The sequence below is a fragment of the Enterococcus sp. AZ080 genome, assembly GCF_051714945.1.
GTDB lineage: Bacteria > Bacillota > Bacilli > Lactobacillales > Enterococcaceae > Enterococcus_B > Enterococcus_B pernyi.
On record NZ_JBIOSV010000001.1, the window covers coordinates 485,001 to 600,343 of the forward strand.

Consider the following 115,343-nt stretch of genomic DNA (forward strand, 5'->3'; position numbering starts at 1 on the left):
AAATGTTCTAAAGAATGCAAACCTGCCATATCCATGTGTTCTTTGTTTGGCTGTTTGAAACGGACATCATATTTGATGATCAAATCGCCATGCTCGCCTTTTTTACGATCAGCTACACGAACATAAGGGGCTTTTACTTTACGGTGGTCTAAATTAAAACTTTCGACATTCATTTTCATATTGAATCACTCCTAACTATCTGATGATTCTTTTTAGGGAAATGAAAATCCTCTAAAAAGATTGGGTCGATTTATCTAAATTCTAACACTTATTGCAGGTCAGGTGTAGAAAACTGATTGATTTTTTTTCAATTCTTTAAAGATAAAGTGGATCAGTGATTTTTCAATTGGGTAAAGGCTTGGTTCAAATCATCTAAAAGATCTTGGGCGTACTCGATTCCTACGGATAAACGAATCAATCCGTCTTTGATTCCAGCTTTTTCGCGTTTTTCTTTAGGTACAGAGGCATGAGTCATCACAGAAGGAATTTCCACTAAACTTTCGACACCACCTAAGCTTTCAGCGAGGATAAATAGTTGCAAAGCTTCTACAAAAGGAATTGCATCTGCGTCGTTTTTCAAGGTAAAGGAAACCATTCCGCTATAGCCGGACATCTGTTGTTTCGCAATTTCATGATTATTATGGGTTGTTAGACCAGGGTAATAGACTGCTTCAACTTCAGGATGGTTCGCTAATAATTCTGCTACAGCATAGGCATTTTTTTGATGTTCTTCCATACGCACACTAAGAGTTTTGATCCCGCGTTGCATCAACCAACTATCTTGTGGACCTAATACGCTACCGATGGCATTTTGATAGTAACCAATTTGTTCCGCCAACTCTTGGTTGTTTGTCGTAACTAATCCAGCAACGACATCACTATGCCCGCCTAGATATTTTGTGCCACTGTGTAAAACAATATCAGCGCCTAATTCTAAAGGTTTTTGAAAGTATGGTGTAGCAAATGTGTTATCCACGATTGTTAACAGGTCACGATTTTTTGCAATGGCAGCCCCTGCTTTCAAATCGGTGATTTTAAGTAGAGGATTACTTGGTGTTTCTAGGTACAAAGCTTTTGTATTGTCTTGAATTGCTTCTTCAATCTGTGCAAGATTACTTGTATCGACGATCGTATACTCTAACCCATTTTTTGTAAGAACATTATCAAATAAACGGAAAGTTCCACCATAGACATCATCGCCTAAGAGAATGTGATCTCCAGATTGGAATAAGGAAAAGACTGCATGGATTCCTGCTAGACCTGAGGCAAAGGCAAAGCCACGAACGCCACCTTCTAAGTCTGCGATCAATTCTTCTAAAGCAAAACGTGTTGGATTACCTGAACGTGAATATTCGTATTCTTTCGGTTGTCCAACTGCATTTTGGCGGTAAGTCGATGTTTGATAGATCGGTACGCTAACTGCACCGGTTGTCGGATCTTCACTAATACCACCATGGATCAATTTTGTTTGAATATGCATAATTATTTCCTCCAATTTCTTCATTGAGTTTATTGTGTCGTTTGTTGCTTACAGATAAATATTTTTTGATAAGTAACGATCGGACGTGTCTGGAAATATGGTCAGGATAGACTGTCCGTTCGGTAGACGTTGTGCTTCTTTTAAGGCTGCGGCAAAAGCGGCTCCGCTCGAGCTGCCTACTAATAATCCGTGTTCTTTTGCTAGTTGACGTGTGTAAGCAAATCCTTCAGCATCAGAAATCGTTTCAAATCGATCAATTGTCAACTCACTAAGAAAAGGGGGGACAAATTCAACGCCGATGCCTTCAATTTCGTGCCCATGTGAAGGACCACCATTCAAAATTGATCCTTCTGGCTCAACACCAATCAGGCGAAGTTCAGGTAAACGATCTTTTAGAAATTTTGCGGTTCCAGCAAACGTACCACCACTTCCAATACCGGCAACAAAACTATTGATTGACCCTTCCAATTCTTGAAACAATTCAGGCCCCAATGTTTGGTAATAAGTGGCTGGATTGTCTGGGTTTTCAAACTGCAAGGGAACATAACTATTTGGGATCTCAGAAGCTAATTGTTTACTTTTTTCGATCGCACCAACGATTCCTTCTTCTGTAGGAGTGTGTACGATTTTTGCGCCTAGTGCCTGCATGATTTTTTGTTTTTCTATACTAAATTTTTCTGGTACGACAAAAATTGTTTTTAAATTGAATTTCAAAGCTGCCAGACCTAAACCAATCCCTGTGTTACCAGCAGTTGGCTCAATGATCGTTGTTTCTTGATCGATTTTTCCGCTCTCAAGACCGGAAGTCAATAAATACAAACCTAAACGGTCTTTGATACTACCTCCTGGATTCAAGTATTCCAGTTTTGCATAGATCACGGAATCTTTTGGCATAGGAAAATCTTGCGCAGTAAATTTATAGACGGGTGTATGCCCGATTGCTTCAGTAATTGATGAAATGATCACGAATCCAAACCTCCAAAAAAGTAAAATAAAAAGGAGCTGACTATTTAATCAGCTCCTCGTAAGATCATAAATTGAAAAGACCAAGAAAGAAAACACTTTCACTACAGAAAGAGATCTTTCATTCAACTATGAAGGGCAATTAATAGACATGGCAAACAGTATGCTGTTTTTATACACCATACAACAACACTTCAATTGTTTTAAGTAATTGATTGCCATGTTTATCCCTCCAATAATGATTTAATTAAAAATAGCATGAAAAAATAAGAAAGTCAAAGACTATCATTTGAAAAGCAATAATTTCCTAGTTTTATAGACGTTTGTCTGATACAATAAGGGTGATTATGATTAAGAAAAAAAGGAGCAAAAAATAATGATCTCAGCAAGCGATTTAAAAGCCGGAATGACATTTGTCCAAGACGGAAAATTGATCAAAGTAATTGATGCAAGCCATCACAAACCTGGTAAAGGAAATACTGTGATGCGTATGAAGCTAAAAGATGTTCGTACTGGTGCTACTTATGATACGACACTAAGACCAGACGAAAAATTTGAAAAAGCACACATTGATACAAAACCAGTTCAATACTTATACACAATGGATGATACAGCATTCTTTATGGATCTAGAAACATACGAACAATATGAGATCCCTGTAGAAACTGTAGCTGAAGAAATGAAATTTATCTTAGAAAACATGGAAGTTAAAATCCAATTCTTCGGTAGCGAAGTGATTGGTGTCCAATTACCAACAACAGTTGTCTTACGTGTCGTTGAAACACAACCATCGATCAAAGGTGCGACAGTGACTGGTTCTGGTAAACCTGCAACGATGGAAACAGGCTTAGTAGTCAATGTTCCTGATTTCATTGAAGCGGATGAATTACTAGAAATCAATACAGCAGAAGGTTCATACGTAAAACGTGCAAAATAACCGAGTGTAGTAAAAAAGCTTTTAAGCAGGATGCTTAAAAGCTTTTTTTTATATTAATCAGTTAATCAGCAAACAATGTTTGTAGTTTTAAATGATGGACTTCTAACAGTCGTTGATACAGATTTGTCTCAAAGTCTCTATAATGACAAAAATCAAGGACTGTATACTTAGAAGAATCAAGACCATTAGGAATCAGCAGGGGGGAACCAAAGATGAAAAAGTCATATTCTTCAGTGATGGGAAGCGTGAGTCGCTCGATATCTACAAAGGGGATCTTCTTGCCTAAATTCAAGATTTCTGCGGAGATCAGATGCTCAGAGACGTTGACAAACCCAACTTTCAATTTATAGTTTTCATCGATTTCTGAATAATATGGATAAAGTAAACTGGCTTGTAGAAAGGCTAATTCACTTACGCAAGATTTCAACCAGGTATAGTTTTTTCGTTGTGCGATTTTTTTCCAAAACCCTTCGATTTTGATTGTCAAGATACGTAAAAGTGGGTATTTATCTTGAATATAAGAAGAGATAAATAATGTGGTCAAAGGAATTTTTTGCTTGAACATGCTAAAGTTACCGATGGATAGATAGAGATTCAAAAGCAAAGCGGGCTCTTTTTCAAAATGGAATGTACCAATAAATGTCTGACAGTGCTCTTGAAATTCCTCTAAAATAGCTTTGATCTCATTACTCGGTTGTTGATAGGAATGTTGCACGATCGGCACACGAATATCTTGATTAGAGGTAAGAAACGGCCAATAATAGAACAAATAAAACAAAGAGTTTACCTCTAAGATATCTAAACGAAGATTCGCAATTTTGAAGAAGTCGTAAAAAAAGTCAATGTTTGTTTCACTTGGAATAAAGGAATCTCTCGATAATCGATAGATATCCGTAAAATGATTATTTTCGATCCTCAGCAAACAAATCAGACAATGGAGACTAGCTTGTTTTTTTCCTAAATCAAACTTATTCTTGTGTTGCGATCCTTCGTGCTTATAAATCAATGCGCGAACTTCTTGGCTGTAAGGAATACTATCCAGACTTTCTCCTAATGAAACAAACCAAAAGAAGTTGAAAAAAATGATACGAATCAGCATTTCAGAACCAGATAAGGTAAGATTCGATAAATTCAAATTGATATTGTACTCCTTCAAATATTCAGCCAATTTTTTTGTTTGTCGAAAACATGTTGAGCGGCTGATAAAATGGCGATTGCAAAAAGCTGCAAGATCTTCATCTTGTTCAGTCAGAAGACTGATCAATAATTTATAAGGAACACTTTCTGTTGATAGGAAATGTTGGTATTGGGTATATTGAACAAGTTGTTCAGGAATGGATAACTTGTTTTTAGTATGTAACAGTTTAATATCAGTAAATTGTTCTAAATCATCTTCTATAGCACATAGGATTTTTTTGAAACGGGTCGGACTGAAATAGAAATCTAAGTTTTCTCGTACATGATCTAAACTATATTCCCCCGACCATAAGGTCATTATCTTTCCATACACATTTAATTTCATTCTTGCATGGTCATCTAATAAAATTTTTTCAATCAATTCTTCACCTTCTTTTTATATTTTTATTATTAATACCGTATTTATTTTTCCTTGTAAATACTTGTCTCAATTTTCTAAAAAAACTCTACCGGATTTAGAAATATTTTTTTTAAATTTGTCTCAAAATTATTGCTCAATGAGTATATTTTGTGAGAGAAAAGAATAATAAATCGGTTTTAAATAACTAATCATTCAATGTATTCGTTTTACTATATCAAATTTAAAGCTACTTAAAATAACTGTAATTTAATAGTTAGAGACAAAAGAGAAGAGAACTAGAAAGATTAGTGAATTTTTTCTTTTTTTTATATTATCTAATTGAATTTTAAAGTTTTTCTAAGGAGGTATCCATAAATGAAGAAGCGAAATTATTTCATCGTTTTCTGTCTATTTTCTCTATTTTTCGTCACCTATTTCTATTTCCAAAAAGGAAAGACTGTGGCAGCTAATGAAGAGGCAACCATTGAAGTCTTAAATAATGAATATGGCAAAGTAAGTATTAGGAAAATAGATCGTCAGCTAACGGTCGTGTATCGATTAAATGAGCAAACACAAGAAAACAGATTTTTATTCCAGTTACATCCAAAAGATGCACCTGAAACGAATCTGCTTTCCTCTTATGTTTCTCAGGAATATCAAGAATACACAGATGAGCAACAACGAAAATGGCTAGCAGGTGATTTTTCTCAAGCCATTGAAGAAAAAGAATTGACCATTGAATTGCCGAGTACGAGCAAAGAATTTCAACTCAATATTCAGATAGAAGAAAAAACGGGTCAGTTACTTTTATCTGAACCAGCTTCCTTTTCATTTTCTATAGATAACGAGAATCAGGAAACTGCACAAACGAGTGAACCAACGTCTGAAACCACGACTTCTTCTGAAAACAGTGAGGTGTCGGATGATTCATCGATAGCTAAAAACGAATATCGTCCGTTTGAACAACCACAATTATTCAATGAACAGTTGAAACCTAAAGGGTTAGCGACGATTGAACCGGAATATACCACAGATGAGCAAGGAACCTATCCGCAAGCGATGTGGCAACCGGAAAATGACGAGAATGTACGAAATCATCAAGGGAATCGTCATGGTCAATCACAATGGGATGGATTGACGAATTGGGATGGTGACCCAACCAATCAAAACAATTCTTATATTGAATATGGTGGGGAAAAAGAAGAAGCCGATTACGCAATCCGTAAATTTGCCAAAGAGACAGCGACTCCTGGATTGTTTGACTTGTATCTGAATGTTCGAGGAAATACCCAAAAAAATATCCCTCCTTTAGATGTCGTTCTGGTTGTTGACTGGTCTGGCAGTATGAATGAGGACAATCGTATTATTGAAGTGAAGAATGGGATTGATCGATTTGTCGATACCTTATCAGAAAGTGGTGTAACGGAAAAAATCAATTTAGGTTATGTTGGTTTTTCTAGTGAAGGCTACGACAATCGAACGATACCGATTGCAGGATTTGATTCTGTAAAGGAAGAAATCCAAGCAGCCACACCTGATTCAACAAGTGGTGGTACGTTTACTCAAAATGGTTTACGTCAGGCAGGCGAGATGTTGTCTGAACAAAATGGTCACAAAAAGGTGATCGTTCTTTTGACTGATGGTGTTCCGACATGCTCCTATCACGTATCAAGTGTGGTGACTGAAGAGGACGTTAGTTATTATGGCGCGACTTTTAGCAATCAAGTCGATCATCCCGAATATACTTCAAAAATTTCCCCGCCTTATCTTGTACCTGTTAGAGACCAATATTCACAATGGCGTTGGATCAATTCAACGTTTACAGCAACGATTGGTGAAGCAATGGCATTGAAACAACGAGGAATCGAGATCCATGGCTTGGGTATACAGTTGCAAGGAGATGAAACTGAAGGCATCACGAAAGAGGAAGTAGAACGTCGAATGCGTAAGATGGTTTCCACTGGTGAAGACGGCACGGCATATTATGAATCTGCCAATGAGTCTACAGATATTGCTGATTATCTAGCCAAAAAAGCTGTGCAGCTTTCTGGAACAGTCGTTGATGGAAAAATCACTGATCCAATCATTGATCCATTTGTTTATCAACCAGACAGCGCTTCTGTTACAAGTGTAGGGACAACCCCTCTATCGATTGAGCCACTTCTCTCTATTGATGGGCAAACGATCAACGTCGATAAAATCTATTTAGAAAAAGGGCAAGAAATCCAACTACATTATCAAGTGAGACTCCAAACAGAAAGCAAAATGTTCGAGACTGATACTTGGTATCAAATGAATGGGCAAACAATCTTCCAACCAACGAGCAACCCAGATGTTCTTGCTAAATTCGGTGTGCCGTCAGCCAAAGCACCAGGTGTATCTCTTGATTTTTTCAAAGAATGGGAAGAATTTGATCAAGATACGACGACTCGACCAGAGAAAGTGATTTACGAAATCAAGCGAACAGGAATCACCGAAACATCTAGTTGGGAAAGTGGCTATGTACAATTAAGTAAACCGGAAGAGGAGAACACCAATGTTTGGGAGCGAACCAATATCACCAAACTTCTAGCGTCCAGTGAAGCGTCTCGTGAAACCCTCAGCTTGCCAAAACACAACAATCAAGGGCAAGAATTTCACTATGAAGCGGTGAATGAGTTAGATGTACCAGGATATCAATCAGAAAAAGTCAACGCAACGACTTGGAAAAATAAAAAACAATTTGTTCCTTTAGATTTAAAAATAACCAAGAAAACTTCGTCAGCTGACCATCTCCTAAAAGGAGCAGTGTTTCAACTAACGATTGAAGGTCAGGAGATTCAGCTGATCGACCATGAGGATGGTACCTATTCATTGCCAGAAGGCACACGCCTTGAAAAAGGAAAATCTTATACATTGACAGAAATCAGTGCACCTGCTGGACATGAAAAATCGGAAAAGCAGGCGTGGGAAATTGCTATTTCTGACAATGGGGAAGTAACAGTGGACAAACAACAAGCTACAGTCACTGATCAAGTGATCCAATTGACGATTGAGAATCCATTTGCAGACCTTCCGATAGCCATAAGAAAATATACCGAAAAGGACAAACAAAAAATCAATCTGGCAGGAGCAACTTTTGCTTTACAAATAAAAGGAGAAACAGGAACCTATCATACACTGAAAGAGGAAGTTACCGCGTCATCAGGATTGGCAGAATTCGTGATACAAAAAGCGGGTGAATATCGCTTAGTAGAAACAGCAGGACCGCTTGGTTACGATACGATTCCAGGAAACTATGAATTTAAAGTTGACCCTTACGGTACGATTCTCTATGACGGAGAAAATGTAGAGGAAGATACCGTTTGGACATTGACGCATATGAATCAAATCAAACCTTTTGATTTAACAGTCCTAAAGCAAACGGATACAGGACAGGTGTTAAAAGGGGCAGTCTTCCGACTATCCGGTTCAGATGGACAGGTTGAATTACCAAACGACGATAAAGCAACTGATACATTTGTTTTTGAGAACCTAAAACCGGGTGAGTACACGTTGGAGGAAATCAAAACACCAGAAGGTTATCTGGGGTTAGAGCAACCCGTACAGATCGTTATCCAAACGGATGGAAAAGTAACTGTAGATGGTGAACCATCAGAAATCCAGTTACAAACTGATCATACGAACAACCAAATCCATTTGGTCATCACCAATCAGGCATTGATCCCACTGCCTGAAACCGGAGGATCTGGCCGACTTGGCTTCCTATTATTAGGTATCCTTGCGATTGTTTCATTTGTCGTTTATTTAAGGGGGATGAGACGAGGAGGCATTTCAAGTTGACCAAGTATTATTGGTTCTTGCTGTTGTTGCCTTTTCTGTTAGTTGGTGGTGCCAAAACGTGTATCGCCCAAACACAAGAGATGGTCCAGTTGATTGTCCATACTACGCAACCCTCATCAGATAAACAAACGGAATCTCATAAAGCGAGTTTTGCGGTTTACGATGTGACAAAATCATTTTATCAATTACGTAAAAAAGGATTTACTGTCGAAGAAACACAACAAATCATTGCGCGACAAGGTACTTCAGCAGGTTCTTTTCTAATGGAAAAACTGGTGAAGTCGAACAATGATGGAGAAGATGTAGCAATCTTTGATCTACGTGAGTCAACGAATCAAATAGGTAACGTTTATTTAGTGAACGAAACCACTCACATAGCAGATGCGTTTGTAGGATCACAAAATGTAGTCGTGGTTTTGCCTCTTTATGATTCATATGATCATCCACAAAAGGCAATCCATCTCTATCCTAAAATGAACCAAGAGCCATCTGCGATCGTCTTTGAAAAAAAGCTTGTAGAGGAAAAAAATACTTATTCGATTGGTGAAAAGATCTACTATCAATTGGATATCCAGTTTCCAAATGGAATAGCAACTGAAGAAACATGTGTAGTCACTGACAGTGCGACGAAAGGGTTGGAGTTGCTAACTGAATCGCTCAAAGTCCACAGTGAAGAAAAACGCTTGGAAAATCTGACGTTTCATAGCCATAGTCAAGGATTCAGTATTGCGTTTAACGGTCAAGACTTGCAAGATCTGGCAGGTAAAACAGTGAGGATCAACTATCAGATGCGTTTACGACAAGATGCAATCGCTGATCAATCGATCATCAATCAAGCGACATTAGATATCGGAACAGCATCATTGTCACGAAGTACACGTATTCGAACAGGAGGGAAGTGGTTTCAAAAAGTTACAAAAGATAAGGAACAACAGGTGCTAGAAGATGCAATGTTTATGATCAAAAACCAACAGGAAGAATACCTGCATTTGAAAGATGGAAAATATTGCTGGAAAAAACGAGCAAGAGATGCAATAACGCTGACTTCTGATCGAAATGGCTTATTTTCCATCAATGGCTTAGCAGACGGAGAATATTTACTTGAAGAAATCAAAGCACCAAAAGGGTATAAAAGAAATCCTTATGCTGTCTCGTTTGTCGTAAAAAGTATGTCATATGCCATCAATGGACAACCTAGTGAACCTTTGAAAATCACTAATCAGAAACAAGAAACGAGTTTTCTTTTTCCAAAAACAACTGACGAAAAAATAAGTGTTGGTATGATTGGTGGCATATCGATCATAGGTAGTTTCATTATTTATCAAAAGAACAGGAGTAAAGAAGAATGAAGAATAGAAAAAATTTCAAAAAAGTATTACTATGTCTTATTTCATCACTACTTACACTGGTGGCATTACTTCCTAATCCACAAGTGTTTGCTGAAGGAATGGATGCACAATTGGTGATCCACAAAAAGAAAATGTTAGATTTCCCACAACAAGAGATCCAAAATACAGGGAAAGAAATGACTGAATTCAACAACTATCAAGGGTTGGCAGATGTGACGTTCCATGTGTATGATGTCACCGAATCATTTGCTGAAGCAAGAAAAAATGGCGCGACGATTGAAGAAGCAAAAGCGATCGTCCAATCACAGACTTCTGGCACAGCTCTTCTTTCTGGTACCACAGACGCTCAGGGGGATCTTTCTTTAGCATTGCCAAAAAAACAAGCTGGAAAAGATGCAGTTTATGTGATTGAAGAAGAAGCAAAATCAGGAGTAACAGCTGCTGCAAATATGGTTGTGGCATTTCCAGTATATGAACTGATCAAACAATCCGACGGTTCATATCAATATGGGACAGAAGAATTAGACGTAGTTCATTTATATCCTAAAAATGTCGTGGAAAATGAAGGAACGCTGAAGGTCAAAAAAGTAGGTTCAGCAGAAGGCGAAGCACTAAACGGTGCGGAATTTGTCATTGTGAAAGAAGATGCAGGTGTTGCCAAATATTTGCATAGTGTGGCACAAGGAATGTATACATGGACAACTGACAAATCTAAAGCAAAACACTTTGTGACTGGCAAAAGCTATGAAATCGGTGAAGAGGACGTTGCTGAAAATGAAGCAGAGAAAGGTCAAATACTCATTACTGGATTAGAAGTTGGCGAATATGTGTTAGAAGAAGTAAAAGCACCTGAAAATGCAGCGATGATCACTGAGCAAACGAAGACACCATTCACAATTGTTGCTGGTAGCCAAACGCCAGTTGAACTTACAGTGAAAAATGATACGACGAAAGTAGAAAAAGAAACGCCGCAATTAGATGGGCAAGACGTAGCAATCGGAGAACCGATCAATTATGAGATCAGCGTCAATATTCCTCTTGGGATCGCGGATAAAGAAGGATCAAACAATAAATATACCACCTTCAAATTGATTGATACACATGATCCAGCTTTAACATTCATGAACCAATCAACGGGAGAAACAGGTTATGCACTTTACGATGGTGAAACGATCATTGATTCAACAAATTACCACGTAACTGAACAAACAAACGGCTTCACAGTAACGATTGAACCAACTTATATTCCTTCATTGACTCCAGGTGGTACGTTGAGTTTTGTTTATTACATGCATTTGAATCAGTTAGCAGAACCAACCCAAGGCTATAACAACGAAGCAAATGTTGATACTGGACATACGACAGATCAAACACCACCAACTGTGGAAGTACTGACAGGTGGGAAACGATTCATTAAAGTAGATGGAGCAGTAGCTGATATCAAACCATTAGCAGACGCTTCGTTTGTGGTACGTGATCAAGATGAAGCAACAGCGAAATATTTGATCATTGATCCAGTAACAAAAGCAGTAGCGTGGACGACTTCACAGGAAGAAGCAACGATTTTCACGACAACAAGTGATGGATTAGTGGATATCACAGGCTTGTCTTATGGTACGTATTATTTAGAAGAAACAAAAGCACCAAACAATTATGTGAAACTAACTGAACGAATTGCGTTTAAGGTCGATCAGCAATCTTATGCTGTTGCAGGTGAATTGGTTGCACCAGAGAAAGTACCAAACAAACACAAAGGGACATTACCAGCAACTGGTGGCAAAGGCATTTCATTGTACATTTTCTTAGGTGTGGTTTTACTGACAATCGTGGGTGCATACTGGCTAAAACGACCAAAAGTTAAATAGTATCAAATGAAGAACAAGTGACTCGCTGAGGAGAATAAAATGAAACAAAAAAAATGGCGTCTGTTAGATCTAATCATGTTCTCGGTATTTTTTATCGGTGTCCTCAGCTTGGCGTATCCTTTTGTCAGTGATACGTTGAATAATTATCTCGACCAGCAGATCATCAAAAATTATCAAAAAAAGGCAAAGTCTGAACATGCGACAGAACTTGCTGAATTACAAAAGCGGATGATCAAAAAAAATGAACAACTGGCATCAAACGTAGCGATGCCAGAAGCAGACCCATTTTCCAAGAAAAAAAAGAATGATCAAAAATCTCAGAAATCGTATATCGAATCACATACCGTTGGTGTTTTGACGATCCCCAAAATCAATGTCAGCTTACCGATTTTTGACCAAACAACGACGAAACTATTGGAAAAAGGCGCTTGTCTGCTCGAGGGCACCTCATACCCGATCGGAGGCAAATCGACACATGCGGTACTTTCCAGCCACCGAGGCTTGCCGCAAGCAAAATTGTTTACAGATTTACCTCAATTAAAAATAGAAGATCACTTTTATATTGAAATCAATGGACAGTATCTTGCGTATCAAGTCGATCAGATTAAAACCGTAGCACCGACAGAAACAGAAGCGCTACAAATCCAAGAAAATCAAGATTTAGTCACACTGGTTACTTGTACTCCATATATGGTCAACAGTCACCGTTTATTAGTACGCGGACACAGGGTCGCTGTTGAACCAGAAGAAATAAAAGAATCGTTAGAAAAAGTGAAACGGGCGAAGCGTACTGCATTTTTACTCGTAAATGGCTTGATCAGTGTGTTTTTGTTGCTATTTCTTATCATGATGATAAAATATTTTACAAAAGTTATTAAAAAATAATATAGTTTCGGAAACTAGATGATAAAGTTTTTGTAAACATAACATCTTTCATGTATAATGAAATTGAACAAACGAAATGGAGTGGATCAAGATGGAGATAGAATTTAGCCGAAAGTACCAAATCGTCAATGAAGTATTAAATGCGGTGACCCATGGGATTGCAGCTTTGTTAAGTCTGCTTTGCTTCAATTTGCTGATGGATCGCGCCCATACGACCTTAGATTATGTCGCTTTTGCGATTTATGGTAGTTCTCTTTTTCTGCTATTCTTTTCTTCTACGTTATTTCATAGTTTGATTTTTACGAAAGCAAAAAAAGTATTTCAGGTATTTGATCATTGTTCGATCTACCTTTTGATTGCTGGAACCTACACGCCATTTTGTCTGCTAGTCGTGCAAGGAACGACAGGACTAGTTTTGCTAAGTGTTATTTGGGCGACAGCAGTGATTGGCATCATCTATAAATGTTTGACTTTAACAAAGACAAACAAGGTATCAAAAGTTTCAACGATCATTTACAATGTGATGGGGTGGGCAATCATCGTTGTGCTACCTAAGCTCTATCAGAATATCGATTTGACTGGCTTGCTACTGCTAGTTGGCGGAGGAATCGCCTATTCTGTGGGATCACTATTTTATAGCATGAAAAGCAGACGATTCACCCATGTGATTTGGCATCTATTTGTCATGTTAGGTGCAGCGTTGATGTTTTTAGCAATCTATGTAAGTAATTGATTTAAGGAAAATATGATTCAAAAAACTGACCAATTTATTGGTCAGTTTTTTTGTCTATTTCTAAGAGAATTATGTGAAAATAAATAGTGGTTTTTATTTTTTGTTTTCTGTATGCAATAAAATTGAAAAATTAAACATTTTTGCTGAAAATAGCGATTTAAACTAGACAATTCAAACAATTTTGTTTAATATTATTCAAATAAAATTCAAATTATAATCTAAGGATATTTCAATTTGATGAGAAAATAATTTTTTGAAAAGAGGGAAAAGAGAATGACAGAATTAACGATCGGCGAAATTCCAGTGAGTCAATTAGCAAATGAATATCAAACACCCCTATATGTGTATGATGAAAAAAAGATGGAAGAAACGATAAAGTCGTTTAAGCTGAACTTTGATTCTGATTCTTTTCAAACAAAGATCTTGTATGCGTCTAAAGCCTTTCAAACGGTAGAATTACTCCATCTAATTGCTGAACAAGGGTTAGGTCTAGATGTCGTAAGTGGTGGGGAGATTTATACCGCGTTACAAGCTGGATTTCCTTTAGAAGATATTTATTTCCATGGCAACAACAAAACGATTGATGAATTAAGATATGCCATTGAAAATGATATACGCCATTTTGTTGCAGATAATGGGATGGAAGTCGAAGTCTTGGAAGAGTTAAGCCGAGAATATCAGAAAAAGCTACAGATCATGTTGCGATTGAACGTAGGGATCGAAGCACATACCCATGAATACATCGTCACCGCACATATCGATTCAAAATTCGGCATGCTTTACGATAGCGATGTTTGCCAACAAGCGATTGCACGTATCCAACAAAGTGAATTTCTTAGATTGGAAGGCTTTCATGCCCACATCGGCTCACAAATCTTTGATATGACTGCTTGGCTGGCTGAGATCGACCAGCTGGTTACCTACCTTGAAGATTTTCAACAACCGCTTTCTTTAAATCTGGGAGGGGGCTTTGGTATCCGTTATACCGAAGCGGACACACCTTTACCAATTGCAGAATCAGTCAAACATCTGGTTACACACACAGAGCAGACGCTAGCTGACAGAAACTTAACGATCGATCGCTTATTGATTGAACCTGGGAGAAGTATCGTTGGTGAAGCCGGAACAACACTTTATACAGTCGGCTATATCAAAGAAACACCTCACAAGAAATATTATTTTGTGGATGGTGGGATGACAGATAATATTCGACCGGCACTTTATCAAGCAGAATATACCTGTGATTTGGCAAATAAACTAGACATTGAAAAAACAGAAAAAGTGACGGTTGCCGGAAAAATGTGTGAATCAGGAGACGTGGTGATCCAAGAAACACAGTTGCCTCCTGCAGAGCCAGGTGATCTTCTGGCAGTGTATGCCACAGGAGCCTACGGATATTCGATGAGTAGCAATTACAATCGTGCACTGCGACCAGCAGTTGTTTTTGTCAAAGATGGCGTGTCGAGAGAAGTCGTGCGTCGGCAAACTTATGCGGATCTATTGAGAGGAGAAGTCTATGCAGATTTATAAATATAATGGTTGTGGCAATGACTTTATTCTCTTAGATTACGATGAAACGATCGACTATAGTCATTTGGCTCAAAGCTTATGTGCACCTACGGCTTACGATACGGATGGATTGATTGCTGTTAAAACCGAACCTTTAGAAATGATCTACTACAATAAAGACGGTAGCCGTGCGCCGATGTGTGGCAATGGTATCCGTTGTTTTGCCAATTATGTCAGCGATCAACAATTACTTGAAGCGCCACAATTTGCGGTCAAAACGCTTGCTGGGATGATCCATGTGACAATCCATTCACGAAAGCCTTTTTATTGCACAGTCGACATGGGTTCGCCGGACTACCGACCAGAGAAAGTAGGCGTAGCGCAATCAACACCTATCATCAAACAAACGCTGACGATTGATGAGCGAAAGGTAGAGCTGACTAGTTTATTCATGGGGACGATCCATACAGTTGTTTTTGTTGAAGATGCGTTGGCTGAATTAACCAAAGAGACTGGAGAAAAACTCTGCCATCATCCTTTATTCAAAGAAAAAACAAACGTCAATTTTGTCCAATCTGTCAATGAAGAAGAATTGATCGTCCGCACGTATGAACGTGGGGTCGGTTGGACACTAGCTTGTGGTACAGGTTGTTGTGCAGCGTATGTCGTCGCAAGAGATCAAGGATACCTTTCCGGCTTACAAGCGACGATTCATTTAGAGCAAGGCGATTTACTGATTTCTGGCGATAAAACGATCACGATGGCGGGACCAGCCACATATGAATGGCATAAAAATTTGGAGGTAGAGGCATGATCAAAGGTTCGATTGTCGCGTTAGTGACACCAATGACGGAAACAGGTGCAGTGGATTATCTAGGCTTGGAGCAGCTGATTGCGTTTCATCTGAAAGAACAAACAGACGGCTTACTGGTCCTTGGAACAACTGGGGAATCACCCACACTATCTGAGGAGGAAGAGGAAGAGATCGTACGATTCACCGTTGAAAAAGTCAATGGACGTATCCCAGTGATTGCTGGTGCAGGATCAAATGCAACGGCGAAAACGGTCAAGAAAGTCCAACGCTTTGCTGAACTTGGGGCAGACCAATTATTAGTGATCACCCCTTACTATAATAAAACGAGTGATGTAGGGTTACTGGCTCATTTTAAAGCGATCGCAGACGCTTCCTCGCTACCAATCATCTTATATAACGTACCGTCACGAACAGGGATGACGATTTCGTTACCTGTATTAACAGAACTAGCGAAGCATCCACGAATCATCGGCATCAAGGAAGCCTCTGGTGATATGTCCTATACAATGGAAGTGGCGCAACTGATTGATGAATCATTTGCACTATACAGTGGCAATGATGATTTGATTTTACCTATTCTAAGTATTGGTGGTATCGGTGTGATCAGTGTTTGGGCAAATATCCAGCCAAAAGTAGTCCATGAAGTAGTTCATGATTACTTAAACGGAAACAGTCCTTCAGCAAAAGAAAAACAATTGACTCATTTAGCGTTGATCAATGCCTTATTCAGTGAAACCAATCCAATTCCAGTGAAAGCAGCAATGAATCATTTAGGCTTACCTGCTGGACCATTAAGACTACCACTGATTGAATTAGGCGAGGAGAAAAAGCAACAACTTATCGCACTGTTAACAGAAAACGGAGGGGCAAGCACATGAATATAGGGATCATCGGAAGTGGAAAAATGGGTAAGCGAATTGCAGAAGTTACCGAAGAATATCAACATCAGCCATTGAGTTTGACCGAATCCTTACAAGCAACGGAGGAATTATCGTTTGCTCAGACACCAGCAGTCATGATCGATTTTTCTCATCCAGCTGGTTTGGATAAAATCTTGCGATACAGCAAAGCTCACCAAGTCCCACTGGTGATTGGCACAACAGGCTATACCGAAGAGCAATTTGCTGAAATCGCCCAAGCAGCTCAAACGATCCCTGTACTCTACAGTGCTAATTTTTCATTAGGGATCATGGTGATGAATCGCTTGATCAAACAAGCAGCTAAAGACTTAGCCAGCTGGCAGATCGAATTAATCGAAAAACACCACAGCCAAAAAAAAGACGCACCTTCTGGCACAGCCAAGCGCTTAGTAGAAACACTACAATCTGTTCGAGAGCTGACGCCTGTCTATCAATGGGCGGACAAATCACGAGAAGACCAACAAATCGGTGTCCATAGCCTACGTGCAGGCTCTTTTCCAGGAGAACATGAAGTCCTTTTTGCAACCAAAGATGAAGTTCTTTCAGTGAAGCACGAAGCCTTTTCAAATCGAATTTTTGCAGAAGGGGCAGTTCAAGCAAGTATCTGGTTGGCCGAGCAGTCAGCCGGTTCATATCAATTAGAAGATTTATTTGAACCTAGAGGAGGAGCCTAAGTTGAACGCACAAGAAATCATTCGTTTTATTCAAACAGCAGAAAAAAAGACCCCAGTCAAAGTTTATTTAAATGTATCAGAACCTGTCGAGTTTCCGAATGCGAAAGTATTTGGTGAAGTGCATAGTCCAATCGTTTTTGGAGATTACAAAGACATCGCGCCGGTACTAGAAAAAGAAGCGGAAAAAATCTTAGCGATCGAACTAGAACAAACTGCTAGAAACAGTGCAGTTCCTTTACTGGATGTCAAAGACATCAACGCTCGCATCGAACCAGGCGCTGTCATTCGTGATCAAGTGACCATCGGCGATCAAGCAGTGATCATGATGGGCGCTGTGATCAACATCGGTGCTGAGATCGGGGATCATAGCATGATCGATATGGGAGCAATCCTAGGCGGACGTGCGACTGTCGGTAAGAATTGTCATATCGGTGCTGGAGCTGTGTTAGCTGGAGTCATCGAGCCAGCTTCCGCTCAACCAGTAGTGATCGAAGATGGTGTATTAGTTGGTGCGAATGCAGTGATCGTCGAAGGCGTTCGTGTTGGAAAGAATGCAGTCGTCGCAGCAGGTGCAGTCGTTTTAGAAGACGTTGCCCCTGAGACGGTCGTTGGTGGTACACCGGCACGTGTATTAAAAATAAAAGATGATCAAACCAAAGAAAATACCGCATTGATTGCAGCACTAAGAGAATTGTAGACAAAGAAAGGATGAAAAACATGCGCGAAATAGATACCTGTATTGTCGGAGCGACGGGATTAGTCGGTCAAACTATGTTAAGAGTATTAGAGGAGTACGATTTTCCAGTAGGAAAACTCAAGCTTTTAGCATCCAAACGCTCTGCGGGGAGTCTGTCTGTGTTTAAGGGAAAAGAGTATGTTGTCGAAGAACTGACTGAGACTTCTTTTTCTGGGTATGATTTGGCGCTTTTTTCAGCTGGAGCATCCGTGTCTCAAACATTTGGCCCAATTGCACGTCAAGCCGGCTTAGTAGTCATCGATAATTCTTCAGCGTGGCGAGAAGATCCTACGATCCCGTTGATCGTCCCTGAAGTAAATCTAGAGGATCATACGTTAGATCCATTGATTGCCAACCCAAATTGTTCGACGATCCAGTCCGTGTTACCACTGAAAGCACTACAGAATACCTTTGGTGTGACACGTGTCAATTACACGACGTATCAAGCTGTTTCAGGTTCAGGGCAACAAGGGATCGCTGATCTACAGGCGACAAAAAATGGTGAACCAGCAACTTTTTATCCCCATGACATCAGTCAAACGGTCATTCCAGAAATCGATCGCCCAATGGAAAATGGGTATACCAAAGAAGAACAAAAAATGATCAATGAAACGAAAAAAATCTTGCATCAACCAGATTTGCCTGTATCTGCGACTTGTGTCCGTGTACCGATTGAAAATGGCCATGGTGTCTCGATTGCTGTTGAGTTAGAAAAGGAATTTTCATTGGAACAAATCCGTGCTTGCTTCAGTCAGTTTCCAGGGATTTTGGTTGTCGATAACTTAGCAGAACACCAATATCCCACAAGTACATTAGCAAGAGGCACAGACCAAGTATACGTTGGGCGTATTCGTCGCGACCTCTCTGTTGAAAATGGCTTACTCTTTTACACCGTGGCTGACAATATTCGCAAAGGCGCTGCGGCTAACGCGGTGCAAATTGCTTTGGCGCTTCTACAAGAGGAGGTCCTTTCATGAAAGTCGCAAAATTTGGTGGAAGCTCGATGTCTCATGAAGAACAGTTCCGTAAAGTCCGTGAGATCGTGTTAGCTGATCCTAATCGAGAAGTCGTTGTCGTTTCCGCTTTAGGAAAAAGAACCGATGAAGACGATAAAGTGACCGATTTACTCTATTTGATCCATGCGTATCTTCAACATAAGGTTGATTGGACGCCACTATGGGAACGGATCACACAACGTTTTATTCAAGTTAGGGATCTTCTGTCACTCGACTTTCCGATTGAAAAAGAATTAACCACGATCGAAACACATCTAAAACAGGAAAAAGTGACGATCGATTATTTAGTCAGTCGTGGGGAGTATCTGACTGCGCAATTGATGGCGGAATATTTAGGGTATACCTTTGCAGACGCAAGTGAGCTGATCTACTTTGATTATGAAGGAGGCATCGACTTTCCGCGTACAGAGCAAGCAGTACGCGAGATGTACCAGAAACACCAAAAGTTGATCGTCCCAGGATTTTATGGTGCCAACCCAGCAGGAAAAGAAAAATTACTTGGTCGTGGGGGCAGTGATATTACCGGCTCCGTTTTAGCAAGTGCCTTACAGGCAGATCTTTATGAAAATTGGACGGATGTTTCAGGCATCATGATGGCAGACCCAAGAATCATTGACTCACCGAAAGTCATTGAAGAGATCTCTTTCCGTGAATTACGAGAAATGGCTTATATGGGTGCCAATGTCTTGCATGAATCCGCGATTTTTCCTGTACAAGAAGCTGATATCCCGATCCAAATCAAAAATACGAATCGACCGAATGATCATGGAACAAAAATCTCAAATCATGAAGTCGAAAAAGAAAATGGATTGACGGGAATTGCAGGAAGAAAAGACTTTCTTTCAATCACCTTGTTCAAACGACATATGTCAGACGAGATCGGTTTTATTTGGAAAGCCATGAGTATTTTTGCAAAACATGGCATCTCGATCGAGCATATCCCCTCTGGCATCGATAATATCGGTGTCGTCGTTTCGGCGGAATTGATCATGGATAAATTGTTTTTGATCACGAAAGAATTACGTGAGGAATTAGGCGTAGAGGAAATCGAAATCATCGAAGACTTGGCTTTGATTTCTGTTGTAGGTGGCCCACATAAGGAACCAATTGGACTTTCTGGAAAAGTATTATCGATTTTGAATGAGTTAGAAATCAGGACCTCGATTTTATCGCAAGGTGCGCAAGAGTTGAATTTGATCATCGGCGTACCCAATACACAATATGAAACCGTGGTAAAAGGAATCTATGAAGGGATGGTGAGGCGACATGTTGGCAACACACCGAATGGCGTTACATCAAATTCCTGAACTTGGCTTTCATGAATTTAAAACGAAAGAATACCTTTACGAACAAATCAAAAACTGTGGTGGCGTGATCCATGAAATCGATGAGACAGGCTTGTTGGTTTATTTTGATCAGCAACAAGACACAACGATTGCTTTTCGGACAGATATCGACGCGTTGCCCATCACTGAAGCCACAGGGTTACCTTTTGCGTCTACACACCCAGGATTCATGCACGCCTGCGGACATGATGGTCATATGGCAATGCTCTTAGGATTGACCGATTATATTGCCACGCACCGTCAAGAGATGCGGCACAATATCGTCTTGATTTTTCAACCCTCAGAAGAAATTGCTGGCGGGGCAGATAGTGTGATCCGTTCTGGGTGGTTGGAACATTACAAGGTACAGGCAATCTTTGGTTTTCATTTATGGCCAGGCTTGCCAGAAGGAAAAGTATTTTCACGACCAGGTGCGTTGATGGCGCAAAGTAGTGAAACAGATATCATCGTCCAAGGCAGATCTGCGCATATCGCCTCAAGCAGTCAAGGCATCGACAGTCTAGAAGCAGCTGTGCGTTTTATGAAACAAGTCTATGACTTTGATGAATCTCTGCCAGAAAACCTTGAACATCTCTTGAAATTTGGTCAGATTACAGGTGGGACGATCCGCAATGTCTTAGCCAATGAAGTCGTGATCTCAGGCAGCATTCGTTCATACAGTCGTAAGACCCAAACGGACTTAAAGATGCAACTAGCACGACTAGCAAAAGAATTCCAACAAACTTCCCCAGCGAAAATCTCATTTCGTTATAACGATGGGTATCCTGCTGTACGTAACGATGAACAGTTGTATGCAGCACTTGCCCACTCAGAGTTATTACATGAGTTGGCTGAGCCTGTCTTACAAGCAGAAGATTTTGGTGTTTATACGGAACACTATCCTTGTGTCTTTTTCTTCTTAGGTGTAGGTGATACACCAGCCCTGCATGATGCCACCTTTGATTTCGACATGGCTGTTTTAGAAAAAGGATTGGAATGGTACCAAACAATCCTTTACACCGAGGAACTTTTCTGAAAAAATAAGGATAGTAACCAAAAGGGGAGAAGTCTATGAATCTACACCATCGTTTTAATCCAAGGCTGGCTAAAATCGAAGTCTCGCAGATCCGTATGTTCGATCAGCAAATCTCAAGCATTCCGGGCATCATCAAATTGACATTAGGTGAGCCAGATTTTTCAACACCTGAAGCAGTCAAAGAAACAGGGATCACAGCCATCAAAGAAAACTATTCTCATTATACCGGGATGAGAGGTTTACCAGAATTATGTGAAGCAGCTTGTTTCTTCCAAAAAGAACGTTACGGTCTTTCTTATGATCCGCAAACGGAAGTACTAACAACGATCGGTGCCACAGAAGCGATCGCGACAGCTTTATTAGCGGTCTTAGAAGAAGGGGATAAAGTATTGATCCCAGCACCTGCATATCCCGGCTATCAACCAATTGTTGATCTAGCAGGCGCCGAATTGATCACGATCGATACATCAGACACTGGCTTTATTTGTCAGCCAGAACAACTAGAAGAGGCGTTTGCCAAATACGGAGACGAAATCAAAGCTGTGATTTTGAATTACCCAAGTAATCCAACGGGAACATTGTTATCTGCGGAGCAAATGAGCAAACTTGCAGAAGTTTTAAGCCAGCACCCAGTCTTTGTCATCAGTGACGAAGTTTACTCGGAGTTGAACTACGTGGGAGATCATGTCTCGATGGCTACGTACTTGCCTGAACAAACGATCGTCGTGAATGGACTCTCTAAATCTCATGCCATGACTGGTTGGCGCATTGGGTTTCTCTTTGCTCAAAAACCAGTGATCGATGAATTGATCAAGGTCCACCAATATTTAGTTACTTCTGCCACAACGATTTCTCAAAAAGCTGCGGTCGAAGCCTTGACAACGAGTATGGACGAAGGGGAAAAAATGAAGGCCCGCTATGTCGAACGCCGAGATTATCTATTGCCGCAACTTACGGAATTAGGTTTTCAAATCTCTCAACCTGATGGTGCGTTTTATTTGTTCTGTCGCTTACCAGAAACAATCCAGATGAATTCGTGGGATTTTTGTTTAGCACTCGCAGAACAAGGTAAGGTTGCCTGTATCCCTGGCTCAGCTTTTGGACCGGAAGGTGAAGGATTTATCCGAATCTCTTATGCAAGTGGGATGGATGACCTACAAGAAGCGTGTAAACGTATCGGCACATTTTTAGCACAATTAAAAAAATAATATTAAAATAACTAATAAAATTTTTAGGCAAGCCTTTTCATTTGCATTATTATTCTTAGAATGATATCGTAAAATTGTTTAGAATGATTCTAAACAATTGTTATGAGGAGGGTTTTGTCAATGGAAAAAACGAAAGTAATTATTGTCGGTGCATCACATGGAGGGCATCAATCCATTTTAGAATTACTATCTAGATACGGAGAAAATGTGGATATCACCTTGTTTGAAGCAGGCGACTATGTTTCATTTATGTCATGCGGCATGGAATTATATTTAGAGGATCAAGTCACTAGTGTGAATGATGTCCGTAATTTCAGACCGGAAAACTTTCCACAACCAAATGTGGCGATATTAAATAACCACGAAGTAAACACAATCAATGCAGATAAAAAAACAGTTACAGTTACACGTAAAGAAGATGGACATACAGAAGAGTATGCTTACGATAAATTGATTTTGAGTTCAGGTGTTAAACCAAACTCATTACCTGTTCCAGGAACAGACTTAGAAAATGTATATTTGATGCGTGGCTATAATTGGGCAACGAAAATCAAAGAACGCATGACAGACCCAGCAGTGAAAAAAGTAGCTGTGATCGGTTCAGGTTACATCGGGATCGAAGCAGCAGAAGTTTTCTTGAATGCAGGGAAAGAAGTAACGTTATTAGATATGATCGATCGTCCTTTAGGTACTTACTTAGATAAGGAAATGACAGATATCTTAGAAGCGCACTTAAAAGAAAAAGGCATGAACATCAAAACTGGCGTGAATATCAAAGCCTTCACAGGTGACGGTAAAGTCGCAGCCATCGAAACAGACAGTGGCACGATCGAAACAGATTTGATCATCCAAGCTGCCGGTGTCAAACCGAATACCGAATGGTTGAAAGGCATCGTTGATTTAGATGAACGTGGCTGGATCATCACAGATGAATACCTACAAACAAACTTACCTGATGTTTATGCAGTAGGAGATGCAACACTTGCTTATTCGATCCCAGCAGGCAAAAAAGTGCCGATCGCATTAGCAACAGTTGCACGTCGAGAAGCACGCTATGTCGTTCAACACTTATTTGAACAAACACCAAGCAAACCATTTGGTGGCTTAGTCGGCTCATCTGCGTTACGTGTGTTTGACTATCATTTTGCTGCAAGTGGCTTGAACAGCTTCACAGCTGATCGCGCTGGCGTAGCCATCAAAACAGCCTTCTATGAAGATACGATCCGTCCAAAATTCGTACCAGAAGAATTTGGGAACGGAAAAGCAGCTGTACAATTAGCCTATGATCCATTTACGCACCAATTGCTAGGTGGCGCTGTTTTATCAACGAAGGACATCACTGCACAAGGCAATGTCTTAGCACTAGCAATCCAACAAAAATTAACGATCGAAGACTTGGCAGAAGCAGATTTCTTCTTCCAACCAGGACACGACCGTCAATGGAGCTTACTAAACTTAGCGGCACAACAAGCACTAGGTGAAGAGCCATTTGTGGAGTAAAAACTAAATTTAAGTAATAGTAAATACGGAATAACAGGTGGATGGAAACATTCAGCCTGTTGTTCCGTTTTTTTATTTATTCGTAAGAGTTGTTTGGGTTGAAGGGAAATGTTGACGATTATGCTGTTAAAACAGCTTTTTAGGAATGTAATAATTTTTTTTTGATATTTTTTGATATGATTAAGATGGAAGTTATTTTAATTTGTTAAAGTAATATTTTAGTGCTTTACGTATATATATTTGTAGAGAGGGATCGGTTACTATTTATACATAGAATGGAGAGATGAAAGATGACCTACATTCGAATATTCAAAATAATCCAACTGGTTTTATTGGCGCTAAGCATCTATTTTGCTGCAATGAAAAATACGATCTATACCATACTGATTATGCTATCACTATTTATTGAATATACCCAATCCGAGCAACCTAAAACTCCTTACAAATCGGGAAAAAATTCAATCTATCTACCGAATCAAACATCTAGAACGGAAGTGGTGTTTGCGCTGATTCCCACGATTTTAGTTCTTATGATTTGCTCCATTTTGGAATTAGAATTGTATCATTTTTAGTAACAGGAATAATTTGAACCACATCTATTTAGTTAGTAATAAAAATGAATACATAAAAGTATCGATCGTATGAGAATTTTAGAGAAGGTGAACCGAGTAAGCCAAATAATTGTTCTCACCTCCTATCTAGTGATTGGGAACAAAAATAAAATTCATTTTTGTTTCTAACCTTAAACTTAATAAACGGTGTTCCAGAAGTAACTCCTTCAGAAATAAGCCGAGAAATCCAAAAATTTGAAGAACAATTTTCGTTTTTCTCGGCTTATTTCTCGGAGCTAGACACTTCTGTCACAACCTCATGGAGGTATAAAAATAATAGAAAATAGTTAGAAAACAGGACAGAAAATCTACAAATAAAAGAAGAATAGAATGGAGAGATAACAATGACCTACGCTAGAATACTCAAAGGGACTAGTTTAATTTTATTAGCTTCAAGTATTTATTTTGCGGCCCAGCAAAATACTATTTACTTCACACTGATTTTATTATCAATACTTATTGAATCTGCTCAACCCAACCGCCCTAAAATTCCTTATCAATCGGAACGAAAAGCCATCTATCTACCGAATCAAACATATGGAACGGAAGTGAAGGTTGAATTTGTTTTGACAGTTGTAGTTTCGATTATTTGTTTTGTTTTGGCATTATGACAAGACATGAATGTAGATGAACGTCATGAATCAAACGTAAATAAAATTGAATGAACTCTTTCGTAAAGAAGCACCAATCACCGAAAAAACTTCACATTTTCGGTGATTGATGCTTCTTATACTTGTTCCTCAATCCCCCTTCTTCACCCGTATCGCATACGAATCCAGCAAGATCCGCGCAATCACAGAAAGTGGCAGGCGAGAGCGGACTTCATATTCAGGGAAAAAAGAGATTTCGGATTTGAAGCCGATCAAAGATAATTCTGCTAATCGGTTCAAGCGACTTTCCCGTGAGGCGGTGATCAGGATCGAACTGATTTCCTCGCGGTAGCAATTCTCCGCTGCTGCTACGAGTTCTTCTGTTTCACCGTTTAAGGAAATAAAAAGAACGACATCTTTTTTGTGCAATTTGCGACTAACGGTTTTGATGATATTTGGATCGGTATGAAGGACACAATACTTATCGAGTAGTTGGAATTTTGTTTGTATTTCTTCTCCAATCATTTCTGAAAATCCTCTGGCAAAGATAATGATTCTTTGTGAACTCCAGATTTTTTGAATCGCATCTTCGATTACCCCTGTATCCAATAGATTGATGGTACGCACGACTTCCTGTTCGTTTTTTAGAATAGAGGTTTTTATTTCTTCATCTACTTTATCGACCGTAGCAAAATTGATGGTGGTATTCTTCTTTTCCTTTAAATGATGCTTAAAAGAAGTATAGCCTTCGTACCCTTTTTTCTTCATGGTACGAACGATGGTCGTGGTGGATACGTTGGCTCGTTCGCTTAGTTTGATAATTGATAGATTTGGGATTTCTTGGATGTGATTCATCATATACTCCCATAAAAAATGTTCTGCCTCGCTTAATTTAGTTTCCATTTAGTCCTCCCCCTTTTCTTTTTATTCTACCATTGATGTAAACCCTTACTTAGATGAGTTTTATTTTGTAAACATTTACCTAAAATTTTGCTTATTTAGAAAACATGTACATCCAAAAACAGGCCATACTGTAGATAAAGTGAGGAGGGATACAGGTGGCTAACGTATATACATGTACGATGAATCTGGCGATTGATCTGTTTATTGAAGTGGCACAACTCAAACCGAATGTCGTGAACCGCTCAATCGATGATGATATCCAAGCAAATGGGAAAGGTGTCAATGTTTCATTGATTTTAAAAAAACTCGGGATACCAAATACTGCGTTGGGCTTTAGCGGAGGATTTACTGGGGCTTATATTGAGGAATGCTTGACGAAGGAAGGAATCGACGCTCATTTTGTTTCTATACCCGGAATGACTCGCATCAACGTATTTACACAAGTGAATGAGGAATCAAGTGAATATAAATTGGTCAATCGTGGACCAGAAATCGACCAGTTAGCGATGGAAGAATTGCTTGAGACAATCAGTCATTTGTCAGCTGGAGATTATCTTTGTGTTTCTGGGAGTCTGCCAAGAGGTGTACCAGAAGAAATCTTAGTAATGATCAGTAAAATCTGTCATGAGAATCAAGTGCGCTTGATCTTAGATACGAGTGCTAAAATCGTTAAACGATGTCTAAAGTATCAACCATTTTTACTGAAACCGAATGAGCAGGAATTGGCAGAATGGTTTGATGAAGAAATAGCAGAAACGGAATATGTAAACTATTGCAAGAAACTATTAGCCGCAGGTGCACAAAATGTATTGCTGTCATTAGGTGGAGCGGGTGGGATCTATGTGAACGAAAATTATTGTTTGACAGGAAACGCCCCGCAAGGAAAAGTCGTTAATACCGCTTGCGCCGGGGATACACTCCTAGCCACTTTTCTGGCAGGATTGATCAAAGAAGAAAATAGTGCGGATTGTTTCAAGGACAGTTTAGCTGCGGGTAGCTCGACTGCGTTTCAAAAAGGATTGACTGATTTTACCGATGTCGCAGAGTTGAAAAAACAAATCACCATTCATAAGGAGGAATTCAGATAATGGCTAAGTATCGATTAATTGCTGCAACTGGTTGTCCCACAGGTATCGCCCACACGTATATGGCACAAGAAGCACTGGAACAGGCAGCAAAGAAAAAAGGCATTACGATCAAGGTGGAGACCCATGGGCAAGTAGGGGTAGAAAATCGTTTGACAGATCAAGAAATCATTGAAGCGGAAGCAGTGATTATTGCGGCGGATAAAGATGTTCAGCCTGAAAGATTTGCCGGGAAACGGATCATTGATGTTTCTGTTTCGAAAGGGATCAAAGAAGCCGATCAATTGATTGCTGCGGCTTTAAACGGTGAAGGAGTGATTTCTGAAAAAATCGAAATGGCAGAAGGAGATAAGGAAAAACAACATGCACAACAGAGTGTTGGTCACAGCATCTATAAGAACTTGATGAATGGTGTTTCCCACATGTTGCCTTTTGTTGTCAGTGGGGGAGTCTTGATCGCCATTTCTTTTTTATGGGGGATTTATTCTGCCGATCCTGCCAATGCGCAATACAATGAATTTGCTGCGAGTTTGAATCGAATCGGTGGTTTTGCAATGAGTATGATGGTGCCGGTCCTTTCCGCGTTTATTGCTGAAGGAATTGCAAAACGTCCTGGATTGGTTGTGGGGTTTGTCGGCGGATTGATTGCCTCAGATGGTGGTACAGGTTTTTTAGGTGGAATTATCTCAGGTTTCTTGGCAGGATATGTGGTGTTGGGATTAATAAAAGCGTTACAACCTTTGCCTAAAACACTAGATGGTTTAAAGGCAATTTTCTTATATCCCGTACTAGGGGTGTTGATTACTGGATTGATCATGACAGTCATTTCAGGACCGATGGCTAGTATCAATGAAGGAATGATGGATTTTCTAGCAGGGTTTGAAAACTCAAGCCCTTTAGTATTAGGGGTGATCGTCGGTTGTATGTGCGCATTCGATATGGGGGGGCCGATCAATAAAGCAGCCTACGTTACTGGAACTGCCCTGTTAGCACAAGGAAATACTAGCTTTATGGCGGGAGTTTCTGCAGCCTGTATTGCTCCGCCGTTGATTACTGGCTTTGCGGTCTTGCTTTTTGGGAAATACTTCGAGCCAAACGAAAAGAATGCTGGTCTAGTGAATTTCATTCTAGGCTCAACACATATTACGGAAGGTGCGATTCCTTTTGCGGCAAAAGATCCGCTTCGTGTCTTGCCAATCATGATGCTTGGTTCGTCGATCGCCGCTGTATTGACCTATTTCTTTCGCGTGCAAGTACCAGCACCCCATGGCGGATTTCTCGTTTTACCAGTAGTGACGCATGGCTTACTTTGGATTCTTGCGATTCTTGCTGGTTCTATTGTAGGGGGAGTATTACTAGGCTTGGTTCAAAAAAGAAAGTCACTGAGTGTGTGAAAGGGAGAGGATTCATTTGATGGAAAATTTATTTGTTTATACCAATGTGGCGGCGAATACTCGTGAAGCGGTGTTTGCGTTTCTTTCAACAAAAATCGTTGAGGTAGGTAAAGCGACCAATGAACAGGCGGTCGAAATCGGCTTGAAACAACGCGAAGCAGAAGGTACGACTGGTATGATGGATGGCTTTGCGATCCCTCATGCGAAAAGTGAAAGTATAGAAGAACCAACGATCATTATTTTGAAATTAACGAATGCAGTCGCCTGGGATAGTTTAGACGGTCAACCGATCAAGTATGTGATTGCGTTGTTTATTCCAGCTGCAGAAGCAGGAACCAGTCATTTGGCGCTTCTTTCACAAATGGCACGAATGTTGATGGATGAAGGCTTTAAACAAGCATTTATCACTGCTTCCACTCAAGAAGAAATTGTTGGCTTGATTGATTCTAAGTTAGAAGGGATGTTGAAAAAATGAGGAAAGTATCAGAGGGGAAATACCAAGCATTGGTAAACATGAGTAATCCAGACGGGATCATCGGGGCTTTAGCGATTGACCAAAGAGGCGCATTGAAAAAAATGATGGCGAGACATCAAGAGGAGGTCAAAGTGGATGATTTGATCCATTTCAAAGAACTCGTGTCCGAAGAATTGACACCTTTTGCTTCTTCGATTCTTTTAGATCCAGAATATGGGTTGCCCGCTGCTGAAAAACGCGCTAAGACAGCTGGACTATTGTTGGCTTATGAGAAAACAGGATATGATACAACGATACCTGGACGTTTGCCAGATACCTTAGCTTTTTGGTCAGCCAAAAGACTAAAGGAAGCTGGAGCAGATGGCTGCAAATTCTTGCTTTACTATGATGTAGACGAAAGCGAAGAAGTCAATGAACGGAAACAGGCATATGTAGAAAGAATCGGTTCAGAATGTCTGGCGGAAGATCTTCCTTTCTTTTTAGAATTGCTATCTTATGATGCAACGATCCCAGATACGACCTCCAAAGAATATGCCAAGATCAAACCGAAAAAAGTCATTGAAATGATGAAGATTTTCTCAGAGCCTAGGTTCAACGTAGATGTCTTGAAGGTAGAAGTACCTGTCAATATGACTTATGTTGAAGGTTTTGGAAAAGAAATCATTTATTCCAAGCAAGAAGCATCCGCTTTGTTTATCGAGCAAAGCCAAGCCACTGACTTACCGTTTATTTTTCTGAGTGCAGGTGTCAGTGCCGAAGGATTCCAAGAAACGTTGCATTTTGCCAAAAACGCTGGCTCTTCGTTCAATGGCGTTTTATGTGGGCGAGCTACATGGGCAGATGGTGTGGCACCTTTTGTGGATCAAGGGAGACAGGCAGCAATAAAATGGCTAGCTGAACAAGGGAGAAACAACATTGAGGAATTAAATGGAGTATTGAGGAAGACAGCTTCTTCTTGGCAAAATAAGATTAGTCGCTAGTTGATTAGTCATCTTGAAATAGCAAAAGAGAAACACTTTGAGCGCCTAGACGTGGGAAATGAAGTGTTTCTTTTTTTTTGTTATTTTTCATTGGAATTTAGCGGAATGCAAGAAAAAGAACCGTTGGATTTGTTCATTATTTTATAAATTTTCTAGGATAAACAAGCTTTTTAAGGCTAAGCCTTATGCTTCTTTTTATGAAGTTTATGCTGTTTTTTTATTTTAAGTGGTATTTTCGAGGTATTTAAAATGTTTTAATATATAGTTGGTGAAAACGTTGTTATATAGCGGTTTTTAAGCGATTTTTATGTTGACAGGTAGTTATTATTACTTTACGATTGTCTTGTGGTTATAACCAGTTGGAAGGGGTAAAGAAATGGAAAATTCTCGTAAAGGGAAACCGTTATATTATCAACTAGTTGATGTACTAAAGAAACGAATTGAAGCAGAAATGATCCCGCATGATAAATTGCTGTCTGAGAGGGAGTTATGTCTGTACTATGGTGTGAGTCGGACGACGGTTCGATTAGCATTGCAGGAATTAGAAACACTTGGCTATATTTATAAAAAACATGGAAAAGGAACGTTTGTCAGTGACTTATCGCATCAAGCAGCGAGTTTAGCAGGTGCTTACAGCTTCACAGAAGAAATGTTGGCATTGGGGCGTACACCGAAAACGATTATTTTAGCTTTTGAAAAACAAGCAGCGACAAAGCAGTTGGCTGAACGATTGAATCTCAATCTAGGAGAAGCAATCTTCAAAATCAAGCGGCTACGTTTAGCGGATGATGTCCCTTTGATGGTTGAACGGTCTTATTTACCAGCAAAACTGTTTCTTGGCCTTGATTTGCCGATTTTGGAAAGCAAGCCTTTGTATGATGTTTTTCTGGAAGATTTTGATCAACATGTCCAAGTGGCAGAAGAAGAATTCTATGCCAGTATTGTTTACGCAAATGATGCCGAATTACTGCATATATGCGATGGGGCACCAATTTTACATTTGAAACGGACGACCTTCAATAGCAAAAACGAGATCATCGAATACACAGATAGTGTCGCCAGAGCAGACCAATTCCATTATAAGATCCGTCATGTTCGGAGTAATCTAGGAGGAAAATAACATGTTTGAACTGTCGAAGGATGAATTAGAAAAAATAGGTGCAAGGATCACTACAGAAGAAATCAAACAACAACCAGATCTGTGGGAAGAGGTTGTGGAAATCTTAGAAGAGAAGAAAAATGAATTAGCCCTTTTCTTTGATGCACTTGAAAAACAGGCAAACAAGCAACAAATCCAAGTCATCTTTACCGGTGCAGGCTCTTCTCAATATGTAGGTGATACGCTTGTTCCTTACTTGAATGAGCATGGAGACACCAAACGGTTTGCTTTTCATAGTTTTGGTACGACCGATATTGTTGCTTCTCCAAGAGAGTATTTGTTTCCTGATCAACCCACGTTATTGATTTCGTTTGCTAGAAGTGGCAATAGTCCGGAAAGTCTGGCAGCAGTCAAAATTGCCGATCAAGTTGTGGATACGTTGTTCCATTTAGTGATTACGTGTGCAGAAGAAGGAAAATTAGCACAAGTCGCACGTAAACAATCGCAACATTTCTTGTTGTTGATGCCAAAAAAAGCAAATGACGCTGGCTTTGCCATGACAGGTAGCTTTACATGTATGTTATTGAGTGCCCTTTGGCTGTTTGATCAAACGAACCAAGAAACAAAACAAAAGTATGTCACATCCTTGAGCCATATCGGCAAAGATGTTCTGAAAAGAGAGCAAGAACTGATCCAAGTGTTAGCAGTACCATTCAATCGGGTTGCATATCTTGGCTCAGGTAGCTTGGCTGGTGCCACAAGGGAAGCACAGCTGAAAATCTTAGAGTTGACGGCTGGGAAAATCGCGACGATCTTTGATTCTTCGATGGGTTTCCGTCATGGACCAAAATCCTTTGTCAATGAGCAAACTTTAGTGATCGGGTTTGTGACGAACCAAGCGTACACACGCAACTATGATTTAGATATTTTGGAAGAAATCAATGGCAATGCTATTGCTGCAAAGGTGTTAGCCATTGCTCAATCGACGCAAAGAGACTTTTCTGGAGCAAACTTTTTCCTAGAACCAGCCGCGCTAGAATTACCCGATGCCTATCTATCCGTAGTGATGATTTTGACCGCACAAATCATTGCTCTTCAGATGTCGATCAAAGTTGGTAATACGCCTGACACACCTTCACCGACAGGAACGGTGAATCGAGTAGTCAAAGGTGTGACGATCCATGAGTACCAAAATGAATAACAAGGAGGTCAATAAAAACGATGACACCAAATAAGAAAAAAGCGATGGAACAATTAGCAACAAAAGACGGCATCATCAGTGCATTAGCAATCGATCAGCGGGGAGCATTGAAGAAAATGCTGTCGGCTTTAGGAGAAACACCCACAGATGAACAATTGATTGAGTACAAAGCGTTGGTTTCTAGTGAGTTGACGCCCTATGCTTCAGCTATTTTATTAGATCCTGAATATGGTTTGCCCGCTGCCAAAGTACGTGATCAATCCGCTGGTTTGCTCTTGGCGTATGAAAAAACGGGATATGATGTATCGACTCCTGGACGGTTACCGGATCTATTAGGAGACTGGTCTTCCTTGAGATTAAAAGAAGAACAAGCAGATGCAGTGAAATTTTTACTTTATTATGACGTTGATGAAGATCCAAAAATCAATCATTTGAAACACGTTTTTATTGAACGTCTAGGAAGTGAATGCGCAGGAGAGGATCGACCGTTTTATTTAGAACTGCTATCTTATGATGCGAAAATAAATGATAGCGCTTCACGTGAGTATGCAAAGGTCAAACCGCATAAAGTGATTGAAATGATGAGAGAATTTTCCAATCCTCGTTACCAAGTAGATGTTTTGAAAGTCGAAGTACCAGTCAATATGAACTTTGTCGAAGGTTTTGGTGACAAGGAAATCGTCTATAGTCAAAAAGAAGCAGCTGACTTTTTCAAGGCGCAAAGCGAGGCGACTCACTTGCCATTCATTTTCTTGAGTGCGGGTGTATCTTCTGAATTATTCCAACAAACGCTAGTCTTTGCTCATGAGTCAGGTTCCACCTTCAATGGTGTCTTGTGCGGAAGAGCGACTTGGAAAGATGGCGTCAAAGCTTATGTAGATGCTGGGAAAGAAGGAGCCGTCAAATGGTTACGGACACAAGGTAGACAGAATATTGAGAACTTGAATCAAGTAATCAATCAGACAGCGACACCTTGGTATCAAAAAACAGGCGAATAATGTAAGCGTTACCTTTAGTTTGAGAATGAACAATTTATTTGTAAAGGAGAATGAACAATGGCAATTATTGGTGTAAGAATCGATGGACGTTTGATCCATGGGCAAGTCGCGAATCTTTGGGTAACGAAGTTGTCGATTACTCGGATATTAGTTGTAGATGATGAGGTCGCAATGAATACAGTAGAAAAAAGTGGCTTGAAATTAGCCACACCAGCAGGAGTAAAGTTAAGTGTCTTACCGATTGAAAAAGCCGCAGAGAATATTCTCGCTGGGAAATATGACTCCCAACGCTTACTGATCGTCGCAAAAAAACCTGATCGATTATTGAAACTTGTTGAACGAGGCGTGCCGATCAAGGAAGTCAATGTAGGGAATATGTCTCAGACAAATGAAACCAGATCAATCACCAAATCGATTAATGTGGTGGAAAAGGATATTGAGGATTTCAAACAGTTAAATGCGCGTGGGGTCCATTTGACCGCACAAATGGTACCAAGTGATAAGTCAGAAGATTTTATGAGTCTTTTGAATAAATAAGGGGGTTAAGTAGATGTCCATTCAATGGTGGCAAATCTTATTATTATCTTTATATGCAGGTTATCAGATTTTAGATGAACTACAAATTTATTCCTCAATGAGTGCCCCCGTTTTTGCCGGTTTGTTCACCGGATTAGTCATGGGGGATTTACAAGCTGGATTGATCATCGGTGGTAGTATGCAATTGACCGTTCTAGGTGTTGGGACATTTGGCGGTGCTTCAAGGATCGATGCAAACTCCGGAACGATACTAGCGACTGCTTTTTCCATCTCATTAGGGATGAATCCAGAACAGGCAATTGCAGCTATTGCAGTTCCTGTCGCTAGTTTAATGATCCAATTGGATATTTTAGCTCGATTTGCGAATACGTACTTCGCTCATCGTATCGACCAACATGTCGAAACAATGAATTATAAAGCAATTGAACGCAATTATTTATTAGGTGCTCTTCCTTGGTCCTTGTCACGTTTGATCCCCGTCTTTTTAGCCTTAGCATTTGGTGGCGGACTAGTCGAAAACGTCGTCGCTGTGCTAAATGGCGATTTGAAATGGTTAGGAGATGGCTTATCTGTCGCAGGAGCCGTTTTACCAGCAGTCGGTTTTGCTATTTTACTACGTTATTTACCAGTCAAGAAACATTTTCCTTATCTGATTTTAGGTTTTACGATCACTGCTTTATTAGCAACGTTGTTCTCAAATGTCCAGTTGCTTGGCACGAGTGTCGCAAGTGTCGTCAAAGATTTGCCAGCAACCTTCAATTCATTACCGATGTTGGCAGTAGCAATGATCGGTTTCTCTTTAGCAGCGATCAGCTATAAAAACAATCAACGAACAGAAAACCAGCAAGTAGCAAGTCCCCATACAACCTCTGAGGAAGGAGAAATCGAAGATGACGAAATCTAATTACAAGTTAACGAAAGAAGACTTTACACAAATCAACCGCCGAAGCTTGTTGACTTTCCAATTAGGCTGGAATTATGAGCGGATGCAAGGTTCAGGCTATCTCTATACGATCCTGCCACAATTGCGAAAAATCTACGGAGATGATACGCCGGAATTAAAAGAAATAATGAAGACTCATACACAATTTTTTAATACCTCTAACTTTTTCAACACGATCATTACCGGGATCGATTTAGCAATTGAAGAAAAAGAGGGCATTGCTGCAAAAGAAACTGTCTCTGGGATGAAAGCTGGATTGATGGGACCTTTCGCCGCAATTGGCGATTCCATTTTCGCCGCATTGATCCCGACCATTTTTGGGGCATTAGCCGCAAATATGGCGATCAATGGGAACCCCGCGGGTATTTTTATCTGGATAGTAGCACAAATCGCAGTCATGGTCTTTCGTTGGAAACAATTGCAATTTGCTTACAAAGAAGGGATTTCTTTAGTGACCACGATGCAATCACGATTAACAGCGCTCACAGATGCCGCAACCTTGTTAGGGGTGTTTATGGTAGGTGCATTAGTTGCTACAATGGTGAATGTGAAAGTTTCCTGGGCGCCGAGCATTGGTGATGTGACGATGAACATGCAAAATAATATTGATATGATCCTTCCTAAACTATTACCAGCAGCGATCGTTGGCGGTGTCTATTGGTTATTAGGCAAAAAGAATATGACATCAACAAGAGCAATTTTTATCGTCTTGATTATCTGTGTCGTTTTATCCGCTTTAGGTGTGATCTCAAAATAGGAGGGTGTTGAAAATGAGCAAACAGTTAGTTCTTGTCAGTCACGGACAACTTTGTGAAGGACTAAAGGCAAGTACCGAAATGATCATGGGGCCACAAGCTCATATTCATACAGTGCCTTTATTGCCGGAAGAAGGAACAGAGGATTTCAAAGAAAAATTTCTTGCGGTGGTTTCTTCGTTGGAAGACTATGTTGTCTTTTGTGATTTGATGGGCGGGACGCCAGCCAATAGTATTGTCCAATTGATCATGGAAGGCGAAGCGATCGAATTATATGCGGGCATGAATATGCCAATGGTCATCGAGTTTATCAATAGTCAAATGGTTGGATCGGCGCCGGAATATGTTCGCTCTGGTGCAGAGAATATTTTGAATGTGAACCAAGTGATTGTTGCATTGGCTGAAGATGACGAATAAATCAATGTTTGACAACGTTTACAAAAAATAGTATCTTTTTAGATAGGATAGTGATTATTCAGTTAAGCTAGACCTGATCAACGGCCTTTTTAGGTGGTTGATTAGGTCTTTTTTTATACTCAATAATAAAATAACAGTAAGGCTATCATATCAAACTGAAAAGGGGCAATGACTGATGAGTTTTCCGAAGAATTTTTTATGGGGTGGCGCAACAGCGGCAAATCAATGTGAAGGAGCATGGGCTGTCAATGGTAAAGGAGATTCGATCAGCGATCACAATCGTGCAGGCAATCGTGAGATGGGGAAACGACGTACCTTTGATTTGGTGATCGATGAAACCAAGTATTACTATCCGAGCCATACAGCGATTGATTTTTATCATCGCTACAAAGAAGATATCGCATTATTTGCGGAAATGGGCTTTAAAGCCTATCGTTTATCGATTGCGTGGACACGGATTTTTCCTAATGGTGACGAAGAGCAGCCAAATGAAGAAGGGTTGAAATTTTATGATGCAGTGTTTGATGAGCTACATAAATATGGGATCGAACCGATCGTGACGATCTCACATTTTGAGTTACCGTTTCATTTGGGAAAAACGTATGACGGATTTTTAGACAAACGAACGATCGAGTATTACGAACGTTACGCAACGACACTTTTTGAACGCTACAAAAGCAAAGTGAAATACTGGTTGACCTTCAATGAAATCAATTTTGGTGTCTTAGAACATGGCAAACAAATCAATGGATTATTTAATCGAACTTATACGGAAACAGAAAAATATCAAGCCTTACACAATGTCTTCCTTGCTTCTGCTCGAGCGGTGATTGCTGGACATAAAATCAATCCTGATTTTCAGATCGGCTGTATGTTGGCGTATATCACGATGTATCCTAAAACCTGTCATCCATTAGATGTATTGAAGACGCAACAAATGAATGACCGGTTAAATTATTTCTGTGGCGATGTCCAAGTCAAAGGAGCCTATCCTTATTACATGAAACGCTACTTTGAAAAAGAAAAAATCGAAGTGGATATCACAGAAGAGGATTTGGCATTCTTGAAGGAAGGCGTTGTCGATTATTATACGTTCAGTTATTACATGAGTACGTGTATTGCAGATGATTTAAATACTCGGTCAGATAAAAGTGGCGGCAATTTATTTGGCGGGGTGGCTAATGAGTATCTTGAAACAAGCGAATGGGGCTGGCAAGTTGATGCGGTCGGGTTGCGATATACCTTGAATCAAATCTATTCTCGCTATGAAATCCCAGTGATGGTCGTAGAAAATGGACTCGGGGCTGTCGATAAAATTGAACCAGATGGCTCGATCCACGATGACTACCGGATCGATTATCTCGCCCAACATATCCAAGAAATGGGGAAAGCAATCGATGATGGCGTGGACTTGATTGGTTATACTTCTTGGGGCTGTATTGATTTGATCAGTGCAGGAACTGGTGAAATGAGTAAACGATACGGCTTTATCTATGTCGATCGAGATGACGAGGGCAAAGGAACGCTGGCCCGCTCGCCTAAAAAATCATTTTACTGGTATCAAAAAGTGATTGCGACTAATGGTGAAAGCGTAGAAATGAAATAATTCGGTAGAAAATAGCTCACCTCCAATCGACTGGATGTGGGCTATTTAGTGAGAGATTTTGTAGGTTATGAGTCCAAAACCAACGATTATGATCGGTTTGATCTAGACGAAGTCAACTCATGTTATAGTAAAAAAAGTTGCTTCTGGCAGATAGTGGAGGTTGGGGAGCAGAGGTAACAGAATAGAACGCTCTTTTAACCAAATAATTAAAAAATATCCTAAGAAAAAGAGAAAGGGTGTTATTGTTAGCCGATAACCGCTAGGATAGAAGGAGAGAAATAGTGAGAAAAATCAAAAATATCCAAATCATTCGATTGATCAAAATCATCCAGTTCGGTCTTTATTTTATGTCATTGTTTTTGTTTGCAAAATCCAGATATAAAGTGGCACTCTTGCCTTTATCAGGTGGGATGATATTAGAAGTACAACTCCCTAGAGAGTTTGGTTGGGGATTTGTAAAAAATAAGAAAAATGTCTTTCTTTCTTCGAAAAAAACATGGGTCGAACCAATGATTGCTTTGATTGTTTTAATATTTTTGGTTGGTTTCGCATGTTATTTCCTGTAAAGATTCGAACAAATCGAGGAGGAGCAGAAACGATGGATCATATTTTTGTGAAAAGCGAGTTTGCACCGCTAAAACGGGTCGTTTTAGCACAGTCTGAATTTGGCTTTCCTACGAAAAAATTAACCGGTGTCGATTTCTTGACAGAAGAAAACCATGAATTATTTAGTGGGCCTGAAGTGATAGGCAAAGACTTTAGTGAAGCTTTCCCAGAACAACAAAAAGCTTGGGAAGTCGAACGGAAGAATTTACAAAAAGTACTAGAAAAACATGAGGTAGAAGTCCTTTTACCAAGAAAGTTGACCTCTTTTGAAAAAAAACTAGGGCTAGAGTATGGCTACAGTAACTTTTTCACCCGAGATCCCTTTTTTACGATCGGGGATCTATTGATTGAAGGCTCATTGAAGCTCCCACACCGCAGAAATGAGATTCTACCGATTCGTGAGCTACTCATGAATGAATCGAATGAGAATGACTGCTTGTATTTTTCTATTCCTAAGCCGGATATTTCGCAAGGTATCGATTCAGACCAAGGGCCTTTCTTAGAAGGTGGAGATGTTTTAGTATTAGGAAAAACGATTTTTGCAGGTAACTCAGGGTTAGCATCCAATACTCGTGGTATTGAATGGTTAAGAAATCTAGTCAAACGATTCGGCTACAAAGTGATCGAAGTGCCACTTCATCCGACGATCCTGCATTTAGACTGCGCATTAAGCCTTGTCAAAGATGGATTGATGATCGTGTGTGAAGAAGCGTTCCTAAATGGTATCCCAGAACAGTTAAGCCATTGGGATCGGGTAGAGGTGTCTTTAGCACAAGCCTCTCGATTGGCGACGAACGGACTGCCGATCAACGAGACAACGTATATCACAGATCCAGAATTTACTTTTATTGGTGAAGAATTAGAGAAACGAGGAATCACAGTCGAGTATATTGACTATAAATTGACAAGGATCTTTGGTGGTTCTTTCAGATGCAGTACGCAACCGCTTCTGAGGAACTAAGTGGAAACGATCCTAAAATATAGGAAAAGGAAGGTCATTGCAGAAATGGTAAAAATCACAAATTTTCGCGATATCGGTGGCATCAAAAATAGAAATGGCAAAGAAGTTTTAACAAATGTTTTCTTGCGTTCAGGTGAACTATCTAGTTTGACAGAAGAAGATGCTAGACATTTAGAAACCACCTATCGTTTAAGTAAAATCGTTGATTTACGCGGCGAAGATGAAATTCAGGCTCGACCAGATAAAACGGTTCCACAGACGAAATATATCCATATCGACATCATGAAAGATGTGGCAGACGAAGGCGCTGGGCTGGAAGATTTTGTGAAAATCGGCTCACCTGAAAAAGCTACGAACTATATGACAAAAATATATGAAGATATCGCATTGAATCCGACTTCGCAGAAAGGGTATGCTCGTTTCTTCCAAGAAGTACTTACTTTGGATCAAGAGGAAAGTCTTTTATTCCATTGTTTTGCTGGGAAAGATCGAACGGGGATCGCAGCCTTACTAATATTAGAGTCATTAGACGTTCCTCGCAAGGCAATCTATGTCGATTATTTACGTACGAATGAACTACGTAAAAAAGAAAATGCGTTGATTTTGGCGCAAGCAAAAAAAGTCCACTTGACTGAGGGGAATCTAGCTGCTTTAGATGTTGCGTTGAATGTGGACAGTAGTTACTTGGACCGTTTTTATCAAGTGGTAGAAAAGGAATACGGGTCGATCCAAACTTATTTGAAACAAGCACTGGCTATCGATCAATTAAGTTTACAGGCAATGAATAATCAATTTCTTAAAGGTTGAGTTGCTATTTTTCATTACTTCAAAAATTTAAACATTGATTTTTCAAAAAAATTGTAAGAAACCAACCATTTATAATCAACTGTATCGATAGACTTGCTGATCTAAGAAATTAGGTCAGTTTTTTTTGTCTTCCAATAATCCAAGGAACAGTTGAAAAGGGATTCGGTTTATTTTGAGGAATAAATATCTTTTTTTAGGGGAATTGGAGTGGATCTCAGGTTGTGCATCACATTGTCTTAATGGTTATAAAGATGTGTTTTTTTAGTATAATGTAATTTTTGCTTTTAGTTCATTCTAAGTAAGGGTTTGAGCTGTTTTTATCTTTTCTTTCAAACGTTATTTTATTTTTACTTAATCATTCTTTTATATCAGGGAAATAGGCGTGAGTACAGTAATTTTTCTGAATTAGAAAAAAATAATAAATGGATTAAGATTAAATGAGGTGATATATTATTGAAAAAGAGAGAGCTTTTTTATTAATAGCTGAGAGATTAGATACATGATTAAGATATATTGTTTATTTGAGTAGGCTATAAGCTATTAATGACAAATTCTTTCACTTATATAGAGTTAGGGTGGGTGGCTACATGAAAAAGAAAGGTTTGTGGAAAAAACAACTTTTGATTTTCAATGTTGTGATGATGATGATGCTTTTGCCAGTTGGGCAAGTAATTGCGATTCACGTAGAATCGGAGGAATCACCAGAAGCACATAGCAATGACGAATTGGTTTTAAAAGACGATGTGTTCCATTTTAATAATATTCCGCAAGAAAACGGGATAGAAGAGTTTTCTCAATTTGAAGAAATTGAAAATGATAGGCTCTATGAGGGAGCGGAGATAAGTACTGAACTTATAGAAGCGCCTGAGTGGACTATTGAGCAAAGCGATGTAGAAGCGTTTGTTAATGAGACTGAAGGGTTTGATCCTGCAGTCGTTGAATCTGGTCAATTAGGAACGATTCCATGGACAGTCGATGCTTCTGGGACACTGACTCTAAGTTCTGGCATCTTCGATGAGGAAAATAATGTTGGTGGTCGATATGGAGCGACGGATTATTTTAATCATACGTCCGCGAATCAAGAAATGATCAACGGCATCGTTATCACGGGGAGGATCGAATTACGGGGAAGTTTGATTGGAACAAGAAATAGTGTCTTATCGAATGCTGAGCAGGGGGAACATAACCAAGGATTTTTTGAAAAATTTACGAAATGTCCAAACAATTGAAGGAATGGAGTATTTAGATACGAGTCAAGTAACAAATATGGAACGTATGTTTACCCAGATGCGCAATTTAAGAGAAATAGATGTGAGTCATTTTGATACAAGAAATGTAACGAATATGAACAGTCTGTTTTATCGAATCTCATCGGTTTGCTCTTTCATGTTATCTGGTCAAAAAGAATAGCTGAAAAATATCATCTTCTTATTGATCAGATAATCCGTTTAGGAGGTAACTAACAAGTTTTTCTGTGTTGCATCAAAAAAAGATCCGTTCGACTAAGAAACAGAAAGTCGAACGGATTTTCTTTTTATTGATTGACTAGCAACCATCATCTGCGTCTTGGTTTTAGAATGTTTAGACCATGTCTAAACATTGCATCAAGAAGCGGTGACCAAGCGTTGGTTGTAAATTTAGCTTCTTTACCAGTCGCTAAGCGATTCATTTGTTGTTCATAATAAGAAAGACTAATAATGCTCCCAGCTTTTTTGTCGAGATTTTTCAGATGTGTCGTTAGACGTGGTAACTGAATGGATTGAGCATGTCCTTCTGCTAGTTGATTTGGCAACTCTGGATTCATTGCTAGTGCTCGTGCTAGTCCAACCATCGCAATTTTTTCTTTAGTGATTACTTCTTCCATTGTTTCTGGTTGTGTCAGTCCACCAGTTAGAATGATTGGGGTTGTCACTTGCTGTTGGATATCTTTAGCAAAATCAAGGAAAAATGCCCCTTCCCCAACCTCCATGAATTTTGTTTTTTCGTAATTACCACCAGAAATCTCAACAAAATCGATCCCTAGTTCCGCCATTCTTAAAATAACTTGACGCGAGTCTTCTTCACTAAACCCTTGAGCAGTAAAATCTGTGGAATTAAGTTTTAAACCAACAATAAATTCAGGTGTAGTGGCTTCTCTTAGCCCTTGGTAGATCTCAAGAAGGAAACGCATCCGATTTTCCAAAGAACCACCGTATTGGTCGGTTCGCTGATTATCTGCTGGAGAAAGAAATTGGTTGATGAGATAGCCGTGTGCACCATGGATCTGTACCCCAGAAAAACCAGATTCTTCCGCTATTTTACCAACTGTGACAAATTGTTCCACCAGTGTTTTGATCTCTTTAGTAGTTAGTTCTCTTGGAGGATTAAAAAATCCTTGAAGTTCTTCACCTATCGGTTGAGCAGTAGGGGCAACCGGTTGTGAGTTCATTGTTTTGGGTGACTGTTTGCCGGGATGATTGATTTGTAAAATAAATTTTGTATGGTTTTCTGTTCCAGCTTTGGCCCAGGCTTTTAAAATTGATTTATCTGTATTTTCATCTATAACAACATTTCCAGGTTCACCTAAATGATCACGATCGACCATGACATTTCCTGAAATTAAAAGTCCACTACCGCCTTGAGCCCAACGGTGATAAAGATGAATATGTTTTTCAGTTGGGTTATTTTCTTTGTCGGCAAGTGTTTCACTCATTGCAGATTTGACGATTCGATTTTTTAAGATTGTTTGATTTGGTAAAGTGATTTTTGATAATAGCATTGAATTCTCCTTTTATTTCAGTATTTTTTTTAAAAGTTTCAACGATCGATTTGAATAAGGTGGGAATAATCCAGGAACATTGAAGGTTAAACGATTTTCATAGACTCCTTTTTGATGAGAAAAGGTAAGAAAACTATATTTTCCGTGATAGCCACCGATACCAGATTCTCCTACACCACCGAAAGGTAAATGAGGATTGGCAATATGTTTCAGAACATCATTGACCGTCACATTTCCTGATGAAATAGCGGTCATGAGCTGTTCTTTTTTCCGATTCGATGTTGTAAATAGATATAGTGCTAAAGGTTTTTCATACTGTTTAACTTGAGAAATCGCATCATCGATGGTATCAAAAGTCAAGGTTGGTAAGATCGGCCCAAAGATTTCTTCTTGCATGGTTGCGGCATCATGACTAGGTAAATCCAAAATTGTGGGTTCAATATATAAATCTTCCCGATCTGTTTCACCGCCAAATACGACAAAGGAGTGGTCAGCTTCTAACATCTGTTGCAATCGGATAAAATGGCGATCATTGATGATCCTGCCATAGTCTGTGTTATTTCGGATATCAGAACCATAAAATTCTTTCGTGGCAATAATCATTTCTTTGATCAATGCGTTTTTTCGTTTACGGGACACTAAAACATAATCTGGCGCAATACAAGTTTGTCCGTTGTTCTGCAATTTTCCCCAAACGATGCGCTTTGCTGCCACTTTTAAATTAGCAGTATCATCGACGATCGCGGGACTCTTGCCACCTAATTCTAAAGTGACGGGTGTCAAATTCTTTGCGGCAGCTTGCATTACGATTTTTCCTACTGGGACACTGCCAGTAAAGAAGATATAATCGAATCTTTGTGCGAGTAATTCAGTCGTTACGTCCACACCGCCTTCGACCGAGGCAATGTATGTTTTGTCAAAAGTTGAATGAATCAATTTTGTCAGAACTTTAGCCACATTTGGTGCTAATTCGCTTGGCTTTAAAATCACCGTATTCCCTGCCGCAATTGCCCCAATCAGTGGTTCAATAGCTAAATGAAATGGGTAATTGAAAGGAGCAATGATCAACACTTGTCCATAAGGTTCATACTCAAGATAACTTTTCCCCCACATATAAATCGGTGTATGAACATTTTTTCGCTTAGCGTATTTCTTTAATTTTTTGATCATCTCAGAAATACTTTGATAGACAACACCAATTTCAGTGACATATGCTTCGTGTGCTGGTTTTCGCAAATCTTTGAATAATGCTTGTGTCAATTCAATCTCTATTTCTTGCATCGCCTGTTTCAGTTTGATTAATTGGGCTAATCGAAAGTCGATTGATTTTGTTTTTCCTGTTTCAAAAAAATGTTGTTGATTCTGTAAAAGTTGGTTGATCATGCGTTTTCTCCTTTTAATATATTTATATGTTCGAACTTATGAACCTATTTATTTAAAAAGAAAGGCCGAAGCCTTTTTATATTTTTTCTAATAGTTGCATAAATCCTTTCAAATTACGTTTGATACAAGCAACATCTAAATAATAGATCCGCTCTTTGCCACGTTTTTCGACATACACAATCCCTGCTTGTAAAAGCAATTTTAAATGATGAGAAATAGCGGGGCGAGAAATAGACATTTCTTCTGTGATTTCTGTCACACTTAAACCACCTTTTTCTACTAGCAAACTGACGATTTCTTGACGATTTTCTTCTTGTAATGTCGTAAATAGGGGCGTGGAATCGCGTAATAACGCTAAAAATGTTTCTCGCATAGTGACCTCCTTCAATTTGTTAAAGTGAGTATAGCACGATATGTTTAAACTTGTCAACGCGTTATGGAAAGCCATCATAAGTATGTTATTTTTTAGTTTATTCACTTATTTATTATTAGTATTTTCACATATTTTTTGATATACATGTTTACAATCTATTTTTTTTAGAATAGATATAAAAAGCAAAAGAGGTGTGAAAAATGCGAGAGTTACAGTTAAAATTTATTACAAATACGATTACAGAAAGGTGGATGCGGATTTTAAATGTGATCGAACAACAGAATATGTTTACGATTGTCGGATTGTCACAACAACTTGGTGTTTCTAAGCGTACGATCCTAAAAGATGTCAGTGAACTGAAAAATTACTTTGAAGAGAGTGCGATTTTTGAGTCAAATACCACTGGCTATTTTTTTAAAGAAAAAAATCGACGACTGTATCATGAAGACAAAGAAGCATTGTTACAATCGGAGATTTGGTTTGAAATTATCAGTGACATTTTTTATGGAGAGCTAGTATCTGTCGGAGAATTAGCTGATCGCTATAATTATTCAGAAAGTACGATGCTACGATCAGTCGCTCAAATCAAAGAGGTTTTAAAAGAATATCAGCTTTCACTTAGCTTAAAACCAGTGGACCTTGTGGGAAAAGAAGGAAATATCCGCAAGTTTTTTTTTGATTTTTTTTATGAAGGAGAACCAACACCGTATACGGTCTATCCCCCGGAAAGAATCCACCAAATGTTTTTGGATAAGTTAGGTGAGCGTCTTGGTAAGTATGAGATAGGTACAGGGATCATGGTCACAGGATTTTATTACTGTTTGTATATCACGATGATCAGAAACAAGAATGGGCATATCATCTCTTTACCTCGTAGGATAAAAGAGATCGATTTTAGCAATGAGACAGATTTTTTATTGATGTCCGAATTGATTCCACTGATCAAAAAGGAGTATGGTATTTCGATCCATCAAGATGAAATCATTTGGCTTTTTTTGATCATAATTAGCAAACGAACAATTGATCATATCGAGCAAGAGACTGTCTTTTTGGAGAAGTATAATCAGTGGCCTGAAATAGATCCAGTGATTGAATCTTACTTCCAATTATTCAACATCGACCGTAAGACTAATCCTATATTATCCACCTTTCTTTCTGCCTTTTTTCTGGGGAGGAAAATCAATAATGAAATGGCACCAATACTGAATAAATTATTAAATGAAGAAATTATTATCATCAAAGGTCTCTATGGTTTAGCCTATGAGAAAAATCGACAATTTATTCAAAAAAATCAACCATTGCTGTCTTTCTCAGAGAAATATTTAGAAGATATCATAGCAAGTTTAACGATGTATACAGAAATCTTGTTCTCTTATTATTCACCTAAGAAAACAGTGTTGTTTCTTTTGGAAGGTAATCATTTACTCGTTCAGTTGATCAAAGTCCAAGCCAATCAACTGTTGTCGAAGCAGCATCATGTGCTGTTTGTTCCGTTACATGAATTGACAGAAGAACGTTTGAACGTTGAGCATGTTGATTTGATCGTAACGAATTATCGTCCTTATTTATTGGATTACCAGTTGAACAAGGACTATTTGTTGATCAATCGAGTCCCTAATAGAAATGATTGGGTCAACATTTTTACTCAGTTGAATCCTTTACTCAATAGTATGCTGTAAGAAGCAAAAAACGACGTTAATCGATGAAGTAACTAAAGAGATTAACTGATCTCCGCGGTTCTTCATCGATTTTTTGTTGTGCAACTAAAGGAGCGAATCTATCAAAGTCACATAGTGAAAGTGGGAACAAGCCACTTCACTAGTTAGTGAAAAATATGAATTTCTTTTCTTTTTGAGCTACGTTAATCTTATTTATGCAGAAAGTAATGATAATTACTATTATGTAAGAAAGGTTATAGGAGGAGGGAAATGAATCGTAAAAAAAAATACATACTAAGCCTGAGTATGTTACTTATTCAATGTTATGCACCCTTGGTTGTATACGGGACAGAGGTTCGATCGGTTGAAACAGAGGGGACAGTCGGTTTTACAGGCATGTATGAAATGCCTGGAGATCCAGTACCAGCTCCAGAAGTTGAAATCAAACCAGATTTCCCGAAAGAAATCGCTCAACAACCGTCAGAGGAGAGAGATGCCAGTCACAGAAGATTGCCAAAAACGAATGCACAACAAATGAGTAGTTGGATAATTTTAGGGGTTTTTCTTGTGATAGTGACACTTAGTTTTTGGTTTTGGAAATACAAAAAGAAAAAACAATCATAGAAAGTAGGACGTGTATAAATGAAATTAGTTAGATTAGCAACAATTGCAGCCTTATCATCAACAGTTTTTGCCGGAGGTATGACTGTATTTGCAGAAGATGGTTCCACAAACACATCAAAAGAAGTACGTAATGTAACAACTAATGGAACGATTGAATTTACACCAAATGAAGATGAAGAGCTAGTCGTTGTTCCGCCAGTAAAAGAACCAGATGTCGAGATTGAGCCTGAAGTGCCAGGAACAACTGGACCTTTATCGATCATGAAAGCTGTCACAATGGATTTCGGTTCACAAGTCATTTCAAATCAAGATCGAACATACAATATGGTTGCAGAAAAACAACAAAAAAAGGGGACAACTGGTGAAGAAAACAAAGTTCCGTATGTCAGTTTTGCGCAAGTACAAGATGTCCGTGGAACGAATGCTGGTTGGAATCTGCAAGTACGCATGACCGACTTTAAAGCAACGAATACAACAAATGATACATTGCTCGGTGCAGAAATTTCATTGTTGGATCCAAGAATCCAGTATGAAGGAAGCACGCCTGGTAATGCGCCAGTAGCTCATCCAGCTGGAATGAAATTAATACCAAATGCTTCTGCGGTATCCGTGATGACAGCAGAAAAAGATAAAGGTGCAGGGGTATCTTCAGTTGTTTGGGGAAACCAAGCAGACCTAGATGCACAAGAGGTGAACGATGAAGTTGAAGTAGTAACAAATAATGCGATCCAATTGTTTGTTCCTGGTTCTACAGCAAAAGACGCGACACAATATAAATCAACATTGACTTGGGAATTATCCAATACACCTGATGTTAGTGGTGTAAATTAACAAGAAAAAAAATATGAGTAACATAACGAATCATAATCATTAAAAAGCAACCGATTTTTGTTTATAGAAGTGAATGTGGTAGCGTTACAATTTTGTAGCGCTACCTCCTTTAAAGAAAGGGGTAAGTTTATGAAAAAGACAAGTACATATCGAAAAAATAAAATCCAACAAGTGGGGATCGTATTACTCGTCATGATTGTCAGCCTGATGGCTCCCATGTTGGTTGGAGCGGAAGAAGGAACGTTGAATTTTTATGTAACGCCTGAGTTCTCAGAAAATCAAAAATCAGGAAATGATCGTTATTTTCAATTGAATCTTGCACCAGACACGACAGAAAAGCTAACGTTGAAACTACAAAACGCAAACGCAGAAGCCAAAAAAATCAAAATCACCCCACATACTGCTTATACCAACGTGATGGGGGTCGTAGAATACGGACAAGATGCGGAAGAAGCAGATCCAACGCTCAAACATTCGTTGGCTGAGTTGATTGAACAACCAGAAATCATTGAGCTTGCTGGAAATGAAACAAAGACCGTTACGCTTGATTTGAACATGCCTAAAGAAGAATTTGAAGGATTGTTAGCTGGTGGATTACGAGTGTCAGAAGTCAAAGAAGAAGCAACAGAAGAAACGAGTAATGAAGAAGGTGTCGCCATCCAAAATGATTTTGCGTATATCATCGGTGTGGTTGTGAGCAACAAACAAGATGCTGTACAACCGGACTTAGAGTTGTTAGATGTTTTTGCTGACCAACTCAACTATCGCAATGTGATCAGTGCGAATCTACAAAACTTCACCCCGACATTCGTGAATCGCTTAGAAGTCGAAGCTACGGTTCAAAAAGTGGGCGAAGAAGAGATTTTATACCAAGCCAGTCAAGAACAGATGCAAATGGCACCCAATTCCAATTTTAATTTCCCGATTTCTTTAGAAGGTGATCGTTTTCGCAGTGGTGACTACGTATTGAAAATGACGGCACGTTCTGGGGAAGACGAATGGCAATGGGAAAGAACCTTTACGATCGAAGCAGATGAAGCACGAGCATTGAATCGTGCGGATGTTATGGTCGATACGAGTATTAATTGGTGGATGATTGGTTCAATCATGTTACTTGTTTTATTGCTTGGAATAATTCTTTACCTAATCCATAAAAGAAAAAAAGAGCAACCGAATAAGAGTAATGAGAAGGAGTGAATACAATGCCCTCAAGATTAAGAAGAACGATGATTTTTTTAGGGACGACAATTTTAGTGATACAAACAGTAACTATACCGATAGGCATGGTCTACGCAGAAACCACGATGGACAATGTGGAACATGAGCCAATGGAACGTCCTGCTATCCAAAACTCCTTAAAAGAACTATCCAGTAATCCTAACTTTTTCTTTTCTCAATCTCAATTGCAAGGAACGATAAAAGTTCCGCTACAAGTGACGTTCTTTTCTGATCAAGAAGTGTCAGAGGCACGAGTGATCTTACCAGAAGAAGCAACGCTTATCCAAGACCAATTGTCGGCAGGGATTTCAATCGAACAAGGAGAGCAGCCTCATGAATGGATCGTTCACTCAAAACATGCGCAAAATACGTTTGTTCTTCCTTTGGTATTTGACAAGATAGGAAACTATGAACTGTCTGTGGAAGAAACGACGACTCAGCTAAAAATCAGTGAGCCAGAAGCAATCAGTGATGAACTTCCAGCTGAAGAAAGTGACTCCCCTGATGATGAGCTAGGCGGACAAAAGGAATCAAAAGAGGGAGAATATATAATAGAAGAAAATCAAGAGGATGATCAGACATCCGAAGAAGTAGATGAGCCTAAGGAAGAAGCTCCGCAGGATCAACAAACAAAGGAGAAAGAGCCTTTCGTAAGTGTTTCTACATGGGAAGAATTTCAAAAAGCCATAAGTAACGATGATGTACAAAAAATTATTTTGGAAAACGACATAGTCAGAAACGCTGGATCGGCAGGAACGATCAACAGAAATATCGAAATTGACGGACAAGGATGGTCGATAGATTTTGCTAATAATACTGCTGGATTCACACTTGGATCAGTGAGCGTAGAGACGACAATTACTTTAAAAAATATAACAATAACAAAACCAGGAACTACAGCAATTTTTACAGGTACAGCAGCCAACAGTCAAAGATGGACATTAAATTTTGAAAATGTTCATACGGGAAGTGGGAATGTATCTGGTTTAGTTAATGCACCGAATGCAAAGGCAGGATATATAGGTGGCGAAAATACTTATAGGTCGACTATGAATGGGCGTGATGATGCTGTCTTCCGAGTCAATAAATTTTTTGCTCGAAATGGAAGTAAAGTAAGTATGGACCTGCAAGCAAAGTTAGCACAAATTTCAGGCGTATTACCGGTAGTTCAAATTACGGATGAAGACACTACAGTTTCTATTAATACAACTTCAACAAGCTCGGGTAGAAACGGAGGGGTTATTAGATTTGATTCAAATGAATCGCTTATTGAGGTTAACAATGGAGCATCTTTGAAAATAGAAGCCCCTCAAACTAGTGCGCTTCTTTATGATACTGCTACGAATTCAAGAATTTTGGTAGACAATGGCTCTAAAATGGAACTTTACTCTTCTCGTCTTGATGGAAATGATGCAACAGTTAGATTTTATGGGGCTGCAAGCCGAGGTTCTCGATTTGATATAGATAATAATAGTACTGTTATTATTGAGGCTGAAGAAGGAGCTGCTCCGGCAGTAAGATTTCGTGCGGATGGTCAATTCTTTGTAAAAGGAAATAGTAAATTACAAATGTACAATGGTGGAAACGGATCACCTAATAATTCGGCGAATCAAGGTATAGAATTTGCTAATGATGGTGGAGTTTTTGATTTGAGTGGCGTGGGAACAGAAGTAAATATTGTCTCTGATTTTGGACCTGCTATTGGTGGAAACAGTTCGATGGAAATCAATGTTAGGGAAGGGACTAGTTTTACAGCAATTGGAAGATCGAGCACTGCATCAGGTGCAATATTTAATGGTTCAATTAGTAATATAACTATTGATAATCCACTTTTTTTTGATTTTAAAAATACACGTCCAAACGGAGGCAATATATATAGTGTATCGGCATCCTCTATATTTGATTTGAAAAATTCTAATTTTGCAGCATGGACTAATGGTTCTAATTTTGATCTTGAAGCAGAAAAGTATTGGAATATGATTGATTTTGAATTAACGGGAAGCAATTTTAATACTATTAGACAGACTAGCGATCCGGAATCATTTAATACAAGTACTTTTGGACCAGCTGGAATGACTGCATATAGTAGAATTAGTGCAAATAACGCACGTGCTGTTGTAGATGAATTAAGAGTTCCTACCAATGCAGATAAGTCTATTTTTGGTCATGTAAGTATTCCGGAAGGGAGTGACTATAGATCAGCGTTTGAAGGCGAGGTAGAACTAGAGATAGAAATTGAACGACTTACTGGAGAAAAAGAAACACATAGAGCAGTTACTAAAGTAGATAGTATCTATGGTGAAGCAGATAGAGAGGGAATATTTGAAGTAAAATTACCGGAACTTTTAAATGAGGGAGATCGGATTAGCGTTCTATCTGCTTTTCGCGGTGTTGGTGAAGTTGGAGTTCCCAGTTTGCCGGACGATATCAAAATAGATAGTGTTGTCGTCTTTCCAATTATCCCACCAAAACCAGCGGAGTTCCCTGTGAATATCATCGGAAAAACAGCAACACATGTTCAGGGATATGTTGAAAACAAAGAGGTTGAAATAACCGCAACTCATAATGGACAAATCTTTGACACTTCTGATGTAACGGTAGACGACGAGGGTAACTTTATCCTGAATTTATCTGACTTAACTTTAAAAGAAGACGATGAGATTCAGGTCTTTCTAAGAGATGCGGAAGGCTCGGCAGAAGCCGCAGGTGTGATCAATCCGCCAGAAACAAATAACGCACGTGGAAATATTAACCCAGCCGCTGACTTAACATTTCACGATGTAACTTTTGAACCGGCTACGACATTAATCGTTGAGGATGTAGGACCTTTCTCACCGGTAGATCCTTTGGATCCAGAATTAGAAGTGGAACCTGAAAATAAACCAGAATTGCCAGAAGATCAAGGGCAACTAAGCATTGACTTTATTTCGTCCTTCAATTTTGGCTCACAAGCTATTTCTGTTCATGAACAAACCTATTATGCCCAACCTCAACGATTGTTGAATGAAGATGGGACAGTGAAAGAGAACGAAGAGCGACCAAATTATGTTCAAATCAGTGATCGTCGACCGGACAATGAGCGAAGTGGTTGGCAATTATCGGTTACCCAGAATGGACAATTCAGTAATCAAAATGGTCATGAATTGATTGGTTCTGAGATCCAGTTACTCAATCAAGAACTAGTGACAGCTCAAGGCGGAACAGCGCCTGCGCTAAAAGAAGAAACTGGCCAAAAAATCATACCAAATACTAAAAGAATCTTATTACAAGCAGATGAAAAATCTGGAACAGGAACCTGGATCTATCGTTTTGGTAATGCAGAGACAGCTGATAAAAGTGTTGGTTTGTATGTACCGAAAGGAACGAATCCAGAAGCCAAAGAATATTCAACGACACTTACTTGGGAATTGAGTAGTGTTCCAGAAAATCAATAAAAAAAAGAGTTGTGATAGCCAGATACAGCTCCAAAAAATAAGTCAGAAACCGCTAAGATTTTCGGGATTTCTGGCTTATTTTTGCTAACATCCTTTTTTTAATTACATTTACTCAGTTTTAGGGAGTATGAGATGATGAATATTATCTCACTTCTTTCATTTTCTTAAAACTGAGGGAAAAAAGTATTTTTCTATTAGTTGAAAACTTTCTGTAAAAAAGTGCGAAGAAAACGAGAGATTTCTTTACACTAGAGTAACTATAACGTATATAATCTATATAAGGTGTGTTGTCACCATTAACGTTGATTGGCACAGAAAAAAGAAGCAACAAAAAAACGAAGCGAGCGAATATGGAGATAGATATGATAAAGAATAAATTGCAACAATACAAAATATTATTGATATTATTGATTCTTGTAGCTGTTTCGCTGATTATTTTTTTGAATCAAATCATTTATGCGTGGCTGATCGTGGAAATTTTTGCCTTTCTTCTTTGTGGCTATTTAGTGATTTTTGATCAAAGAGAAGCAACCTCTAAAATTGCTTGGATCTTAGCGTTATTATTTTTACCGGTCGTCGGGATCATGCTGTACTATCTGATTGGTCGTGAGCCACGATTACGCAAGTTATCGAAACAGCAACTAGACAATGAACGAAACATACAAGAGACGGTGTCCAAGATCCTTCAGGAACATTCAGAAATCATTCATGCCAAGCACGATCTTTCCAAAGAAATTTTCCATCTTTCCGCAAAGTATCCCACAAAAGACAATCAATTGACATTGTTAAAAGAAGGGACGGATGCTTTTGCTTCATTGTTGCAAGATATCAAACAGGCAACACATCATGTCCATGTTTTCTTCTATATTATAAAAGGGGATGAAACTGGCGAAGAACTAGTTGCTGCTTTGATCGAAAAAGCTCGACAGGGAATCAAAGTACGTTTTATGTATGACAGTGTCGGATCAATTGCTTTCCCGAATCAATTATTAGATACGATGCGAGAAAATGGTGTAGAGGTAAGAACCTATGATCTATTGAATTCACCGTGGCTGAGTAACAAAGCCAATTGGCGCAATCATCGGAAAATCGTTGTGATCGATGGGGAAATTGCACACACTGGTGGTATGAATATCGGGAATGAGTATAGTGGACGCGGGAAAAAGTTTTCTTATTGGCGGGATACGAATGTTCGAATCGAAGGGCCTTCTGTACTCGAGTTGCAGGAATGTTTCGTTTATGATTGGTTATTTCTCGATGAAGGGACGGAAACGATCACTTATTTCATCAATCAGCAAGAGCTGTATTTTCCATTACAAACGGAACAACCAAAAGGTTCGGAAATCGTACAGGTCGTTTACGGAGGGCCGTATGATCAGGAGAGGATCATCAAAGACTCTTTCAATGACTTGATTGGTAAAGCAGTTGATTCGATCAAGATTGCTATGCCTTACTTTATTCCAGATGAAGAAACTCTTGGGGCACTCAGACGAGCAGCTCGCTGTGGGATCAAAGTACAATTGATCATACCGGGAAAAGGCGATCGCGGGATTTCATTTCATGGGACGAACTCGTTTATTGATGAGTTGTTATCGGCAGGAGTTGAAGTGTCGATCTACGATACGACTGCATTTATCCATTGTAAATATATGATCGTTGATGATGTGGTTGCAACGATTGGATCAACTAATTTTGATATTCGCAGTTTTTATCTCAATCATGAACTGTCAATGTTCATTTATGGTCCATCAAAAACGATTGATGAATTGAACGTCCATTTTACAGAAGATTTAGCCCACGCTGAAAAGGTCAAAAAAGACGAATGGCAAGAGCGAAGTGCATGGACGAAAATCAAAGAGAAAATCAGTGGCTTGTTTGTGCCGATACTTTGATAGAAGCAACGGAATCAGCGCATAAGAACGTGCCATTAGCTTAAGACAGAATAGACAAAGCGTTTCATACGTGTTTGTTTCTTCTGTTTTTTCTTTTATCCTTTCTTAGTGTTTTATAACAATACAATGCGCAATAAAATAAGTTTTTTTAGAGATATGCTACTATAGAGATAGATATAAAGTGTTTTTTTACAGTTGGATCTTACGAATTTACATCTGTGAAAATGTGCTTTAAGACTTAGAAAGTAAGAGGTGATTTTGTGAAAAACAAACAGAAATCAGTCATTGTTCTGGGAGGTGGACTTGGTGGTTTGTCTGCAGCAGTTTCCTTAGCCCAAGAAGGATTCGACGTATCGCTATATGAAAAGAACGATCATTTAGGGGGGAAATTGAACCGTTTAGAAGCAAATGGGTTTGGCTTTGATCTAGGTCCATCGATTTTGACGATGCCCCAAATTTTTGAAAAACTGTTTCTCACGAGTGGCAAACAGATGGCAGATTACATTCCGATCGAACGGTTAGATTTGCAGTGGCGTTCTTTTTTTCCTGATCACACAACGATTGATCTATACAGTGATTTAACGAAAATGGCCCAAGAAAATCCTTTGCTGACTGAAAAAGACATGATGGAGTATCAAGATTTCTTAGACTATGCGAAGGAAATCTATGCGGCCACAGAAGTCGGTTATTTTGACAAAGGGCTTGATTCGACAATGGAGATTTTAAAAGAACATGGTGTGATCAAAGCGTTGAAAGGGTTTGATTATTTTTCTTCGATGCATGATGGAATCGCTAAACGTGTGAGTCATCCAAAAATGCAAGATATCTTAGGGTATTTCAGCAAATATGTCGGTTCCTCTCCTTATGATGCGCCAGCGGTTTTAAATATGATGAGTTACATGCAGCATGAGCAAGGAATTTGGTATGTTCCGGGCGGGATGCATAAAATTGCTGAAGGAATCGTCAATCTTGGAAAAGAGCTCGGCGTAGCGTTCCATACTGGCTGTCAGGTTGAAAAACTAAATGTAGTGGATGAACAGATCCGTTCGGCACGACTAGCGGATGGGACGGTGATCGAAGCAGATTATTTTGTTTCGAATATGGAAGTCATCCCAGCTTATGAACAATTATTAGATGAAAAACCAGCGTTTACAGAGAAATTAGAAAAGAAATTTGAACCCGCAAGTTCTGGTTTTGTCTTGCATCTAGGTGTTAATAAAGAATACCCACAATTAGCCCATCATAATTTTTTCTTTTCGAATGCTTCTAAAGAAAACTTTGATCAAAACTTCCATCAGCATCAGTTGCCAGACGACCCAACGATCTATCTTGTGAATGTCAATAAGACTGATCCTTCTCAAACCATCGAAGGACATGAGAACATCAAGATTTTACCGCACATCCCTTATTTACAAGATCAACCATTTACAGAGGCAGAATACGATGCCTTTCGGGAGCGTATCTTGATCAAATTAGAAACGATGGGATTAACGGATTTGAGAAAACATATTGTCTATGAAAATCGTTGGACCCCGGAAGATATCCAAAAAAATTATTTATCCCATCGTGGAGCAATCTATGGGACTGTCTCTGATCGTAAGAAAAATCATGGGTTCAAACATGCAAAACATAGTGAGCGCTATGACAACTTATACTTTGTAGGTGGGACAGTCAATCCAGGTGCAGGTATGCCAATGGTCACTTTGAGTGGGCAACAAGTGAGTGACAAGATTGCTCGAAGAGAAGCGGATGTATAGGAAGGAAGGCTTATTTTGTTACTAATAATGATCGTCCTTTTTGTTGCTTGGCTTTCAGGTTGGTGTATCTTTTATCGACTGCCATTCATCACAAACCTAACCTCTGCAAAACGTTTTGACACAAATGTTTCAATCATTATTCCTGTACGTAACGAAGCAAATACGCTCCCCAAATTGCTACAATCGATCCAAAGGCAAACGATCCAACCACGAGAAATCATCGTCGTGGATGATGATTCCACTGACGGTACAGCAGAAATCGCCAAGAACTTAGATGCAACAGTTTTCTCAAATGATCGTGAGCAGCATGGCAAGGCGGCTGCCTGTTGGTTAGGTGCAACAAAGGCCCAAAGTGAGCATTTCTTATTTTTAGATGCAGATACATTTTTTCAGACAGACAATAGTTTGGAAAGACTGTTGAATGAATACGAAAAAAGAGGGAATAGTGGCTTGCTGTCGCTTCAACCGTTTCATCAAACTGTTCGCTTTTATGAACAGCTCTCGTTTGTTTTCAATGTGGTCATTCTAGTAGGGTTGAATACTTTTTCTGTGCTAGGTGAAAAATTAAAAGCAGCGGGGGCGTTTGGGCCGTGTATCTTATGCTCGAAAACCGATTATTTCCAAGTCGATGGGCATAAAGATATGCCTCGTGGGATCTTAGATGATATGGCTTTAGCCAATCGTTTTCAAAAGGCAGGATTTCCCATCCATTTATATGGTGGGAAAGAGTTGATTGCTTTTCGCATGTATCCTGAAGGTTTCAAGCAATTGATCCAAGGATGGACAAAGGATTTTGCCACAGCTTCTAGAGCAACCAATCCCTTTATTTTGTTAGGAGTCATCCTCTGGATAAGTGGTGGTGTTGGCTCAGTGTTGGCTTTTGGTATGGAACAATGGCCGCTCGCACTGGTTATTTATTGCCTGTATGTGCTCCAATGTATTGTATTTGCCAAACGTGTAGGAAATTTCAAGCCGATTTTCTTGTTCGTTTTTCCGTTCTTTTTTATCTTCTTTCTTTTCTTGTTTTTGTGGTCATTGATCCAAACCTATCTTTTGAAATCAGTGACTTGGAAAGGAAGAAAAATCAAACTTTAGGAGGTTTTTATGCCACTGATCCATTTGACCACTGGAGTATTAGTGATGCTCGACATTCTTGCCTGGTTTATTTTTCATTTGGGTATATCCTTTGGTGTACGTCAAATTTCTGACTCTTTTTTTGAAAGAAAGCGTCGTTGGTTTCGTTCTTTTTCTTTTGAAAAGCAAGGAGTTATTTGGGAGAAAAAATTTCGAATCAAAAAATGGAAAGACAAGCTGCCAGATGGTACTGTGATTGCCAAGAGTGGATTCGATAAATCAAGACTTGGTAAGACTGATTCTGCCGCACTGAAGAAATTCATCATTGAAACACAAAGAGCAGAGCTGACACATTGGCTATTGATTGCGCCAGCGTTCCTTTTCTTTTTGTGGAATCCCAAATGGGCGGGGTGGGTCATGGTTTTTTATGCGCTTCTTGTCAATATCCCATTTATTATGATCCAACGCTATAATCGGCCACGATTGGAACGAGCGTTCATTAGAAGAATGAGGAATAAGTAGGTTCTTAAAACGGATTTATGTTTCTTTTATGTTGTTTATATGTTGAAAAATAGCAGAGGTGATGACATGGAAACGACAAAAAAGAAACCAATCCATATCTCAATTGATGAGGATTTGAAAAAGGATGCTGAGCAATTATTTGCTGAGTTGGGTATGAATATGATAACCGCAATTACAGTTTTTTAAAAACAGTCTGTAACTAAACTGGTACTTCCTTTTAAAATTGAAAGGGAAAATTCGGCTACTTTGCAAGCGAGAAAAGATGCTGGAGGACTTTTTATACTTCACAATTCAAGCGAGACTATAAAAAAACGAAAAAACAGGGAAAAGATTTAGCAAAACTAAGAAAGGTGCTATCTCATTTGCAAGCCAACATAAATGCCCCAAACTGTATCGTGATCATCATTTGACCGGCAATTATGTGGGGTTTAGAGAATGTCATATCAGTCCTGATTGGCTATTAGTATATAAGATTGATAATGATCAATTAATATTGATACTTGCTAGGCTGGGATCCCATAGTGAATTATTTTAAAGAAGTTGTGAAATAAATGGACAACTCAGAAAAATAAACGAGAAAATCTAAAACTTGTTTTAAAAGTGTTTGGATTCTCTCGTTTATTTTGTTCTAGGAGTTACTAGAGAAATAGTGTAATCGTTTTTTTAGGAAGAAAAAACAAATTTTAGGAGCTTTTTATGCTACTGATTCATTTGATCACTGGAGTGTTAGTGATTCTTGATATTCTTGCCTGGTTTATTTTCCACTTGGGTCTATCCTTTGGAGTACGTCAAATCGCTGACTCTTTTTTTTAAAGATATCATCGTTGGTTTCGTGCCTTTTGAAAAGTGAGGAGTTATTTGGGAGAAAAAATTTCGGATAAAAAATGGAAAGATAAGCTGCCAGATGGTACTGTGATTGCTAAAAACGAATAAATGGTTTTCTAGAAGTGAATACTACATAAACAAGCACCAAAATCCATCGATGAATAATTGTGGGGTTTTGGTGCTTTTTAGCGGAGCTTAACACTTTTATCAGAATGTCACAAACTGTCTTTTGTGCAAAGTTAGTGATTCAAAATAAAGTTGATTTTTTTGAAACTTTTCTTAGAAAACGATCGTCTAATTAAGTATAAAAAAAGAAAGCGGAGTGAGCGTATGAAACATGAAAAAAACTATTCATTTTTAACGATAGAACTAATTTTCCTAGTCTTATTGTTCCTGTTTACCAGCCTTTTTTTATGGATGTATTCAATGGATACATTTTCGATCATAGAAGAAAAGCCACAAGAGATAGGGACAAGCGAGTCGACTAGAACGAAAGATACACAACCACGTAAGGAAGCAAACAAGGATTTTATGCGAGAACTGGGTGAAATTTATTATTTGAGATAGGGAGGGATCTAATATTTTTAATCGGATAGCAAAAAAGCAGCGAGTCAGACATTATGAATCTCAGTTAGAACAGCTGATTGAGACACAATATCAAAAAATGTATCGAATCGCTTATAGTTATACACACTGTTCGGAAGATGCACTAGATGTTATCCAAGATAGCTTTCAAAAAGCGCTGATGGATTTCTCAAAGGTAAAGAAGATCGATCATTTTCAAGCTTGGTTTTATAAAATCTTAGTCCGCACAGCAATTGATTATTGGCGCAAGAATAAACGAATGCCTTTGAATTTTGAATTGGAAGACTGTCCAGGACTTGAATTCATCGATTGTCAAAATGATGTTTCTTACATGGAATTACGTGAATTATTGAGCCAAACGCCTAGCCCAGAACGCGAGATTATTATCTTGAAATTTTTTGAAGGATTTACATTGAAAGAAATTGCTCAGATTTTAAATTTAAATGAGAATACAGTGAAAACAAAAATGTATCGCTCACTAGATAATTACAAAGAAATTTTAAAATAAAGGAGAGTGGATAGCGAAATGGGAGGAACAAAGAAAAAAATAAGTATGATGAATCAGGCGTATCGAGCGGGGGAAATTCCTGAACAGCTAGAAGATGAGCTATTCAAGCGTTTTACGATTGCCAAGAAAAAAGTGAAGGTGAAACGACAAGTAAAACATGCTGTTCATATCGGTTTGGGGATCGTCTGCTCTGTACTTATTTTGTTCGCAGGTGTTCAAAATAGAGACTTTCGCGTATGGGCGACAGAAATCCCTGTTCTCGGAGAATTGGTTTCGATCATTACTGGGAAAACCTATTCATTCCAAGAAGAGGAATCGGGTATCAGGATTGCTGTTCCAAAAATAATTGGAAAAGAAGAAATCCATGACCAGTTGAATCGAAAATATCTCGCAGAGGGACAACAAGCTTATGAGGAAGGAGTGAAAGAAATCAAGAAAAACGGGCAACAGATTGATACAACAGGTGGATATCGCATATTGGTCAATGATGAGCGATTTTTAGTGATTGATCGTTCAATCGAACAGACAATTGCAAGTACGCAAACGAACAATCAATTTGACACGTTAGATAAACAAAATGAGGTACTTGTGTCTTTGCCTTTATTATTTAAAAATGATGATTATCTCATTGCTCTTTCAAAAGAAATTGAAGAACAGATGAAAAATCGTATGGAAAAAAATCCAGAATCAACTTATTTTGCTCTAGAGGATAATGGCTCATTTTTATTAAAAAAAGATCCTAGTTTTTATATCAATAAAGAACACCAGCTGGTTATCTTCTTTGATAAATACGAGGTAGCACCTGGTGCTATGGGGACACAAGAATTCGTTATTGATACAAATAAAATCCAATCTTTATTGGCTGACCCAAACTATTTGAACTAAAGCTTTCAGACTTTACGAATAGAATCGTTCTTTGCTGAGAATAGTAGCATCAACCGGTAGAATCTTTTTTACATGTTTACCGGTTGATGCTTTTTAGGTTGAGAGAAATAGCATTCAATAATGGCCGAAGAATCCAATGCTTATCTGAATTACTCAATCGCTTGCTTGACGATTTCTTGCCAAAAATGAAAATATTCCTCTTCTAAATCGATCGAATCAAGTTCATCCCAAGCAATAAAGCCCTCGTTTACATAAAAGCCATCTTCTGTCATCTTTTTTTGAATCTTTCCTCTATAGTTTTCTCCCTTTTTTGTTTGGATCGTAATTTCTTGTTTGGCAATATAAGCAGTGATTATGACAGTTTCGAAATGATTCTTTACCATTGTCAACGGCAACGCCTCCCTTTTAGTCATTTTCCTCTTCAAAAGCTTGATAAAATTCATCTTTGATCAATTGCAACTCAGCTTGTTGGTTTGGCTTGTTCCAATCGATTGATCGGGAAACTTGTTCGTCATATGTCTTGTTGGTACTAAACTCAAACCATTTCATTTCTTGTTTCAAACCAACGTGACGAATGTTCTCCCAGAGAATCTGGTACTGGTCAATCGTCAGATATTCTTCATCACATTCGCCTAAGAAAACGCCCTCGATATTTTCTCTATATCGACCAAATTCATCTTTTGTGTTTAATTGGATGGTCACTCTTTGTCGGTAGAGAAAGGACTGTAATAGTACTTGGTCGATTTCCTCTCTCGTCATTTGCAATTGGGGAGGGAGGTCTTTTAAGGCGACTGCTGCATTTTCTTCGATCCCTTTAACTAGCTCATCCATGGCAAAAGCGGTTCCCCATTTCAAGCCAAAGGGGCGATCACGGTATTCATTGTAATCGAGAAATTCTTTTTTCGTGCGTCGCATGTCCCTCACCTTCAATACCAGCCATTCCGCCAGCATGACCGCCTACAAGCGAACTGCGGGCGATTGCTCGACCACCTTCTAGTAAACTATGTGCATGGACGATTGCTTTAAATCCATATTTTTGTCGAATCTTATCCACGACAAAGTCAATCTTTGCCGCATTGACTTGCTCTTTAGGATCATCGAATAGATTCAATTGCAAGCCAGTCGCATAAACTAAGCGAGAACAGTTGACGCCGATACTTCGGATATCTTGCCGTTGATAATGTCGATCAAAAATCATCAATAGTGCTTCTGCTAAAACATGACTGGCATTGGTCGGCTCGATTTTCATCTGTTGGTGAAACCCAGTTTTTCCTGAAACATCTGTGTAGCCCAAAGAAAAGCCGACCCACAGACTAACTACTTGTGCTTTTGCTTCTTCTCGACGTAAGCGTGTGCCTACTTGATCTGCCATTTCCTTGATCACGATTTCAATCTCTTCTCGGCGGGTATAGTCCTTATTGAGGATTTGACTATTTCCGATGCTTTTTGATTTAGGGGTGTAGACTTCACCAAGAAAGCTCCGATCGATTCCCCAGGCATGGGCATAAAGTTGTGTACCAATTACCCCCATTGCACTTTTTAAACGATAGTAATCCGCATGTGCAAGCTCATAGATGCTATGGATGTTCATTTTAGTTAAACGAATCGCTGTTTTTCGACCGATCCCCCAAAAATCTGTCAGCTGAGGAATCCGCCAAAGTTTTTCAGGGACGTCTTCATAACGCCATTCGGCGATCATGTCTCGGGTATCCTTCGCTTCATTATCCAGAGCTAATTTTGCCAATAGTGGATTATCACCGATACCGATCGTGGTATAGATCCCTGTCTGGTCATAAACGTCTTGACGAATTTTTTTTGCAAGTGTCCGGGCATCAGGAGCATCGAACAAATTCAAACTATTTGTGATATCCAAAAAACTTTCGTCGACCGAATAGACATGATGGTTACTCTCGTCTGCATAGGTTTTATAAATCGCATTGATTTCTTTGTTCTTCTCCATATAATAAGCCATTCGTGGTGGGGCAATATATAGATCACTGGGATAAGGAAAGGGCAAATCACGCGCACGACTGATATTCGTGATCCCGTAGGCTTTTTTTGCAGCTGGACTAGAGGCAAGGATCAACCCGCTACCACGTTCTTCCCATGAATTTCCGGGGTACGACATAACAACTAGTTTGGTTGTTAAAGGGTCTAAACCAAGTGAGACACATTCAACAGAAGCATAGAACGACTTACAATCAATACATAAAATATCTCTAGAAGGTTCTTTATGATAGTCAAATACAGGATTTTGATTTTTAAACATAACAGTCACCTCTTCTACATGATTAGAACACACGTTCGCGTTTTTTGTCAACGAAAAAATCAATAGGAACTTTAAAAAAACATCGGTCTTCTAAAGGATCATTAGCATAAAGAGAAAAAGATTTGAAAAAGTAGTTGACTTATTTCAGAAAGAAATCTATACTTAAACCAATCTTAAATCAGTTTGGAGCGATTTCTTATGAAAATCACATTGAATTCACAACTGAATACGTATTACTTTAGCTATTTTAGATAGGTTTGTATTCATGACATTCATGGGTGCAAACACAACGTTTGTATCTATGATGGCTAAGGATGTTTGAGATGACTTGTCCGCCACATAGATGAAAATCTATAGTGGCTTTTTTGTTAGAATTGGTGAAGGCCCACTGTAGATTTGTCTACGGCGGGCTTTTTTTATACCTAACGAAAGGAGAACCACATCAGTTCATTTTCCAACGAGTTATTTTAAGTAAACAACGAACGATTTTCCATTGTCGATCAAGTGTTCAAACAGTGATAAAAAAATAAAAATAAAAAAGGATGTTATCTTATGATTTTAATTATTAAACCAGGAATTGAAGTAAACCAACTAGAACCAGTACTTTCACGTATCAAGGAAGAGGGCTTGGACGTTCAGATCAACCATGGCAAAGATCGTCTTGTTTTAGGATTGATCGGTGATCCAAAAATTATCCAAGGTGTACCATTTGAAAGATACGACACGGTGGAGCGTGCAGTAAAAATCTCTAATACGTACAAACTGACTTCTCGAGAATTTCATCCGCAAGATACAGTCGTTGATGTGGATGGTTTGAAAATCGGTGATGGTAGTTTTGTGACGATGGCTGGTCCTTGTTCAGTAGAAGGCGAAGAACAAATCATGGAAACTGCTCGTATGGCAAAAGCTGGTGGGGCAACAGTCCTACGTGGAGGAGCCTACAAACCTAGAACGTCACCCTACGCTTTCCAAGGATTAGGAGAAGAAGGACTGAAAATGATGCGTAAAGCAGCGGATCATTACGGCTTAAAAGTCATTACCGAAGTCATGGATGAAGCTCATATCGATGTCGTTTGTGAATACACAGATATCATTCAGATTGGTGCCAGAAATATGCAAAACTTTCGTCTATTAGAAGCTGTTGGGAAAACAGGAAAACCAATTGGCTTGAAACGTGGGATTTCAGGGACGATCGAAGAATGGTTGAATGCGGCGGAATACATTGCGGTACAAAACAATCCAAACATCATCTTTATCGAACGTGGTATTCGTACTTACGAAACAGCGACACGTAATACCTTCGATCTAAGTGCTGTACCGATCATTAAAAAATTAAGTCATTTCCCGATCATCGTTGATCCAAGTCATGGTACAGGGGTTTGGGATCTCGTATCACCAATGGCAAGAGCCGGTGTTGCTAGTGGCGCAGATGGGATGATCGTAGAGATCCACCCTGATCCAATCCACGCATGGTCAGATGGACAGCAATCATTGAATGAAAAGAACTACCTACGAATGATGGAAGAAGTCGAGATTTTAGTTGAAGCAATGAATAAAATCAAAGCCTTATAGAAAAGAGGAGCGTCATGTTAGAAGTTGTCTTACCAGAAAAAAGCTATGAGATCATCATTGAACGAAATGCACTCGATCATGTGTCTGAGTGGATCGAAGGAATCTGGAAAAATAAAAAAATCGCGATTATCAGTGATACGAATGTTTTTCCGATATACGGCGAAAAAATTTGTCAACAGTTGCGGGCAAGCTACGAAGTCGTCCATTATGTTGTTTCAGCTGGGGAGAGCAGCAAATCATTCGACATGGCAGCTCACCTCTATGCGTTTTTAGCAGAAGAACAATTTACGCGTAGTGATGCGGTGATTGCGCTTGGAGGGGGAGTGATCGGCGATTTAGCCAGCTTCGTTGCTTCCACCTATATGCGAGGGATTTCATTTGTCCAGATCCCGACTTCCCTACTGGCACAGGTCGATTCAAGCATTGGAGGAAAAACAGCAATCAATGCACCCATGGCGAAAAATATGATTGGGACATTTGCACAACCAGACGGGGTATTGATCGATCCAGAGACGTTAATGACGTTATCAGAGCGTAGAATCCAAGAAGGGATCGCTGAGATCATCAAGTGTGGCGCAATCAGTGATGAAACGCTATGGCAAGATTTGGCAAAATTAACAGGAGTTGCTGACTTACTGGCTAATAGTGAAAAAATCATTGAAAAGGCGTTGCGTGTGAAGAAACAAGTTGTTGAAGAAGATCAATTCGATAACGGGCATCGTTTGTTACTGAACTTTGGCCATACGATCGGACATGCCATCGAAAATACTGCTGGTTATGGTCAGATCAGTCATGGTGAAGCCGTAGCGATCGGTATGGTGCAAATCACCAAGCAAGCCGAAAAGCTGGGACAATCACCAGTGGGTATCACTGCGCAATTGATCCACATGATCGAAAAGTATCAGTTACCGATCAAGTACCAACCTTGGGAGGAGCAATCCCTTTATGATGCGATCACCCACGATAAAAAGGCACGTGGAAAGACATTGAAAATTATTTTATTAGATAAAATCGGACAAGCAAGAATCCAAGAAATCCCGCTTGAGTCCGTGAAAGACTATTTAAAGGAGGGGAACTAAATGCGTTTTTTAACAGCAGGAGAATCTCATGGTCCACAGTTAACTGCCATTATTGAAGGTATCCCGGCAGGTTTAGAAGTTTCACTTGAAAAAATCAATGAAGATCTTGCGAGGCGACAAGGGGGTTACGGTCGTGGTGGCAGAATGAAGATCGAGAAAGATCGTGTCCAAATCACCTCAGGTATTCGACATGGTAAAACGCTTGGTTCGCCAATCACAATGATCGTGGAGAATAAAGACTGGAAGAATTGGCAGACGGTGATGTCAGTCGAGCCAATCGAAGAAAAACATGTCACACGTCGTCGAGTAGCCAAACCTCGTCCAGGACATGCGGATCTAGTTGGTGGAATGAAATACCAACATCAAGATCTTAGGAATGTGTTAGAACGGTCTTCAGCTAGAGAAACGACCATGCGTGTAGCAATCGGCTCTTTAGCAAAACAGATCCTAGCAGCACTAGATATTGAAATTGCCAGTCACGTAGCAGTTCTTGGAGGGGTCAAAGCAACGATTCCTGAAGTGCTACCTGTGGCGGTGATCAAGGAAAAAACAACGATCTCCGAAGTCAATATGGTAGACCTTGAGATCGAAGAACAAGTCAAAACATTGATCGATGAGACGAAAAAAGCAGGTGATACCTTAGGTGGTGTCGTCGAAGTCCGGGTTGAAAATGTACCGGCTGGTTTGGGTAGTTATGTCCAATGGGATAAAAAATTAGATGGAAAATTAGCACAAGCCATGCTGAGTATCAATGCCTTCAAAGGGGTAGAATTTGGGATCGGTTTTGATGCAGCGACTTTACCAGGTTCTAAAGTTATGGATGAAATCACCTGGGATCAAGAACAAGGCTACCGCCGGACAACCAATCATTTAGGTGGATTTGAAGGTGGGATGACAAATGGGGAACAAATCATCGTTCGTGGTGTGATGAAACCGATCCCTACACTTTACAAGCCGTTGATGAGTGTGGATATCGACACGAAAGAAGCCTATAAAGCAAGTGTCGAACGTTCCGACAGTACCGCTGTACCAGCAGCTTCTGTGGTGGCTGAACACGTCATTGCAACAGCACTTGCCGTGGAGATCCTTGAACATTTCCCAGCGGATAACATGAGTGAGCTGAAAAAATCTGTTGCCAGTCATCGGCAGATGATCCAAGACTTTTAGTGAGGAGACTGATATGAAGAAAAAGGTATTTGTCTTAGGTTTAGGTCTGATTGGTGCTTCGCTTTGCCGAGCCATCAAAGGATCGAATGTGACTCTTTATGGATGGGATCATTCAGCAGAAACAAGAAAAATTGCAGAAGAAGTCCAATTAGTGGATCATCTGGTGTCTGGGATCGAAGAAGCAAGTCAAATGGATGTTATTTTATTAGCGGTTCCTGTACAAGTTAGTTTGGACTATTTGCAACAATTAGCGACACTTCCGCTAAAGGAAACTGTATTGGTCAGTGATACTGGCAGTACGAAAGCAGCAATCATGACAGCGGCTAAGGAATTACCTTTTACTTTTATTGGTGGACACCCAATGGCAGGCTCGCATAAATCTGGAGTAAAAGCCGGCAATCCCAATTTGTTCGAGGAAGCTTATTATATATTGACCAATGATCATGAGAGTGATCGTGTAGCTGAACTGATGGAACTATTAGAACCGACTCGAGCAAAATTTGTATTGATGGAAGCCAAAAATCATGATGAGATCGTCGGCGTTTTAAGCCATTTGCCTCATATCGTGGCTGCTGGTTTAGTGCAAACCAGTGATGAACTCAATCAAAAACATCCAAGAGCCTCCCAACTTGCAGCCGGAGGGTTTCGAGATATTACGCGTATTGCTTCTTCTGATCCAAAAATGTGGACAGATATCTTATTAACGAATCAAGAAATCATGCTGTCTTTACTAGAAGAATGGCAATCCTCCATGGAAACATTGAAAACACAACTTGCGAGAAATGATGAAGAGGCCATTTATCGATTTTTTGCACAAGCGAAGCAAACAAGGGATCAGTTGCCGAAGAAACGACAAGGAACGATTCCAGCGTTCTATGATCTATACGTTGATATTCCGGATATTTCCGGTGCAGTTGCTAAGGTGACAACGGCTTTGAGCCAAGCAGATATTTCAATCATCAATCTAAAAATACAAGAAACTAGAGAAGATATTTTCGGAGTCCTTGAATTGTCCTTCAAAAATCAAACCGATTTAGAAAAAGGACAAGCATTGATTCAAGCGGAAAATTTTCACTGTTGGATCAGGAGTTGAGACAATGCAATTACTTAATGCTACACATGGGATCAAAGGTGAGCTAACGGTTCCAGCAGATAAGTCGATTTCTCATCGCAGCATCATGTTTGGTGCAATCAGTCATGGAAAAACGACGATAACGAACTTTTTAAAAGCAGAAGATTGCTTGAGTACGATGTCCATATTTAGACAATTAGGTGTGAGAATAGAAGAGGAAGAAGAGAAAATCCATGTTTATGGTCATGGCGTAGAGGGATTACAAACACCAACAGAACGTTTAGATGCAGGTAATTCTGGTACAACGATCCGTTTACTTTTAGGGGTTTTAGCTGGAAGTAAGATTTCGGCAGAAGTGTCTGGAGATGACTCGTTGAATCGTCGCCCGATGGGGAGAGTGATGAATCCTTTACGTGAAATGGGTGCGGATCTTAAAGGGATCGAACATCCAGATCTACCACCTTTACGAGTGACTGGTGGGCCTTTGAAACCAATCGAATATGAGATGCCGATTGCCAGTGCGCAAGTCAAATCAGCGATTTTATTCGCGGCACTTCAAGCAGATGGTGAGACAACGATCATCGAAAAAGAACGCTCACGGAATCATACAGAAGAAATGATCAAACAATTTGGTGGAGAAATCAGAGTAGAAGATAAAGTGATCACACTTGCTGGCGGACAACGGTTAGTTGGACAAAACGTGGCGGTACCTGGGGATATTTCGTCAGCAGCCTTTTATCTAGTCGCAGCAAGTATTTTGCCAGATAGTGAAGTCTTATTGAAACAAGTAGGAATCAATCCAACACGAACAGGGATTTTAGATGTATTGATCGAAATGGGGGCTTCGATCCAAGAAATGCAAATCGATCAACAAAATCAAGCGGCTGACTTAATGGTACGTTCTGCCAACTTGCAGGCGTGTACGATCGAAGGAGAAATCATTCCTCGCTTGATCGATGAATTACCGATTTTGGCATTAGCTGCAACACAAGCACAAGGCACGACGATCATTCGGGACGCACAAGAATTAAAAGTGAAAGAAACAAATCGCATCGATGCGACAGCGGAAGAATTGATAAAAATGGGCGCAAACATCGAAACAACAGATGATGGGCTGATCATTCATGGTCCGACACCTTTGCATGGGGCAATTGTTGACAGTCATGGGGATCATCGCATTGGCATGATGTTACAGATTGCCGCATTATTGACCGATGAGCCAGTTGAATTGAACCATCCAGAAGCGGTAAATATTTCTTATCCTGACTTCTTCACTGATCTAGCTGGTCTGATCAAGGAGAAAAACTAATGGCTGCAATTGTGCTGATTGGTTTTATGGGCGCCGGTAAAACAACGATCAGTCGCAAGCTTTCTATGCAGTTAAAGAAACCATTGATCGATATGGATACAAAACTAGTCGAGGAGTTTGGCTGTTCGATCAGTCAGTATTTTGAATTACATGGCGAAGCTGCCTTTCGACAGAAAGAAACGAAGCTACTGAAAAACTCATTGCAAGAAGAAGCGATCATTGCGACAGGTGGGGGAGTTATCCTACAAGAAGAAAATCAACGACTGCTGACAGATCATCTGGTGGTTTACTTAAAAGTTGATCCCGATCTTTTGATCAAACGTATCCGCCAAGATCACAAACAAGCCCGTCCGTTGGCACTCGATAAAGATGATACAGAGTTAAAAGAATTATTTTTTTCGCGGAAAAAACACTATGAAACATTAGCAGATTTTACGATAGAAACAACTGGTAAATCACCAGCAGAAGTTGTCTCAGAAATCATAAAGCAGGTGATGAATCGATGAAAATTGGTTATCTAGGCCCAAAAGGTTCCTTCACATATAGTGCAGTAAAGAATTATTTCAACGAAGGCGATTGGTCTCCGTATCAAGCTTTAACAAATTTGATTGATGCTCAGATCAACGATGCGATCGATTATGCGATGGTACCGATCGAGAATTCCATCGAAGGTTCTGTATTGCCCACATTAGACCATGTCTATGAAACCTTACCAACGATCCAAGGAGAAATCGTTTTACCAATCAAGCAACAATTGATGGTACATCCTAAGCATCAACAGATGTGGCAAGAGGTAACAAAAATCTGTAGTCATCCGCAAGCGTTGGCACAATCGCAAGTATTTTTGAAGCAACAGTTCCCTGACGTGGAAATCGAGCAAATGGGTTCGACTGCCCAAGGTGCCCAACAAGTTGCCGAGCATCCTGAACAAAAAATCGCGGCAATCGGACCTAAAGAAGCTGCGGAACAGTTTGGTTTGACCATCGTTCAGCAAGATATCCAATCGATCCGCAACAATGAAACCCGTTTTTGGCTACTAGGTTCCTCACCGATGTCATCTCAATTACCAGTCAGTACTTACAAAGCAACGCTATTTGTAGACTTGCCAGAAAATCGCCCAGGTGCGTTATATCAAGTACTTGCGGTGTTTGCAGAACAAAAACTTAATTTGACCAAAATCGAGTCTAGACCGCAAAAAACCTCGTTAGGTGAATACTTTTTCGTGATCGAAGTAGAGATTGAACAAGCAGATACAAAATTGAACGAAGCAATCAAACTACTGGAACAGCGAGCATTTCCGGTCCAATTGATTGGAGAATATCCAGTGTACCGTAGCCGTGAGGATAAAAAAGCGACATACAGAAAATAAATCAAAGCAGCTGAACCTAGATAGCTGCCTTGGTTTTTTTTGAATAATTTTTCTATATTTGCTTTTACACGTATAGCACGTGTTTTTTATTTTTTTCACGTGTTACACGTGTTAGTATAGATATGTCAGGAGGTATTGTAACAATGCCAATGACATAACAGGAAATGGTCAAACTCTTGATTTCCATAAGTGGGTTAAAAGTTAAAGGTGGAAAAGGTTCTCATATAAAAGTGAAACTACCAGGAGTAAATCGACCAATTATTGTTCCTTCCAAGCTACCTAAAGGGACAGAACATGCGATACTGAGGCAGGGTTAAAATAGCTTTGTTCCTGCTTCTTGAGAGAGGAGGAGGATCATGCTTATTTCATATCCGGCATTATTCTATTCAGAAACAAGTGAAGGCTATGACTCGGGATTTTCTGTTTTCTTTCCAGATTTTCCGGAGATGGCTGGTACAAGCGGATCTGACATTCCTGAAGCGCTCGAAAATGCCTCTGATTACTTAGGTATTCTTTTGGCGGCTGAGATAGAAGAAGACCGAACATTACCTGAACCATCTCTTATCAGTTCATTGTCACTTATAGAAAATAACCCTTTTAAAAGTGACTCTGAGTTCATATTAGAATATGATGCTGAAAAATCATTTATTTCAATGGTCTCTGTAGATCTAACAGAATATTTAGGCACAGAGGAACCTGTAAAAAAGACGTTAACGATCCCAAAATGGGCAGATAAGTTAGGTAAAGAAATGCATCTAAATTTTTCAAAGACATTGACTGAAGCCATTGTTCGTGAAAAACTAGGTGCTTAACTTTAAAAGAGAAACTATCATTTTTCTTTTAAATAAAATAGGTTATAAATCATAAACAGATGATTTGCACACTTTTCTGAAATCCTTTAGGCTAGAATCAAGCGATAAGAAAGGAAGAGGAAAAATGGCAAAAAAAATTGCAGCAATCGTAACTGATTTAGTCGAAGATATTGAGTTGACTTCACCAAAAGAAGCATTGGAAAATGCGGGGAATGAAGTGACAACGATTGGTTTTGAAGCAAACCAAACGATCAAAGGCAAAAAAGGTGGCGAGTTCACGATCGATCGCAGCATTGATGAAGTTTCTCCTGAAGATTTCGATGCGCTCTTGATCCCTGGAGGATTCTCACCGGATCAATTACGTAAGGATCAACGTTTTGTTGATTTCGTTACTTACTTCTTGAAAAATGACCAACCGTTATTTGCTATCTGTCATGGCCCACAATTGTTTATCCAAACCGGTCTAACAGAAGGTAGAACAATGACTGCTTACGATACTGTTCGTCCAGATGTGGCTTACGCTGGCGCCAATGTCAAAGATGAAGCAGTGGTGATCGATAATCAATTAGTTACTAGCCGTACACCAGATGACTTGCCTGAATTCAACAAAGCAATTGTTGAGATCTTGGGTTAAACGACTGAACACTTTGTAGCGTTGCAAGTCAAAATAGTGATACGAGGAATAAAGAATTTTAGAATGATTTGGGACAGAAAGAATGCAAATACATTCTTTCTGTCTTTTTAACTGAAAAAGAAATTTATAATTAAAATAAGATGCAACTAATCAACCGCTGATTTTTAAATTTTTTCAAAATTATTTAACCTAGATTCAAAATCATTATTCAATAAAATATGCGCCTGAGTTTGGTTGTTTGCCAAGCCCAGACGCATGTTTCTGTTTTTAACTAAATTTTCGTCGTACCGCTTCCGATATGTGCTACATAAAATTCTGGCTCATATCCTACAACCTCTAAATAACGTGCATGGACATTTTCTTTAAAGGCGGGGATTTCCTCTTCTTTGACTAGAGCGATGGCACAGCCACCAAATCCTGCGCCTGTCATTCGTGCGCCTAATACACCAGGTTGCGCTTGTGCGGCATCTACAAGTGTATCTAATTCGATGCCTGTGACTTCGTAATCATGACGGAGTGAGTAATGAGAATCATTCAATAATAGACCGAAAGCTTCTAAGTTTCCTTGCTCTAATTCAGCTTTTGCTTTTAATGTTCGTTGATTTTCAGTGACGGCGTGACGTGCGCGACGGATCAAGGTATCATCGCCAATCAAGTCCGTATTCGCTTCGAAAGTCGCTTCATCTAATTCGCCTAAAGCTTTGATGTCCAGCTTCGTTTGTAGACGTTTCAAGGCTTCTTCACATTCGCTGCGACGTTCATTATATTTTGATTCCGCTAATTCACGTCGTTTATTCGTGTTCATGATAACCACGGCGTAGCCATCTAATTTAACTGGGACCATTTCATAGTGTAATGTATTCGTATCTAGCAAGATGGCATGGTCGATTTCTCCAAAACCGATCGCAAATTGATCCATGATCCCTGAATTGACACCAATGAATTCATTTTCTACTTTTTTTCCAGTTTGAACGAGTGTCAAGCGATCGATCGCTAAATCAAACAAATCTTCCAGAACAACCCCCACTAATAATTCTAACGAAGCACTGCTAGAAAGTCCGGCACCATTAGGGATCGTTCCTTCAATCACCAATTCAAAACCGCTCTCGATGGTATAGCCAGCTTCTTTTAGTTTCAAGATCATTCCTTTGACATAATTTGCCCAGTTGTCTTTTTTATCAAATGTCAGGTCATCAAGCGTGAATTTGATCACGCCGATTTCCTCAAAGTTTGTTGAGTAAACTAATACTTTGTTGTCTTCTCGACGTGCAGCAACGCCGTAAGTGCCATAAGTGATCGATGCAGGAAAAACGTGTCCACCGTTGTAGTCCGTGTGTTCACCGATCAAGTTGATTCGCCCAGGTGAAAAATAGTTTGTTGTTGGTTTTTCACCAAATAATTCATTGAATTTCGTTGTTAAATGTGCTGTTTTATTCATCTGTCTTGTTCCTCTCTTGCTTCAAGTTTGAATTCTGTAATCGTCTCAAATGGTGTTTCCGGTACCAAAGATATGTCGCCGAAAGAAGGGTAACGTTCTGCTCCTGGAGCGATTTGTGTTTCAAAAGTGATGCCGCCATGGTTCGCTAAACGTTGCCCGCGCATTTCAGGTGTATCTTCCCCAAAGTTGGCAGTGAAAATGACGATACTCGATGCATCCGTCCTGACACTGACTTTGATTGTTTCATCTGGACTTAAAAGAGAAGCGGCCGTTTTATCTAAGCCTGTGTCCTTTAAGAAGAACGGATGATCGATTCCATCAAATAATTCTTTTTGTGGAAAGTCACTGGTGAAAACAGTCGTTAGTTTTGTTGGTGTTTGAAAATCAAACGGTGTTCCAGTCACTTCTATTTGTTCACCTGTCGGAATGCTATCTGGTCGTAAAGCAGCAAAGGCTTGACTGTTGACCCACAAAGTATGGTCATCGATTGGTTGCGTCACATCACCACTCAAGTTGAAATAAACATGATTAGTTGGGTTGAATAGTGTCAATTGATCACTGACTGCTTTCGTTGTGACACGCCAAATATTATCTTCTGTAAGAGTATAGCGAACTTCTACGGATAAATTCCCTGGAAAACCACGCTCTTTGTCGGGACTAGTCGTGGTAAAGACCACAGTGGCTTCTTGTTCGCCATCAATGATTTCGTATTGCCAGATTTTTTCTTCAAAACTTGGCGTACTGCCATGTAAGGAGTGACCAGTTGCAGGATCGACAGGTAGTTGATACGTCTGGCCGTCGAGGGTGAATTTGCCTGCATCGATCCGCCCAGCAGTTCGTCCGATCGTTGCTCCGATAAAGGCATCTTTTTCGAGATACTCTTCTGCTGAATCAAAACCTAGAATCAACTCTCTACCCATGAATGTCAAACTGACGATCCGTGCGCCTAAATCGGTAACAGCGAGGGTCGTACCCTGTTGATTGGTTAAAGTAATCAAATGTGCAGATTGTCCAAATGTTTTTTTAGTAATGTCCATTTAAGTAGTCCTTTCTTGGTGCTGGATTAGTAGTTGGTGTAGGCGCAGTTTACGCCTAATCAAATTAACTATACCATTAAATGAAGCGTTTACAATGGGGCGTTTACTGTTTTTACCATTCAATCATATCAAAGAAGAGCACTTGCTTGAATGTATTTCTGTGAGCAGTATTTAACTTTTTGTTGCATCTATAGTAGAATAAAGAAAATACGAAAGAGGGTACGTCAATGGAAAAAGCGATTTTTTTGAAAAAAGAACATCAATCCATCTCACAAGAACTATACTTTGACTTTTGCGGTTTTTCTAAAACATTGCCCTTTCATTCATTTGGACCAGCTATTCGTCAAGATTATATTTTGCATATCGTGATGGAAGGAAAAGGAGTCTATCGCGTAAAAGATCAGCAATATCAATTAAAAAAAGGTGATCTTTTTTTGATTAGACCGGGTGATTCTACTTTTTATTTGGCGGATGGTGAAGATCCTTGGGTCTACTGTTGGATTTCCTTCGGTGGGGCAGTAGCCGATAAAATCATTCAACATTCTTTATTCAAAGATGATCAATACACGATGGTTTCTTCAGAAATTGCTAGATATGTGGAGATTATCTTGGCATGTATGAATTACTCGACAAAAAATCTAGTCGATGAGCTGCAATTAAATGCGTTGACGTATCAATTGCTCGCGCTCTTATTAGAAGATGGTGGCTATGTTCATTTAGGAGAACAAAAAAGTTATTCAGCCCTCGCTGTTGATGCGGTACAGTATATCGAAGAACATTACAGCGAGCGTTTGACTGTTGAGGAGATCGCAAAAAAATTATCCGTTAACCGAAGTCATCTCTCTCGTGTGTTCAAAAATCATATGGGGATCAGTATCAAAGAATATATGATTGGTGTTCGCATCAATCGGGCAGCGTTTCTCTTATCTCTGACGGAAGAATCCGTTGAAGCAATCGCTTATCAAGTCGGCTTCAATAGTTTGGTCGTATTTAGCCGCATGTTCAAGAAATTCACTGGTGAGACGGCGACAAACTATCGTAGACGAATGAATAACGAAAAGATCAAAGGAGTTTCCGCAGAACAATTAAAAAAGCAATTAGAAGAACAAGCCATCATTTCTTGGGCGACCTAAGACATAAAGGCATTGTTGACTGGGTTTTTCTTGGGATATGCTAGACTAGAAAACGGGAGGAAAAAGCTATGAAAACATTGATTATTGTCAGCCATCCGATAATTGACACATCGTTGAACCAACAGTTTTTTAAAGAAGCATCCAGCCAGCTATCGACTACTTGGCATCATCTAGAAGCTTGTTATCCAGATGGGGAAATTGATCTTCAAGCAGAACTTGCTTTATTGAAAGAGCATGACCGGATCATCTTCCAATTTCCTTTCTATTGGTATAGCGCGCCAGCCCATTTGAAAATGTGGCAAGACCAAGTGTTAGAAGCGGCAACAGCAGTCTTATCAGGTAAAGAATTAGGGATCGTCTTAACAACCGGCGTGAGTGAAAAAGAATACCAAGCAGGTGGGAAAGAAGAGTATACGATCTCGGAGTATTTGCGTCCGTATCAACGAATTGCCCATAAATTCCAGATGACCTTTTTGCCTCCGTTTGTTTTAGCACAGTTCATGTACTTAACTCAAGAACAACGGTTTGAACGCCTGATCAGTTATCAGCAATATCTCACATTAGTCGAAAAACCTTCACTGATCAATCGGATCGATTGGTTTATCGAACGATTTGCACAAAATGAACGCATCAAGGAAAAAGCACCGATGAAGCAGCAGATGATCGAAACGATGTTAGAAGAAGCCAAAGAAAATATTGAAGATCTGACATTTATACTACAAGAGATGAAAGGAAAGACCTTATAATGGATCAATGGTTGACAGAACAATTAGCCGAATTGAGTACGCAAGCGGATTATGAGGGCAAAGCCTTACTTCATGAAATGTCACGCTTATTTGTCGAAATCAATGAACGGATCGAGCAGTTGCAAGGAGAAATCGATGGAGAATCTTGGAATCATCAAAAATGGTGATTTTTCTTCAGTAATAACATAATAAAAAATGTTCATAACGCTTATTATTTGCTACAATGGAACTACAAGAAAGTTGGTAACGCTATTTTTTTACAGAAATAACAGGTGGTGAATGAAATGAATGAAGAAAATGAACAGCGTGGCAATGTTCGATCAGCTCGAAGACAACAACAGAAACAAGCATCACGCATGCGTATGATGAAAATCGGTGCCGCTGTTGCAGTAGTCTTACTACTGGTTGGTGCAGGTACTGGATTATATCTCCATAGTAGAAACAATGCCAGTGAAAACTCGGTAGCAAAGACGAGTGAAACGACGCAATCGTCCACAGCTTCAACTACTGCTTCATCTGAAACTGAAGCAACACAAGAAAGCAGCGAAGCAACAGAACCTTCAGGAGCTATTTCTGAACAACTACAAGCAGTCGTTGCAGATTATTCGAAGAAAATCGAAGATAAAACCCCAGTGTTGATCGAAGAATACCAAGCAGAGATCCAAAACAATCAAGACGGTGTCAATGGTCTTTCGGTCATTGCCAACCGAAAAGCAAGAGAACTTCAAGCCTTGTCGGATGAAGGAATCAGTAAATTAAGAGGGATGTACCAAGATGCTTCCAACAAGGAGGATATCGACCTAGATACCATGATCAATCAGCTATCTGCAAGTTATACGGCGCAGGTCGCTCGGATCTCCGACATTTATCTGCGAACAAGTGCGGAACTTCAAGCAGCGACACCTAGTAGCGAATCTTCTTCGGAAGAGACGACACCTTCGACGGAAGCGACACCAGAAACAACAGAAACGTCGGAGTCACAAGCCGATCAGTACACGGCACAGTCCACAGAAGATACGAGCAATCAAGCCAATCAAGCAGCTACAACCGTTGTACGTGAAGGCGAAGGTCCAAATCAAATTGCGCAACGGACGGGTGTGCCAGTTGAGACGATCTTGTCCTTGAATGGCATGACGATGGATGATTTCTTCTTTAACCCTGGTCAAGAATTACGTTTGAATTAGGAAGATCAAGAAGAAAGATTCAACTTCAATTGATTAGATGAAGTCACAAAAATGGTTCTTTTTGCCAATTTTTGTGGCTTTTTTGTTCTAAATACGTTTCGTTCTCCACTGGCTCATCATGAGTGGGTTGTGATTGGTTGTTTTTTTGTTAAGATAAAGAAGTGAATGTAACCCGTAAAGGAGAAGATCATGAAAAAACGAGAATTCATCGTCCAAGATTTATTGAGTAAGATCTATCAAGAAGAATTTAAAGATGGAAAATTACCGAATCAACGAAAACTAGCGGAAATCTATCATGTTTCTCGCTTTACGATCCAACAAGCGATCAAAAACCTGGAAGAAATCGGTATTGTCCGTGTCGTTCAAGGATCAGGTATCTTTATCCATGAAAAATGGGTCAAAAATCCCTTGATCTTCAATTCTTTGACACGTACCCCTTATGATCGGATCCATTCAAAAATGATCAGTTTAAACAAAGCACCAGCAACGGCGGATGAGCAAAAAATCTTTCAACTTGATGACGGCGCCGAAGTTTGGACATTTGAACGTATTCGAATCGTTGATTATAAAATCGAGCAGTTAGAAATGTCAAAAATGCCGGTAGCAATGTTTCCCGACTTATCCCAAGAAGTCATCGAACATTCCATCCAAAAGTACGTGGAACAAAAAGGCTATCGAATTTCTCACTATATCACGAGTTATGACCCAATCACGACTTCCAAAGAACAATCAAAAATATTGCTATGTAAACGCGGTACACCAGCCATGCAAATCACGAACCGAGCTATATTAGAAGATGGACAAGTCTATGAATACAGCAGTATCATTGCCATCGACTACTCTGTGACTTACATCCGCCCCTTTGACCGTGAGATCCATCGTTCGAGGATTGATTGAGGATTTGAGTAGTCTCAAAATAGCTTAAGGAAAAAACTTCTGTAAAAATGTAGCTTTTTTGAAAGTTAAGGAAGAAAACATTAAAGCGAATTAGTTGATAGTGATTGTGAAGGAAGCACTGATGAAGCGTAAAACGCAATCATCAGTGCTTTCTTACAAATGCTTGATAAGTGAAGTAAGTTATATTATTTATAATAGAAAATATAAAACACAAAAAAATAACTTACAATAAGTATGAACCAAATAAGTCTTTCAACTATTTGAGCTATTGTTGATTGATTGTATGTAAAAATGATACCAAATTTATAGTTCCTGTTACTGCGTATAAAAATACTCTGTAAACCTAGAGAGAGCATGATAAGTAACTTCATGATCAGATTCGATAGCTGATAGGATTGATCGTTAGTTGTTAGGAAAAAAGTATACAAAGTTAAAAGTTGTAACAACCAAATAACTTGAACAAGTTTTCTCGCAGCTTGGGTTTTATTCGACATAGATGTTTATCCTCCTTAAAATTATTATTGTGATTTAAGTTGATTATATGCCTTTTTTAAGTCAATATTCAATAAGTGTTTAATGAGAATGTGGCATTAAATAAAAGATTAAGAAGGTCTGAGAAACTCTATTGATTTATTTTTGTATTAGTATCTTTTACGTTATAAAATTAAATTTTACATAATAAAATTTGCTGTGTGAGGAGTGATAAATGATGATTAATGTAAAAGCTCGTAAAGTAGGGAATTCTATCTCTATTTCAATTCCTAAACAGTATCAGGTTAAAGCTGGATCAAAATATGTCGTATATAAATCTAAGAATGGAGGATTAATATTCACACCAAAAATAGAAAATCCATTTTTATTGGATGAACCATTTCAAAAGGATGAAGATGAGGGATGGCAAACAATAGCAAAAGAGGAGATTGGGAAAAATGTATGAACCTCAACAAGGTGATTTGATCTGACTTAATTCTACGCCTTCTTTTAGCAGGGAAATAAGAGGGAAGCAGCCAGCTTTAGTTGTTTCCTCAAATGCTTACAATAAAAAAACGAACTATATTATTGTCTGTCCGGTAATGACTGGGGGAACAACTTTTCTGGGTATGTTTCTTTGAATGATTACAAGATACGTGGAAGAGTGAACGCTACACAAATTCATAGTTTTGATACTGACCGGATTATTAGTAAAGAATTTATTGATCGTCTAAGAGGAGACGATTTTCTTCAAGTCAAACAGATTTTAGATTATTCTTTAGAAACTGATTTTTGAAAACTATGTTTTACATAAAAAGCTACTAAGGTTTACACGTGTATTCATTATTATAATAATAGGAATACAGCGGAACCAAAAAAAGCTATCCTTACATATTTCGTGTAAGGATAGCTTTTTTTTGGAATTACGGTGTCACGATCGTGCCGTCTGGTGTACGGCTTTGTGTCCATTCGTGTGGACGATAGACAACTGGAAATTCTGCCGCCTGTTCTTCATTGAATGTGACACCGATCCCACTTTGTTCGATCGGATAGAAAAAGCCTTTTTTTGGTGTGGGGATATTTCCGAAAAGTTGTTTCGTATTTTCAGGAACATCGATGTTTTCTTGGATCGCCGCATTGTGCAAGTGGATGTTCAAATGCGTATTCACTGCTAAGCCGATCGGTGTGATATCAGATGGCGTATGCCAAGCGATTCGTATCCCCATCGCTTCGCAAAAGTGTGCCAATTTCAAGGCAGGCGTGATCCCGCCGATTTGTGAGACATGGGCACGCATATAGTCGATTTGACGATTGCGAACTAATTCTTTCCATTCCATTGGATTATTGAACAATTCTCCAGTAGCAATCGGGGTCGTTGATTGACTTCGCAATTGAGCCAACCATTCATTTTGGTTTGGCGGTAGAATATCTTCTAAAAAGAAAAGATTGTACTTTTCTGTTTTTTTTGCAAAACGGATCGCTTGGTTAGGATGCAAGCGTTCGTGAACATCGTGTAACATTTGGAAACGATCGCCATATTTGTTTTGGATATGTTCAAACATGGATAGCGTAGTGGACACGTATTCTTCTTGATCGAAATAAGAGCCAGCAAGTGGTTGTTCAGGTGTTGCTAAATTCGTTGGATTTCCCCCATAAAAACCTAATTGACAACGAATATAACGATACCCTTGTGCGAGAAATGTTTCGATTTCACGATCGAGGTCCTCTAGATTAGCTGCGACAGCATGCGTATACGCAGGAATTGCTGTTCGAGCTTTTCCGCCGAATAACTGATACAATGGCATATCAGCGATTTTCCCTTTGATATCCCAGAGCGCCATATCGACACCTGAAATGGCGTTATTTGTGATTGGCCCATTCCGCCAGTAAGAATTGACATTCATGACTTGCCAAAGGTCTTCGATTTGATTCGCATCGCGTCCAATCAGTAAAGGTTTTAAGTATTCTTCAACTACGGTCTGGACAGCCAAAGGACGAAATTGGAAAGTGCCGCAACCGAAGCCGGTCACGCCTTTATCTGTTTCAACTTTTACGACTAACAAGTTGTGACGATCTGGTTTGATTGCGTAACTTTTTATATTTGTAATGATCGTTGGTGTCATTTTTTTCACTCCAATATACATAAATATGAATCATGTGCATCCTCATTGAAACATGGGGAAGAACATCCTGTCAATTTGGTCTAATAAAAACATCTAAACCGACTAAAAATCAGTCCAATTTTACGTTAGTATTTTTATAAACGTTGATATTAAAGCTTTTTCATTGGTTATTTACTAAAAAGGACTGGTTTTACAAGTGGCGTTCCACATGCTACTATTTGGGTGAAAGCGGAAACAAGAATCATTGTTTGATGAGAATAAGGGGGAGAACATGTGAAGCATGAAGAAATAGCAAAACAAATCATACAACATGTGGGTGGAGCAAGTAATATCAACAACGCTTGGCATTGTATGACAAGATTACGGTTTGATTTAAAAGATGAGAAAAAAGTGGATTATGCTGCGTTGGAAAAAACACCTAAAGTGGTGGGGACAAAATATCAAAGTGAACAACTGCAAGTCGTGATCGGTACAGAAGTCGCTGACTATTTTGCACCAATTGCGAAAGAATTAGGGTTGGATGAAACAAGTGAACGAAGTGAAGGAGAGAAAAAAGGCGTCGTATCCTTATTTATGGATACTGTTTCCGGTGTATTTGGTCCGATCGTACCAGCAATTGCTGGGGCAGGAATGATCAAGGGTTTGATGGCCGGTTTAGTGGCATTGAATGTCATTTCGAACCAGACGGATACGTATTTGATCATTGATATGATTGCGAGTGGCGTATTTACTTTCTTGCCATTTTTCGTTGCTGCTTCTGCCGCTCGGATCTTCAAAACGAATCCATATTTAGCGATTGCGATCGCTGCAACTTTACAATTTCCCACCATGACGACAGCGGTTGCTGAAGGTTCGATCTCTGCTTTCCAACTGTTTGGTCTCATTCCAGTTCCTGTCTTTAATTATGCAGGAACAGTTATCCCGATCATTTTTGCGGTATTGGCACTCAGCTACATTTATCGTTGGGTGGATAAGTTGTTGCCACAAGTGTTACGAACGGTTTTCACACCAACCATTTCCCTGTTTGTTGCAGGATTGTTGACACTCACAGTGATCGGCCCGATCAGTATTCATTTAGGTAACCTCTTAGCAGCTGGTGTGGCATGGTTATTCTCAATCTCACCAGTGTTAGCTGGTATCGTGGTCGGTGCGATCCGTCCAATTGCAATCTTTACTGGGTTGCATCATGCGATGACCCCAATTGCCTTACAAAATTTTGCGAATCAAGGCTATGACATGTTGATGCCGATGATGTTCATGGCGAACATGGCGATCACTGGTGCGACAGCGGCAATTTATCTCAAGGTAAAATCAAAAGAAGAAAAGTCATTGGTACTATCTTCTGCTGTTTCTGGTCTATTAGGAATCACTGAACCAGCGCTATTTGGGATCTTATCAAAATACAAGAAGGCGTTTATGGCGGCTACAATCGGTAGCTCGATCGCTTCAGCGTTTATCAGTTTCTTCGGTGTTCGGATCTACGGCTATATTTTATCAAGTATTTTTAGCTTACCAGCTTATATCGGTCAGTATTTTGTTTTTGCGGTACTTGGGATAGTGATCGCTTTGGTTTCCTCATTCGCCATCACTTATTTCTTAGTACCAAACGAACAAGCTGAAGATACTGAGTACACGAACGAAGTGAATCTACACGCTGTAGCTAAAGGAGAATATATTCCTTTAGAAGATGTGCCTGATGAAGTTTTTTCAACGAAAATGATGGGGGATGGTTTTGCAATCGAGTCAATCGATGGCGCCATCTTTGCACCGGTCAGCGGAAAAGTCACTACGATTTTCCCTTCCAAACATGCGTTAGGAATTAAAACTAGTAATGGCGTCGAAGTATTAGTCCATATGGGAATTGATACTGTCAACTTGAATGGGGCAGGATTCGATGTACTTGTAAAGGTCGGTGATCAGGTAACCGTTGACACTAAAATTGCTCAAATGGATTTGCCTTATATCCATAGTCAAGGGAAAAAGAGCATGGTCATCGTTGTGATCACGAACATGGATCGTGTGTCGAAATTCTCCGGGGAACGAAACCTAGAAGGGCAGCACCAAGCTGGAGCGCTCTTGGAACGTGCCTTGTTGAATGGGTAAAATGAAAATAGCATGATCAAGAGAACATACGCCATCTTCAAAGATTGGCGTATGTTTTTTTGTTGATAACCTTATTTTTTTGTTTATTTAGTTATCTATATTTTTGTTTAAAGTTATTTAATTTATCGGGTGAAACATGAATAGATTTTATGCGATTCCATGATTTGCTAGGTGTTAGGGGACTTTGATAATACTGGTTTATCAGCTGGTTTTCATTGTTTTATGAGGGCTAGTGGTTTTTAATGCAGTGGGGAATGGTATGGTGGATAGGCGAAAGAGGGGAAATATAAAAAAGATTCATTCAGTGTGTGGAATTCTTCGGGTTGTTTTATTTGATGTTTTTTTTAAAAATAAATTATCCTTATTTTAAGAAGCGGTAAGCGCTTTCGATGTAAGCTTAGTAGGCGATAGATATGACTGATTTAGCTGGAGGAATCACTATTCCAGACGCACCAACGATTACTGATGAACACAAGAAGCTGGTAGAAGAAGCACGCAAAACGTTAGATGACAGTAGTGAGGCTATACCATTTGCGCTATTAGGAACACAAGTAGTTGCTGGGACAAACTATTGGATCTTGTGCAAAGCCAACATGTTTGGCCCCACACAGAGCAAAAAATTAGTGACTTACAAAATCAACAAAAATCCACAAGATGAAGTGACGCTTTTGGAAGCGGAAACATTCGAGTTTTTGATTGACCCAACTTTTTAAAATACTTCCCCACTTTCCCATACGGTCGATAAGAGAAGATGTTCATTCTACTATCAACTATATGGGATTTTTATTATCTCAAGAACTGTCTTTACTGTGATAGAAAAACCATCTTTCCATCATTTACAGAATCAATCCGCTATTTCCGTTGAAAGATCAGCAACGACTTCATAATAATGATCGCCCCAATCGCAGATATGTTGGACGATCGTTGAGAGTTCGCGCCCGATCTCGGTCAATTGATACTCTACTTTTGGCGGGACTACGGGATAGACTTTACGTGTGAGTAAATGATCGCTTTCTAATTCTCTTAATTGGAGAATCAACATTCGCTGGTTGATGTCTGGTAACATTTTTTCAATCTCACTTAATCGTAAAATCGGTTGTTGTAAAAAACATCAAATCAAGACGATCTTGTATTTTCCACTCAGGACGTGCATGGCTAAATCTTTCGTATTGGTAAACTCTTTTTCATGGTATTGATACATAAAGAACCTCACTTTGATTTATTTATTCGACAGCAATAGTTGCTATTATACAAATCTCACCAATGGAAGTAAAGAAATTGAGGATACTGACAAGTTTGTCAGTTTTGTTTCTCAACACAGCCTATGATACGATGAAGTGGAAAGATTGCGGATTCGCTCGCTAACTAAGAACCAGACGAGCGGAATAAGAAAGAAGGAAGAAAAATGAAAAGTAGAGCTGCCGTAGCATTTGAACCAGGAAAACCGTTAGAAATCGTTGAAATCGATGTTGCTGATCCGAAACCGACGGAAGTCATGGTAAAAATTTTGTACACTTCTGTCTGTCATACAGATGCGTTTACCTTATCAGGGGAAGATCCAGAAGGAGTTTTTCCTGCGGTCTTAGGTCATGAAGGCGCCGGTATCGTTGTCAAAGTTGGTGATGACGTGTCATCTGTTGAAGTGGGGGACCATGTGATTCCGTTGTATACCCCAGAATGTGGGAAGTGTGAGTTTTGCTTGTCAGGAAAAACCAATCTATGCTCTGCTGTCCGTGAAACGCAGGGAAAAGGTCTAATGCCAGATGGTACGACACGTTTTTCTTACAAAGGCGAGCCGATTTATCACTATATGGGTACGAGTACGTTTAGTGAGTATACTGTCGTCAATGAAATCAATTTGGTGAAAATCACAGAGGATGCTCCTCTAGATACCGTTCCACTATTAGGGTGTGGCGTAACGACAGGGTTAGGTGCTGTTGACAACACGGCAAAAGTTGAAGAAGGTGCTGTCACAGCTGTTTTTGGACTAGGAGCGATTGGTTTAGCAGTAATCCAAGGCTTGAAAAAAGCTAATGCTAAACGAATCATTGCAATCGATATGAACCCTGAAAAATGGCCGTTAGCTAAAAAAATGGGCGCAACGGATTTTGTTGATCCTAAAACACACGATCGTCCAATCCAAGAAGTCATCGTAGAAATGACCCAAGGTGGCGTAGATTATAGTTTTGAGTGTATTGGCAATGTGGAAGTGATGCGTTCCGCGCTTGAAGCATGTCACAAAGGCTGGGGCGAAAGCATCATTATCGGTGTAGCCGGAGCTGGAAAAGAAATCCACACGCGTCCGTTCCAACTAGTGACTGGTCGTGTCTGGCGTGGTTCGGCTTTTGGCGGTGTCAAAGGGCGAAGCCAATTGCCATGTATGGTGGAAGATTACTTGAACGGTGGAATTGATTTAGATTCATTCATCACCCATCGTTTAGATTTTACACAAATCAATGAATCACTTGAGCTGTTGCATCGTGGAGAATCCATTCGTACTATGCTCACTTATGGAGGTGATACTGATGGAACTACAGAAAATTGAAACACATCGGTCGTTTGGCGGGCAACAAATCAAATATCGTCACCTGTCAGAAACGCTACATTGTGAGATGACATTCAGCGTGTATCTACCAGAAACCACTGTTGAAAATCAAGAAATCCCACTCATTTGGTGGTTAGCTGGTTTAACAAGTACAGATGATAATTTTAGTATCAAAGGTGGATTCCAACGCTATGCAGCAGAACAGCAAATCGCCTTCGTCATGCCGGACACATCGCCTCGGGGGGATGTTGCTGACAGTGAAGATTGGGATCTCGGTCAAGGGGCTGGCTTTTACTTGAATGCAACACAAGAACCTTGGAAGAAAGACTTCCAAATGTACGACTATCTTACGAAAGAGCTGACTGAGATCATCTACTCCTTGATCCCAAATCTTTCTGGAAAAGAAAGTATCATGGGTCATTCCATGGGTGGGCATGGTTCGTTAGTGATCGGTCTGAAAAATCCAGCACGCTTTGCTTCGATCTCTGCTTTTGCACCAATTTCGAACCCCTCAAACGTACCATGGGGACAAAAAGCATTCACCGCTTATCTAGGTCCTGACCAAGCGACATGGAGTGAATGGGATGCCACTGAGCTGATCAAAAAAGAAACAACCAGTCAACCGCCTATCCTGATCACACAAGGGACGGCTGATCCATTCTACGAAGTCCAGCTCACTGAAGAAGCTTTTTTATCAGCAGCAGAATCAGTGAAACACGAAGTTTTCTACCGAAAAGAAGAAGGCTATGATCATAGCTACTTCACCATTGCTACATTTGTAGAACAACATATTGCTTTTCATGCGAGCTATTTGAAACAGTGAAAAGACCATTGTAAGAGATGGAATGTGAGTCAGACAAACGAGCAACTAACTGGAAAATCAGAAGAAGACAGAACGATGCAACTATAAGTAATAAGCAGTGAAACCTGAAATTTTTTTTGAGAGATACCTCTTTAGTTTGACTAGATCATGCACAGAGCCACGAAAGCCAATTAGTGAAAGGAGTTCTGCCGGATACTAGTTTCAATTGTTTATAGCGGTGTAATTCTGTGAGTCAAAATTAAAAAATAAAATTAACAGGTTTACTTTTTAGAATAGATGTGTTAACTTAATTAAAGTTTCGGAGGATCCAAAGGGATTAGATAAGAATATTCTTATCTAATCCCTTTTTGTGTTCTTGCATTAAAAAATATTAGGAGGCGCATATGAAAAATCTATTCAAATATTTAACGATTACTTTGGGGCTGTGGATACTATCAATTAGTATCAATATGTTTTTTGGCCCACATTATATTGCTGCTGGAGGAACGAGTGGTCTAGGAATATTACTTGAATACCTTGTTCAAGTAAATCGTTCACTCGTCGTGCTAGCATTAAATTCAGTTATGTTGCTATTAGCAATCATTTATTTAGGTAAACAAGTATTTATGAAAGTTTTATATGGCAGCTTAGTTCTACCGTTATTGTTAACTTATGTACCTAAAATAATGTTTACTGAAAATAAAATTTTATCGATCGTTTTGGGGAGTCTAATTTTTTCTGTAGGTATGTCCATTGTTTATTCACAAAATTCTTCTAGTGGAGGAACGTCCATTCCACCGATAATTTTAAAAAAATATTTCAATATAAAACTCTCTACAGGCTTGTTTTTCATAGATGGTATAGTCATACTGCTAAATTGGAGTATTTTTGGTTTTGACCAATTTTTACTTGCCTTGACTTCAAATATTCTAGTTTTTCTAACAATGAACCTATTCTCTAAGATATCCTATAAATCTATTGAGAATAGACAAACTTCTTAGAGGTGGATAATTTAGTTATTATTGGAGTTTAGGAGATACTGTAACGCTCTTTGATAATTTCTAGTGGATCACCGAAGCGTTCAGCGATTTCCGGAAGGCTCAATCCTTGCGCATATAGACGATTGAAGACACCTTGAATGCTTTCTGAAACTTCAACGATATGTTTATCGTAGTCGTAAAAACGAAACACTTTTTGTCCCCAGTCATAGGTCAATGTATCGTGGATCACTTCGATTTCTGAATCAGAAGTTGTAAGTAAAAAGCCTTTCCACTTGATTTTATTCATGATTTCATCTCCCTGAACTTGATCGAGCAACTATAGCATGAGAATTTTAGACTGTATTGTAAATACACGACATCTCACTTTGCTCACGACGTATCATCTAATCCAAAGGTTGTGCTTTGAACTCTTTACAAAGCTGGACAAATTCGAGTGGTGTAAAGCCGATATGTTTTTTTTAATCTTTGATCAAGTGAGACTGATCGTAGTAATGCAACGCAATTAACTTTTTTTCACTAGCGTGAGGATCGGTTAGTATTTTCAAGCAGTACTGAAAACGCAATGTAAGCAACATCAGTTGCGGTGAAATGCCATAATACTTCTTAAATAACTGTTGGCATTGCCGTGTGCCTACAACTAAATCCTGACACAAATCTTGAATTGTAGAAGCAGGGATTTGGCTAAATCGATCAATCAATTTGATAAACTGGTTTGGTGTATGTCCTTCAATCAATTGATGGAGGTAATCAATAAAATATTCTTTTTGTTGAGAATAGGATAGGGAGAAGAAATAGTCGAGGTTGAAAGGCATCTTAAACTCACTAATTGCTATAGAAATCATACTCTGTTTTACTGATACCTGAAAATTCGATGATTGCTTTTTGAAATCAATGAAAAGATCGATACACCCATCTGGAATGATCAAATCATTCACTTCGTAGGAATCCTGAGTCAAGGATTGGTGTTCCCATAGACAAATCACAAAGTCTTGTAATGAGGGAATGACAATTGCTGGATACTTGAAATATTTCTGATAGATTGGGTTGACGATATAGGGTACTTGAATTGGAGAATACATGGATCACCTACTTGTTTATGGTTCTGTTCCTTTCTATCAATTATAGCATGTTGATGAGATGTATCTGTCTATATCACTAAAGTAAGTACGCAATTGGGATTGTCGGTGATAGTGTCAGCGTATCTAGGCGAAATGAAAAAAGGCGTTGGATTGCTATTTGTCGCTAAATAGGATGCTGGTGTGAAAAAATCAAAGAGATAAGCAGAGATCTGTTAATTGGTAGAGGGGTAAATGAGTGGATTGGCTAAGGGAAAAAATATGTATGCTCAAGCTAGACAGTAAAAACCTAGGATAGATACCACAGTGATCGCTGGTTCTTATCCTAGGTTTTTGACTATTCTGACTGGTTATAAGGTTACGCATTTACCGTTCTGATTTCTCATCTTCTATTCCATAGGTAAGTGATTGTTAAAGTGAATAAAATAGTCGTTGTTAATGTTAACAGTATTGGTGAAAGAGAAAACTCTCCACGTTGATCCCAATAAATTATTTAATTGGATATGAACAAAATATTCAACATGTATTTCTTCTACGTATTATCTGACGAAGGAGAAAGACATGTTTTTTTATTTATTGGATTTGTTTTGTAGGATACTAGAGCAAGGAAGACAAAAAACGATAATAGCAAATGGATTTTAAGGGAGATCAAGAACTTGAGTTTATGGATAATAAGCAAGAATACATGAACAAATTGTTATAAATAAGTTGGTTCTATGTAAGGTGTATCAGCTTTTTTGGATCATACATGGTTAATAACTAATAAGAGTGGTCAGTTAGCAAAAATAGTCCTTTTTATTTAAAGAATGACTTTGTTGGTAATGCTGTTTATAACAGTAGGATTCATTTGGAATCCTGAAAAAAATATAAAAATGGGTACAAATGATCATTTAGAAAGCGTTGTGTAACTATTGAATAAATCATAACTACCATAAGGTTAAGAAGCAAAATAGAACGTTAAAATCTGTCACTTTTACGTTCGTTTTTTCTTTCAAGGAGAAACAATATAGTTTATCATTCCGATTGGTTGTGTTATTTATATGTAAGTATAAAGAAAAGTGTTCATTTAAAAAATGAGGTGGAAAATTGAAAGACTTACAATTGGCATTTATCAGTAATCGAACGACGAGTCGTTTGTTTCGAATATTGAGTATGATTGAACGAAGACGATTGTTTACGATTGGAGAATTGGCCGAAAAACTGCAAGTGACAGAACGAACGATTGCCAATGATATCAAGTACATCAAAGACTATTTTGATGATTGTATCAGTTTAGATTCAGGAAATAGTGGAATCTTTTTTGAAGAAAAAAAAGCTTCGATGTATCAAGAAAAAAAGCAGAAATTACTTGAGAATGAGTGTCTATTTGAAATCATCGGGAATATTTTTTTAGGAGAATTATCAACAATCGATGAACTTGCCCATCACTATCATTTTTCAGAGAGTACCTTTCGCCGGCTATTGAATCGAACAACCACAGTATTGAAGAGCTATGGACTGCAGTGGGCATCCAACCCGTTGTCGATTGAAGGAAGAGAAGCTAATTTGCGAAAATTCTTCAAAGATTTTTATTATGAAGGAGTAGAAACGCCCTATACGCTTGTTCCTGATATTGAATTACATGAATTGGTTTTAAAAAAATTAAGCAATAAATTGGGCCAAGATGAGGTTGGATCTGGAACTACGCCAGCAGCCTTTTATTATACTTTTTATATCGCAATCAAACGTGCAGGACTGGGTTTTTCTATAGAGATTCCAAGAAAATTAGCGAAATTAGCATACAAAGCAAAGAATTTTTCTCTCCTTCATTCTTTGAAAGATGACATCAAGAAACTTTATAAGGTCGAATTATCAAAAGAAGAATTCGCTTGGATTTATTTAGTCACTGTCTGTAAACGTACCCTAGATCATGAAGAATCAGAGAAAAAGTTTTATAAAGATTTTCATGAAGGCACAGAAATTTCTCAACTCACGAATCGATATTTAAAGGAATTTGATTTCCCTAAAAATATTGATCAAAAAATCACAACATTCTTACGCTCGTTTTTTCTATCTAGAAAAATAAATGATTTGTTATCACCTGTGTTAAATAAAGAGGCGATAGAGATAAAAAAAGCAGTCATACGCTCAGATAATGAGAATTATCAGCGGAATTTAGGTTTTTTAAAAAAAGAAAGGAAAAGCTACTCTATTTCTTCAAAATACATGGAAGATATAAGTGTGAGTTTAACGATTTATAGTAATTTGATTTTCGATTTTTATTTACCAAGTAAAACAATTTACTTTCTTCTGGAAGGGGATCATTTTGTTTGTCAACAAATTATAACTCGTGTACGTCAACAATTTGGGAGTAAACATACATTAGTTTTTTTGCCACTTTATTATCTAGCAGAAGAAGTATTGAACGCCGCACATATTGATTTAATTGTGACAAACTACAATCGCTATCTTTTAGATTACATCATTGAGACCGATTTTCTTTTGTTAAAAGCTGTTCCAGATGAACATGATTGGCAACGATTAGAAAGAAAAATAAATCCTTATCGTAAAACTTATAATTAATATTTTTCCACAGTTGCTAATAAAAATAGCGACTGTTTTTTTTCATCTATTTCAGACGTTAATGAAATAGATGATTTTATTTCATTAAAAAATCAATGTAATCTTAGTGAAGTAATAAACATGCAAATTGACTTACAGAATTTTTGAAAAAAGAGTTATCTTCGAGCCCACAAAAAATGACAGTTGATAAAAAGAATGTCTAAACTTTGTTCGCTATAAGTTTCTAATAAGAATAATACAGTAGGTCAAATACTAGGAGGAGTGGTATGAACATAAATAAAATTAGCCGAATCATTGGAAAGTTATTGTTGATCATGATTTTGCTTTTACCCCAGCTCCCATTTCAACTAACCTATGCACATGATTATTCAAGCTCTTCTGATAATCATGAAGTAGCAGCAATTACGGAATATCCAGAAAAGCAAGAAGAATCGGGAAAAAAAGAAAGTGAAGAGGTAAGTAATCGTGCTACTGAATATCGTTTAGAATTAGTTGCAAGCCCTCCCGCTGGAGGCAATCCTGGACGAACTGATTCAGGATCGAGTGTGGTATGGCTTCCGGTAGGAGGAAATTTAGGGAATATGAGGGCATTCCCTAACCCAGGATACCGATTTTTACATTGGGAAGTCGTTTCAGGTCCGATATTTATATTTGATTCAAATAGCGAAGATCTTAGTGTAAACCAAAGGGAAGCTGGAAACTCTGTGATTCGTGCAGTTTTTGAACCAGTTCAAGGTGGAAATATTACTGTAAAGCATGAAGATGAGGCAGGGAATCAATTAGCTGATCCTAGCGTGCTGACTGGTTTAGTTGATCAAACTTATACAACCGCAGCGCTAAGTATTAGTGGTTGGCAATTGAGTAAGACTCCCGAAAATGCCTCTGGGACTTTTAGAGTAGAAGAACAAACGGTTGTCTATACTTACGAGCCTGAACAGAATCTATGGGGAACGGTCCCGTGGTCGTATGAAGAAGGAACTAAAACAATCACATTATATGGTGGAGAAGCTGGCGAAGTAGCAGATGCTCCATGGAAAACCTACTCTTCGGTCAAACAAATCATCGTGGAAGATCAAGTGATACTACCAAAAAATTCAGAGAGTCTGTTTTCAAACTTACAAAATCTGGAAGTAATTGAGAATACTGACAGATTGAATGTTTCAAATGTCGAAAACATGAGGTGGATGTTTTCTAGCACATCAAATCTAAGAGAATTAGATTTACGTAATTGGGATACATCAAATGTAATAAATATGAATTCTATGTTCAATTTCGCAAGTTCTTTGACTGAGTTAGATTTGAATAATTGGAATATATCAAATGTGACCGATATAAGCTATATGTTCAATGGTGCTTCTTTGTTGAAAACGTTACATGTACGTAATTGGAATACGTCGAATGTCACAACTATGAGTAGCATGTTTCAAAATGCAAATTCCTTAATCGAATTGGATATAAGTAACTGGAATACATCGAAGGTAACTAGTACGAGCTTTATGTTCCAATCTGCAAACTCAATCACAGAACTAGATTTAGGAAATTGGAATACCTCAGCTTTACTTTCTACTATGTTTATGTTCAATGGTGCAAATTCTTTAACAAAATTAGATATCAGTAATTGGAATACAGCAAGCTTAATTTTAGTTGTAGCTATGTTTAATAATACATCTTTAAAGACAATCGTTCTGGGAGAAAAAACGGTTTTCCCACCCACGTCATCAGCTGGTTCGACAAATTTGCCACAGATTGAAATAACTGATCAATATACAGGACGGTGGGTTTTAGAAGAAAGTTTAACGAGCGGAACTGGGGTTATCGCCTTTGAAAACTCAACCGAGTTTATGAATAACTATGATGGCACTTATCCAGGTACGTATATCTGGGAGCCAGTTCCTCCTGAACAACTCATTGCCAAATTTGACCCTGTGAGTGACCAATCTGTAGCGATTCATGGTCATGCCACAGAATCAGTTGACCATTTGACGATTACCTATAAAAACACAGAAGGAAGTACAGTAGTTCTTGAAAAAGATTCTCCTCGCATCGTCTGGGGAGAGTATCAAGATACCCAGGAGAAGGTTCGCTCGTTCCAAATCAATTTGACAGAAAATGAACGGCTTGAAACGGGGTCAACGGTCGAAATCAAACTGTCCAAACCTTCAGGAGACACAACTGGTGATGTAGCAGAAGAGCAAACAGTCATCAAAGGGATTGATTATCGGAGCAATAACTTTACGTTAGATCGTTCTAAGCTCAATGAGTTAGCTACTGTCGAAGCATTACATGCGCTTATTCTTCAAGAAAGTCGTGCACAAGCAAAAAATATCTTATCTGAAGAAGACATGACCAATGATTTTCGCATCGTTGAGACCGATCTTTCGTTAGATAGCGAAGAAGACGGAAGTTACTACGCGATTCTTGAAGTCGGCAATAAAGCGTATCAGATGACGATCGGTATCGATCTGACCTCAAAAGTTGAACATTTGCGGGTAACGATTCCTGTCAAAATGATTTTTGAATCATTGTATGACGAAAAAGAATCAAACCGCCAGTTTGAGAGCCAAACCTATGAGATCCACAACCAATCTTCGGTAGCTATTGATACGTATATCAACCAAGTTGCTATTGATGATTCTGCTGGAATCGTTCTTTTAAAAAAAGGGGAAGATCCACTGGATTATGCAGAAAGTGCAGTGGAAGATCCTAGTTATGAGGATATTACGAAGCCGTTGTTGCGCTTGCATCTCCAAACGCAAGAGACTAAAAAACAGTTATACGCAACGATGTCAGAGCAACATTTGATTCGTTTATCTGAAGGAGATCGTACCCCCCTTTCCTTATCGGGAGAATTTTATGGGAATTATCCACGGTGGGTTGATAACCCTGATATTGAGCAAGGAGGCTATTACGAGCACATGCTCGTGCCTAATTATCGAATCGTGTTACGATTCGTCCCACGAACTTAAAGAAAAAAATAGTTAACAAGGAGGTGAAGCCATTGGAGGAAACGAACCAAGCACAAAATAAAAATAAGCGTAAATGGCTCTTGTGGTTTTTGCTATTTTCTTTGATTGCCGGTGGTCTCGCCTATTATTTCAATCAACCAAAAGATCACGTTCCATTGGTCAGTGCGGATCTTTTACCAGCGGTCAGCGATGCCTCTGATCAACAATTGGCGGATCGAGCGCAAGAAGTAGCCGATGCCAATTATTTTACATTACAAATCAATCCAGAAGCCGTCTTTGAGAACGGACAGAGTGAAGGATCGATCGAGATTGTCAATCCTGGAACGAATGTTTATCCGATCGCAGTAGATATTTCTTTAATGTCTAGTGACGAGCTGATTTATTCTTCTGGTGCCATCTATCCGAACCAATTCGTAGAAAATGTAAAATTGGAAAAACAACTAGCTAAAGGGGAGTATCCCGCTAAAGCCACCGTTAATATTTATGACCCTGAAACAAAAGAAAAACAAGGGGTCACTGAGGCGGAAGTAATGATTATCGTTAAAAACTAAAAAAAAAGAAAATGAGGGAATTTAGATGAAAAAAATAGTAGCAGCACTTCTAAGTACAGCAACAATCGCAGGGATTATGGCAACTGGGACAATCGCTAGAGCGGAGCAAGTGATTGACGGGCGTGAAGGAGAGACGTCAGGAGACGTTCTTGTACGGGGGATCATCGGTGAATTCGATAATACGACACCTGGACCAAATCCTGAGGATTTGGATCAATGGATCAATGTGACGATTCCAACAACCGCCTTATTTTACACAACAAAAGCCTCAAATCATACCACAATTACGTCACCTGAACACACGATTACGAATAATTCTGCTGTTGGCGTGATTGCTTCCGTTTCTGGCGTAGATACACCAACGAATATGGCTGAAGTAGACTCATTGAAAGTGAATACGATTGATTTGTTTGAAGATGGCAAGCCAACAGAAACGGTAGCTGAACTTTTCAGACTCCAAGGAAATCAAGGGACGAATGAAGGAAAATTTACTTTCACTGGTAAAGTCACGCCGGTCAATGCCTCAGCAGAGTTAAACCCAACATTTAAATTAGTTTTGAGTTTCTCTCCTAATGTAGCGTAAAAAAGAATCACTTAAATCCCAAAAAGAATGGATCAATCGTATGCAAAGAAGAATGAAGTTGTTCTATATCACGGGACTATTCTTTATTATCGCTAATGGATTGCTTACTGAGGTAGTTGGTGCAGATACGACAACGGGACAAATCACTGTCACTGGACGAATTGGAGAAGACACTAGCACAGAAAAAAGTGGAACGATCAATGGATCACATGGAAACGAGGACAAGAAGCACACCCTTGTCGCTGATATTTCCGAACTAAAACAAGGGAAGCTACCAAAAACAAACGCTTTGAGCGGTCAGTGTTTCTTGTGGCTTGGCTATTTACTCGTTACCGCCTGGCTTGTTATTTCGACTAGAAAGAATCATCGCTCAGGTAACAAACGTCCGAAAAAGAATAGTTACTAAAAACAAAATAATAAAGAAGAAACAAACCAATAGGTCTCCGTCATTGAAAGGGGCTTATTGGTTTGTTCGTTTCATGGTGGATGTATATGCCGAATGAGCACAACTTCTAGTTGTAAAAACAGAAAAATTCTTGCTTTGCAGAAAAAACATTTTTGATATTCCATTTTGCTTTCAGGTATGATCGCTTTATAAAAGGAAGGCGTGTTAGATATGAAAAAAATTATGCAGCTCAATTTGGTATTTTTTTTAGGAGGAATAATAGGCTTACTCTTTGTACGTTCAACAACAAGTGGAGCGACAATGCATGATTTCCAAACAAATCTTGGAATCGGAGTGAAAGAATCGGTCAATGGGATTTTGCTGGAAGATGGTGAATCATTAGCCGATAACGTCCATCATTTTATCAGTGAAGATGGGGCGTACTATGTCGTAAACAAGGAAAATCGTAAAACAGTGGAGGTAAGAACGTGGTACCAATTTCGAAATGCTATCAATGATCAAAATGTCAGCGTTATCAATGTGTCAGCTAGCTTCAATACGACCTTTCATTCGTTGGATACGATTGATCGCCCATTGACGATCAATTTTATCAATGCTGCTCGTATAGATTTAGAAAATAATCATGCACTCAAGCTGGCAAAGCATTCTACTTTAGAAATCAAAGCGAACGCCAAGTCGCCCATATTTGTTAGTCAAAATCAATTAAAGCAACCATTTATCCAAAGTTCTTATGGGAGTACGATTCGTCTAGAAGGTGAGGTGGTCATCGGAGATGGTTCAACTGAACTGAGAGAGCAACCTTTTATTCGAACAGAAGGATTGATCGAGGTTCCGTCTGGCTCCAATGTAAGGATACATGAAGCAATCGAAGCAAATGATTTATTTGTGATCAACTATGGTCGTTTAGAATTACGCGCACATGAAATCACCCCCATAAAAATGGGGATCAATGGGACGATTAGAGTCGGTGAATTTTCTTCGTTAAAAGTGACGCATGGGGGGAGTCATTCAGTGATCAAAATGACTGGCGGGGAGATTTTTTTTGATAATCCGTACAGTATACATTTAAAACAGACTGGCTTCGGCGGGCTTGTCGCTCCATTGATCGATTCTTCTGCCGTACTCATGGAAATCAATGCCGTGAGAAACGCTTTTTGGGAGAATTATAATATGAGTTTTCGTCCCACCCATGTTTGGAATAGTCAATTACAGACACGACTGGGTGGCCCCCATGGTTCGCAAGTTCTTCGTTCAAATTCAGTTAGTTTTGAAAATCATTTTTTAGGATTTGATTCTTATCGAGAATATACTGCTGGAATGGAGATGTCATTATTTCCTGATACATTCCCGGAGTAACATGATTGAAGTAGAAATCACAACAGCTTTTGAAGAACCTTGAAAGAATCAATTAAAAAATTTCGTATAGTCACGAAAAAACACTTTTGATTCAATGTGAGTTCTTCGTTAATCTTAAATTATCAAATGAATGGAGGAAAGAAAATGAAACGAATGACTCTGATGAGTACCTTATTATTAAGTGGTATGCTCCTTGCTGGCCCAATTTCAGTAACGAATGTCGCTGCAAGTGAAATCGTACCAGAAGCACAATTATTGACAGAAGGCGAAACTGCTGGTGGTGTTTTTCTGAAAGATGGGGAAACATTATCAATGTATGGGGAAACATTTACAAATGATGAGGACGTGGAATTTTTTGTAGATGATCAAAATCGCACAACTGCATCCGTAAGAACATGGTCTGGATTTAGAAGTGCCATCAATAATTCAAATGTGTCAGTAATCAATGTCACTTCAAGTTTCAATAGCGCTTTAACTAGTCTAAACACAGTCAATCGAGCGGTGACAATCAATTTCCTCAATAATTCGACTATCAATATGAATAATAATCATTCCCTACATGTAGGGTTTGGTGGACATGTTCATTTTAACTCTAGCTCGAATCGACCAATTGTTACAAACGGAAACCAAGTCAGACAACCATTTATACAAGGTGTCTCTGGTTCAACAGTAAGTTTTTCTGGGAATACGTTGGTTGTTGGGAATGAACAAACAAGACAGAGACAACAACCATTTATCCGAACAGATGGTCTAGTGCAAATCGACTCTGGCTCCCAAGTGATCATGAATGAAGCCATCGTGGCGAATCAATTGAATGTGATCAACAACGGTAGTTTGACTGTCAATTCGAATATTTTATCACCTGTACAAATTTCAACAAATGGTCGGATGTATGTGGGGGAATTCTCAACATTTAAAGCAGATCATACTGGTGGAGAGCCAGTAGTAAAAGTCCTTGGATCTGGACATTTAACAATTGATAATCCTTACCAAATCCATTTAAGACAAACGGGTTCTGCCGCTTATTCTAGTCCATTGATCCATACGTTAGGAACAAATATCCAGATCAATGCCGTTCGAAATGCTTTCTGGGCGAATAATAATTTTGGACCAACACCGACTCATGCTTGGACAGCTCATCTACAAACACAGTTAAGTGGTGCAAATGGGAGTCAAGTGGTTTCTTCGAACATCAATAGCTTTACACAGAATTTCTTAGGGTTCAATGGTTATCGAGAGTATACTGCTGGAAGTGCTAGTCAGCTGTACCCAGATACATTTCCCTCAACTGAATCAATGAACGACTAACGTTATCACGTTTTTACTCCCTCAAAGATTATTTCAATTTGAGGGAGTTTTTTTGTCTTAAAAATCGATACATATTTGCAAATCTAAACAACAAGCATTTCATGATACAGGTGCTGATAAAATAATCGTAAGCCAAGGTTAGGAGTAATCGTAGACATAGTTAAAATCTGCTTAGCAAAGACCCATTCGAAAGGCCATTGGAGTATGGTGGATTTATCATTCGCATATGGATGAGGGAAAGCTCGTTTTGTCAGCTAAAAAATATTGATTGATGATTTTCGGATTGATTTTTTCGAGCAAGCGATTCCAATCAGAAGCAGAAGGAATAGACCGAAAAAGAATACATTCTGTTACTTCTTGGAATTCTTCTACATGTTCAGGATGATTAGTGATCAAAAAATCAATCTTGTTTTTAAGAAGATAGTTCTTGTTTACTTCACTAGCGTTTGGATAGAACACACATTGATATTCCATAAAATATTTATTCGATATGGCTTCAATGAACTGTATGACATGATTATTGCCTTCAAAAAGAAAGGCAATATTTTTTTTGTTTTTCCAGTAGCGTTCTCGAATGGTTTCAACGTAGATCACTAGGCTAGAAGCGAAATCTACTAAAAAGTCATGAGAGTATAGCGAATGATAAGCCGAGCTGTTTTCTAGAAAATATTGGTACTTACGACACTCATTCGGGAAGATTTTTTTAATAAATCGATTGATATCTTGCGTATTTCGATTAGCAGAAATGCACAAATATTCTTTCAGTTTCGCGGTTGTAAAAAAAGATTCTAAAAAGATCAGATTGACGAGCTTATTTTCATCGCTACAGTCTAATATCTCTAGAAACTCTTTTGCAAGTCGTTTGCTTTCTGGCCACTGATTGTATGTTGAACAAAATTGTTTTTCAACAATGATATCACTCATTTTTCTCTGTGTAATAATGCTACAGAATAAGAAAATCAGTTCATCTTCAGGCAAACGGATGCCGTAATATTTTTCAATTACGTCATTTATTTTTTCGGCATGTACTTGTTGCATCCGATCAGTCAGGACACAGCGTAAGTGGTTATTTACGTTCACAGTATTTCCCTGCATGAATCGCTCAACCGAGATATAAAGTAAGTAAGTGTATAAGAAAAATGAGGTATTTCGATAGAAGTCATTCTTATACAGACAACTGATTTCATTCACCGCTTGCTGAGCGGAAACAGAAGGGAAGATGGTGTGCGGAGTGATTTCAGATTCATAAAAGAACGTGCAAAAAAAATGTCGTATATCTGCTTCTTGACCAATGATATTTACGGGATCATGCGTGATATCCAAATCAAAATGAACTAACTGTGATTGGATTTTTTTGAGGTATTTCAAGAGGGTCGTTTTAGAGAGATGTAACTGATCGGACCAATCGTCAAGGGTATATAATTCAGCAAAAAAAATTTTCTCAAGAATTAAAAAAAGTGGCTCGTTCTCAAGTAAAGCAGTTTTTTTCTCTTCGTAAGTAACTAATTTTAATTGTTTGAATACATACCCCTGATGGGTAGATTCAATCGTGATCGAATCTTCAAAATAATCTCGGATCTGACAGATATCTTTACCAATTGTTCTAGAAGTGCTCTCAGTAAGTATTGCTAAGTCATTCGCGTTGCAACAAGCATTCTTTTCAAATTCATTGAGGATTTGAAGCCATCGTATCAGTGGTTTATTGGTAATGAAATTCAGTTGGAATGTTTTCAATGTACCCACCTCTCATAGATCAGTTTAGTTTAGGGTAGTTGATTCTTTGTTTTAGGTGTAGCTAATTTTAAGTAAATTATATCTATTAAGTATAATTAGTAAATAGTAATAATTTCAGAGTATGGTGAAAAACGCTAATTGCGAAAGAATGCGTGTGTTGTTTAAAGTATATAATGTACTCTTCTAAAAAACAAACTTGAGTCATAAAAATGTTATTTAGAAGAAAATAAATGTAGTTACCTAGAATAGGAGGAATGAAATAAATGTGAAAAAGAAGCCTTGGTATTTGTTATGGACCATTTTATTGTTTCTTGGGATGCTTCATCAACCAGTTCAAGTCTTTGCGGCAGAAGGCTCCTCTGTAGAAACGAATAAGAATGTAGGGTTTTACGGAGAAATCGATTATGAAGGGGACCCTAAACCACAACCACCTTCTGAAGAGCAGGCGCAACCCTCAGATAGAGACGAATATGTACAGGTAAATGGACAATTACCAAAATTAAATCAAGTGATACCAAGTTACGGGTTGCTGGGTCTACTAATTCTTTTATGGGTCATTCGAACTTGGTTAAAACGAAGAGATAAGAAAATAAACGAGCAAGTCGCACTATCAAGTAGATGTTTTACAAAAAAATAAAACAAATAGGGAGAACGAATAAATGAAAGCATTAAAACTAGTATCAATGTCAGTGTTATTAGCAAGTCTAGCAACAGGAAGTATGGTTGTTCATGCAGACAATACAGATCAGGATGGAACACTAAAAACGAATGGACAGATTCAATATCGTGAAGCGGATGAGGACAACGGTGAAACAATTGATCCAAACCCGGGACCAGAAGAAGTCATCGTACCTCCTACTCAAGATGGTGCTTTTGCAATTGCATATGTTGGTGATTATGATTTTGGTTTACGTCAAAATTCAGCATTAGATCAATCTTATCCAGCTGCCGCTTGGTGGTTTGACATCAATGAAGAATCAACTGATTTTCCTAATCCTGATATGAATAGCCCATGGGTCAATGAAGCGACAAAACAAGCTGCACGTGCACAATTTGCTCAAGTACGTGACTTACGTGAAGACCTAACAGGTTGGAACCTGGCATTGAAACAAGAAGCACAATTTACGAATGGGGAAAGAAGCTTAAATGGTGCTCAAGTCAAGTTTGCGAATGGGACAGCTCAAAATACAAGTGACGAATTACCAACGATAAATTCAGGTTTCACGTTGATTCCGGAAAATAGCCGCGTGATCATGACTGCCGGAAGCAACATAGGCTATGGACTAAGTACTGCCATGTGGGGAGATAAAACCAACTTAGTGCAAGACAGTGAAGTAGATGGAGGATTGGCTAATCCTTCTGTACAATTAAGTGTACCTGGCACAACACGTACAGATGCTAATTCCAAATATACGACTAATTTATTATGGACATTGTCTGCAACACCGGCAAATATCAATTAACTAGCTAGAGATTTGAAAGGTTGATAAAAAACAACGATGCAGTCAGCATCGTTGTTTTTTAGAAAGGAGATAACTATGCCTTTATTTAACAAGTTTACAGCATCTTTTCTGGTTATGCTTTTTGTAATGATCGGGTTTGTTGGTTTTTCTCAAGAGGTATTTGCCAATGGTGAACTAAATTTTAGTGTTCGCACAATTACGCCTGAAAGTCAATTTGGGGATGATAAAGGCTACTTTGATGTGGAATTGCAACCAGGAGAAACAGAAGAACTCACGTTAGTGGTGAAAAATGTTAGAAATATCCCGATCGATCTCTCGATCACAGCTCATACTGCCTACACAAATATCAATGGTGTGGTTGAATATGGCGGAGAAACTGACCAGCCCGATCCTACATTAAAAGTGGAAATGAAGGACTTACTGGATGTCGAAGATGAACCCATTCGTTTAGAAGCAGGAGAGGAAAAACGGATCGTTACAACCCTCACTATGCCTCAGGATGAGGTAGAAGGATTATTAGCCGGTGGCTTACAACTAAGCGAAGTGACACAAGAAGAAGAGGAAGAGGATTCTGAGGATAAAGGAATGCAGATCATCAATTCTTTTTCTTATGTAATTGGTGTCGTAGCGAGTAATGATCGTACACAAACGATTGTTCCAGAATTGGCGCTTTTAGATGTATTTGCGGATCAAATAAATTATAGAAACGCCTTTAGTGCGACGATTCAGAATTTCTTACCTACTTTTGTGAATGAACTAAGTGTGGAAGCCTCGATACGTAGAGAAGGATCTGATACGATTTTATATCGAGCATCAGAGGAGATGATGCAAATGGCACCTAACTCCAATTTTAATTTTCCAATCTCACTCAATGGCGAACGTTTTAGAAGCGGGACATATGTGCTGAATATGACGGCTCGCTCTGGCGAACATGAATGGACTTGGGAAGAAACTTTTGATGTGACAGCAGACGAAGCAAGACGCTTGAACCAATCAGATGTTTCCGTTAAAGATACCAACTGGTGGTTGATTGCAGCAATCGTTCTAATCGTGATCATTATTAGTGTACTCGCCTATACGACATACAAAAATAAGAAAAAAGCAAAACTAATGCAAGAAAAATACATGGATACACTTTCAGAAAATAAAACAGATGACTAGAGGAGGAGGACCAATGCGTCAAAAAGTATGTAAAATGATGACTAAAATAAGTATTTCAATCTTTGCACTATATACTTTGGGTATACCTTTCCTCGCTGTTGCGGAGACAATCGATCAAGGGAGTCAACCTATAAACACGCCGAACAGTAATAGTCAATCAACAGAATCAGCTGAAGTGAAGGATACCCAGTCACTGGCACCCGCTTTTTCTTTGGAGCAAGCGGTAATAAAGGGAACTGAAAAGACGGTAACTGCCCTTTCGTTTATAAGTACAGAAGAAGTGGATAACGTGGCAATCAAACTTCCGTCAACTGCTGAGATCATTGAAGATGAATTGTCATCAGGGATGAGTAGCAGTTATGATGAAACGTTCGACCAGTGGCTCTTATCATCAGAAACTCCGAAAAAGGAATTTACCGTACCTGTGATGTTTGCAGAAGCAGGAACCTATTCAGTAACTGTAGGAGAAGTGGCAACTGTTAAAGTAGAAATCACGAAGGCTGAGCCGAACCATTCTTCAGGAGAAGAAAAGTCAGAAAACGACGAACCAAAGGAAGAAAGAAATCGCTCGGAAGAGAAACAGGACGAAGAAATTCAAGGAGCAACGGTACCGGTTTCGACTCGTGCAGAATTTTTAAGTGCACTCGCCAATCCAGAGGTTTCTATCATCAATTTGGAACGTTCGATCGATATAGGCTCAGTTATCAGTCCAGAAAACTTGGACATTGATCGTTCACTAAAAATCAATGGGCAAATGAATACTTTGAATATCGGCACCGGACAAGTGCGTTTATTGACGACTACTGAGAGCAAAACTTTAAGAATTGAAAATACTTTTCTTAATAAAACAGATACCAATCCCTTTGTTATCGGGCAATCGTCTGGTGAAAATTGGACCCTTCAAATGGAAGATGTTTCAAGAGACAGCTCATCGATCAATTATTTTAGAGTAGCTGATATCTCAAGCGCAGTGGTACGAATAACTGGCGGTGGGTTAACCATAGATAATAGGATCAATCTACCAGGCGCGCTTTTTACGACAAAAGAATTTATCGTAGAAAATCAGGCAGTCGTGAAGCTAGGGAATACTCAAAATTCTGCGTTGGCATTTACGAGTACGAATGCAAAACTGACCGTCGCAGATGGAGCAGAACTGTTTATTACGAACAGTGGAACAACCGCTTTGCAAAATTCCGTCTATTTTACGGGAAGCAATGCGACAGTTTCTGTGAAAAACAACGGTAACTTACAAATACAAGCGGATGGTGCAGCATCTACTTCGACAGACGCTACAAGTAGGAATGCGCTCTCGATGACAGGGAATCAATCGAGCATTGAGCTGGAAAATGGAAGGTTAAATGCGACAACTACAGGTGGACAGGCAATTATCATGACAGGGGAAAACCCAACAATCGATGTGGCATCAGGTAGTCAATGGCAAAGTCAATCGAATACAGCGCATTCCATCAACCTTACAGGTGCAAATGGCGCATTCAACATAGCTAAATCAACGGCAGTAATCCAATCGACTACAGGAAATAGTCTAGTCATGTCTGGAAACGATGCAACTTTTGAAGTAAGTGACGCAAGTAATGTAACAATCAACTCTAGTACAGGCAATCGGCTGACAATGACTGGTATAACGCCGACAATGACGATTAATGACAGTGATTTGAAGATGACTGCGACAACCGGGGCAGGTATTCGATTGTTGAATCAAGAAGCGATGTTAACTGTTGATAATAGTGCTGTTGCTATTACAAATACAGGGAACCGAACCGAGGATATCAATCAACTCGGCACCACCACATTAGGTAAAAATTCTACGTTACGTATGCAAAATGGTGCAACGCTAGACGTGCAAGGTGCGTTAGTATCTACCGCAGGTGCGAATAGTTTGATTGGACTTTACGGGGAAGAGTCAAAAGCGACTCTTTCAGAAAATGCTCAACTGAATCTGACAGTCAACAGTGGAACAGGCAATGGCATATATTTACAAGGAAAGAAAGCGGGTATTACATTTGCAGATTCTAAGGCTGACATACAGACCGTGACAGGAAGAGCAGTGGAACTATCTGGGGCTGAGCCATCTGTCCATTTAGATAGAAGTGACTTGACAACGAAATCAACAAGTACCGGTGGAGCTGTTCTTCTGACGGGTGAAACTAGTTTATTTACCCTAGATAACCAAAGTAATATGAGTGTAGAAAATGAAGGCGGAGCAATTGCTAATGTCTCTCTTCAAGGAAATCAAGCAAAAATGGTTGTTGACAACCAATCACAACTATCTGTCGCAGTTCCAAGTACTAATTCTGCTGACACCGTCATAACGAATAATAGTATCTATTTAAAAGGAAATGCTCCTACTATGGAAATTACTCGAGGAGCTAGCGTGGATGTATTGGTCCGCTCGGGTACGAAGAGAGGGATTCGCTTAGACGGTGCGAATGCTGTTTTATCACTTAATCAAGGCGGAAAGTTAACTGCGGAAACGCAAGCAGCGACAGCGATACAATTGAATGGTGATTATGTCAAACTCCTCGCAGAGAATAAAGAGACAAGTATCAATGCGAAAAGTAACTATATCGCAACAACTGTAAATGGTGTATCCACTGTGAAGTTAGGCGAAGAAGAAACAGAAAAAATTGGGCGTGAGCCAATTGTAGGAGCATCCGATTCAGCAAATATCACACTTTGGGCGAACTCATCCTCTGCATTAGTCTTGCAAGGCATCAATGGACAGTTCAATGTAAATAGCAAGGCGACATTAAAGTTAGATTCAGGTCCTTCTGGACAACTTGAAGCAAATAATGCGAATGCTACTTTAAGATTCTTACGTTCCGGTCCAAATAATACAGGAACGACGCACGGTGGCTATCAATTTAATATCAATGGTGGGGATATGACCGTGACTAAGAGAAAAGGTAACGCAGGGGGGGCGGCGCAAATGGCGCCAGCAATCCGGATGTGGGGCAGTAATAATCAAGTGACTGTTAGTAATGCGGGGCGATTGTTAGTAGTCAATGAGGGGACTGGTATTGCTCATAATGGGAATACAGGTGGTGGAAACCAAGGAATCCATTATACTGCTGGATCAAATAATGGGTTTTCTGTCAATGATCCGGGTTCAGAAGTAAGAATCTATGCGAATGATGGTCCCGCATTGGATATGAGTGATGCGACAGTAGCCGGTGGAAATACAGCCGGTGGAAATGGTGAGATCAGAGTGAGTAATTTAGGTTATTTTGAAGCTTCCGGTCGTACGGCAAGCGCAAATGCAGGTATTTTTCGTGGTCGTTCAACTACTGTGAATTTCGATAATCCGCTATTTATGGACTATCGGAATAATCGTGTAGGTGGCGGGAATATTTTTAGTAATATTGCGAGCTCCACTTTAACTGCTACTGCAAGTGATTTTGCTGTTTGGAAAGATGGTACAGACTTAGATGCCGATCCGTATCTTCACTCGAACAATATGGATTATACATTCTCTGGCACTAACTTTTCTACGCTCACTTCAATGGAACCAGCAGAACGTTTCGATTTTGAAGCATTTGGCTCAGCGGGCTTGACTTCTTATTCTCGACTCAGCTCAAACAATGCACGTTGGGCAATCGTGAATGAATTGAGAGTACCGACAAATGCGGATAAAAAAATCCACGGGTTGATCCGTATGCCAGTTGGTCTCCATGACAGCCGCCCCGCGTGGCAAGATGAAGTGAAGGTAACTGTGGAAATCGAAAGAGATGGGGCAGTGATTCAGACATACGAAACCTTGACACATGGTCACACAGCGGAAAAACCAGGTATTAGTATCTATGATGAAGAGCCACAAGGCGGCGTTTTTGAAATCGAACTTGACGAATATTTACAAGCAGGCGATCTTGTACGTATAACAGATGTTGAGGTTTTAGCAGGTGAAATGGAAGGCGATTTTCAAAATGTGTATGAAGTGGAAGATGTCACCGTATTTCCTATCATACCACCTTCACCTGCGACTTTCTCCAATCATTTAGTTCCGGCAAATGCGCGGGTTATTTCAGGTCATTCCGACGATCCTGAGGTAGAGGTTACGGCGACTCATAATGGAGAAACAATCGATCCTACACTCATTACCATAGATGATAAAGGGGATATCAGGATTGCTGTTGAGAAGTTAAATTTAGCAGTAGATGATGTCATCCAAGTCTTCTTAAGAGATCACCAAGGTTCTGCTAGTGAAGCTGGTGTCATGAATCCACCAGAGACGAATAATCACGTAGGAAACATCAATCCGAAAACGCCATTAGCATTTCGGGATGCAACGTTTGTTCCTGCTACCACATTGATTGTCGGTGGTATGGTCGATGGAGAGCTAACGATCGATCAAGCAAGTAATTGGGACTTTGGGACCCAACCGCTTACGACTAAAACACAAACGTACCATGCATTACCGAGTCAGGTAGGCGGTACGGCGCAAGGAACTTCCAGACCGAATTTTGTTCAGGTGACAGATGAGCGACCGGTATCAGAAATAAGTGGCTGGAGTTTGTTCATCAAACAAGAAGAACAATTTTCTAATCAAAAAACAGGTGAATTGAAAGGTGCCCAACTTAGTTGGAAAAATGGACAAGCCATTTCAAGCACTGGAGAAATCGGCAATGAAGATAATTTAGGTATCATCCGCACGAGTGGGATCTTGATTCCTAATAATAATAGTATTCAATTGATCGATGCAAATCTATTCATAGAGAAGCAGACATGGTTTTATAATTTTGGGGATGATTCGAATAAAGAGAGCAGTATCTTTCTAAATGTGCCGAATACAGCAAATGCAAAAGCAACAAACTATACGACGCACATCAATTACTCGTTTCAAGCCACTCCTAAAAATCGAATAGAATGAACCAGTCAGTGGTGATTAAAATTGACTGGAAATGAAAAAAATAAAAAGGAATTCAATTGATCGGTACATTAAGGTCAATTGAATTCCTTTTTTAGATGTAAGATGTAGCAAGTGATGATTATAAGTATAAATTCACTGAAAGAGTCGTCCGAAGACCATCTACTCCGAATCGGTGGAGTTGTATTTACTTGTTTGGATCACTACATTATGCAGTAGAAAAAATGAATAACTGTAAGTTTTACTAATGTTGCGTTCTAAATTTTTGTAATAATTGAGGATCAATTTTATTTAGTAATTTTTTCCAATCTGAGGCATCAGGTACTGTTTTTAATAAAAGACATTCAAGACCTAACGAAGAAAATGTCAAGTATTCATTGTAATTCGTGACTAAGAGATTGATCTCATGATTTTCAATATAAGAGGCGCATAGCTCATTTGGACGAAGAAAGTAGATATTTTGAAATCCCCCTAAATATTTTCGAACTAAGGCTTCGAGATGTTGACTGATATACTCATTTCCTTCAAAAATAAATGCGATATTCGTAGGGTTTTTCCAATATTTTTCTTTGATTGACTCAGTGAATATCGTTAAACTAGCACAGATATCATCCAAATGATCATCAGAGAACAAATGATGGAAGGAGGGATTTTTTTCTAAAAAAGCTCGATTTTTTTTATATTCATTGCTAAACAAGGTTTTGGCATACTCATTTGTATCTTGGATATTTTTATTTCCGCTTTTAGACAATAGACTACGTAGCTTGATGGACGTGAAAAAAGATTCTAATAAGATTAACTCGTGTGCTTGTGTGTGCGTATTTCTCTTGATCATTTGATAATAGCTACTTGTAAGCGCTATTATTAGTGGCCATCGATTATACCTTTCACAAAAATATTTTTCCTGTTTCGGATTTTCGATACCTCTACGGCATAAAACAGAACTAAAAATAAAAATGGCTTCTTCTTGTGTTAGGTCAATATTAAAATAATCCTTCACAATCGAATATGCAGGTGAAAGTCGGTGAAACTCTGGATCATTAAGGACAATATCTTTTAATTCAGGGTCGAGTTCCACCATACAACCACATAATATCCGTTCAATAGAGAGGTATAATAAATAACTAAAATAACCAAATGAAGAAACTTTTTGATTAGGACGCTCCAATAGGTTAACAATTTTAATCACTACTTCTTGCGTCGCAATTGATGGAAAAACCGTGTGGGGTGTAATATCTGATTCGTAATAGAAAGCAAAATAAAAATTTCGAATATTGGCTTCTGATCCGATCAAATTGACGGGATTTAGCTCAAGGGTGATATTGAATTCTTTTACTTGATCTGCAATTTTTTTAACGTACGTGATCATCGTGCTCTCAGAGATATGAAAGTAATCTGCCCAATCATAAATAGACTGAAGTTCGTTGAAAAAAATTTGTTCAAGAATAATAAAGAGTGGTTCATCTTCGAGAATCGCTCTTTTTTTTTCTAGGTAGGTTTCTGAAGAATGGATGTTTAAAGAATAACCTTGTTTCGAGGATTGGATATCCGCGACGTTCTCGAAATATTCTCTCAAATAATTGATGTCGTTGACTAATGTCCTGGCTGTACTGTTTGTCATGCCAATCAGTTGGGCTGTCGTACAGATTCCAGTAGACTCTAACTCTTTCAAGATTTGGAACCAACGTAATTTTACTTTATCTGTTATAAAATTTAATTGAAAATTTTTCAATAGAACTTTTACCTCCTATCTAAATCTTTCTAGGGAATAGAAAATAGAGCATAGGCTTGCATCCATTGCGAAAGTTAAAGATATATTTTTGGAATTTTCCAATTTCTTATTTGTTAACAAGTGAGATAGAAATTCAAAAAAAGCTAGAATATTTTCAGATGTATATTTTTAATAAAAGAGTAAAGGAGAATTGCTTTTATCATAGTATTCATTTAGTTAGGAGCTCATTAGATCTAAGTTTCTTATATGTTGAATATGAGAGTAATGTTCAAATTGAGTAGTGGACATTCATATAAATTAAAAGTAACTTATGTTATCTTTTGAGTGAAAAGTTAACGTTTTTTATTTGCTTATTAGAGCGTTCGATTTTACATGGTTATTTTAATCAGTATCAAATGAGTTGGTTTTACTTCTATGATCAGTTTTTGATAGTGGTTCAAAGTGTTCAGTAGATAAACGAGCTACTAATACCATTAATTACCGGATATTCGTCCTTTCTATTTTTTTTTAGCAATCCACTTTTGCACTAGCGTAAGGTTAAAAAACAAATCGCTTTCAGATTGATAATTAATATTACCTAATAACTATATTAAAATAACTTAATGATAACAATTTATAAATTTCAGAAAACTATGAAATTATTCAATTGAAGTATTATTTGAATACTGTAAAATTGCATGAAGAAGTTAGAAATTAGGAGTGTTATTAGTTCAATTTGTTTGTTAATTATTGCGACGAAAGAGGCTTGTTCTTAAGGTAGTCTCACATAAACAATTTTAAGTAATGGGAAAAACTGATTTGGATCTAGTAAGATGTTCTCTGCATTAAATGTTATTATGAAACACATCAAATATAGAATCTGTTACTTTCATTAATGAGTAAATATAAAAATAATCTGTGAAGAAAGATATATTTTTTTGTAATTATTTTCTTGAGTGAAGTATCAAAATGTAAGCGTAATTAAATTTAGTGAATCTGACAAATAAATCTTAAAAGAAACATTAATGTGGTTTTTAATGTTTTAAGGAGGGAGCGAATGGAAACGAAAAGAATTGAAACGCCTGAAGAATACTTGGCCTATTATGATCAGAGAGTAATCAATCATTCTTTTATCAGTAAACATCCAGAAATGTTTGAATTTTATCTTGATTTACGAACAAAATTCCTAATGACTTATCAGCAAACAGATGCCACTCTTTTTCTGAAATTAGCAATATTATTAGATATTGATGCACAGCTACAGATCCTATTAGAATTGATCAAAAGTACAAACAAAAGTTTATGTGAAGAATTAGGGATGACAGAATCAGAAATCATTTCAATGATCGCCAAAGATAAAAAATGTTTTTACAGAGAACTAACAGGTCTTGACATGAATCACTCAGTACCATGGCAGTTGATTTATCTTAGTGAATCTTGAGGAAGCTTGATTGCTCTCATTAAGGTAGAAAAAATTCAACGAACTAGTCGCAGGTAAAAAAACAAAGGTCGGGACAAGAGAAGTTATCTCTATCCCGACCTCATATACATATAAAAATTAATAGATTATTTCCGTGTCTTGATCATATCAAAAACGTCATAAGCAACAAATCCCATTGCAAGCAAATAAAGCGCCCAAGTAAAGATCGAATTTGTGATGAATTGGTAGTATAGATTTAAACTGCAAAGGGTGTATAATGCCAAGCGTAGGAATGTGAATGGTTTGGAATGATAATTAGTCAAAATAAAAGCCTCCTGAAAGATACATATCCTATTTAAACAATAAAATACTAGTTACTTATAGTGTACGGTGAAAGCTGTTTCATTGTCAAATATCGACAGGGGATAAAGCCGATTAGCTTGCAATAAGATATGAGTAAAAGCAAGTTTATCTATATGAGATAAATCACGTTATCTTATCTTTATTCTGTTATGATAAGGGAAGTAAAACAAATAGAGAGAAAGGAGCTGAATGTATGGCAAAGAAAATTGCTTCTCCAGAGCTGCCCGAATTAGTTGAGGGAAACTTTTATTTAGAGGATGAAACAATCTTTTTAGGTATTTTTTCTGAAGGGGAAGATCAAAGTTATCTTAGTTCTCGCAATATCGTGTTGAAGAGTAGCCATATCAAAAAATTAGCGATGCAAAAATCTCGTTTAGAGCGGTTTGAATGTAGCGATGTCATTTTTGAGAAGTGTGATTTCTCAAATTTAGAATGGTTTGGCGCAAGCTTTCATCGTGTGCATTTCAAGCAATGCAAATTGACCGGAACCAATTTCTCAGATAGCTTCTTGCGTGATTGTGTTTTCGAAGAGTGCGTAGCAAATCTCTCTTCTTTTAGCTACACGAATATGAAGTTCGTCAGATTTAGCGACAATCAATTAAAAAATACTGATTTTTTCGATAGCAATTGGAAAGATCTAGTAGTAGAAAACAATGACCTTTCAGGCTCTAATTGGGTCAATACGCCACTGAAAGGTTTAGACTTTACAACAAATACATTTTCTCAAATCAATCTATCTATGGAATTACTTCGTGGACTGATCGTCAATCAGGAACAAGCGATCATTATTTCGGCTGGGTTGGGATTGGTAATTGAATAGATAAAACAGAACGAACAATGTTAAGAAATTAGTCAATCTGATCGAATACATCCTAGAATCAACCTAGAGCATAGTTGAATTATTTCATGACCACTTAATTTAGTTTATTGGCAGAAAGGAGAACTTACCAATGGATTTGACAGAAAAACTTGTCGATTTTGCTACTACCTTGGAAGCCGTCCAAATGGATCATCCTTTTGGAAAATTTCCAGATTATATCGTGTTTCGACATCAATCGACAGGTAAATGGTTTGGTTTGATCGTATCTGTTGAAAAAGACAAATTAGGCATAGAAGGCGAAGGTCAAGTCCCCCTCGTCAATGTCAAAGCAGATCCAGAGATCATCTCCATCCTGAAAAAGAGTAAAGGCTATTATCCTGCTTATTATATGAATAAACAACATTGGATCAGTGTAGCTTTGAATGGTGCAGTCACAGAAAAGCAACTCTTTTATATACTGAAAGAGAGTTATGATTTAACGTAATTAGGCAGAAGTCGCCCATCCTCTCTAGGTGGGTGATGAATGTCGTTCGGTATGAGGATTGCCGTTGGCAACTCGAAACCCGACAGGTTATTATGTTCGACGTTATTATCAATCTATAGGAGAAATGAGTGGATAGAACAATGGCATTCGACACGAATCACCATTCAGAATTTCTCCTCTATTCTCACCTTGTGTTGGTAACTAAATACCGTAGACAAGTGATTGACGCTGAACGATCTGAATTTGCTAAAACTACTTTTGTACGAATGGCAGAATCTTATCCCTTTAGTTGAGTGGCATCATGAGAAAGATCATGTGCAAAAATCATCTAAAACAGAACTGACAATATTCATCACTGCTTATCAACGTGATTTCCCACGAATCAAACAGTTTCTTTGAAAAGAAATGGTTTCGTCTAAAAATTTTTGACTACTGGTGACGTATCTATTAGTGACATCAAGAAATAGAGTCAAAGCCAAGGAAACAATCACAAGGAGTAGATGAAGCTGATGGAACGACTGAAAGCATATAAATTTAGAATTTATCCAACAGAAGAACAAGAAATTTTCTTTGCCAAATCTTTTGGTTGTGTCCGTAAGGTCTACAATCTAATGCTTGATGACCGAAAAAAAGCCTATCAAGAAGTAAAAAATGATCCTTCTAAAAAAATGAATTTTCCAACACCCGCTAAATACAAGGAAGAATTTCCGTTTTTGAAAGAAGTAGATAGCCTTGCTTTAGCGAATGCACAACTCAATCTAGACAAGGCGTACAAGAACTTCTTTCGTGATAAATCCGTTGGATTTCCTCGTTTCAAAAGCAAAAAAAATCCAGTTCAAAGTTACACCACCAACAATCAAAATGGAACAGTTAGTTTGATTGATCATAAATTCGTCAAAGTTCCTAAATTGAAGTCATTAATTAAAATCAAGCTTCATAGAAGACCGAAAGGAATGATCAAATCAGCGACCATTTCGCGTCATTCAAGTGGTAAATACTATATTTCGTTGTTGTGTAAAGAAGAAATTAGCGAACTACCTCAAACGAATTCCGCTATTGGGATTGACCTTGGGATCACTGATTTTGCCATTTTTTCAACTGTTCAAAAGATTGATAACAATAAATTTACCTCAAAAATGGCAAAGAAACTTAAACATGAACAACCTAAATTGTCAAGACGTGCGTTATTAGCTAAACAGAGAGGGTTCAATCTGTTTGAAGCGAAGAATTATCAAAAACAAAAACGGTTAGTCGCTCGATTACACGAAAAAGTAATGAACCAACGGAATGATTTTCTAAATCAATTGAGTACAGAAATGATCAAAAATCACGATATTATCTGTATTGAAGACTTGAATACCAAAGGTATGTTGCGTAACCATAAATTAGCAAAAAGCATTTCTGATGTGTCTTGGTCTAGCTTTGTGAAAAAACTACAGTACAAAGCTGACTGGTACGGTCGGAAAATGATCAAGGTGGATCAGTGGTTTCCATCTAGTCAAATCTGTTCGAAATGTGGACAGAAAGACGGCAAGAAATCCCTCGAAATTCGAGAATGGACGTGCCCTCTTTGTCACGCGCATCATGATCGAGATATCAATGCTAGTATCAATATTCTGACCGAAGGACTACGCATAAAATCGCTGACTGAGATAACATAAAGAACCGTAGGAACTACGGAGATCGCTTGGTAAACAAGAGAAACCGCTGTGAGTAAAGAAATACACTTACAGGTATGCTCTATTCCCAAGAAGCTCCCACTTCAAGTGTTAAGAACCGTTAGGTTTAGCAAAGTGGTGAGTAGTTCACCGAATGAGTGCTAAAAATAATAGTGGAAGATTTCACTTTCATCAAAACAATCCAACGATCACTTGGGTTGTTTTTTTTTGTGTGAAATTTAAGCGCTATCTTTTTGTTCAAAAAAAATTACCAAAAAAATTACACAAAAAACAGATTAGCTTTAGAAAGAGAATAGGTCTGTTATGTATGATAGTAAATATAACAAGAGAAACATAACTAAAACAAATAGAAGAGGATGGTTTTTTATGATGAAAGAAGGAACAAAGTATAAAGGTTATCTGGTATTAGTATGTTCTATCGGTCTTTTAGCAGCATGCAGTTCAGAGACCAAAGATACAAGTGAATCAGATATGCCAAAAGTAAAAAGTGAACGAAAAATAACCGTGGATGGGAAAGAAGGAACAGAAAAAGTTTTAGATAATGGAATGGTTGTTCAAGAGTTTGAGGAAGAAGTCTCGGAAAAAGAAGAGGAATGAGCTTTGGATAGAATTATATAAGCGCTTTTCTAATGACTGATCTGAATGAAGGAGTAGGTACATGAAGCCTAAAAAAATAAAAAAATTCAACCGAAAATGGTATTATTTAGTAGCAGTCATCACTGTTTTACTAGTAGTTGGTGCAATCAGTATAGTTGTTTCTAGTGGGAAAACAAAAGAAGAAAATGCAGGAACAAATATTGAAGCACGGTCTGTCAAATCCCTCATTGATGAGGTGAAAGCGGCGAATTTGATTTTAGCAGGAAAAGTCATGCCAAATAATAGCAACAAAATCAAAATTGATCCAGAACGAGGAACAGTGAAAGATATTCTGGTAAATGAAGGCGATGTCGTAGAAAAAGGGCAACCTTTGTTTACATACCAAACGGATCAACAGAGAAAAGTTGTGGAAGCTGAAATGGACGTAGAAATCAAAGTGAGAGCAGTAGAACAAGCACGAGTGACTGCAAATCAAAAATGGACAGCACATAACCAAAAAGTAGCAGAGCTTGGAAAAGCAAGACAAGATTATGCGAAGGAAAAATCCGAAGAGTTACAAAGTACGATCAAAGCATTAGAAGGAGAAATCACCAGTCTACATGCAGAAGCTATTGCTGGTGACAATGAAGTGAAGAATATAGAAACAGACTTGCGAAAAGCCCAACTACTTCACGAAAACGAAAAAGAACGGCTGAATGAAGACACAGTGACAGCCGATAACTCAGGAAGAATCAAATCATTGAATCGTGACTTAGTCAATCAATCAAAAGAACGTCAAAAAGAAGAAAACTTTATGGAGATCCTTGATAATTCGAACTTGTACGTGGATGGCCAAGTCACTGAATTTGATCGTG

The 115,343-nt window shown here is 38.8% G+C and carries 104 protein-coding genes and 3 pseudogenes (2 of these 107 cut by a window edge); 87 read left to right on the top strand and 20 right to left on the bottom strand.

The window, feature by feature from the left end; translation table 11 throughout:
* The 3 genes from IGK01_RS02270 to IGK01_RS02280 form a co-directional block, all read right to left on the bottom strand.
* Positions 1-179, bottom strand: partial view of an S-ribosylhomocysteine lyase gene (locus IGK01_RS02270; protein WP_019724149.1) — the 5' end (the start) only. Its footprint begins 280 nt before the window's first position; the window shows 179 of its 459 coding nt (coding positions 1-179); its start codon is at positions 177-179; its stop codon lies off the left edge, out of view.
* Positions 180-331: 152 nt separating this feature from the next.
* On the bottom strand, positions 332-1,480 hold the full coding sequence (locus IGK01_RS02275; protein WP_019724150.1) for a cystathionine gamma-synthase: 1,149 nt from the start codon (positions 1,478-1,480) through the stop codon (positions 332-334).
* Positions 1,481-1,528: 48 nt separating this feature from the next.
* Entirely contained in the window at positions 1,529-2,446 is a 918-nt protein-coding gene (locus IGK01_RS02280; protein WP_023519093.1) for a PLP-dependent cysteine synthase family protein, read from the bottom strand.
* Positions 2,447-2,819: 373 nt separating this feature from the next.
* Between IGK01_RS02280 and efp the strand changes: the two genes are divergently transcribed.
* Positions 2,820-3,380, top strand: coding sequence for an elongation factor P (efp, locus tag IGK01_RS02285; protein ID WP_010736336.1), 561 nt, complete (start codon positions 2,820-2,822; stop codon positions 3,378-3,380).
* Between the two features lie 61 nt (positions 3,381-3,441).
* Here efp and IGK01_RS02290 read toward each other — a convergent pair whose 3' ends face one another.
* A complete protein-coding gene (locus tag IGK01_RS02290) occupies positions 3,442-4,938 on the bottom strand; it encodes a helix-turn-helix domain-containing protein (protein ID WP_224434508.1) in 1,497 nt (498 codons plus the stop codon).
* 354 nt (positions 4,939-5,292) lie between these two features.
* Here IGK01_RS02290 and IGK01_RS02295 point away from each other — a divergent pair, with 354 nt between their 5' ends.
* The 17 genes from IGK01_RS02295 (at position 5,293) to IGK01_RS02375 (ending at position 25,531) form a co-directional block, all read left to right on the top strand.
* Positions 5,293-8,739 carry a SpaA isopeptide-forming pilin-related protein gene (locus tag IGK01_RS02295; RefSeq protein WP_438840474.1) on the top strand — a complete coding sequence of 1,149 codons (3,447 nt, stop codon included), beginning with the start codon at positions 5,293-5,295 and terminating at the stop codon, positions 8,737-8,739.
* Positions 8,736-10,088 carry an isopeptide-forming domain-containing fimbrial protein gene (locus IGK01_RS02300; RefSeq protein WP_438722256.1) on the top strand — a complete coding sequence of 451 codons (1,353 nt, stop codon included), beginning with the start codon at positions 8,736-8,738 and terminating at the stop codon, positions 10,086-10,088. Before IGK01_RS02295 ends, IGK01_RS02300 begins: the two co-directional genes overlap by 4 nt.
* Positions 10,085-11,953 carry a SpaH/EbpB family LPXTG-anchored major pilin gene (locus tag IGK01_RS02305; RefSeq protein WP_438770544.1) on the top strand — a complete coding sequence of 623 codons (1,869 nt, stop codon included), beginning with the start codon at positions 10,085-10,087 and terminating at the stop codon, positions 11,951-11,953. Before IGK01_RS02300 ends, IGK01_RS02305 begins: the two co-directional genes overlap by 4 nt.
* 39 nt (positions 11,954-11,992) lie before the next feature.
* Positions 11,993-12,838: a class C sortase gene (locus tag IGK01_RS02310; protein WP_065096265.1), complete on the top strand. Its 846-nt coding sequence runs from the start codon at positions 11,993-11,995 to the stop codon at positions 12,836-12,838.
* Between the two features lie 91 nt (positions 12,839-12,929).
* Positions 12,930-13,571 carry a PAQR family membrane homeostasis protein TrhA gene (trhA, locus tag IGK01_RS02315; protein ID WP_010736330.1) on the top strand — a complete coding sequence of 214 codons (642 nt, stop codon included), beginning with the start codon at positions 12,930-12,932 and terminating at the stop codon, positions 13,569-13,571.
* Between the two features lie 273 nt (positions 13,572-13,844).
* On the top strand, positions 13,845-15,101 hold the full coding sequence (gene lysA / locus IGK01_RS02320) for a diaminopimelate decarboxylase (protein WP_019723557.1): 1,257 nt from the start codon (positions 13,845-13,847) through the stop codon (positions 15,099-15,101).
* A complete protein-coding gene (gene dapF, locus IGK01_RS02325) occupies positions 15,088-15,894 on the top strand; it encodes a diaminopimelate epimerase (RefSeq protein ID WP_019723556.1) in 807 nt (268 codons plus the stop codon). Before lysA ends, dapF begins: the two co-directional genes overlap by 14 nt.
* Complete coding sequence (dapA, locus tag IGK01_RS02330) at positions 15,891-16,772, top strand: 4-hydroxy-tetrahydrodipicolinate synthase (RefSeq protein WP_019723555.1); 882 nt, start codon at positions 15,891-15,893, stop codon at positions 16,770-16,772. Before dapF ends, dapA begins: the two co-directional genes overlap by 4 nt.
* Positions 16,769-17,488: a 4-hydroxy-tetrahydrodipicolinate reductase gene (gene dapB / locus IGK01_RS02335; protein WP_023519098.1), complete on the top strand. Its 720-nt coding sequence runs from the start codon at positions 16,769-16,771 to the stop codon at positions 17,486-17,488. The genes dapA and dapB overlap by 4 nt, the downstream gene beginning before the upstream one ends.
* Position 17,489: 1 nt before the next feature.
* A complete protein-coding gene (gene dapD, locus IGK01_RS02340; RefSeq protein ID WP_019723553.1) occupies positions 17,490-18,185 on the top strand; it encodes a 2,3,4,5-tetrahydropyridine-2,6-dicarboxylate N-acetyltransferase in 696 nt (231 codons plus the stop codon).
* A 20-nt stretch (positions 18,186-18,205) separates the two neighbouring features.
* A complete protein-coding gene (locus IGK01_RS02345) occupies positions 18,206-19,201 on the top strand; it encodes an aspartate-semialdehyde dehydrogenase (RefSeq protein WP_023519099.1) in 996 nt (331 codons plus the stop codon).
* Positions 19,198-20,547, top strand: a complete 1,350-nt coding sequence (locus IGK01_RS02350; protein WP_023519100.1) for an aspartate kinase — start codon at positions 19,198-19,200, stop codon at positions 20,545-20,547. The genes IGK01_RS02345 and IGK01_RS02350 overlap by 4 nt, the downstream gene beginning before the upstream one ends.
* Complete coding sequence (locus IGK01_RS02355; RefSeq protein ID WP_023519101.1) at positions 20,507-21,601, top strand: amidohydrolase; 1,095 nt, start codon at positions 20,507-20,509, stop codon at positions 21,599-21,601. The genes IGK01_RS02350 and IGK01_RS02355 overlap by 41 nt, the downstream gene beginning before the upstream one ends.
* Positions 21,602-21,636: 35 nt before the next feature.
* Positions 21,637-22,809 (top strand): pyridoxal phosphate-dependent aminotransferase, encoded by a 1,173-nt coding sequence (locus IGK01_RS02360; RefSeq protein WP_023519102.1) that lies wholly within the window; start codon positions 21,637-21,639, stop codon positions 22,807-22,809.
* Positions 22,810-22,929: 120 nt separating this feature from the next.
* Complete coding sequence (locus tag IGK01_RS02365; RefSeq protein WP_010736320.1) at positions 22,930-24,309, top strand: FAD-dependent oxidoreductase; 1,380 nt, start codon at positions 22,930-22,932, stop codon at positions 24,307-24,309.
* Positions 24,310-24,599: 290 nt separating this feature from the next.
* Positions 24,600-24,881, top strand: coding sequence for a hypothetical protein (locus IGK01_RS02370; RefSeq protein ID WP_010736319.1), 282 nt, complete (start codon positions 24,600-24,602; stop codon positions 24,879-24,881).
* A 383-nt stretch (positions 24,882-25,264) separates the two neighbouring features.
* On the top strand, positions 25,265-25,531 hold the full coding sequence (locus tag IGK01_RS02375; RefSeq protein WP_019723856.1) for a hypothetical protein: 267 nt from the start codon (positions 25,265-25,267) through the stop codon (positions 25,529-25,531).
* A gap of 129 nt (positions 25,532-25,660) precedes the next feature.
* On the opposite strand, the gene IGK01_RS02380 is transcribed toward IGK01_RS02375, so the two are convergent.
* Positions 25,661-26,413: a MurR/RpiR family transcriptional regulator gene (locus tag IGK01_RS02380; protein WP_010736317.1), complete on the bottom strand. Its 753-nt coding sequence runs from the start codon at positions 26,411-26,413 to the stop codon at positions 25,661-25,663.
* A 155-nt stretch (positions 26,414-26,568) separates the two neighbouring features.
* On the opposite strand from IGK01_RS02380, the gene pfkB reads away from it, so the two are divergent.
* The 17 genes from pfkB to IGK01_RS02465 all read left to right on the top strand — a co-directional run bounded on the left by pfkB (position 26,569) and on the right by IGK01_RS02465 (position 41,687).
* Positions 26,569-27,501 (top strand): 1-phosphofructokinase, encoded by a 933-nt coding sequence (pfkB, locus tag IGK01_RS02385; RefSeq protein ID WP_023519103.1) that lies wholly within the window; start codon positions 26,569-26,571, stop codon positions 27,499-27,501.
* Entirely contained in the window at positions 27,501-28,892 is a 1,392-nt protein-coding gene (locus tag IGK01_RS02390; RefSeq protein ID WP_077152070.1) for a PTS fructose transporter subunit IIC, read from the top strand. The genes pfkB and IGK01_RS02390 overlap by 1 nt, the downstream gene beginning before the upstream one ends.
* Before the next feature lie 19 nt (positions 28,893-28,911).
* The gene (locus IGK01_RS02395; RefSeq protein ID WP_062805688.1) at positions 28,912-29,367 is read left to right on the top strand and encodes a fructose PTS transporter subunit IIA; all 456 of its coding nucleotides are present in this window, start codon (positions 28,912-28,914) and stop codon (positions 29,365-29,367) included.
* Positions 29,364-30,347, top strand: a complete 984-nt coding sequence (gene lacD / locus IGK01_RS02400) for a tagatose-bisphosphate aldolase (RefSeq protein WP_023519106.1) — start codon at positions 29,364-29,366, stop codon at positions 30,345-30,347. Before IGK01_RS02395 ends, lacD (IGK01_RS02400) begins: the two co-directional genes overlap by 4 nt.
* 376 nt (positions 30,348-30,723) lie before the next feature.
* Positions 30,724-31,467, top strand: a complete 744-nt coding sequence (locus IGK01_RS02405) for a GntR family transcriptional regulator (RefSeq protein ID WP_023519107.1) — start codon at positions 30,724-30,726, stop codon at positions 31,465-31,467.
* 1 nt (position 31,468) lies between these two features.
* Complete coding sequence (locus IGK01_RS02410) at positions 31,469-32,647, top strand: SIS domain-containing protein (protein WP_010736311.1); 1,179 nt, start codon at positions 31,469-31,471, stop codon at positions 32,645-32,647.
* Positions 32,648-32,667: 20 nt separating this feature from the next.
* The gene (gene lacD / locus IGK01_RS02415; RefSeq protein ID WP_438840475.1) at positions 32,668-33,645 is read left to right on the top strand and encodes a tagatose-bisphosphate aldolase; all 978 of its coding nucleotides are present in this window, start codon (positions 32,668-32,670) and stop codon (positions 33,643-33,645) included.
* 57 nt (positions 33,646-33,702) lie between these two features.
* Complete coding sequence (locus tag IGK01_RS02420; protein WP_010736309.1) at positions 33,703-34,182, top strand: PTS system mannose/fructose/N-acetylgalactosamine-transporter subunit IIB; 480 nt, start codon at positions 33,703-33,705, stop codon at positions 34,180-34,182.
* Positions 34,183-34,195: 13 nt separating this feature from the next.
* The gene (locus tag IGK01_RS02425; RefSeq protein WP_062805684.1) at positions 34,196-35,086 is read left to right on the top strand and encodes a PTS mannose/fructose/sorbose/N-acetylgalactosamine transporter subunit IIC; all 891 of its coding nucleotides are present in this window, start codon (positions 34,196-34,198) and stop codon (positions 35,084-35,086) included.
* Positions 35,073-35,882 (top strand): PTS system mannose/fructose/sorbose family transporter subunit IID, encoded by an 810-nt coding sequence (locus tag IGK01_RS02430; RefSeq protein WP_010736307.1) that lies wholly within the window; start codon positions 35,073-35,075, stop codon positions 35,880-35,882. Before IGK01_RS02425 ends, IGK01_RS02430 begins: the two co-directional genes overlap by 14 nt.
* Before the next feature lie 13 nt (positions 35,883-35,895).
* Complete coding sequence (locus IGK01_RS02435; RefSeq protein ID WP_023519111.1) at positions 35,896-36,297, top strand: PTS sugar transporter subunit IIA; 402 nt, start codon at positions 35,896-35,898, stop codon at positions 36,295-36,297.
* A gap of 175 nt (positions 36,298-36,472) precedes the next feature.
* The gene (locus IGK01_RS02440; protein WP_023519112.1) at positions 36,473-37,903 is read left to right on the top strand and encodes a glycoside hydrolase family 1 protein; all 1,431 of its coding nucleotides are present in this window, start codon (positions 36,473-36,475) and stop codon (positions 37,901-37,903) included.
* A gap of 281 nt (positions 37,904-38,184) precedes the next feature.
* A complete protein-coding gene (locus IGK01_RS02445; RefSeq protein WP_023519113.1) occupies positions 38,185-38,469 on the top strand; it encodes a hypothetical protein in 285 nt (94 codons plus the stop codon).
* A gap of 32 nt (positions 38,470-38,501) precedes the next feature.
* Positions 38,502-39,470: a dimethylarginine dimethylaminohydrolase family protein gene (locus IGK01_RS02450; RefSeq protein ID WP_023519114.1), complete on the top strand. Its 969-nt coding sequence runs from the start codon at positions 38,502-38,504 to the stop codon at positions 39,468-39,470.
* A 45-nt stretch (positions 39,471-39,515) separates the two neighbouring features.
* The gene (locus IGK01_RS02455) at positions 39,516-40,277 is read left to right on the top strand and encodes a tyrosine-protein phosphatase (RefSeq protein WP_071866699.1); all 762 of its coding nucleotides are present in this window, start codon (positions 39,516-39,518) and stop codon (positions 40,275-40,277) included.
* A gap of 587 nt (positions 40,278-40,864) precedes the next feature.
* A complete protein-coding gene (locus IGK01_RS02460; RefSeq protein WP_438840476.1) occupies positions 40,865-41,506 on the top strand; it encodes a hypothetical protein in 642 nt (213 codons plus the stop codon).
* The gene (locus tag IGK01_RS02465; protein ID WP_034691316.1) at positions 41,475-41,687 is read left to right on the top strand and encodes a BspA family leucine-rich repeat surface protein; all 213 of its coding nucleotides are present in this window, start codon (positions 41,475-41,477) and stop codon (positions 41,685-41,687) included. Before IGK01_RS02460 ends, IGK01_RS02465 begins: the two co-directional genes overlap by 32 nt.
* A gap of 145 nt (positions 41,688-41,832) precedes the next feature.
* Here the strand turns inward: IGK01_RS02465 and IGK01_RS02470 are convergent, their stop codons facing one another.
* The 3 genes from IGK01_RS02470 to IGK01_RS02480 form a co-directional block, all read right to left on the bottom strand.
* On the bottom strand, positions 41,833-43,035 hold the full coding sequence (locus IGK01_RS02470; RefSeq protein WP_153830437.1) for an NADH:flavin oxidoreductase/NADH oxidase family protein: 1,203 nt from the start codon (positions 43,033-43,035) through the stop codon (positions 41,833-41,835).
* 12 nt (positions 43,036-43,047) lie between these two features.
* On the bottom strand, positions 43,048-44,418 hold the full coding sequence (locus IGK01_RS02475) for an aldehyde dehydrogenase family protein (protein WP_010736299.1): 1,371 nt from the start codon (positions 44,416-44,418) through the stop codon (positions 43,048-43,050).
* A gap of 76 nt (positions 44,419-44,494) precedes the next feature.
* On the bottom strand, positions 44,495-44,791 hold the full coding sequence (locus tag IGK01_RS02480) for an ArsR/SmtB family transcription factor (protein WP_010736298.1): 297 nt from the start codon (positions 44,789-44,791) through the stop codon (positions 44,495-44,497).
* 200 nt (positions 44,792-44,991) lie between these two features.
* On the opposite strand from IGK01_RS02480, the gene IGK01_RS02485 reads away from it, so the two are divergent.
* The 12 genes and pseudogenes from IGK01_RS02485 to IGK01_RS02540 all read left to right on the top strand — a co-directional run bounded on the left by IGK01_RS02485 (position 44,992) and on the right by IGK01_RS02540 (position 60,604).
* Positions 44,992-46,470 carry a helix-turn-helix domain-containing protein gene (locus IGK01_RS02485; protein WP_153830438.1) on the top strand — a complete coding sequence of 493 codons (1,479 nt, stop codon included), beginning with the start codon at positions 44,992-44,994 and terminating at the stop codon, positions 46,468-46,470.
* A gap of 249 nt (positions 46,471-46,719) precedes the next feature.
* Positions 46,720-47,073, top strand: coding sequence for an LPXTG cell wall anchor domain-containing protein (locus IGK01_RS02490; RefSeq protein WP_010736296.1), 354 nt, complete (start codon positions 46,720-46,722; stop codon positions 47,071-47,073).
* Between the two features lie 18 nt (positions 47,074-47,091).
* Entirely contained in the window at positions 47,092-47,904 is an 813-nt protein-coding gene (locus IGK01_RS02495; RefSeq protein ID WP_010736295.1) for a WxL domain-containing protein, read from the top strand.
* Between the two features lie 129 nt (positions 47,905-48,033).
* Positions 48,034-49,101 carry a DUF916 and DUF3324 domain-containing protein gene (locus IGK01_RS02500; RefSeq protein WP_023519121.1) on the top strand — a complete coding sequence of 356 codons (1,068 nt, stop codon included), beginning with the start codon at positions 48,034-48,036 and terminating at the stop codon, positions 49,099-49,101.
* Positions 49,102-49,106: 5 nt separating this feature from the next.
* Positions 49,107-52,556, top strand: coding sequence for a WxL domain-containing protein (locus IGK01_RS02505; RefSeq protein WP_438840477.1), 3,450 nt, complete (start codon positions 49,107-49,109; stop codon positions 52,554-52,556).
* 362 nt (positions 52,557-52,918) lie between these two features.
* Positions 52,919-54,448, top strand: coding sequence for a cardiolipin synthase (gene cls, locus IGK01_RS02510; protein WP_010736291.1), 1,530 nt, complete (start codon positions 52,919-52,921; stop codon positions 54,446-54,448).
* A 260-nt stretch (positions 54,449-54,708) separates the two neighbouring features.
* Positions 54,709-56,205, top strand: a complete 1,497-nt coding sequence (locus IGK01_RS02515) for a phytoene desaturase family protein (RefSeq protein ID WP_071866704.1) — start codon at positions 54,709-54,711, stop codon at positions 56,203-56,205.
* A 15-nt stretch (positions 56,206-56,220) separates the two neighbouring features.
* The gene (locus IGK01_RS02520; protein ID WP_096081376.1) at positions 56,221-57,300 is read left to right on the top strand and encodes a glycosyltransferase; all 1,080 of its coding nucleotides are present in this window, start codon (positions 56,221-56,223) and stop codon (positions 57,298-57,300) included.
* Positions 57,301-57,309: 9 nt separating this feature from the next.
* The gene (locus tag IGK01_RS02525) at positions 57,310-57,801 is read left to right on the top strand and encodes a glycosyl-4,4'-diaponeurosporenoate acyltransferase (protein ID WP_071866705.1); all 492 of its coding nucleotides are present in this window, start codon (positions 57,310-57,312) and stop codon (positions 57,799-57,801) included.
* Positions 57,802-58,079: 278 nt separating this feature from the next.
* A pseudogene (locus IGK01_RS02530) lies at positions 58,080-58,336 on the top strand (type II toxin-antitoxin system YafQ family toxin); the annotation flags it as partial.
* Positions 58,337-59,290: 954 nt separating this feature from the next.
* Complete coding sequence (locus tag IGK01_RS02535; RefSeq protein WP_023519128.1) at positions 59,291-59,719, top strand: RNA polymerase sigma factor; 429 nt, start codon at positions 59,291-59,293, stop codon at positions 59,717-59,719.
* Positions 59,720-59,737: 18 nt separating this feature from the next.
* Positions 59,738-60,604, top strand: coding sequence for an RsiV family protein (locus IGK01_RS02540; protein ID WP_023519129.1), 867 nt, complete (start codon positions 59,738-59,740; stop codon positions 60,602-60,604).
* 149 nt (positions 60,605-60,753) lie between these two features.
* On the opposite strand, the gene IGK01_RS02545 is transcribed toward IGK01_RS02540, so the two are convergent.
* Genes IGK01_RS02545 through IGK01_RS02555 form a run of 3 tightly spaced genes read right to left on the bottom strand, consistent with a single transcriptional unit; the run spans position 60,754 to position 62,873 of the window.
* The gene (locus IGK01_RS02545; protein ID WP_438748924.1) at positions 60,754-60,987 is read right to left on the bottom strand and encodes a hypothetical protein; all 234 of its coding nucleotides are present in this window, start codon (positions 60,985-60,987) and stop codon (positions 60,754-60,756) included.
* Between the two features lie 22 nt (positions 60,988-61,009).
* The gene (locus IGK01_RS02550) at positions 61,010-61,519 is read right to left on the bottom strand and encodes a hypothetical protein (protein WP_153830440.1); all 510 of its coding nucleotides are present in this window, start codon (positions 61,517-61,519) and stop codon (positions 61,010-61,012) included.
* Entirely contained in the window at positions 61,482-62,873 is a 1,392-nt protein-coding gene (locus IGK01_RS02555) for a Y-family DNA polymerase (protein ID WP_438770553.1), read from the bottom strand. The genes IGK01_RS02550 and IGK01_RS02555 overlap by 38 nt, the downstream gene beginning before the upstream one ends.
* Before the next feature lie 552 nt (positions 62,874-63,425).
* Here IGK01_RS02555 and aroF point away from each other — a divergent pair.
* The 10 genes from aroF (at position 63,426) to IGK01_RS02605 (ending at position 71,887) form a co-directional block, all read left to right on the top strand.
* Positions 63,426-64,445, top strand: a complete 1,020-nt coding sequence (gene aroF / locus IGK01_RS02560; protein ID WP_019722398.1) for a 3-deoxy-7-phosphoheptulonate synthase — start codon at positions 63,426-63,428, stop codon at positions 64,443-64,445.
* Positions 64,446-64,459: 14 nt separating this feature from the next.
* The gene (gene aroB, locus IGK01_RS02565) at positions 64,460-65,524 is read left to right on the top strand and encodes a 3-dehydroquinate synthase (protein WP_349520843.1); all 1,065 of its coding nucleotides are present in this window, start codon (positions 64,460-64,462) and stop codon (positions 65,522-65,524) included.
* The gene (gene aroC, locus IGK01_RS02570; RefSeq protein ID WP_010736270.1) at positions 65,525-66,691 is read left to right on the top strand and encodes a chorismate synthase; all 1,167 of its coding nucleotides are present in this window, start codon (positions 65,525-65,527) and stop codon (positions 66,689-66,691) included. It begins immediately after the preceding gene.
* Between the two features lie 13 nt (positions 66,692-66,704).
* A complete protein-coding gene (locus IGK01_RS02575) occupies positions 66,705-67,784 on the top strand; it encodes a prephenate dehydrogenase (protein WP_023519136.1) in 1,080 nt (359 codons plus the stop codon).
* A 4-nt stretch (positions 67,785-67,788) separates the two neighbouring features.
* Positions 67,789-69,072: a 3-phosphoshikimate 1-carboxyvinyltransferase gene (aroA, locus tag IGK01_RS02580; protein ID WP_349520841.1), complete on the top strand. Its 1,284-nt coding sequence runs from the start codon at positions 67,789-67,791 to the stop codon at positions 69,070-69,072.
* Entirely contained in the window at positions 69,072-69,578 is a 507-nt protein-coding gene (locus IGK01_RS02585) for a shikimate kinase (protein ID WP_438840478.1), read from the top strand. Before aroA ends, IGK01_RS02585 begins: the two co-directional genes overlap by 1 nt.
* On the top strand, positions 69,575-70,441 hold the full coding sequence (gene pheA / locus IGK01_RS02590) for a prephenate dehydratase (protein ID WP_023519138.1): 867 nt from the start codon (positions 69,575-69,577) through the stop codon (positions 70,439-70,441). The genes IGK01_RS02585 and pheA overlap by 4 nt, the downstream gene beginning before the upstream one ends.
* A 164-nt stretch (positions 70,442-70,605) precedes the next feature.
* Positions 70,606-70,758 (top strand): type II toxin-antitoxin system HicA family toxin, encoded by a 153-nt coding sequence (locus IGK01_RS02595; protein WP_438747602.1) that lies wholly within the window; start codon positions 70,606-70,608, stop codon positions 70,756-70,758.
* Positions 70,759-70,797: 39 nt separating this feature from the next.
* The gene (locus tag IGK01_RS02600) at positions 70,798-71,253 is read left to right on the top strand and encodes a type II toxin-antitoxin system HicB family antitoxin (RefSeq protein WP_010736265.1); all 456 of its coding nucleotides are present in this window, start codon (positions 70,798-70,800) and stop codon (positions 71,251-71,253) included.
* Between the two features lie 124 nt (positions 71,254-71,377).
* The gene (locus tag IGK01_RS02605; protein ID WP_010736264.1) at positions 71,378-71,887 is read left to right on the top strand and encodes a type 1 glutamine amidotransferase domain-containing protein; all 510 of its coding nucleotides are present in this window, start codon (positions 71,378-71,380) and stop codon (positions 71,885-71,887) included.
* Between the two features lie 271 nt (positions 71,888-72,158).
* On the opposite strand, the gene IGK01_RS02610 is transcribed toward IGK01_RS02605, so the two are convergent.
* Both IGK01_RS02610 and IGK01_RS02615 read right to left on the bottom strand, forming a co-directional pair.
* Positions 72,159-73,325: a galactokinase gene (locus IGK01_RS02610; RefSeq protein ID WP_224434531.1), complete on the bottom strand. Its 1,167-nt coding sequence runs from the start codon at positions 73,323-73,325 to the stop codon at positions 72,159-72,161.
* Positions 73,322-74,362: an aldose epimerase family protein gene (locus IGK01_RS02615; RefSeq protein ID WP_224434532.1), complete on the bottom strand. Its 1,041-nt coding sequence runs from the start codon at positions 74,360-74,362 to the stop codon at positions 73,322-73,324. The genes IGK01_RS02610 and IGK01_RS02615 overlap by 4 nt, the downstream gene beginning before the upstream one ends.
* 227 nt (positions 74,363-74,589) lie before the next feature.
* Between IGK01_RS02615 and IGK01_RS02620 the strand changes: the two genes are divergently transcribed.
* The 7 genes and pseudogenes from IGK01_RS02620 to IGK01_RS02650 all read left to right on the top strand — a co-directional run.
* Positions 74,590-75,495: an AraC family transcriptional regulator gene (locus IGK01_RS02620; RefSeq protein ID WP_010736261.1), complete on the top strand. Its 906-nt coding sequence runs from the start codon at positions 74,590-74,592 to the stop codon at positions 75,493-75,495.
* Between the two features lie 68 nt (positions 75,496-75,563).
* Positions 75,564-76,241, top strand: a complete 678-nt coding sequence (locus tag IGK01_RS02625) for an NAD(P)H-dependent oxidoreductase (RefSeq protein ID WP_224434533.1) — start codon at positions 75,564-75,566, stop codon at positions 76,239-76,241.
* A complete protein-coding gene (locus tag IGK01_RS02630) occupies positions 76,241-76,408 on the top strand; it encodes a hypothetical protein (protein WP_010736259.1) in 168 nt (55 codons plus the stop codon). The genes IGK01_RS02625 and IGK01_RS02630 overlap by 1 nt, the downstream gene beginning before the upstream one ends.
* A 117-nt stretch (positions 76,409-76,525) precedes the next feature.
* Entirely contained in the window at positions 76,526-77,425 is a 900-nt protein-coding gene (locus IGK01_RS02635; RefSeq protein ID WP_071866708.1) for a LysM peptidoglycan-binding domain-containing protein, read from the top strand.
* 189 nt (positions 77,426-77,614) lie between these two features.
* Positions 77,615-78,322 carry a GntR family transcriptional regulator gene (locus IGK01_RS02640; RefSeq protein WP_010736257.1) on the top strand — a complete coding sequence of 236 codons (708 nt, stop codon included), beginning with the start codon at positions 77,615-77,617 and terminating at the stop codon, positions 78,320-78,322.
* A 706-nt stretch (positions 78,323-79,028) separates the two neighbouring features.
* Positions 79,029-79,259, top strand: a complete 231-nt coding sequence (gene mazE, locus IGK01_RS02645) for a type II toxin-antitoxin system PemI/MazE family antitoxin (protein WP_010736255.1) — start codon at positions 79,029-79,031, stop codon at positions 79,257-79,259.
* A 49-nt stretch (positions 79,260-79,308) separates the two neighbouring features.
* Positions 79,309-79,434: pseudogene (locus tag IGK01_RS02650) on the top strand (type II toxin-antitoxin system PemK/MazF family toxin); the annotation flags it as partial.
* 282 nt (positions 79,435-79,716) lie between these two features.
* Here the strand turns inward: IGK01_RS02650 and IGK01_RS02655 are convergent.
* A complete protein-coding gene (locus IGK01_RS02655; protein ID WP_010736254.1) occupies positions 79,717-80,916 on the bottom strand; it encodes an enolase C-terminal domain-like protein in 1,200 nt (399 codons plus the stop codon).
* A 273-nt stretch (positions 80,917-81,189) separates the two neighbouring features.
* Here IGK01_RS02655 and IGK01_RS02660 point away from each other — a divergent pair, with 273 nt between their 5' ends.
* Both IGK01_RS02660 and IGK01_RS02665 read left to right on the top strand, forming a co-directional pair.
* Complete coding sequence (locus IGK01_RS02660; RefSeq protein WP_010736253.1) at positions 81,190-83,019, top strand: glucose PTS transporter subunit IIA; 1,830 nt, start codon at positions 81,190-81,192, stop codon at positions 83,017-83,019.
* Positions 83,020-83,432: 413 nt separating this feature from the next.
* Complete coding sequence (locus IGK01_RS02665; protein ID WP_438840479.1) at positions 83,433-83,732, top strand: hypothetical protein; 300 nt, start codon at positions 83,433-83,435, stop codon at positions 83,730-83,732.
* Between the two features lie 131 nt (positions 83,733-83,863).
* Here the strand turns inward: IGK01_RS02665 and IGK01_RS02670 are convergent, their stop codons facing one another.
* Positions 83,864-84,112: a winged helix-turn-helix transcriptional regulator gene (locus IGK01_RS02670; RefSeq protein WP_438840836.1), complete on the bottom strand. Its 249-nt coding sequence runs from the start codon at positions 84,110-84,112 to the stop codon at positions 83,864-83,866.
* A gap of 312 nt (positions 84,113-84,424) precedes the next feature.
* On the opposite strand from IGK01_RS02670, the gene IGK01_RS02675 reads away from it, so the two are divergent.
* The 3 genes from IGK01_RS02675 to IGK01_RS02685 all read left to right on the top strand — a co-directional run bounded on the left by IGK01_RS02675 (position 84,425) and on the right by IGK01_RS02685 (position 87,367).
* Positions 84,425-85,564: an S-(hydroxymethyl)glutathione dehydrogenase/class III alcohol dehydrogenase gene (locus IGK01_RS02675; RefSeq protein WP_438747611.1), complete on the top strand. Its 1,140-nt coding sequence runs from the start codon at positions 84,425-84,427 to the stop codon at positions 85,562-85,564.
* A complete protein-coding gene (gene fghA, locus IGK01_RS02680; protein WP_194179910.1) occupies positions 85,545-86,387 on the top strand; it encodes an S-formylglutathione hydrolase in 843 nt (280 codons plus the stop codon). Before IGK01_RS02675 ends, fghA begins: the two co-directional genes overlap by 20 nt.
* A gap of 383 nt (positions 86,388-86,770) precedes the next feature.
* Entirely contained in the window at positions 86,771-87,367 is a 597-nt protein-coding gene (locus IGK01_RS02685; RefSeq protein WP_023519150.1) for a YitT family protein, read from the top strand.
* A 28-nt stretch (positions 87,368-87,395) separates the two neighbouring features.
* Here IGK01_RS02685 and IGK01_RS02690 read toward each other — a convergent pair whose 3' ends face one another.
* Both IGK01_RS02690 and IGK01_RS02695 read right to left on the bottom strand, forming a co-directional pair.
* Positions 87,396-87,653 carry a hypothetical protein gene (locus tag IGK01_RS02690; protein ID WP_375152086.1) on the bottom strand — a complete coding sequence of 86 codons (258 nt, stop codon included), beginning with the start codon at positions 87,651-87,653 and terminating at the stop codon, positions 87,396-87,398.
* Between the two features lie 172 nt (positions 87,654-87,825).
* On the bottom strand, positions 87,826-88,446 hold the full coding sequence (locus IGK01_RS02695; protein ID WP_194179907.1) for a hypothetical protein: 621 nt from the start codon (positions 88,444-88,446) through the stop codon (positions 87,826-87,828).
* Positions 88,447-89,529: 1,083 nt separating this feature from the next.
* Between IGK01_RS02695 and IGK01_RS02700 the strand changes: the two genes are divergently transcribed.
* The 7 genes from IGK01_RS02700 to IGK01_RS02730 all read left to right on the top strand — a co-directional run bounded on the left by IGK01_RS02700 (position 89,530) and on the right by IGK01_RS02730 (position 98,175).
* Positions 89,530-91,005 carry a helix-turn-helix domain-containing protein gene (locus IGK01_RS02700; RefSeq protein WP_153830448.1) on the top strand — a complete coding sequence of 492 codons (1,476 nt, stop codon included), beginning with the start codon at positions 89,530-89,532 and terminating at the stop codon, positions 91,003-91,005.
* Between the two features lie 266 nt (positions 91,006-91,271).
* Positions 91,272-93,971, top strand: a complete 2,700-nt coding sequence (locus IGK01_RS02705; protein ID WP_438840480.1) for a BspA family leucine-rich repeat surface protein — start codon at positions 91,272-91,274, stop codon at positions 93,969-93,971.
* 32 nt (positions 93,972-94,003) lie between these two features.
* Complete coding sequence (locus IGK01_RS02710; RefSeq protein WP_194179904.1) at positions 94,004-94,522, top strand: hypothetical protein; 519 nt, start codon at positions 94,004-94,006, stop codon at positions 94,520-94,522.
* A gap of 25 nt (positions 94,523-94,547) precedes the next feature.
* Positions 94,548-95,105: a hypothetical protein gene (locus tag IGK01_RS02715; protein ID WP_194179903.1), complete on the top strand. Its 558-nt coding sequence runs from the start codon at positions 94,548-94,550 to the stop codon at positions 95,103-95,105.
* A gap of 40 nt (positions 95,106-95,145) precedes the next feature.
* Complete coding sequence (locus IGK01_RS02720) at positions 95,146-95,511, top strand: hypothetical protein (protein WP_194179902.1); 366 nt, start codon at positions 95,146-95,148, stop codon at positions 95,509-95,511.
* 210 nt (positions 95,512-95,721) lie between these two features.
* Entirely contained in the window at positions 95,722-96,867 is a 1,146-nt protein-coding gene (locus IGK01_RS02725) for a pectate lyase-like adhesive domain-containing protein (RefSeq protein WP_349520826.1), read from the top strand.
* A 144-nt stretch (positions 96,868-97,011) separates the two neighbouring features.
* Entirely contained in the window at positions 97,012-98,175 is a 1,164-nt protein-coding gene (locus IGK01_RS02730) for a hypothetical protein (RefSeq protein WP_023519158.1), read from the top strand.
* Positions 98,176-98,391: 216 nt separating this feature from the next.
* Here the strand turns inward: IGK01_RS02730 and IGK01_RS02735 are convergent, their stop codons facing one another.
* Entirely contained in the window at positions 98,392-99,909 is a 1,518-nt protein-coding gene (locus IGK01_RS02735) for a helix-turn-helix domain-containing protein (RefSeq protein ID WP_023519159.1), read from the bottom strand.
* Positions 99,910-100,174: 265 nt separating this feature from the next.
* Between IGK01_RS02735 and IGK01_RS02740 the strand changes: the two genes are divergently transcribed.
* The 4 genes from IGK01_RS02740 (at position 100,175) to IGK01_RS02755 (ending at position 107,418) form a co-directional block, all read left to right on the top strand.
* The gene (locus tag IGK01_RS02740; RefSeq protein WP_023519160.1) at positions 100,175-100,546 is read left to right on the top strand and encodes a hypothetical protein; all 372 of its coding nucleotides are present in this window, start codon (positions 100,175-100,177) and stop codon (positions 100,544-100,546) included.
* A gap of 22 nt (positions 100,547-100,568) precedes the next feature.
* Complete coding sequence (locus IGK01_RS02745; RefSeq protein WP_438722316.1) at positions 100,569-101,372, top strand: WxL domain-containing protein; 804 nt, start codon at positions 100,569-100,571, stop codon at positions 101,370-101,372.
* Between the two features lie 75 nt (positions 101,373-101,447).
* On the top strand, positions 101,448-102,533 hold the full coding sequence (locus IGK01_RS02750) for a DUF916 and DUF3324 domain-containing protein (RefSeq protein WP_438840481.1): 1,086 nt from the start codon (positions 101,448-101,450) through the stop codon (positions 102,531-102,533).
* Between the two features lie 13 nt (positions 102,534-102,546).
* A complete protein-coding gene (locus tag IGK01_RS02755; RefSeq protein WP_438840482.1) occupies positions 102,547-107,418 on the top strand; it encodes a WxL domain-containing protein in 4,872 nt (1,623 codons plus the stop codon).
* 241 nt (positions 107,419-107,659) lie between these two features.
* Here IGK01_RS02755 and IGK01_RS02760 read toward each other — a convergent pair whose 3' ends face one another.
* Positions 107,660-109,147: a helix-turn-helix domain-containing protein gene (locus IGK01_RS02760; RefSeq protein WP_438747627.1), complete on the bottom strand. Its 1,488-nt coding sequence runs from the start codon at positions 109,145-109,147 to the stop codon at positions 107,660-107,662.
* 1,036 nt (positions 109,148-110,183) lie between these two features.
* On the opposite strand from IGK01_RS02760, the gene IGK01_RS02765 reads away from it, so the two are divergent.
* Positions 110,184-110,567, top strand: coding sequence for a DUF7006 family protein (locus IGK01_RS02765; RefSeq protein ID WP_019724361.1), 384 nt, complete (start codon positions 110,184-110,186; stop codon positions 110,565-110,567).
* A 125-nt stretch (positions 110,568-110,692) separates the two neighbouring features.
* Here the strand turns inward: IGK01_RS02765 and IGK01_RS02770 are convergent, their stop codons facing one another.
* A complete protein-coding gene (locus tag IGK01_RS02770; protein ID WP_019724362.1) occupies positions 110,693-110,869 on the bottom strand; it encodes a hypothetical protein in 177 nt (58 codons plus the stop codon).
* 233 nt (positions 110,870-111,102) lie between these two features.
* Here IGK01_RS02770 and IGK01_RS02775 point away from each other — a divergent pair, with 233 nt between their 5' ends.
* The 6 genes and pseudogenes from IGK01_RS02775 to IGK01_RS02800 form a co-directional block, all read left to right on the top strand.
* Entirely contained in the window at positions 111,103-111,729 is a 627-nt protein-coding gene (locus IGK01_RS02775) for a pentapeptide repeat-containing protein (protein WP_438840483.1), read from the top strand.
* A 130-nt stretch (positions 111,730-111,859) separates the two neighbouring features.
* Complete coding sequence (locus tag IGK01_RS02780; protein WP_023519166.1) at positions 111,860-112,213, top strand: MmcQ/YjbR family DNA-binding protein; 354 nt, start codon at positions 111,860-111,862, stop codon at positions 112,211-112,213.
* Positions 112,214-112,353: 140 nt separating this feature from the next.
* Positions 112,354-112,680 (top strand): annotated as a pseudogene (locus IGK01_RS02785) (transposase).
* 42 nt (positions 112,681-112,722) lie between these two features.
* Complete coding sequence (gene tnpB / locus IGK01_RS02790; protein ID WP_153830454.1) at positions 112,723-113,874, top strand: IS200/IS605 family element RNA-guided endonuclease TnpB; 1,152 nt, start codon at positions 112,723-112,725, stop codon at positions 113,872-113,874.
* Positions 113,875-114,258: 384 nt separating this feature from the next.
* Positions 114,259-114,489 (top strand): hypothetical protein, encoded by a 231-nt coding sequence (locus tag IGK01_RS02795; RefSeq protein WP_023519169.1) that lies wholly within the window; start codon positions 114,259-114,261, stop codon positions 114,487-114,489.
* 61 nt (positions 114,490-114,550) lie between these two features.
* A protein-coding gene (locus tag IGK01_RS02800; RefSeq protein WP_438840484.1) for an HlyD family efflux transporter periplasmic adaptor subunit crosses the window boundary here: on the top strand, positions 114,551-115,343 show its 5' portion. It continues 461 nt past the right edge of the window; the window shows 793 of its 1,254 coding nt (coding positions 1-793); it begins with the start codon at positions 114,551-114,553; the stop codon falls past the right edge of the window.

Bases quoted from the DNA above. Each gene is read 5' to 3' on its own strand.
- IGK01_RS02275 (WP_019724150.1), bottom strand. From the start codon at position 1,480: ATGCATATTCAAACAAAATTGATCCATGGTGGTATTAGTGAAGATCCG.
- efp (WP_010736336.1), top strand. From the start codon at position 2,820: ATGATCTCAGCAAGCGATTTAAAAGCCGGAATGACATTTGTCCAAGAC.
- IGK01_RS02295 (WP_438840474.1), top strand. From the start codon at position 5,293: ATGAAGAAGCGAAATTATTTCATCGTTTTCTGTCTATTTTCTCTATTT.
- IGK01_RS02305 (WP_438770544.1), top strand. From the start codon at position 10,085: ATGAAGAATAGAAAAAATTTCAAAAAAGTATTACTATGTCTTATTTCA.
- IGK01_RS02310 (WP_065096265.1), top strand. From the start codon at position 11,993: ATGAAACAAAAAAAATGGCGTCTGTTAGATCTAATCATGTTCTCGGTA.
- trhA (WP_010736330.1), top strand. From the start codon at position 12,930: ATGGAGATAGAATTTAGCCGAAAGTACCAAATCGTCAATGAAGTATTA.
- lysA (WP_019723557.1), top strand. From the start codon at position 13,845: ATGACAGAATTAACGATCGGCGAAATTCCAGTGAGTCAATTAGCAAAT.
- dapF (WP_019723556.1), top strand. From the start codon at position 15,088: ATGCAGATTTATAAATATAATGGTTGTGGCAATGACTTTATTCTCTTA.
- dapA (WP_019723555.1), top strand. From the start codon at position 15,891: ATGATCAAAGGTTCGATTGTCGCGTTAGTGACACCAATGACGGAAACA.
- dapB (WP_023519098.1), top strand. From the start codon at position 16,769: ATGAATATAGGGATCATCGGAAGTGGAAAAATGGGTAAGCGAATTGCA.
- IGK01_RS02345 (WP_023519099.1), top strand. From the start codon at position 18,206: ATGCGCGAAATAGATACCTGTATTGTCGGAGCGACGGGATTAGTCGGT.
- IGK01_RS02350 (WP_023519100.1), top strand. From the start codon at position 19,198: ATGAAAGTCGCAAAATTTGGTGGAAGCTCGATGTCTCATGAAGAACAG.
- IGK01_RS02355 (WP_023519101.1), top strand. From the start codon at position 20,507: ATGTTGGCAACACACCGAATGGCGTTACATCAAATTCCTGAACTTGGC.
- IGK01_RS02360 (WP_023519102.1), top strand. From the start codon at position 21,637: ATGAATCTACACCATCGTTTTAATCCAAGGCTGGCTAAAATCGAAGTC.
- IGK01_RS02365 (WP_010736320.1), top strand. From the start codon at position 22,930: ATGGAAAAAACGAAAGTAATTATTGTCGGTGCATCACATGGAGGGCAT.
- IGK01_RS02370 (WP_010736319.1), top strand. From the start codon at position 24,600: ATGACCTACATTCGAATATTCAAAATAATCCAACTGGTTTTATTGGCG.
- IGK01_RS02375 (WP_019723856.1), top strand. From the start codon at position 25,265: ATGACCTACGCTAGAATACTCAAAGGGACTAGTTTAATTTTATTAGCT.
- IGK01_RS02380 (WP_010736317.1), bottom strand. From the start codon at position 26,413: ATGGAAACTAAATTAAGCGAGGCAGAACATTTTTTATGGGAGTATATG.
- IGK01_RS02390 (WP_077152070.1), top strand. From the start codon at position 27,501: ATGGCTAAGTATCGATTAATTGCTGCAACTGGTTGTCCCACAGGTATC.
- IGK01_RS02395 (WP_062805688.1), top strand. From the start codon at position 28,912: ATGGAAAATTTATTTGTTTATACCAATGTGGCGGCGAATACTCGTGAA.
- lacD (WP_023519106.1), top strand. From the start codon at position 29,364: ATGAGGAAAGTATCAGAGGGGAAATACCAAGCATTGGTAAACATGAGT.
- IGK01_RS02405 (WP_023519107.1), top strand. From the start codon at position 30,724: ATGGAAAATTCTCGTAAAGGGAAACCGTTATATTATCAACTAGTTGAT.
- IGK01_RS02410 (WP_010736311.1), top strand. From the start codon at position 31,469: ATGTTTGAACTGTCGAAGGATGAATTAGAAAAAATAGGTGCAAGGATC.
- lacD (WP_438840475.1), top strand. From the start codon at position 32,668: ATGACACCAAATAAGAAAAAAGCGATGGAACAATTAGCAACAAAAGAC.
- IGK01_RS02420 (WP_010736309.1), top strand. From the start codon at position 33,703: ATGGCAATTATTGGTGTAAGAATCGATGGACGTTTGATCCATGGGCAA.
- IGK01_RS02425 (WP_062805684.1), top strand. From the start codon at position 34,196: ATGTCCATTCAATGGTGGCAAATCTTATTATTATCTTTATATGCAGGT.
- IGK01_RS02430 (WP_010736307.1), top strand. From the start codon at position 35,073: ATGACGAAATCTAATTACAAGTTAACGAAAGAAGACTTTACACAAATC.
- IGK01_RS02435 (WP_023519111.1), top strand. From the start codon at position 35,896: ATGAGCAAACAGTTAGTTCTTGTCAGTCACGGACAACTTTGTGAAGGA.
- IGK01_RS02440 (WP_023519112.1), top strand. From the start codon at position 36,473: ATGAGTTTTCCGAAGAATTTTTTATGGGGTGGCGCAACAGCGGCAAAT.
- IGK01_RS02450 (WP_023519114.1), top strand. From the start codon at position 38,502: ATGGATCATATTTTTGTGAAAAGCGAGTTTGCACCGCTAAAACGGGTC.
- IGK01_RS02455 (WP_071866699.1), top strand. From the start codon at position 39,516: ATGGTAAAAATCACAAATTTTCGCGATATCGGTGGCATCAAAAATAGA.
- IGK01_RS02460 (WP_438840476.1), top strand. From the start codon at position 40,865: ATGAAAAAGAAAGGTTTGTGGAAAAAACAACTTTTGATTTTCAATGTT.
- IGK01_RS02470 (WP_153830437.1), bottom strand. From the start codon at position 43,035: ATGCTATTATCAAAAATCACTTTACCAAATCAAACAATCTTAAAAAAT.
- IGK01_RS02475 (WP_010736299.1), bottom strand. From the start codon at position 44,418: ATGATCAACCAACTTTTACAGAATCAACAACATTTTTTTGAAACAGGA.
- IGK01_RS02480 (WP_010736298.1), bottom strand. From the start codon at position 44,791: ATGCGAGAAACATTTTTAGCGTTATTACGCGATTCCACGCCCCTATTT.
- IGK01_RS02485 (WP_153830438.1), top strand. From the start codon at position 44,992: ATGCGAGAGTTACAGTTAAAATTTATTACAAATACGATTACAGAAAGG.
- IGK01_RS02490 (WP_010736296.1), top strand. From the start codon at position 46,720: ATGAATCGTAAAAAAAAATACATACTAAGCCTGAGTATGTTACTTATT.
- IGK01_RS02495 (WP_010736295.1), top strand. From the start codon at position 47,092: ATGAAATTAGTTAGATTAGCAACAATTGCAGCCTTATCATCAACAGTT.
- IGK01_RS02500 (WP_023519121.1), top strand. From the start codon at position 48,034: ATGAAAAAGACAAGTACATATCGAAAAAATAAAATCCAACAAGTGGGG.
- IGK01_RS02505 (WP_438840477.1), top strand. From the start codon at position 49,107: ATGCCCTCAAGATTAAGAAGAACGATGATTTTTTTAGGGACGACAATT.
- cls (WP_010736291.1), top strand. From the start codon at position 52,919: ATGATAAAGAATAAATTGCAACAATACAAAATATTATTGATATTATTG.
- IGK01_RS02525 (WP_071866705.1), top strand. From the start codon at position 57,310: ATGCCACTGATCCATTTGACCACTGGAGTATTAGTGATGCTCGACATT.
- IGK01_RS02535 (WP_023519128.1), top strand. From the start codon at position 59,291: ATGTATCGAATCGCTTATAGTTATACACACTGTTCGGAAGATGCACTA.
- IGK01_RS02540 (WP_023519129.1), top strand. From the start codon at position 59,738: ATGGGAGGAACAAAGAAAAAAATAAGTATGATGAATCAGGCGTATCGA.
- IGK01_RS02545 (WP_438748924.1), bottom strand. From the start codon at position 60,987: ATGGTAAAGAATCATTTCGAAACTGTCATAATCACTGCTTATATTGCC.
- IGK01_RS02550 (WP_153830440.1), bottom strand. From the start codon at position 61,519: ATGCGACGCACGAAAAAAGAATTTCTCGATTACAATGAATACCGTGAT.
- IGK01_RS02555 (WP_438770553.1), bottom strand. From the start codon at position 62,873: ATGTTTAAAAATCAAAATCCTGTATTTGACTATCATAAAGAACCTTCT.
- aroF (WP_019722398.1), top strand. From the start codon at position 63,426: ATGATTTTAATTATTAAACCAGGAATTGAAGTAAACCAACTAGAACCA.
- aroB (WP_349520843.1), top strand. From the start codon at position 64,460: ATGTTAGAAGTTGTCTTACCAGAAAAAAGCTATGAGATCATCATTGAA.
- aroC (WP_010736270.1), top strand. From the start codon at position 65,525: ATGCGTTTTTTAACAGCAGGAGAATCTCATGGTCCACAGTTAACTGCC.
- IGK01_RS02575 (WP_023519136.1), top strand. From the start codon at position 66,705: ATGAAGAAAAAGGTATTTGTCTTAGGTTTAGGTCTGATTGGTGCTTCG.
- aroA (WP_349520841.1), top strand. From the start codon at position 67,789: ATGCAATTACTTAATGCTACACATGGGATCAAAGGTGAGCTAACGGTT.
- IGK01_RS02585 (WP_438840478.1), top strand. From the start codon at position 69,072: ATGGCTGCAATTGTGCTGATTGGTTTTATGGGCGCCGGTAAAACAACG.
- pheA (WP_023519138.1), top strand. From the start codon at position 69,575: ATGAAAATTGGTTATCTAGGCCCAAAAGGTTCCTTCACATATAGTGCA.
- IGK01_RS02595 (WP_438747602.1), top strand. From the start codon at position 70,606: ATGGTCAAACTCTTGATTTCCATAAGTGGGTTAAAAGTTAAAGGTGGA.
- IGK01_RS02600 (WP_010736265.1), top strand. From the start codon at position 70,798: ATGCTTATTTCATATCCGGCATTATTCTATTCAGAAACAAGTGAAGGC.
- IGK01_RS02605 (WP_010736264.1), top strand. From the start codon at position 71,378: ATGGCAAAAAAAATTGCAGCAATCGTAACTGATTTAGTCGAAGATATT.
- IGK01_RS02610 (WP_224434531.1), bottom strand. From the start codon at position 73,325: ATGAATAAAACAGCACATTTAACAACGAAATTCAATGAATTATTTGGT.
- IGK01_RS02615 (WP_224434532.1), bottom strand. From the start codon at position 74,362: ATGGACATTACTAAAAAAACATTTGGACAATCTGCACATTTGATTACT.
- IGK01_RS02620 (WP_010736261.1), top strand. From the start codon at position 74,590: ATGGAAAAAGCGATTTTTTTGAAAAAAGAACATCAATCCATCTCACAA.
- IGK01_RS02625 (WP_224434533.1), top strand. From the start codon at position 75,564: ATGAAAACATTGATTATTGTCAGCCATCCGATAATTGACACATCGTTG.
- IGK01_RS02630 (WP_010736259.1), top strand. From the start codon at position 76,241: ATGGATCAATGGTTGACAGAACAATTAGCCGAATTGAGTACGCAAGCG.
- IGK01_RS02635 (WP_071866708.1), top strand. From the start codon at position 76,526: ATGAATGAAGAAAATGAACAGCGTGGCAATGTTCGATCAGCTCGAAGA.
- IGK01_RS02640 (WP_010736257.1), top strand. From the start codon at position 77,615: ATGAAAAAACGAGAATTCATCGTCCAAGATTTATTGAGTAAGATCTAT.
- mazE (WP_010736255.1), top strand. From the start codon at position 79,029: ATGATGATTAATGTAAAAGCTCGTAAAGTAGGGAATTCTATCTCTATT.
- IGK01_RS02655 (WP_010736254.1), bottom strand. From the start codon at position 80,916: ATGACACCAACGATCATTACAAATATAAAAAGTTACGCAATCAAACCA.
- IGK01_RS02665 (WP_438840479.1), top strand. From the start codon at position 83,433: ATGACTGATTTAGCTGGAGGAATCACTATTCCAGACGCACCAACGATT.
- IGK01_RS02675 (WP_438747611.1), top strand. From the start codon at position 84,425: ATGAAAAGTAGAGCTGCCGTAGCATTTGAACCAGGAAAACCGTTAGAA.
- fghA (WP_194179910.1), top strand. From the start codon at position 85,545: ATGGAACTACAGAAAATTGAAACACATCGGTCGTTTGGCGGGCAACAA.
- IGK01_RS02685 (WP_023519150.1), top strand. From the start codon at position 86,771: ATGAAAAATCTATTCAAATATTTAACGATTACTTTGGGGCTGTGGATA.
- IGK01_RS02690 (WP_375152086.1), bottom strand. From the start codon at position 87,653: ATGAATAAAATCAAGTGGAAAGGCTTTTTACTTACAACTTCTGATTCA.
- IGK01_RS02695 (WP_194179907.1), bottom strand. From the start codon at position 88,446: ATGTATTCTCCAATTCAAGTACCCTATATCGTCAACCCAATCTATCAG.
- IGK01_RS02705 (WP_438840480.1), top strand. From the start codon at position 91,272: ATGAACATAAATAAAATTAGCCGAATCATTGGAAAGTTATTGTTGATC.
- IGK01_RS02715 (WP_194179903.1), top strand. From the start codon at position 94,548: ATGAAAAAAATAGTAGCAGCACTTCTAAGTACAGCAACAATCGCAGGG.
- IGK01_RS02720 (WP_194179902.1), top strand. From the start codon at position 95,146: ATGCAAAGAAGAATGAAGTTGTTCTATATCACGGGACTATTCTTTATT.
- IGK01_RS02725 (WP_349520826.1), top strand. From the start codon at position 95,722: ATGAAAAAAATTATGCAGCTCAATTTGGTATTTTTTTTAGGAGGAATA.
- IGK01_RS02730 (WP_023519158.1), top strand. From the start codon at position 97,012: ATGAAACGAATGACTCTGATGAGTACCTTATTATTAAGTGGTATGCTC.
- IGK01_RS02745 (WP_438722316.1), top strand. From the start codon at position 100,569: ATGAAAGCATTAAAACTAGTATCAATGTCAGTGTTATTAGCAAGTCTA.
- IGK01_RS02750 (WP_438840481.1), top strand. From the start codon at position 101,448: ATGCCTTTATTTAACAAGTTTACAGCATCTTTTCTGGTTATGCTTTTT.
- IGK01_RS02755 (WP_438840482.1), top strand. From the start codon at position 102,547: ATGCGTCAAAAAGTATGTAAAATGATGACTAAAATAAGTATTTCAATC.
- IGK01_RS02765 (WP_019724361.1), top strand. From the start codon at position 110,184: ATGGAAACGAAAAGAATTGAAACGCCTGAAGAATACTTGGCCTATTAT.
- IGK01_RS02775 (WP_438840483.1), top strand. From the start codon at position 111,103: ATGGCAAAGAAAATTGCTTCTCCAGAGCTGCCCGAATTAGTTGAGGGA.
- IGK01_RS02780 (WP_023519166.1), top strand. From the start codon at position 111,860: ATGGATTTGACAGAAAAACTTGTCGATTTTGCTACTACCTTGGAAGCC.
- tnpB (WP_153830454.1), top strand. From the start codon at position 112,723: ATGGAACGACTGAAAGCATATAAATTTAGAATTTATCCAACAGAAGAA.
- IGK01_RS02795 (WP_023519169.1), top strand. From the start codon at position 114,259: ATGATGAAAGAAGGAACAAAGTATAAAGGTTATCTGGTATTAGTATGT.